Annotated in this window: 95 protein-coding genes and 1 pseudogene (2 of these 96 running past the window's edge); 45 read left to right on the plus strand and 51 right to left on the minus strand. The window is 44.9% G+C overall.

Going from position 1 to position 115,343, the window contains the following annotated elements:
* Positions 1-735: the 3' end of an AAA family ATPase gene (locus ACN0VI_RS04100; protein WP_331891940.1), read on the plus strand. 957 nt of this gene lie to the left of the window's left edge; 735 of the gene's 1,692 nt are visible here — the last part of the coding sequence; its start codon lies beyond the left edge, outside the window; the stop codon is at positions 733-735.
* A complete protein-coding gene (locus ACN0VI_RS04105; protein ID WP_331891938.1) occupies positions 736-1,479 on the plus strand; it encodes a general secretion pathway protein GspB in 744 nt (247 codons plus the stop codon).
* Here the strand turns inward: ACN0VI_RS04105 and ACN0VI_RS04110 are convergent.
* The 6 genes from ACN0VI_RS04110 to ACN0VI_RS04135 all read right to left on the minus strand — a co-directional run bounded on the left by ACN0VI_RS04110 (position 1,469) and on the right by ACN0VI_RS04135 (position 11,928).
* Positions 1,469-4,342: a M16 family metallopeptidase gene (locus tag ACN0VI_RS04110; RefSeq protein WP_417445865.1), complete on the minus strand. Its 2,874-nt coding sequence runs from the start codon at positions 4,340-4,342 to the stop codon at positions 1,469-1,471. The two genes, ACN0VI_RS04105 and ACN0VI_RS04110, sit on opposite strands and share 11 nt — an antisense overlap.
* A 36-nt stretch (positions 4,343-4,378) precedes the next feature.
* Positions 4,379-5,818 (minus strand): 16S rRNA (cytosine(1407)-C(5))-methyltransferase RsmF, encoded by a 1,440-nt coding sequence (rsmF, locus tag ACN0VI_RS04115; protein ID WP_417445866.1) that lies wholly within the window; start codon positions 5,816-5,818, stop codon positions 4,379-4,381.
* A gap of 80 nt (positions 5,819-5,898) precedes the next feature.
* On the minus strand, positions 5,899-9,057 hold the full coding sequence (gene putA, locus ACN0VI_RS04120; protein ID WP_417445867.1) for a bifunctional proline dehydrogenase/L-glutamate gamma-semialdehyde dehydrogenase PutA: 3,159 nt from the start codon (positions 9,055-9,057) through the stop codon (positions 5,899-5,901).
* 67 nt (positions 9,058-9,124) lie between these two features.
* Positions 9,125-9,715 carry a TIGR04211 family SH3 domain-containing protein gene (locus ACN0VI_RS04125; protein ID WP_417445868.1) on the minus strand — a complete coding sequence of 197 codons (591 nt, stop codon included), beginning with the start codon at positions 9,713-9,715 and terminating at the stop codon, positions 9,125-9,127.
* A gap of 243 nt (positions 9,716-9,958) precedes the next feature.
* Positions 9,959-11,176: an inorganic phosphate transporter gene (locus tag ACN0VI_RS04130; protein WP_417446568.1), complete on the minus strand. Its 1,218-nt coding sequence runs from the start codon at positions 11,174-11,176 to the stop codon at positions 9,959-9,961.
* 77 nt (positions 11,177-11,253) lie between these two features.
* Positions 11,254-11,928 (minus strand): TIGR00153 family protein, encoded by a 675-nt coding sequence (locus ACN0VI_RS04135; RefSeq protein ID WP_331891930.1) that lies wholly within the window; start codon positions 11,926-11,928, stop codon positions 11,254-11,256.
* 151 nt (positions 11,929-12,079) lie between these two features.
* Here ACN0VI_RS04135 and ACN0VI_RS04140 point away from each other — a divergent pair, with 151 nt between their 5' ends.
* Complete coding sequence (locus ACN0VI_RS04140; protein ID WP_417445869.1) at positions 12,080-13,576, plus strand: CYTH domain-containing protein; 1,497 nt, start codon at positions 12,080-12,082, stop codon at positions 13,574-13,576.
* Positions 13,577-13,853: 277 nt separating this feature from the next.
* Here ACN0VI_RS04140 and ACN0VI_RS04145 read toward each other — a convergent pair whose 3' ends face one another.
* From ACN0VI_RS04145 to ACN0VI_RS04155, 3 genes are all read right to left on the minus strand, one after another.
* Entirely contained in the window at positions 13,854-14,615 is a 762-nt protein-coding gene (locus ACN0VI_RS04145; RefSeq protein WP_417445870.1) for a DUF4440 domain-containing protein, read from the minus strand.
* Positions 14,616-14,826: 211 nt separating this feature from the next.
* Entirely contained in the window at positions 14,827-16,764 is a 1,938-nt protein-coding gene (locus ACN0VI_RS04150; protein WP_331891925.1) for a M48 family metallopeptidase, read from the minus strand.
* Between the two features lie 38 nt (positions 16,765-16,802).
* Positions 16,803-17,390, minus strand: a complete 588-nt coding sequence (locus ACN0VI_RS04155; RefSeq protein ID WP_331891923.1) for a LemA family protein — start codon at positions 17,388-17,390, stop codon at positions 16,803-16,805.
* A gap of 179 nt (positions 17,391-17,569) precedes the next feature.
* On the opposite strand from ACN0VI_RS04155, the gene glnE reads away from it, so the two are divergent.
* The 3 genes from glnE to ACN0VI_RS04170 are packed head-to-tail and all read left to right on the plus strand — an operon-like array spanning position 17,570 to position 22,165.
* Entirely contained in the window at positions 17,570-20,449 is a 2,880-nt protein-coding gene (gene glnE / locus ACN0VI_RS04160) for a bifunctional [glutamate--ammonia ligase]-adenylyl-L-tyrosine phosphorylase/[glutamate--ammonia-ligase] adenylyltransferase (protein WP_417445871.1), read from the plus strand.
* A gap of 46 nt (positions 20,450-20,495) precedes the next feature.
* A complete protein-coding gene (locus tag ACN0VI_RS04165; protein WP_331892888.1) occupies positions 20,496-20,729 on the plus strand; it encodes a zinc-finger domain-containing protein in 234 nt (77 codons plus the stop codon).
* A gap of 47 nt (positions 20,730-20,776) precedes the next feature.
* Entirely contained in the window at positions 20,777-22,165 is a 1,389-nt protein-coding gene (locus ACN0VI_RS04170; RefSeq protein WP_417445872.1) for an aspartate kinase, read from the plus strand.
* 72 nt (positions 22,166-22,237) lie between these two features.
* On the opposite strand, the gene nfuA is transcribed toward ACN0VI_RS04170, so the two are convergent.
* Positions 22,238-22,816 (minus strand): Fe-S biogenesis protein NfuA, encoded by a 579-nt coding sequence (nfuA, locus tag ACN0VI_RS04175; RefSeq protein WP_331892886.1) that lies wholly within the window; start codon positions 22,814-22,816, stop codon positions 22,238-22,240.
* 116 nt (positions 22,817-22,932) lie between these two features.
* Between nfuA and ACN0VI_RS04180 the strand changes: the two genes are divergently transcribed.
* Positions 22,933-25,467, plus strand: coding sequence for a M14 metallopeptidase family protein (locus ACN0VI_RS04180; protein ID WP_417445873.1), 2,535 nt, complete (start codon positions 22,933-22,935; stop codon positions 25,465-25,467).
* 34 nt (positions 25,468-25,501) lie between these two features.
* Positions 25,502-27,916, plus strand: a complete 2,415-nt coding sequence (locus ACN0VI_RS04185; RefSeq protein ID WP_417445874.1) for a zinc-dependent metalloprotease — start codon at positions 25,502-25,504, stop codon at positions 27,914-27,916.
* 147 nt (positions 27,917-28,063) lie between these two features.
* Here the strand turns inward: ACN0VI_RS04185 and ACN0VI_RS04190 are convergent, their stop codons facing one another.
* Positions 28,064-28,588 carry a hypothetical protein gene (locus tag ACN0VI_RS04190; protein ID WP_417445875.1) on the minus strand — a complete coding sequence of 175 codons (525 nt, stop codon included), beginning with the start codon at positions 28,586-28,588 and terminating at the stop codon, positions 28,064-28,066.
* Between the two features lie 144 nt (positions 28,589-28,732).
* Between ACN0VI_RS04190 and ACN0VI_RS04195 the strand changes: the two genes are divergently transcribed.
* Entirely contained in the window at positions 28,733-29,206 is a 474-nt protein-coding gene (locus ACN0VI_RS04195; protein ID WP_331892882.1) for a GNAT family N-acetyltransferase, read from the plus strand.
* 28 nt (positions 29,207-29,234) lie between these two features.
* Here the strand turns inward: ACN0VI_RS04195 and ACN0VI_RS04200 are convergent, their stop codons facing one another.
* From ACN0VI_RS04200 to ACN0VI_RS04215, 4 genes are all read right to left on the minus strand, one after another.
* Positions 29,235-30,563, minus strand: coding sequence for an MATE family efflux transporter (locus ACN0VI_RS04200; RefSeq protein ID WP_417445876.1), 1,329 nt, complete (start codon positions 30,561-30,563; stop codon positions 29,235-29,237).
* Positions 30,564-30,695: 132 nt separating this feature from the next.
* Positions 30,696-31,127 (minus strand): BLUF domain-containing protein, encoded by a 432-nt coding sequence (locus tag ACN0VI_RS04205; protein ID WP_417445877.1) that lies wholly within the window; start codon positions 31,125-31,127, stop codon positions 30,696-30,698.
* A gap of 66 nt (positions 31,128-31,193) precedes the next feature.
* The gene (locus ACN0VI_RS04210; RefSeq protein ID WP_331892879.1) at positions 31,194-31,748 is read right to left on the minus strand and encodes a cytochrome b/b6 domain-containing protein; all 555 of its coding nucleotides are present in this window, start codon (positions 31,746-31,748) and stop codon (positions 31,194-31,196) included.
* A gap of 140 nt (positions 31,749-31,888) precedes the next feature.
* Entirely contained in the window at positions 31,889-32,596 is a 708-nt protein-coding gene (locus ACN0VI_RS04215) for a ComF family protein (RefSeq protein ID WP_417445878.1), read from the minus strand.
* Between the two features lie 107 nt (positions 32,597-32,703).
* Between ACN0VI_RS04215 and bioB the strand changes: the two genes are divergently transcribed.
* From bioB to bioC, 4 genes are read left to right on the plus strand one after another with little or no spacing between them, the layout of a single operon-like run.
* Entirely contained in the window at positions 32,704-33,798 is a 1,095-nt protein-coding gene (gene bioB, locus ACN0VI_RS04220; protein ID WP_331892876.1) for a biotin synthase BioB, read from the plus strand.
* A 15-nt stretch (positions 33,799-33,813) separates the two neighbouring features.
* Positions 33,814-34,998: an 8-amino-7-oxononanoate synthase gene (gene bioF, locus ACN0VI_RS04225; RefSeq protein WP_417445879.1), complete on the plus strand. Its 1,185-nt coding sequence runs from the start codon at positions 33,814-33,816 to the stop codon at positions 34,996-34,998.
* On the plus strand, positions 34,995-35,771 hold the full coding sequence (bioH, locus tag ACN0VI_RS04230; protein ID WP_331892873.1) for a pimeloyl-ACP methyl ester esterase BioH: 777 nt from the start codon (positions 34,995-34,997) through the stop codon (positions 35,769-35,771). Before bioF ends, bioH begins: the two co-directional genes overlap by 4 nt.
* On the plus strand, positions 35,764-36,621 hold the full coding sequence (gene bioC, locus ACN0VI_RS04235; RefSeq protein ID WP_417445880.1) for a malonyl-ACP O-methyltransferase BioC: 858 nt from the start codon (positions 35,764-35,766) through the stop codon (positions 36,619-36,621). Before bioH ends, bioC begins: the two co-directional genes overlap by 8 nt.
* A gap of 33 nt (positions 36,622-36,654) precedes the next feature.
* Here bioC and ACN0VI_RS04240 read toward each other — a convergent pair whose 3' ends face one another.
* The gene (locus ACN0VI_RS04240; protein ID WP_331892890.1) at positions 36,655-37,368 is read right to left on the minus strand and encodes a hypothetical protein; all 714 of its coding nucleotides are present in this window, start codon (positions 37,366-37,368) and stop codon (positions 36,655-36,657) included.
* 111 nt (positions 37,369-37,479) lie between these two features.
* On the opposite strand from ACN0VI_RS04240, the gene bioD reads away from it, so the two are divergent.
* Entirely contained in the window at positions 37,480-38,181 is a 702-nt protein-coding gene (gene bioD, locus ACN0VI_RS04245) for a dethiobiotin synthase (RefSeq protein ID WP_417445881.1), read from the plus strand.
* Here bioD and ACN0VI_RS04250 read toward each other — a convergent pair.
* A complete protein-coding gene (locus tag ACN0VI_RS04250) occupies positions 38,155-38,565 on the minus strand; it encodes a hypothetical protein (RefSeq protein ID WP_417445882.1) in 411 nt (136 codons plus the stop codon). The two genes, bioD and ACN0VI_RS04250, sit on opposite strands and share 27 nt — an antisense overlap.
* An 85-nt stretch (positions 38,566-38,650) precedes the next feature.
* On the opposite strand from ACN0VI_RS04250, the gene ACN0VI_RS04255 reads away from it, so the two are divergent.
* Positions 38,651-39,031 (plus strand): diacylglycerol kinase, encoded by a 381-nt coding sequence (locus ACN0VI_RS04255; protein ID WP_417445883.1) that lies wholly within the window; start codon positions 38,651-38,653, stop codon positions 39,029-39,031.
* A 21-nt stretch (positions 39,032-39,052) separates the two neighbouring features.
* Here ACN0VI_RS04255 and ACN0VI_RS04260 read toward each other — a convergent pair whose 3' ends face one another.
* Positions 39,053-39,676: an alpha/beta family hydrolase gene (locus tag ACN0VI_RS04260; protein WP_331892869.1), complete on the minus strand. Its 624-nt coding sequence runs from the start codon at positions 39,674-39,676 to the stop codon at positions 39,053-39,055.
* A 96-nt stretch (positions 39,677-39,772) separates the two neighbouring features.
* Here ACN0VI_RS04260 and ACN0VI_RS04265 point away from each other — a divergent pair, with 96 nt between their 5' ends.
* Positions 39,773-40,606 carry a Dam family site-specific DNA-(adenine-N6)-methyltransferase gene (locus tag ACN0VI_RS04265; protein WP_331892868.1) on the plus strand — a complete coding sequence of 278 codons (834 nt, stop codon included), beginning with the start codon at positions 39,773-39,775 and terminating at the stop codon, positions 40,604-40,606.
* 79 nt (positions 40,607-40,685) lie between these two features.
* On the opposite strand, the gene ACN0VI_RS04270 is transcribed toward ACN0VI_RS04265, so the two are convergent.
* The 3 genes from ACN0VI_RS04270 to ACN0VI_RS04280 all read right to left on the minus strand — a co-directional run bounded on the left by ACN0VI_RS04270 (position 40,686) and on the right by ACN0VI_RS04280 (position 42,771).
* On the minus strand, positions 40,686-40,973 hold the full coding sequence (locus ACN0VI_RS04270; protein ID WP_417445884.1) for a DUF2970 domain-containing protein: 288 nt from the start codon (positions 40,971-40,973) through the stop codon (positions 40,686-40,688).
* Positions 40,970-41,284 carry a hypothetical protein gene (locus ACN0VI_RS04275; protein ID WP_417445885.1) on the minus strand — a complete coding sequence of 105 codons (315 nt, stop codon included), beginning with the start codon at positions 41,282-41,284 and terminating at the stop codon, positions 40,970-40,972. Before ACN0VI_RS04275 ends, ACN0VI_RS04270 begins: the two co-directional genes overlap by 4 nt.
* Before the next feature lie 107 nt (positions 41,285-41,391).
* Entirely contained in the window at positions 41,392-42,771 is a 1,380-nt protein-coding gene (locus ACN0VI_RS04280) for a 3-deoxy-7-phosphoheptulonate synthase (RefSeq protein WP_417445886.1), read from the minus strand.
* A gap of 412 nt (positions 42,772-43,183) precedes the next feature.
* Here ACN0VI_RS04280 and radA point away from each other — a divergent pair, with 412 nt between their 5' ends.
* Complete coding sequence (gene radA / locus ACN0VI_RS04285; protein WP_417445887.1) at positions 43,184-44,548, plus strand: DNA repair protein RadA; 1,365 nt, start codon at positions 43,184-43,186, stop codon at positions 44,546-44,548.
* 26 nt (positions 44,549-44,574) lie between these two features.
* Here radA and ACN0VI_RS04290 read toward each other — a convergent pair whose 3' ends face one another.
* Complete coding sequence (locus ACN0VI_RS04290; protein WP_417445888.1) at positions 44,575-45,162, minus strand: Tll0287-like domain-containing protein; 588 nt, start codon at positions 45,160-45,162, stop codon at positions 44,575-44,577.
* Between the two features lie 106 nt (positions 45,163-45,268).
* On the opposite strand from ACN0VI_RS04290, the gene ACN0VI_RS04295 reads away from it, so the two are divergent.
* Complete coding sequence (locus ACN0VI_RS04295; RefSeq protein ID WP_417446569.1) at positions 45,269-45,883, plus strand: SAM-dependent methyltransferase; 615 nt, start codon at positions 45,269-45,271, stop codon at positions 45,881-45,883.
* A gap of 15 nt (positions 45,884-45,898) precedes the next feature.
* Here the strand turns inward: ACN0VI_RS04295 and ACN0VI_RS04300 are convergent, their stop codons facing one another.
* A complete protein-coding gene (locus ACN0VI_RS04300; protein WP_417445889.1) occupies positions 45,899-46,279 on the minus strand; it encodes a PilZ domain-containing protein in 381 nt (126 codons plus the stop codon).
* Between the two features lie 261 nt (positions 46,280-46,540).
* Positions 46,541-48,208 carry an energy-dependent translational throttle protein EttA gene (gene ettA, locus ACN0VI_RS04305; protein WP_331891690.1) on the minus strand — a complete coding sequence of 556 codons (1,668 nt, stop codon included), beginning with the start codon at positions 48,206-48,208 and terminating at the stop codon, positions 46,541-46,543.
* Between the two features lie 128 nt (positions 48,209-48,336).
* On the opposite strand from ettA, the gene ACN0VI_RS04310 reads away from it, so the two are divergent.
* On the plus strand, positions 48,337-49,938 hold the full coding sequence (locus tag ACN0VI_RS04310) for a peptidylprolyl isomerase (protein WP_417445890.1): 1,602 nt from the start codon (positions 48,337-48,339) through the stop codon (positions 49,936-49,938).
* 13 nt (positions 49,939-49,951) lie between these two features.
* Positions 49,952-50,767 carry a TerC family protein gene (locus ACN0VI_RS04315; RefSeq protein WP_417445891.1) on the plus strand — a complete coding sequence of 272 codons (816 nt, stop codon included), beginning with the start codon at positions 49,952-49,954 and terminating at the stop codon, positions 50,765-50,767.
* Between the two features lie 152 nt (positions 50,768-50,919).
* Here the strand turns inward: ACN0VI_RS04315 and ACN0VI_RS04320 are convergent, their stop codons facing one another.
* From ACN0VI_RS04320 to uvrA, 3 genes are all read right to left on the minus strand, one after another.
* The gene (locus ACN0VI_RS04320) at positions 50,920-51,915 is read right to left on the minus strand and encodes a hypothetical protein (RefSeq protein ID WP_417445892.1); all 996 of its coding nucleotides are present in this window, start codon (positions 51,913-51,915) and stop codon (positions 50,920-50,922) included.
* Positions 51,888-54,011 (minus strand): VIT domain-containing protein, encoded by a 2,124-nt coding sequence (locus tag ACN0VI_RS04325; protein WP_417445893.1) that lies wholly within the window; start codon positions 54,009-54,011, stop codon positions 51,888-51,890. Before ACN0VI_RS04325 ends, ACN0VI_RS04320 begins: the two co-directional genes overlap by 28 nt.
* 76 nt (positions 54,012-54,087) lie before the next feature.
* The gene (gene uvrA / locus ACN0VI_RS04330) at positions 54,088-56,913 is read right to left on the minus strand and encodes an excinuclease ABC subunit UvrA (RefSeq protein ID WP_417445894.1); all 2,826 of its coding nucleotides are present in this window, start codon (positions 56,911-56,913) and stop codon (positions 54,088-54,090) included.
* A 289-nt stretch (positions 56,914-57,202) separates the two neighbouring features.
* Here uvrA and ACN0VI_RS04335 point away from each other — a divergent pair, with 289 nt between their 5' ends.
* From ACN0VI_RS04335 to ACN0VI_RS04345, 3 genes are read left to right on the plus strand one after another with little or no spacing between them, the layout of a single operon-like run.
* Positions 57,203-58,567 carry an MFS transporter gene (locus tag ACN0VI_RS04335; protein ID WP_417445895.1) on the plus strand — a complete coding sequence of 455 codons (1,365 nt, stop codon included), beginning with the start codon at positions 57,203-57,205 and terminating at the stop codon, positions 58,565-58,567.
* A gap of 54 nt (positions 58,568-58,621) precedes the next feature.
* Positions 58,622-59,086: a single-stranded DNA-binding protein gene (gene ssb / locus ACN0VI_RS04340; RefSeq protein WP_331890666.1), complete on the plus strand. Its 465-nt coding sequence runs from the start codon at positions 58,622-58,624 to the stop codon at positions 59,084-59,086.
* A 52-nt stretch (positions 59,087-59,138) separates the two neighbouring features.
* Complete coding sequence (locus ACN0VI_RS04345) at positions 59,139-59,840, plus strand: Bax inhibitor-1 family protein (RefSeq protein WP_331890665.1); 702 nt, start codon at positions 59,139-59,141, stop codon at positions 59,838-59,840.
* A gap of 83 nt (positions 59,841-59,923) precedes the next feature.
* On the opposite strand, the gene ACN0VI_RS04350 is transcribed toward ACN0VI_RS04345, so the two are convergent.
* A complete protein-coding gene (locus ACN0VI_RS04350) occupies positions 59,924-61,009 on the minus strand; it encodes a mechanosensitive ion channel domain-containing protein (RefSeq protein WP_417445896.1) in 1,086 nt (361 codons plus the stop codon).
* Between the two features lie 166 nt (positions 61,010-61,175).
* Positions 61,176-62,312, minus strand: coding sequence for an OprO/OprP family phosphate-selective porin (locus tag ACN0VI_RS04355; RefSeq protein WP_417445897.1), 1,137 nt, complete (start codon positions 62,310-62,312; stop codon positions 61,176-61,178).
* Between the two features lie 249 nt (positions 62,313-62,561).
* Between ACN0VI_RS04355 and ACN0VI_RS04360 the strand changes: the two genes are divergently transcribed.
* The 7 genes from ACN0VI_RS04360 to ACN0VI_RS04390 all read left to right on the plus strand — a co-directional run bounded on the left by ACN0VI_RS04360 (position 62,562) and on the right by ACN0VI_RS04390 (position 72,318).
* Positions 62,562-64,802 carry an ABC transporter permease subunit gene (locus tag ACN0VI_RS04360; protein WP_417445898.1) on the plus strand — a complete coding sequence of 747 codons (2,241 nt, stop codon included), beginning with the start codon at positions 62,562-62,564 and terminating at the stop codon, positions 64,800-64,802.
* A gap of 41 nt (positions 64,803-64,843) precedes the next feature.
* On the plus strand, positions 64,844-66,451 hold the full coding sequence (gene pstA, locus ACN0VI_RS04365; protein ID WP_417446570.1) for a phosphate ABC transporter permease PstA: 1,608 nt from the start codon (positions 64,844-64,846) through the stop codon (positions 66,449-66,451).
* Between the two features lie 92 nt (positions 66,452-66,543).
* Positions 66,544-67,359, plus strand: a complete 816-nt coding sequence (gene pstB, locus ACN0VI_RS04370; protein WP_417446571.1) for a phosphate ABC transporter ATP-binding protein PstB — start codon at positions 66,544-66,546, stop codon at positions 67,357-67,359.
* Positions 67,360-67,401: 42 nt separating this feature from the next.
* Positions 67,402-68,133 (plus strand): phosphate signaling complex protein PhoU, encoded by a 732-nt coding sequence (phoU, locus tag ACN0VI_RS04375; RefSeq protein ID WP_331890660.1) that lies wholly within the window; start codon positions 67,402-67,404, stop codon positions 68,131-68,133.
* Between the two features lie 51 nt (positions 68,134-68,184).
* Entirely contained in the window at positions 68,185-68,877 is a 693-nt protein-coding gene (phoB, locus tag ACN0VI_RS04380) for a phosphate regulon transcriptional regulator PhoB (RefSeq protein ID WP_417445899.1), read from the plus strand.
* A gap of 24 nt (positions 68,878-68,901) precedes the next feature.
* The gene (gene phoR / locus ACN0VI_RS04385) at positions 68,902-70,185 is read left to right on the plus strand and encodes a phosphate regulon sensor histidine kinase PhoR (RefSeq protein WP_417445900.1); all 1,284 of its coding nucleotides are present in this window, start codon (positions 68,902-68,904) and stop codon (positions 70,183-70,185) included.
* A 1,059-nt stretch (positions 70,186-71,244) separates the two neighbouring features.
* Entirely contained in the window at positions 71,245-72,318 is a 1,074-nt protein-coding gene (locus ACN0VI_RS04390; protein ID WP_417445901.1) for a diguanylate cyclase, read from the plus strand.
* 108 nt (positions 72,319-72,426) lie between these two features.
* Here the strand turns inward: ACN0VI_RS04390 and fabB are convergent, their stop codons facing one another.
* The 4 genes from fabB to ACN0VI_RS04410 all read right to left on the minus strand — a co-directional run bounded on the left by fabB (position 72,427) and on the right by ACN0VI_RS04410 (position 78,937).
* A complete protein-coding gene (gene fabB / locus ACN0VI_RS04395) occupies positions 72,427-73,644 on the minus strand; it encodes a beta-ketoacyl-ACP synthase I (protein WP_417445902.1) in 1,218 nt (405 codons plus the stop codon).
* Positions 73,645-73,692: 48 nt separating this feature from the next.
* Positions 73,693-74,217, minus strand: coding sequence for a bifunctional 3-hydroxydecanoyl-ACP dehydratase/trans-2-decenoyl-ACP isomerase (fabA, locus tag ACN0VI_RS04400; protein ID WP_331890656.1), 525 nt, complete (start codon positions 74,215-74,217; stop codon positions 73,693-73,695).
* A 308-nt stretch (positions 74,218-74,525) separates the two neighbouring features.
* Complete coding sequence (locus ACN0VI_RS04405; protein WP_417445903.1) at positions 74,526-76,763, minus strand: TonB-dependent receptor domain-containing protein; 2,238 nt, start codon at positions 76,761-76,763, stop codon at positions 74,526-74,528.
* A gap of 110 nt (positions 76,764-76,873) precedes the next feature.
* Positions 76,874-78,937: a cytochrome D1 domain-containing protein gene (locus ACN0VI_RS04410; protein ID WP_331890654.1), complete on the minus strand. Its 2,064-nt coding sequence runs from the start codon at positions 78,935-78,937 to the stop codon at positions 76,874-76,876.
* Positions 78,938-79,456: 519 nt separating this feature from the next.
* Between ACN0VI_RS04410 and ACN0VI_RS04415 the strand changes: the two genes are divergently transcribed.
* Both ACN0VI_RS04415 and ACN0VI_RS04420 read left to right on the plus strand, forming a co-directional pair.
* Positions 79,457-80,413, plus strand: coding sequence for a PstS family phosphate ABC transporter substrate-binding protein (locus ACN0VI_RS04415; RefSeq protein WP_417445904.1), 957 nt, complete (start codon positions 79,457-79,459; stop codon positions 80,411-80,413).
* 139 nt (positions 80,414-80,552) lie between these two features.
* On the plus strand, positions 80,553-81,416 hold the full coding sequence (locus ACN0VI_RS04420; RefSeq protein ID WP_417445905.1) for a 1-aminocyclopropane-1-carboxylate deaminase/D-cysteine desulfhydrase: 864 nt from the start codon (positions 80,553-80,555) through the stop codon (positions 81,414-81,416).
* Positions 81,417-81,477: 61 nt separating this feature from the next.
* Here ACN0VI_RS04420 and mscL read toward each other — a convergent pair whose 3' ends face one another.
* A complete protein-coding gene (gene mscL, locus ACN0VI_RS04425; RefSeq protein ID WP_417445906.1) occupies positions 81,478-81,885 on the minus strand; it encodes a large-conductance mechanosensitive channel protein MscL in 408 nt (135 codons plus the stop codon).
* Positions 81,886-82,057: 172 nt separating this feature from the next.
* Here mscL and ACN0VI_RS04430 point away from each other — a divergent pair, with 172 nt between their 5' ends.
* The gene (locus ACN0VI_RS04430; protein ID WP_417445907.1) at positions 82,058-82,525 is read left to right on the plus strand and encodes a DUF962 domain-containing protein; all 468 of its coding nucleotides are present in this window, start codon (positions 82,058-82,060) and stop codon (positions 82,523-82,525) included.
* Between the two features lie 47 nt (positions 82,526-82,572).
* Complete coding sequence (locus ACN0VI_RS04435) at positions 82,573-83,880, plus strand: DUF819 domain-containing protein (RefSeq protein ID WP_417445908.1); 1,308 nt, start codon at positions 82,573-82,575, stop codon at positions 83,878-83,880.
* 100 nt (positions 83,881-83,980) lie between these two features.
* Here ACN0VI_RS04435 and ctlX read toward each other — a convergent pair whose 3' ends face one another.
* Positions 83,981-84,931 (minus strand): citrulline utilization hydrolase CtlX, encoded by a 951-nt coding sequence (gene ctlX / locus ACN0VI_RS04440; RefSeq protein ID WP_417445909.1) that lies wholly within the window; start codon positions 84,929-84,931, stop codon positions 83,981-83,983.
* 470 nt (positions 84,932-85,401) lie between these two features.
* On the opposite strand from ctlX, the gene ACN0VI_RS04445 reads away from it, so the two are divergent.
* On the plus strand, positions 85,402-86,307 hold the full coding sequence (locus tag ACN0VI_RS04445) for a transcriptional regulator GcvA (RefSeq protein WP_331889858.1): 906 nt from the start codon (positions 85,402-85,404) through the stop codon (positions 86,305-86,307).
* Between the two features lie 73 nt (positions 86,308-86,380).
* On the opposite strand, the gene ACN0VI_RS04450 is transcribed toward ACN0VI_RS04445, so the two are convergent.
* Entirely contained in the window at positions 86,381-87,670 is a 1,290-nt protein-coding gene (locus ACN0VI_RS04450) for a Glu/Leu/Phe/Val dehydrogenase (RefSeq protein ID WP_331889860.1), read from the minus strand.
* 160 nt (positions 87,671-87,830) lie between these two features.
* On the opposite strand from ACN0VI_RS04450, the gene ACN0VI_RS04455 reads away from it, so the two are divergent.
* The gene (locus ACN0VI_RS04455; RefSeq protein WP_417445910.1) at positions 87,831-88,640 is read left to right on the plus strand and encodes an SDR family oxidoreductase; all 810 of its coding nucleotides are present in this window, start codon (positions 87,831-87,833) and stop codon (positions 88,638-88,640) included.
* 24 nt (positions 88,641-88,664) lie between these two features.
* Here the strand turns inward: ACN0VI_RS04455 and ACN0VI_RS04460 are convergent, their stop codons facing one another.
* The gene (locus ACN0VI_RS04460; protein WP_417445911.1) at positions 88,665-90,308 is read right to left on the minus strand and encodes a diguanylate cyclase; all 1,644 of its coding nucleotides are present in this window, start codon (positions 90,306-90,308) and stop codon (positions 88,665-88,667) included.
* A gap of 188 nt (positions 90,309-90,496) precedes the next feature.
* Positions 90,497-92,218 (minus strand): M28 family peptidase, encoded by a 1,722-nt coding sequence (locus ACN0VI_RS04465; protein WP_417445912.1) that lies wholly within the window; start codon positions 92,216-92,218, stop codon positions 90,497-90,499.
* Positions 92,219-92,431: 213 nt separating this feature from the next.
* Here ACN0VI_RS04465 and ACN0VI_RS04470 point away from each other — a divergent pair, with 213 nt between their 5' ends.
* A complete protein-coding gene (locus ACN0VI_RS04470; protein WP_417445913.1) occupies positions 92,432-94,840 on the plus strand; it encodes a prolyl oligopeptidase family serine peptidase in 2,409 nt (802 codons plus the stop codon).
* 89 nt (positions 94,841-94,929) lie between these two features.
* Here ACN0VI_RS04470 and ACN0VI_RS04475 read toward each other — a convergent pair whose 3' ends face one another.
* Positions 94,930-95,817, minus strand: coding sequence for a BPSS1780 family membrane protein (locus ACN0VI_RS04475; RefSeq protein WP_417445914.1), 888 nt, complete (start codon positions 95,815-95,817; stop codon positions 94,930-94,932).
* 35 nt (positions 95,818-95,852) lie between these two features.
* Positions 95,853-96,455 carry a malonic semialdehyde reductase gene (locus tag ACN0VI_RS04480; protein ID WP_417445915.1) on the minus strand — a complete coding sequence of 201 codons (603 nt, stop codon included), beginning with the start codon at positions 96,453-96,455 and terminating at the stop codon, positions 95,853-95,855.
* Positions 96,456-96,595: 140 nt separating this feature from the next.
* On the opposite strand from ACN0VI_RS04480, the gene ACN0VI_RS04485 reads away from it, so the two are divergent.
* Complete coding sequence (locus tag ACN0VI_RS04485) at positions 96,596-97,414, plus strand: sel1 repeat family protein (protein WP_417445916.1); 819 nt, start codon at positions 96,596-96,598, stop codon at positions 97,412-97,414.
* 83 nt (positions 97,415-97,497) lie between these two features.
* Positions 97,498-98,205: an SPOR domain-containing protein gene (locus ACN0VI_RS04490; RefSeq protein WP_417445917.1), complete on the plus strand. Its 708-nt coding sequence runs from the start codon at positions 97,498-97,500 to the stop codon at positions 98,203-98,205.
* 22 nt (positions 98,206-98,227) lie between these two features.
* On the opposite strand, the gene ACN0VI_RS04495 is transcribed toward ACN0VI_RS04490, so the two are convergent.
* The 3 genes and pseudogenes from ACN0VI_RS04495 to ACN0VI_RS04505 all read right to left on the minus strand — a co-directional run.
* Positions 98,228-98,719, minus strand: coding sequence for a thioredoxin family protein (locus tag ACN0VI_RS04495; RefSeq protein ID WP_417445918.1), 492 nt, complete (start codon positions 98,717-98,719; stop codon positions 98,228-98,230).
* Between the two features lie 29 nt (positions 98,720-98,748).
* The gene (gene msrB, locus ACN0VI_RS04500) at positions 98,749-99,153 is read right to left on the minus strand and encodes a peptide-methionine (R)-S-oxide reductase MsrB (protein WP_417446572.1); all 405 of its coding nucleotides are present in this window, start codon (positions 99,151-99,153) and stop codon (positions 98,749-98,751) included.
* 15 nt (positions 99,154-99,168) lie between these two features.
* A pseudogene (locus tag ACN0VI_RS04505) lies at positions 99,169-100,038 on the minus strand (ketopantoate reductase family protein); the annotation flags it as partial.
* A gap of 38 nt (positions 100,039-100,076) precedes the next feature.
* On the opposite strand from ACN0VI_RS04505, the gene ACN0VI_RS04510 reads away from it, so the two are divergent.
* The gene (locus tag ACN0VI_RS04510) at positions 100,077-101,489 is read left to right on the plus strand and encodes an AmpG family muropeptide MFS transporter (RefSeq protein WP_331889882.1); all 1,413 of its coding nucleotides are present in this window, start codon (positions 100,077-100,079) and stop codon (positions 101,487-101,489) included.
* 43 nt (positions 101,490-101,532) lie between these two features.
* Here the strand turns inward: ACN0VI_RS04510 and ACN0VI_RS04515 are convergent, their stop codons facing one another.
* On the minus strand, positions 101,533-102,291 hold the full coding sequence (locus ACN0VI_RS04515) for a TIGR04219 family outer membrane beta-barrel protein (protein WP_331889884.1): 759 nt from the start codon (positions 102,289-102,291) through the stop codon (positions 101,533-101,535).
* An 83-nt stretch (positions 102,292-102,374) separates the two neighbouring features.
* Here ACN0VI_RS04515 and tcdA point away from each other — a divergent pair, with 83 nt between their 5' ends.
* The 3 genes from tcdA (at position 102,375) to ACN0VI_RS04530 (ending at position 106,021) form a co-directional block, all read left to right on the plus strand.
* Positions 102,375-103,211 carry a tRNA cyclic N6-threonylcarbamoyladenosine(37) synthase TcdA gene (tcdA, locus tag ACN0VI_RS04520; RefSeq protein WP_417445919.1) on the plus strand — a complete coding sequence of 279 codons (837 nt, stop codon included), beginning with the start codon at positions 102,375-102,377 and terminating at the stop codon, positions 103,209-103,211.
* A gap of 156 nt (positions 103,212-103,367) precedes the next feature.
* The gene (locus ACN0VI_RS04525) at positions 103,368-105,356 is read left to right on the plus strand and encodes an alpha/beta hydrolase family protein (RefSeq protein ID WP_417445920.1); all 1,989 of its coding nucleotides are present in this window, start codon (positions 103,368-103,370) and stop codon (positions 105,354-105,356) included.
* Positions 105,357-105,541: 185 nt separating this feature from the next.
* Positions 105,542-106,021: an Hsp20 family protein gene (locus ACN0VI_RS04530; protein WP_417445921.1), complete on the plus strand. Its 480-nt coding sequence runs from the start codon at positions 105,542-105,544 to the stop codon at positions 106,019-106,021.
* 121 nt (positions 106,022-106,142) lie between these two features.
* On the opposite strand, the gene ACN0VI_RS04535 is transcribed toward ACN0VI_RS04530, so the two are convergent.
* From ACN0VI_RS04535 to ACN0VI_RS04565, 7 genes are all read right to left on the minus strand, one after another.
* On the minus strand, positions 106,143-107,336 hold the full coding sequence (locus tag ACN0VI_RS04535) for a HupE/UreJ family protein (protein ID WP_417445922.1): 1,194 nt from the start codon (positions 107,334-107,336) through the stop codon (positions 106,143-106,145).
* Complete coding sequence (locus ACN0VI_RS04540) at positions 107,323-108,474, minus strand: hypothetical protein (RefSeq protein ID WP_417445923.1); 1,152 nt, start codon at positions 108,472-108,474, stop codon at positions 107,323-107,325. Before ACN0VI_RS04540 ends, ACN0VI_RS04535 begins: the two co-directional genes overlap by 14 nt.
* Before the next feature lie 3 nt (positions 108,475-108,477).
* Entirely contained in the window at positions 108,478-109,011 is a 534-nt protein-coding gene (locus ACN0VI_RS04545; protein ID WP_417445924.1) for an Ig-like domain-containing protein, read from the minus strand.
* A gap of 10 nt (positions 109,012-109,021) precedes the next feature.
* Positions 109,022-110,563: a DUF4331 domain-containing protein gene (locus tag ACN0VI_RS04550; protein ID WP_417446573.1), complete on the minus strand. Its 1,542-nt coding sequence runs from the start codon at positions 110,561-110,563 to the stop codon at positions 109,022-109,024.
* A 154-nt stretch (positions 110,564-110,717) separates the two neighbouring features.
* A complete protein-coding gene (locus ACN0VI_RS04555; RefSeq protein WP_417445925.1) occupies positions 110,718-111,407 on the minus strand; it encodes an anti-sigma factor domain-containing protein in 690 nt (229 codons plus the stop codon).
* Positions 111,404-111,952 (minus strand): RNA polymerase sigma factor, encoded by a 549-nt coding sequence (locus tag ACN0VI_RS04560; RefSeq protein WP_331891635.1) that lies wholly within the window; start codon positions 111,950-111,952, stop codon positions 111,404-111,406. The genes ACN0VI_RS04555 and ACN0VI_RS04560 overlap by 4 nt, the downstream gene beginning before the upstream one ends.
* A gap of 258 nt (positions 111,953-112,210) precedes the next feature.
* Positions 112,211-113,461, minus strand: a complete 1,251-nt coding sequence (locus tag ACN0VI_RS04565) for a Zn-dependent hydrolase (protein WP_417446574.1) — start codon at positions 113,459-113,461, stop codon at positions 112,211-112,213.
* Between the two features lie 146 nt (positions 113,462-113,607).
* Between ACN0VI_RS04565 and ACN0VI_RS04570 the strand changes: the two genes are divergently transcribed.
* Both ACN0VI_RS04570 and ACN0VI_RS04575 read left to right on the plus strand, forming a co-directional pair.
* Entirely contained in the window at positions 113,608-114,123 is a 516-nt protein-coding gene (locus ACN0VI_RS04570; protein WP_417445926.1) for a hypothetical protein, read from the plus strand.
* A 3-nt stretch (positions 114,124-114,126) separates the two neighbouring features.
* Positions 114,127-115,343: the 5' portion of a sodium:solute symporter family protein gene (locus ACN0VI_RS04575; protein WP_417445927.1), read on the plus strand. It continues 205 nt past the right edge of the window; 1,217 of the gene's 1,422 nt are visible here — the first part of the coding sequence; it begins with the start codon at positions 114,127-114,129; its stop codon lies off the right edge, out of view.

Below are 115,343 nucleotides of genomic sequence, written 5' to 3' on the forward strand. Positions count from 1 at the left end.
AAGCAAAATCCGAAGTCTAATTCTATCGCTGGCATTAATGATTTCAGTCTTAATGCGATTGAGCAGACGCCGGCCAAAGTTGAAGTTAAGAAAAGCCCGAGTGAATTAGCAGAAAGTTTCTGGGGCGAGCAAAGCTGGGATCGTAGTGGCGTTATTGGCAGTCAGAATTTGCTGGCTTTATGGGGTGTTTCCTACTCGCCATTTCAATCGGTTGATGCCTGTAGTTTGGCTGTGACTTATGGTTTGGGTTGTGATGAAGGTATGACCGACTGGAAGTTTTTAAGTCAGCTCAATCGGCCCGCAAACTTGAAATTCTCCACGGTGCAGGGTGGTAGCTTTTGGGGAACATTAATTGCTATCCAGAATCAATCGGTGGTTATGCAGTTTGGTGATAATCAGGTGACCATTGAGCGTAAGAAACTTAACCCGCTATGGACTGGCGAATACCGACTGTTCTGGAAGAAGCCGCCAGGCTTTAATGACCCAATAGGAATTGGTGGGCGTGGTAATGCGGTTAGTTGGCTAACGGGTTTTATTGAAACCAATGAAGGTCTTGTGATTGAGCCTGGTCATGTTTTTTCTGAACAGGTGTCGGATTGGTTGGCGCTGTTCCAAATGGAACATGGCTTAGTCTCCGATGGTATTCTGGGCAAGCACTCGATTATGGTGATTAATAATTTAGCTGAACCAAGCATCCCTAAACTTTTGTCAAACAGTTTACAGGCGGGTAACTAGATGTCTTATATTCTTGATGCAATCAAAAAGACTGAATCAGGTCAGAAAGATGGTGAGGTGCCAAACCTCAACAGTGAACATCAACACACGGCCTTTGTCGAAGAAGATGAGAGTAAGCACTGGTTGCTACCTATACTCGCGGTCATCGCAGTCTTGTTTGCAGTGGTGATATGGTTACTATTAAAGCCCGCACCGAATGACATCAAAGCTGACATAACTTTGATGAACAATCAGCAAGAGAGTTCGACGCCGGGACTATCAGCAGCAACTGAAGCTACTGACGGTAAGGTAAAAAATAACACTGCTGATGACAATCGTGCTGAATCAATTAATGACTCCGAGACAGCTGGCTTGGTTATCAAAAAAGCTCCACTTGAAGTGCAGCAGCCGGTGGTTCAAAGAAACCCAAACCCAGTTGTTGAAGCGGTAAGCCGACGCCCAGTTACTGAAGTTTTGGAGCAGGCCGAAGCACAGCAACAGACGCAGGCTCGTCAGTCAAGCAGTAGCAAACCGGTATTTTTAGCAGCAATTGATCACGACCATTGGCCAACCTTGATTTATACCACTCATATTTTTGCCACTGACCCTGAAGATAGATTTGTGATGCTGAACGGTAAGGCGTATAGCATAGGCGATACAATTTCGAAAGGAATGGTTGTAGAGGATATTTTGGAGAATGATTTATTGGTCAATTATCAGGGACAACAAGTGATTGTCCCTGGATTGACCGATGTTAATCCGTAATAGCCTGCTCAGCTTCTTGTTCGGCCTTATTTACGATATCGGTATCGTCTTTCGGCCGCATAATGCTGGTAATTAGATAACTATCTTTGAACAGCATATTTGCCGTATTTTGAATTTGCTCTGTGGTCACAGTATCTAATCGTGACATGTAATTGGTGAAGTAAGAGTAATCAATATCTTCACGTTCATACAACAAAATTTGTCCCAGCCAGAAGTGATTGCTCTGTTGCCCTTCGGTAAATGACATGCGGCGTTGCTGTTTGATCGTGTCCAGCTTATCTTGTGGTAATGGTTCTGCCAAAGTCTGCTGAATGACTTCCTGAATGGTATCTATCAGTAATTGCTCGCGGCCTGGCTCTGCATTAAAACTGATAGACAGGTTAAACCATTCTGTTGGGTAACGGTCAACACCCGAGCCAACTCCTATTGAATAAACTTCACCAAGTTCTTCTCTTAATTTAGCCTGTAATTCCTGTTGCAGAATTTCTTCATAAAGCCCCAAGCGGAATCGCGTTTCAGAAACATACTGATCAATAGGCTTATGGTAGTTTAAAAAGACTTTCGTTTTTTCATCTAGCGCGGTGTCACGTGCAAAATGAATGTCGCGCTGGACCGTACGAATATTTTCATCTTGCCATGTTTCCTTTTTGGCATCTGCAGGAAGGCTGGCAATGTATTGTTCGATCAGCGGCTCCACTTCTTCTAGCTGGATATTTCCGACAATGACAAAGGTAAAATTGTTGGCCTTTGTAAAACGATCCTTGTAGAAATTCAAGGCGATCTCTCGGTCGATCTTTTGTGCTTCTTCAACCGACCAGGGCTGCGTTCTTGGGTGGTTGTCAGTCATTAACCGATGAAGCTCGTCAGCGTACTTCTGCTCAGGATCATTCAACCTATTCCTTTGATACTGGATAACGGAGTTACGGTAATTGTCTGCAACATCCTCATCAATCTTTGGTTCGGTAAAATACAAATGTACTAATTGCAACATGAGCTCCATATCTTTCGGGGCGCTGCTGGAGCTGATTTGGGAATAGTAACGTCCGATGTTTAATTGCAATTGAACCGTTTTGTCATGCAGCTTTTTGCCGAGGTCAGTTCTGGAGTAACTGCCGATTCCTGAAGCTGCCACTAACTTAGCGGACTCCATAGCGGAGCGCTGTTGCTCAAGTGTGGCTAGAGAATAGCCACCAGGTGCGTATGCCGACAGGAATACTTCGGTATTGGAAAGGTCACTCGGTCGAATGATAACCCGCGCGCCATTACTCAAGCGATAGTCAATGGCATCAACTGCTTCAATGTCACTTTTATCAATAATACGCCCTTTCTCGGGTAGTGTGGCCATGAGGGGATCGGCTAAGTCTGATTCTGAATAGGCGGCAAGCTTTGTGTCTTTATTGAGTGCTGCGAAAAGTTTCTCTTCTAAATCTGCGCCAGGTTTTTCTTGCTCTGGGGCATAGACAATAATTGAGTGACGGTTACTGGCCAGTAGTTGATTGAAATGTTCAGAGACTTCCTGCACGCTAATGGTAGGCAGAATGGTTTCCAATAAAACATGACGCTGGATGGTAGAAAAATAATGTTCGCCGTATAAAAAGTGAGACATATAACGATCTGTAAGACTGCGAGAGTGGATAGAATCCAAATCTTCAACAGCTAATAAGCTGCTGTTTAATACTTCCTTACGGTAGCGTTCAAGTTCGCTGCTAAGAAAGCCGTGCTGCTCGACTCGTTCGATCTCCTCAAAAAAACGCTGATAACTTTGTTCAAAAGCGCCATCTTTTGGGGTGACTGAAAAGTTAAACAATAACTTGTCATTGCCTAATTGCGAATAGCCTAAGCTAGCTCCTTCGAAAGGTTTCTCTGCACCATCTGACAGTTCATACATTCTGCTATTAAACAGGCTAATAATCATCTGGTTTAACAGTCGGTAACGCAGTGCATCGACACTATCGAGTGTCACGCTATGAGTTTGGTAACGAACATTGATAGAACGGGTCAGGATTTCTTGATCGGTTAAGACTTCATAAGCCGGATTGACTCTGCCCGGGATTAAATATTCCTGTGGTTTGAGGTCATTGGATGACTTGATCTGACCAATAGTGTTATTGAATAACTTGATGGCGTTATCGGGTTTAACATCACCGGTAATAATCAGTGCCATATTATGCGGTTGATACCACTTTTCATAAAAAGCTTTAAGGTCTTCTGCAGACATTGAACTCAATGTTTCATCAACACCAATCGGCATTCTGTCAGCATGACGAGCGTCGCCATAATTGATTGGGTTAAGTACTTCAGATAATCTTTCGCCCAATCCTTTGCGAGCGCGCTTCTCGGAGAGAATAACTTTGCGCTCCTGCTCAACATCTTCTGGGTCAAACTTGATACCAGTGATCCAGTCGTCAAGAATCAAACTAATCGTAGACCAGTTTTCAGTATCATCAGTTGGAATTTCCAGATGATAGCGGGTGCTATCGAAGCTGGTGAACGCATTGATGTCAGAACCAAAAGTCATACCAAGGCTTTCCAGTGTATTGACCAGGTCGTTTTTATTAAAGTGGGTCGAGCCATTAAAGGCCATATGTTCAACAAAATGAGCTGCACCGCGTTCTCGTTCCTCTTCCTGCAATGAGCCAACATTGAGCAATAGGGTGATATAGGCGCGTTCTTTAGGTTTACGGTTTGGGTGAATATAGTACTGAATACCATTATCCAGTTTACCGCTGGTAACTTCCGGGGACAGAGGAAGCTGGTTGGCTCTTTCAGTTGGGGTTAGTGTCTGGCAAGCAGCTAAAAAGCCAAAGACACATAAAAAAACAATGGTCTTACATTTCGCTAAGTAGGTCATCACTTGTTTCATCAAATGTTCCACAATCTATATCAATGCCGACAGTATTTAAAAAGAGGCAAACGGATTGTCCTGTACTAAGTTTCGAGGCAACGAGTTTTTTAACTTGTTGCCCAGATTTTTAGCCAGCCCAATCACGGAGCCCTGATAAACAACTGCCACTTCGCCTTTTTTCAGGCTGTCAGACTTCTCAATACTAATATCACGCCCTTGATAGTACTCGACCGCTTGTAGGCTATTGAGTTCATAAGTTTGCTGTTCGAATTCATGCCCAAACGTAGTGGCGGCCTGATGCTGCAGGCGATACCCGCTACGATGGCTTTCAGCCAGTTTAACACCAATTCGACTCATGCGTAGCTTGCCAATCAGCTTTTCAATACCTTGTGGGAAGAACCATATTTCGTTAGAACGTTTCCACAGTTGCTTTTTGTGCGGCTCTAATGACCAGCCCAAAGCTGCACAGTGCTGCTCCAGTTCTTGATACTCCTTGTTGGTTAAAGGAGAGAAGGGGAAGCGAGAGCCAAGCGCGCTATCATGGGCTGATGCATCGGTAACAGGTGCTTCTTTTTTCTTAAAACAGGCGACAAAGAAACCTTCGCTATCGAAAAGATGCGGGTATACGTGCAAATAGCCCTCAGGCGTCGCGACTTTATCGGCATCGTCAAATAATGAGTTTAGCGGGAAGATTTCAACGTCATTGGAATGATTTTCCAGCAAGTGCTGACACACTAACTGATTTTCTTCTTTGGACAGGGTGCAGGTGGAATAAACCAGAGTACCGCCGGGCTTGAGTGCTTTGAAAGCGTTAATAATCAACTCTTTCTGTAACTCTGAGATGCTCAAAACGCTATCTAATGACCAGTTGCTTAATGCCTCAGGATCTTTACGCACCGTACCTTCTCCACCACAGGGTGCATCCAGCAAGATAGCATCAAAGGTTTGCTCGGTGGATTCACCGAACTGCCGGCCGTCATGGTGACACAGGATGGTATTGCTGACTCCCGTACGCTCCAGGTTGGCATACAGGACTTTGAGTCTGGATGAGGATAATTCATTGGCTACAACCAGTCCGTCGTTATTCATGGTCGCTGAAATCTGAGTGGTCTTAGAGCCAGGAGCCGCTGCTACATCGAGCACCATCTCTGGGTCGGGATGAGCTGCAAACAATGCAGTGACGGGCAACATGGAGCTTGATTCCTGAATATAAAATTGTCCTGCCAAATGCGGCACAACTTTACCAAAACCATCTGCCAGCGGCTTATGCTCTTCATCAATCCAGAAGCCATCATCACACCAGGGGATCGGATCCAGCTTATAGCCAGCTTGCTGCCATTGGCTGATCACCGCCTCTTTATGTGCTCTTAAGGGATTGATGCGAATGCTCTTGCGTAAGGGCTTCTGGCTGTAGTTCAGCAAAGCCTGCAACGCATCGGGGTCGTTAAGCTGCTGGGCAATGTGAGCAATAAAGTCTGGCGAAATTGTGGTCATGGCAGGCTAATAATAGTTGGTCATAAAAAAAGGGCATTACTACCGAAGTAATAATGCCCTTTAGTTTACCTTGAATTGAATTAATCGCCTAACGATAGCAAGGTAGCATTACCGCCAATTGCAGCAGTGTTGTTGGTGCGTGTATGCTCGGTCGCAAAGCGGTGCAGATAGAATGGACCGCCTGCTTTCGGACCGGTACCTGATAGACCCTGACCCCCAAACGGCTGCACGCCAACGGTTGCGCCAATCATATTACGATTGATATAGACGTTACCGACGCGGGCACGCTTATCGATGTAAGTAGCGGTGCTTTCGTTACGTGAATGAATGCCCAGCGTCAAACCAAAGCCATAACCATTAATCTGGTCGATGACCTTATCCAGGTCTTTTGCTTTGTATTTAATCACGTGCAAAATCGGGCCAAACCACTCTTGTGTCAAGTCATTGATATGGTTGATAAAGAATGCTGTTGGAGCCAAATAGCAGCCTTTTTCCAGACCAGCAGGCATTGGTGTTTCAGCAATTAAGTTACCGGTTGCACGCAATTGCTCAACATGGCCAGACAACTCTTCACGCGATACAGCATCAATCACCGGACCAATGTCAGTAGACAAGTCGGTTGGGTCGCCCAGTTTTAATTCCTGCATCGCACCTGCAAGCACTTCCAGAATTCGGTCGGCTACATCTTCCTGCACATAAAGCACGCGTAGCGCTGAACAACGCTGACCGGCGCTGGTGAAGGCTGATTGAATGACATCCGCAACTACTTGCTCAGGTAATGCCGAGCTATCCACGATCATGGCGTTCTGACCACCGGTTTCAGCAATTAGCGGCGATAACATGCCATCGCGAGTTGCTAAAGTACGGTTGATGATTTGAGCAGTTGAAGTTGAGCCAGTGAAGCAAACACCCGCAATGCGGATATCAGACAAGATAACGTTGCCGAAAGTAGAACCGCGGCAAGGCACGAATTGCAACACGCTGGTTGGAACGCCAGCCTGATGCATCAATTGCACCGCGCGGTAAGCCACCAAAGTGGTTTGGTCAGCAGATTTTGCCAGAACCGTGTTACCGGCAACCAAAGCAGCTACAACCTGACCAGTGAAGATGGCCAATGGGAAGTTCCATGGGCTGATACAGGCAAACACACCGCGGCCTTGAAGATAGAGGTGGTTGCTCTCGCCCGTTGGGCCAGGCAGGGTGATTTCCTGGCCGAAATCTTTACGCGCGTTATTGGCATAGAAACGACAGAAATCTACTGCTTCGCGAACTTCATCAATGCCATCCTGCATGGTCTTACCGCCATCGCGACTACATAATGCAATCAATTCAGCTTCGTTTTCTTCGAAAACGTCCGCAATTTTCTCCAGGATCTGAGCGCGCTGTTCAACCGGTGTCATGTCCCAGGCAATAAAGTTTTTGTGCGCGATAGTTAAGGCATCAAGAGCCATCTCTTCGCTGACTTTGTGTACAGTGCCGATCTGATGCGAGTTGTCATACGGGCAGAAAACGGCTTCTTCGTTAGTGGTATGTTCTTTACCATCAATAATGGGCTTGGCGTGCCATTGATTGTCTAAATACTGTTCTACGTTGTGCATAAAAGGCTCGATCTGGCTGTTAATGTGGAGATTAGTACCTGATGAGTTGACGCGATCAGGACCATAAATATGGGGTGGCAATGGAATGCGATCATTGTGTAAGGTTGGGTAACGCTTAAGCACAAGACACGGATGCTCAACCAGGCTCATCACAGGGGTCGCTTTATCGACCAACTGATGAACGAAAGAAGTGTTGGCACCATTTTCCAATAAACGACGCACCAGATAAGGCAACAATTCTTTGTGATTGCCCACCGGCGCATAAATACGACATTTTAAACCGGGGTAGCGCTCCAGTACCTTGTCATACAGAATTTCACCCATGCCGTGTAAGCGCTGGAATTCAAAGTCTCGACGCTGGCCTGCCATTTCCATAATACTAAACACCGTTTGCGCGTTATGAGTCGCAAATTGCGGGTAGAAGCTGTCCTGGGTATTCATGATGAAGCGCGCGCAAGCCAGGTATGACACATCAGTGCCGGCTTTACGGGTAAACACTGGGTAGTTGCTCAGGCCTGCCTGTTGCGACCACTTGATCTCCGAATCCCAATAAGCGCCTTTGACCAGACGAATCGGAATGCGGCGGCCATGTTTGCGAGCCAGTGCATCAAGCCATCCTAATGCTGGCAGGGCACGCTTGGAATAGGCTTGAATCACCATCCCTAAACCGGCCCAATCCTGGCAAATCTCAGAAGTATAAAGTGCTTCGAAAATATCCAGAGATAGCTCAAGACGGTCAGCTTCTTCGGCATCAATAGTCACAGCAACGTCTAAGTCACGAGCTTGTTTAACAAGCTTCAACAGAGTATCCACCATTTCGGTCATGACGCGATCTTTTTGACCCACTTCATAACGCGGGTGAAGCGCTGATAATTTGATTGAAATACTTGGTGCTAATTGGCCTTCTTTAACTTTGACCTGACCAATTTCTTGAATCGCTTTACTGTAGGCTTCGTAATAACGGTGCGCATCATGAGCGGTATAAGCGGCTTCACCCAACATATCGAATGAGTGGGTATAACCTTTCTCAACGCTTTTAGCACCACGCTTCATGGCTTCTTTGATGCTGCGGCCGAGTACGAATTGGCGGCCCATTAAACGCATCGCTTGATTCATGGCCTGGCGAATCACCGGCTCACCAAACTTGGCGATTAGTCCTTTTAATAAGGTATCAGGTTTACCGTCACCATCTTGATCAACGTCGACGATTTTACCGGTTAGCATTAATCCCCAGGTCGAAGCATTGACCAGAATCGATTCACTCTGACCGGTATGCTTTTTCCACTCAGCAGCGCTAAGCTTGTCACGGATTAACGCATTGGCAACATTGGCATCAGGAATACGCAACAGCGCTTCCGCCAGACACATCAGAATCACACCTTCCTTGGTACTCAGACTGTATTGTTGCAAAAAGGCTTCGACACCTTCTCGCGACTTGCTACTTTGTCGGATTTCTTCAACCAGCTGGGAGGCCTGGTGGGTAATAATATTGACGGTTTTGTCGTCAGGGGTAGCGAGCTCTAACAATTCTTGTAAGTAGCCCGACTCGTCGACAGAGTAGTTTTGGGTGATGATTTCCTGCCACTCGCTCAGCGAGAGTTGCTGATAGGAATCTGACAGGATTTTACTGGCTTTAAACATTACGGCAATTACCTAATAACAATGTACTGACAAGGATTAATTGAACCTACAGTACAACCTAAAAACGTCAACGCCAACCGGAGCGCTGACGGCGTTTCATGCTAAAGCGGGATAGAACCCAGCTGATTAACATGCCCACTAGCAGGACAAATGCACCTGCATAAAAAACATCTTTGTGAAAACGACCTTTCAACAGTTCGTTTTGTTGGCGCAGGGTATCCGACTCATTTTGCAGTTCGGAAACCTGTTGTTGCAGCTGATCATTCAGCGTAATCACATTCTGTTTGTCCGCGACTTGCTGCTTGGTATCGGACAGCTCTTGTTTCAGCGCTTCGTGCTCAGTTTGTAGTTCAGCATATAAGGCGCGAACCGTTGGTTGATCAGTGATGTATTGGGATTGGATCCAGCCTTTTTCACCATCAGCGGTGCGAACCTGGCTACTCTCGTTCGCAGTGTCCGATGCCAAAACTTCAATAGGTGTTCCGGCAACTAATCGACCAGTAACGCGATAGCGATTGGTCGGGCCGCTGCGCATGATGACTCCAATTTCATCGGACACATAATACTGGCTTTGGGCATCAGTGTTTTGAGCTGGATCAGCTGCTTGAGCAAACAGATTCGTGGTCAGCAGTAAAAACACTAAAAGTAGACGAAACATAATCAATCCTAACGGTTAAATTTTGAGCTTGATCGTAAATAAAGGGGCAAGTATATAGCAGGTCAAAGAATGGGGGAAGACTTGTCGTTAAGACTAATTAGCATATTGCTTCAGGTGAGCTTGTCAGACATAAAAAAACGGCTTTAAGCTACTGATTTAGAAGGCTTAAAACCGTTAGTTATGAAGTGTTAATTAGCCCACAAAGGGGCTAATTAGTTGCACTTATTGAAGCTATTTTAGGGATTAAAAGCTGAATAGTGCCTTAAAGATAAAGAAGAATATCACTGACAGTATTGCGCCGGCAGGTAGCGTTACAACCCATGATACGAGAATGTTACGTACAACGCCGAGATTCAATGCCGCAATACCGCGTGCCATACCAACCCCTAAAACTGCACCAACCAAAGTCTGAGTGGTTGAAATAGGAAGGCCTGCACCACTGGCAATAATGACCGTTGAAGCAGCTGCTAACTCAGCAGCAAAACCACGGCTTGGTGTTAAGTGAGTAATCTTTTGTCCTATGGTGGCCATAACGCGGCTACCCAATACAATTAGACCGATAACAATACCGATTGCACCAACCAGCAAAATACGCGGGTCAACAACTGCTTTAGCACCGATATCGCCACCGTTTTGAATCACGCTCACAATCGCAGCCAATGGGCCAATCGCGTTAGCGACGTCATTGGAACCGTGGGCAAATGCCATGCCACAGGCTGTTACAATCATCAGTATGGTGAAGACTTTTTCAACGCTGTAGAAGTGGTAGTCTTTATCAGCTTCCTCTTCAACTTTAATTCGACTGATAATAACCGCGCCTATAATTGCAATCAAAGCTCCGAAGGCAATAGCTATAAGGTAGGTTTCGGTCATGCTCAAGTTAATATCATGGTCCTGAAAGATATGCTTTAGACCTTTCATAATGGTTACTAACGCCATCACAAAGCCAGTTAAGAACATGTAGAACGGAACGTAGCGTTTGGCCATTGCAAATGGATTAGAGCGGTTAAGTATCAGCTTTTGCACGCTCATGACAATCAGGAAGGCGATAGCACCAGCAATAAAAGGGGTAATAACCCAACTACCGACGATAGAACCAACTTTGCCCCAGCTAACTGCGTCAACGCTAACACCAACTGCCGCAAAACCAACGATAGCACCGATGATGGAGTGAGTAGTTGAAACTGGCCAACCGAATTTAGAAGCAAGAACCAGCCATACACCCGCAGCCAACAGGGCCGCCATCATGCCAAAAATTAATAGCTCCGGTGTACCTTCAAAATAAGCTGAATCAATAATTCCCTTGCGAATGGTCTGTGTGACCTGGCCACCGGCTAGATAAGCACCGGCAAATTCGAATATGGCAGCAACGAAAATTGCTTGTTTAAGGGTTAATGCCTTAGCACCAACCGATGTCCCCATGGCGTTGGCAACATCGTTGGCGCCAACACCAAAAGCCATTAAAAAACCAAATGCTACTGCTATCCAGATAAAGGTATCTGCGTTTTGTAATATGAAATCCACGACTCCCCCCCGGTTTATCGAGCTATCATCATTTCAAGGCGCGAACCGACGCTTTGAGCGCTGTCAGCTAAATCACCGATTTGTTGTACTACCTTATACATGAACATCACTTGTACAGGGGGCAGTTCGTTTTCCTGTTCAAAAATTTTGAACAATAATTCGCGTTGTAAATCGTCTGTATCGTTTTCAATCATATCCAGTTGATCGATCATTTCCTCAACCAGACTGGCTTCGCGGCCTCTAAAGCCAGTCGCCAATAACTCATCCAGCTCGTTGATGGCTTTAAAAGCCTGCGCTGATGCATCGATCGAACGCTGAATCAAGCCCATCAAGTCTTCATTAACGCCAGCTGGGAATTGCATTTTACGACCGTAGACCAAGCCAGAAATATCGCGTGCTATGTTGGCAATTTTGTCTTGTTTGCTCAGAAGAGCGAGAAGGTCGGTACGAGCTACCGGCAGGAAAAGGCCTTTAGGTAGATGCATTCGTAAATCATGCTTCAAGTCGTCAGCTTCATTTTCAAGCTCACGAATATGGGTTTTAAGCTCATCGGCTTTTTCCCAGTCGCCTTCGATAGTTGCTTTAAAGAAGTTTTTCAGTTCAGAGGCACACTCATGAACTTTCGCCATATGATCTTGCATAGGACGAATAGGTGATGACGCAAAAAGGTCAAGAATCGAATTAGCCATGTATCCCCCAATGGATTATTTGGGCCAACAAGTAAAGGTGCACATTATAAGCATGCGAGCACTCGCATACCAGACTTAACGATTGGCAATTTCCGATTCGCGCTGTAAACTGCGTTGAATGACTCAAACCAAACTGAGTAGAAATTAAGGCATGTCGATCGAAATAGAAATAAAACTATCAGCGACGCCCGACAAGATAAGCGATATAAAACAATGGGTTAGCGATCGGTTCTCGGACAGTGGTGGTTGGCAGGAAAAGCAATTGGCCAACACCTATTTTGATACTGAGAATCATAAACTCAGAGAGATGGAAATCGGGCTACGAATCCGCCGAGACGGTGAAAAATTCATCCAGTCGGTTAAATCCGCTGGTCGAGTGGTCGGTGGCCTGTTCCAACGTAATGAGTCTGAAATCGAACTCCCTTCCAAAGAATTAGACCTACAGGCCGTGGCCGAGCCCTATCTGATGATATTGCTCGAAGAAGCCGAAGAAGAAGATGGCCCATTCAAACCAGCTTTTAATACTGATTTTTTAAGACTCCAGATGGTTGTCACAGAGAGCGACAGTCAGATCGAAATTGCTTTGGATGTCGGTTCAATCCGGTGTAAAGAAGCGAAGAAGGATATATGTGAAGTCGAACTGGAGCTTAAAGAAGGCGAACCAGCTGTGCTGTTTGCCTTATGCCAGGAGCTCATTGAAAAATTTGATCTGGTATTAGACAGTGAAAGTAAGGCTGAGCGTGGCTACAGCCTGTCGCAAAAACCATCTCCCTATTTAAAACAACTTAGAGTAGTCGAATTAAGCGCTAAATCCTCAGCCGAAGCGGCTTTTGAAACCATCGCGCATACTGGGCTTGGTCATTGGCAGCACTACATCAAGCAAATGAAGCGTGAAGTAACGTTGGATAATGTTTTGCAACTGAATCGTGCTTTGATGTTCATGCAGCATATGTACTCAGTGTTTGCACCCATGATACCGCGCCATGCTTTAAGCAGTTTGCGCAGTGACTGGCGCGAAATCACCAAAAACTTTGCCAAATTGTTAAAAGTCGCACAAGAAATTAACTGGCTCAACAACGGCAAACTCTATGGATTTAAGTACGCCGAGTTAGAAGACTTCGAGCAGGGGTTGCGCAAAGCTTTCAAGCGCGAAGGTACTCAATTTGTCGAATACCTTAAATCGCCTTCCTATAACCTCAAGCTGTTGCATTTCTCTCGCTGGTTGTATCTTAAAGAATGGCGCCTCGCCTTCAAAGAAGGTGGTGGCCAACGCCTGAAAAAAGAAATCTTCCCCTTTGCCATCCGTCAACTGCAACACCAGTTGTTTGACATCAAACGTCATTTAACCGGCAAAGAGGAACTGACCGAAAACGACTACCTGGCTTACCTGCCCCGAATGTATCGAACCCTCGATATTGGCCTCTTCTTCGGCAGCCTGTTCGAAAACAAGAAACGTAAACCTTACCGTCAAAGATGGGTAGACCTGGTCGCCAGCATCGAACTTTTCAAGCAACTCGAATTCATCCGTCGCGCCCTGAAAACTGAAAACCAAACCGATGAACGTCTGGAACGCACCGAGAAAGATATCCTTGAAGCATTGGTCACCATGCGCACTAGAGCGCTGGAAGAAAATCCGTATTGGAATTAGTTGATTGCGGGTCGACAGAAGTCTCCCCCAGAGCATAAACAGACGTTCCGGCTGTTATCGTGTCGAATAATATTCTGAGCGAAGTCAGGTAAATATAATCTTGGCTTCCTTGCCATAATATTAGCGCTGCCATTAATATGGGCGCTTTTGCGCAAAGCAATGATCAACGATAATAAGTATTCATCCTTAAACTCTGTAAGTTATGAATTAAATTTACTCTGCTCGATTAATTATAGAGCTAAAAACATAGCACTTCGTTATTTGAGACTGTCAATTATTATAAGCGGTTAGCTTCTTCAACAATTGTTCCATTTTCGCGAACAATTATTTTTACGATGCTATCTTCTCCATCATCTATAAACTCAAAGGTCAATGGTGCTTCTGGGTGTCGAAACAGGGTTTCTGATACGGGATATAACACTGCATTCATTTTCCCAGCTTGTATGCTTAACTGGTTGTTACTTCTGGAGATGATAACCGTTCCTGTGTTGGGTGCATGATACTGCCCAATATAAGAATTTAAAGCTTTATCTGATAAGTGAGTTTCCGAAGTTGACATAGACTCTGATGGTGGCTGGTGGTCATAACTAATCATTCGTGACATTTTCCAACCATCATTACTATTATTCCAAATGTGTGTGAATTGGGCAACTTCATGCAAGATTTGATGTCCGTTTTCAACTCGATAAAACGCGTGTTTCCCGCTAATAATGGCTCCGTAATGATTTAAAGGAAATACTTTGATAGTTTCTTTGATTGCCTTTCGCTGAAGTTTTGAATTGCTTTCTCCGCATAAATTCTCACCTATAGATGCCATAAACTTTTCGCGTGAAGAGGTTAACCCTGATTTGTCATGATAAAATTCCATATCCTTCGTGAAATAGTTTCTCATTTCAGTCATGTTGCAGGTGTTGTAGGTTTGCCAGAACTCATTATCTTTTTCTAATACCGTTGCTGTAAGGGAATTCTCCCCTGAGGCTGTTAGAGATGTTAATACAGATATAAAAACTAACCCAATATAACTCATCGACTTAAACATGATTCACTCCATTTTTTTGATTGTATTGGATAGTTAGACGCTAATGTTTTTGAAAAGGTTTAAATTGATAAGGTAGAAAATTATTTATTCCGAGAATTTCTGGAGAGTAATGAGGGGAAATAGGAAAGAAGAATAATGGATGAAAATAATGGGACCAGAGTACATTTCAGCTAATAGCTCACCGGTTAATGTACTCTTACCCCATTAGTTGTCATTTCTTTTCTTCTGCCAGCTCTTGTTGCGCCTGTTCCAAGGTCGGTGGAATAGGGCAGTTTAAGCACTCGGCGATGGCACGTAGCAGTTCGATTTCCTGGGGGTGTACTTTGCCATCATAAGATACGGCGTCTTCAAGCGCTTGAATCAATGGCTTTTTCAACATGGGTGTTAGTTGATTGAGGCGTTTTAAGGCTTGATGGAATGATTCGGCATCGAATGTTTTTTCAATCAGCGGTGCTGTTTCTTTGACAAAGGGTTTTATCAGTTTGGTGTAAAGTTCCTGCTTTTCTTCATCGCTTTGGCCGGTGCTGTGTACCGTTGCAGAAAGGATTACCTGGATTTCGTTTGCCACTCCGTTGAAGCTCTTGATGCTGTTGCTTGGCGGCTGTTTGATATCGCTGAGGTTCTTTTGCAGTATGGCGTAAAGCACATATTCAAATTCCGAAATATGGCTATCCAGATGAATGGCTTCTCTTAATAAGCTTAAAAACTCTTTTCGTTCTTTAGCGCCTAATCGTTTCAAGCTTGGTATTGAAATATCCAGCATGGTTAAACGTAAGTGGCGTTTATCTTTGGTGATGTGTTGCGCCAATTCTAGAACCTGGTCGGCTTCTTGCTGACTGGTTTTATTGGCAATTAGTTCTAGAACAGGTTCAGAAACTTGATGGTCGTCGCTGAGCAATAAAGCCAGCACTAAGTGCGTTGCATTGTAACTGGAGTTTTGGCTGCGGGCGGCCTGGCGAATAATTTCCGGTAATCCTAGCAACAAAGCGCCAGCAGCGTGTTGGTGCAGGGTAGTCGGTTGACCGATGGTGTCAATTATGGCGCCAAATCCGAAGTCAGCAGCTTGTTTGTTTTCAGGTTCCAGCTCAATATCTTCATGCTGCTGTTCTTGGCTCATTTTGCGCAAACGCTCTTCTTCGATTCGTTTGGCAAGATTACGCCAGCCGGGCATGATGGCTGTCAGTCGTTTTTCAATCGGCGGGTGTGAAGCAAGGCTGTCTAAGTTGAGTTTGATTGGCTCTGAAATACACATGTGACTGGTTTCTTCGGCATGGGAGTTTTGTAGCAATGAGCCTTGCTGTTTAATTTTAATAAACGCACCAGCCAAACCTTCGTTGTCGCGGGCATACTGAACGGCAGAAGCATCAGCGAGATATTCTCGTTGGCGCGAGATAGCGGACTTAATTAAGCGGCCAAAGAATAAGCCGATATAGCCAATAATGAACAGCGACATGCCGATAACGAATACCGCAACCACTGCACCGCCGCTTTCTTTATTGCTGCGAATATTGCCATAGCGGATAAAGCGCATGACAAAATAACCGGCCTGACCCAGTAGCAAAATGCCAGCCAGTATCGCGATTAAGCGCACATTGATACGCATATCGGAATTGAAGATATGACTGTATTCATGTGCAACCACGCCTTGCAGTTCCTGACGAGTCAGGTTTTGTAGAGCGCCTTTGGTGACCACCAATACCGTATCGCTGGTTTCAAGTCCTGCCACGAATGCGTTAATTGATTCTTCTTCATCCATCACATACACCGTAGGTACGGATGTTCCTGAGGCGATAGACATTTCTTCTACTACATTGAGCAAGCGTCTTTCTAATAAGTCATTAGTGTCCGGCAAGACCTCGCGAGCCTTAACCATAGAGGCAACTGCTTTGCCGCCAGCGCTGAGCTGGAACCAGCGAAACAAAGAACCCAGCAGGATCAACAGTAGCGTTCCAAAGGTAACAGCGTAAAACCATGAATGCTGGAACCAGTCGGTAATGCTAAAAGGCATTTCGGGAGATGTTTGCGTTCTTATTAGCATGAAGCCAATAAAATTGAGTGCTGCAACAATTAAGACCACAGCCATTAGGAAGTAGAAAACGAGTAGCCGGGTTTTCTTCCTGGCTACTTCTTGGTGTTCAAAAAAATCCATTGTTGTTATTGCTTATTGTTTGATGAAAAAACTGAGGCTTAGTCAAAAGATACTTTAACAGCTTCTCTAACCTGCTCATCTTCAACTTCAAATAACTCGGCTTCCTGGAAACCAAATGGATTGGCGATAAAGTTGTTAGGAACTTGCTCGCGATAGGTGTTGTATTGCATGACGGCATCATTATAGGCCTGACGTGCAAAGGCAATTTTGTTCTCGGTGGTGCTTAACTCTTCCATCAATTGAGCCATGTTTTGATTGGCTTTTAAGTCTGGGTAGTTTTCCGATAAGGCAAATAAACGGCCTAATGCACCAGTTAATTGACCTTCAGCCTGATTAAGGTTCTTGATGGCATTCGGATCTTCTGGATGGTCGGCTGCTGCCTGGTTGGCTGAAACCGCAGTGTTTCGAGCATTAATAACGCCTTCTAACGTTTCGCGCTCGTGTTTCATATAACCTTTGGCGGTTTCAACTAGATTCGGAATTAAGTCGTAGCGGCGGTTAAGTTGCACATCGATTTGTGCATAAGCATTTTTGAAGCGATTGCGCAGGTTAACCAGCTTGTTGTAAATCCCGACGATAAACAGGATTAACGCAACGATGATGACTAAAGTGATGATGATGCCCATTCTTAAGATACTCCTTATTCATTGTTATCGGCCTATCCTATCAATGTTTGTCGGACGGATAAATTATTAGTTTGCATTAAATTGTAATAAATCTTACAACATCAATAGCTTAAAACACCCCAAATACGATAGCATAATCCTCTTCCAGGCCAGTAAATACGACAAAAGTTGATTCATTGATGACGCAGATAGCACCTATTCCAGAAACTTTGCAAGCTGAAGCAGAACAGCGGACCTCACAATGGCTCGAGGCTTTGGGCACGGCTTATGCAGGAGACATGGGACAGGTGGCAAGAATTTTGTGTGGTAGCGATTACCTCTATCACTGGGCAAAACGCCAGCCTAAATGGCTAGTGGAAGCTTTAGCGGCCGATTTGAGTTGCTTGTCTGCCAATATTTTAAGCATTCAACAAAATCTGGATCTGTCCTGGCCAGAATACGATGTGAAACAATTCTTACGCCATCAACGTCATTATTGGTCGATGCAAATTGCGGTGGCCGATATTCTACAACAACTGCCGATTCGCCAAATCTGTTACCTGCAATCTATGCTGGCTGAGCAGTTGATCAATTGTGCGCAAGATTGGAGCTATCAACAAACTTGCCAGCAGTACGGGGTGCCAGTATCCAGTGAGGGGGAAGAGCAACATTTGCTGGTTCTGGCGATGGGCAAACTGGGCGGCGAAGAATTAAACTTTTCATCAGATGTGGATCTGATATTTGGTTATCCGGAAGATGGCGAAACACGAATTGGGGAAGGTCAACGCAAGTCGATTGAGAATCAGATGTTCTTTATGCGACATGGGCAGAAACTGATTAGCCTGTTATCGGATAATACGGCGGATGGTTTTGTGTATCGAGTGGATATGCGGTTACGACCTTATGGGCAAAGTGGCGCACTGGTGGCCAATTTTAATGCTCTGCAGGATTATTATTTAGAGCAGGGAAGAGAGTGGGAACGTTTTGCCATGATCAAGGCACGGGTGTTACAGGCACATCACCATTTTCGTGAGCAGTTAGCGAATATCATCCGCCCTTTTAGTTTTAGACGTTATATTGATTTCAGTGTGCTGGAATCTATCCGTCAGTTAAAACAAAAAATCACCATCGAACTGCAACGAAAAGATGCACAAAACAATATTAAGTTAGGCGATGGCGGTATTCGTGAGTTGGAATTTATTGTGCAAAGTTTGCAGTTGATTAGCGGCGGTCGTCACCCTCAGTTGCAAGCTAAAAACTGGTGGCAGGCTCTCGAAGCGTTAGTGCAACAGGGATTACTCAAAGAAGAAGATGCTAGCGGCTTGAAAAGTGCTTACGAGTTTTTACGCAAGCTGGAAAATAGTCTACAAATTCATGCGGATAAACAAACGCAGGACTTGCCGGATAGCGACGATGAACAACAAAGGATTGCTCTGTTGCTGGGCGCTACGGATTGGGCAGCGGTTGAAACCGAATTAGCCGAACATCAGCAAGTGGTGGCGCGTTTCTTTAAGGGATTATTCCATGACCCCAAAGAAGAGCATGATCACAATGACGAAGTGCCCGTTCTGAAAAAGTTAGTACAAGGTCAGTTAGACAGCGAGCGCCAGGCGGACGTGTTGCAACAGTATTCTTTGTCAGAACAGGCCTTGAAAGAGTTGCAAAATTTTCGGCAGGAATTTTCTGAGCGAAAAATTGGCTTGCGCGGTTTTGCGCGAATAGAGCAGCTATTGCCGCATCTGGTGATTCAGGCCAGCAGGCAGAAAAATGCTGATAAAACTATATCGCGTTGCCTTGAAGTATTGCAGGGTATTGGTCGCCGAACGGCTTATTTTGAAATGCTCGCTGAAAATATTCCGGTGCTTGAGTTTCTGGTTCGATTGGTTTCGCGTTCAAGCTGGCTGGCGCAACAGTTGGCTATTTATCCGTCGCTGCTGGATGAATTGTTGTTCCCTACTAATTTTGGCAAACAGCTCACCAAAGATAATTTAACCAATCAATTGCAGCAAGCCATGATGCGCATAGAAATGAATCAAACCGAAGAGCAGTTGCTGGCTTTGAGTCGTTTCAAGCAATCCAGTCAGTTTAAAATTGCAGCCGGGGATTTAACTAGGCGCTTTGACATCAGCGAGGTGTCACAACAGCTGACCGATCTTGCCGAAGTCATCATGGAATATTTGTTGCAGCTGGCCTGGAATGAAGTGACTAGCAAGCACGGAAAGCCAAGGCAGGATGCGGGCGAATTAGTTACCGACTTTTTAGTATTGGGTTACGGTAAACTGGGTGGTGATGAACTGGGTTACGGATCTGACTTGGATCTGGTTTTTTTATATCAGGGCGAACCTGATGCCATGACACAGATATCCGGCGAGCAGGGCAAGCCGTTGGAGTTACATCAATTTTATACTCGACTGGCGCAACGCTTGGTGCATTATCTCGGTACTCGTACTCAACAAGGCATTATGTATGAAGTGGATACACGTTTGCGCCCATCGGGGCGCTCCGGAATGCTGGTCAGTCATATTGATGCCTTTGACAAGTATCAGATGAACGAGGCCTGGACCTGGGAGCATCAGGCACTGGTTCGAGCGCGCCCGGTTGCAGGCGATACGAGTCTGAGAGATCAGTATTTGCAGTTGCGTAATAAGGTACTGAGTTGTGATAAGCGCGAACAACTCGGCCAGGATGTTGTTACCATGCGTAAAAAAATGCGCGACAATCTTGATAAAACCGACACCCGACTTTGGGATATTAAACAAGGCAATGGTGGTCTGGTTGATATAGAATTTTTAGTACAGTATTGGGCTTTGAAATATTCGAAGTCATTGCTGGAACAATGCTCGGTGGACGAGTTACCGTTTAACAATGTCGACTGGTTGCAGCTGTTGGCCGGGGAAAATCTACTGGAAAAGAGCACGCGCGATTGTATGATGGAAAACTATCGACTACTCAGAGATATCGCTAACTCAAGAGCATTGCAAAACCAACCAGCATTGCTGGCTAAAGAAGAACTGACCGAGCAAAGGCAGGCAATTGTTGAGGTCTGGCAATCGACTTTTCAACACAGCGATGTAGAATGAACATATAAATTAAGCATTGAGAATAGTGGCATTTAAGGAGCCAGTTATGAGCAAGCAGATGGCCAAGCAAGTAACAGAAAAGCAAACGGACAATAACGATAGTGCTAAGCCTGAACAAGTGGCGGTGATTACAGTCAGTGATAGTGATATGCCAGTAGCTTGTCCTATGCCCGATCAAACTCTATGGAATCAGCATCCGCGAGTCTTTATGGCATTTGATGAAGACGGTCGCGCCAGCTGTCCCTATTGTGGCAACCGTTTCCAGTTAGCGAAGTCATAGAATCATCCCTTCACTTCATTCATTTAATACGAATCATTGGTTTAAATATGACAGATCAAACACATCCATGGGTGGTATTAAAATTTGGTGGCTCCAGTGTGTCCAGTCAAGCGGATTGGGATAACATAGCCGCGATTGTAAAAAGTAATCTTCAGAGTGGAAAAAAAGTAGCCGTTATTCATTCGGCTTTTAAAAACGTCACCAATGAACTCGAGGCAATCGCTCAGTTAGCCGTAACCGATGATTGCGAAGATGCGTTGCATCAACTTTTGAACAAACACAAAGCCATGGCGCATGAGTTAGAGGTGGATGCTACTTTGCTTGATCCCTGGTTTGAGTCATTGCAAATTGCGCTGGCTGGCATTCGTCATAATGAAGCATTAACTGCGATGGATAGAGCGCAAGTTGTGTCGCATGGTGAGTTGTTGTCTTCAGTGTTAGGTGCAGAGTTTTTACGTAAAGTGTTAGGGCAGCAACATAGTGTAGACTGGTTGGATGCGCGCGAAATACTCTCCTCAGAATCGAGTCACCATCAGAATGAAAACGATTGTTATATGAATGCGGTGTGTCATCCACGACCAAATCAAGAGTTAGCGGAGCAGTGGGCTAATCAAGCTGACGTAGTTTTAAGCCAGGGTTTTATTGCCGCCAATGATGAAGGACAAACTGTATTACTTGGTCGCGAAGGGTCCGATACTTCAGCTGCTTATTTCGCATCATTGTTGCAGGCTGATAAGCTTGAAATCTGGACCGATGTAGCAGGCATGTTCAGCACTGACCCCAACAAAATTAGTAGTGCCCAAAAACTGGCAGCTATCAGTTATAATGAAGCATTTGATATGGCGGAAGCAGGCGCTAAAGTATTGCATCCAAGATGCTTAAGCGCAGTTATGGCTTATAACATCCCCATCGAAATCCGTAATACTCATCAGCCTGATGAAACGGGCACAGTTATTACCAACGACTATCAACCCTCAAAATGGGTTAAAGCCATTGCACTAAAACAACAAATTCCGATTGTTACTTTGTTGCTCGGACGTCGTGGCCAACAACCTGATACATTGCAGAAAGTTTTTAGTGTGATTAATGAGTTTGGTTTGAGCAGTGAATTGATGGCCTCTACCAAAAACTCATTGGTCATGGCAATCGAAACCAACAACAGTATTTACTCCGATTCAATCCTGCAAAAGCTGTCTGAAAAACTGGCCGAAGTCTGTCGCAGTGTTTTCACTTCCCACAGCGCCATGTTGACTCTTATCGGTTGCGAAGCCAGCCAGGCCCTGTGGCACTTATTACAAATCGATGCGCAATTGCCAGAGCAATGGTTACTGTTAAGTCACGCCACAGGCGATCATCATTTATCGTTTTTAGTGAACGATGATGATGCTTTAAAAGTATTGCAATTGCTGCATGATAATTTGATTAAATTAAACTAAATTCCGGTCTTTATTCTAATAATAAAAAAGGCGCTTAAAGCGCCTTTTCTTTTATGGTGATTGATTACCAGTTTAGTAATAAGGATTTTCACCTTCATCGTGTTCGGTGACGTCTTTAACGCCTTTCACTTCTGGAACACGTTCAATTAAGGTTTTTTCGATGCCTTCTTTCAAGGTGACGTCGACCATGCCGCAACCTTGGCAACCACCACCGAATTGTAGTACTGCGATGCCGCTTTGGGTGAATTCAACCAGTGATACCTGGCCGCCGTGGTTGGCGAGCTCTGGGTTGATTTCGGATTCCAGGTAATAACGAATGCGATCCGTAGCCGGTGCGTCGTCATCAACTTTACGCGCTTTTGCGTTGGGTGCTTTTAGCGTTAACTGACCACCAGTTTGTTCTTTCGAGTAGTCAATTTCGGCTTCTTCTAAATAAGGAGCACTATCTTCGTCGATAAAGGCTGAAAAACCCTCGAATTTCAATTCAGTGTCGGTATCTTCAATGGCGTCTGGTGGGCAGTATGAAACGCCACACTCGGCATGACTAGTGCCAGGGTTAACCACAAATACACGAATGCCGGTATCAGGCTCTTCCTGACCGGCTAATAAACGGCGAAAATGCTCTTGAGCAGCTTCTGAAATAGTAATCATAATAACGTTCAATGCCTTAGCATGTTGCTTTGATGGGTTCTATTATAACCTATGATTGGGCTTGCAGCTAAATTTACAACCTATAGAATGGAGAAAACCACGAAAAACTCAGTCTCATGAAACAATTATTGCTTGCCACATTTATTGTCGCTTCTGCTAGCCTTTCGCAGACTACTTTATCACAAGAAAGTAATACTTCTTTTGACTACTATTTTAACCAAGCTATTGATTTTAGGCAGGATGTTGTAACGCCTAATCAGGTTTTTGGTAATCCAGTTGGTGAATGGCATGTTCGTCCTGATCAGTCTGCATATTTCTTTAAGGCATTAGCGGAAAGCTCTGAGCGTGTGAGCCTCAGTGAAATAGGGCGCAGCCATGAAAATAGGCCATTAATCACCGCTTACATTTCTTCGCCGGAGAATCTGGCGCGTCTTGATGAGATTAAAGAGCAGCGTAAAAACTTAACTGAATATCAAGGGCCTGCCATTATCTGGCTCGGTTATTCGGTGCACGGCAATGAGCCTAGTGGCACTAACGCGGCCTTGTTGGTGGCTTATCGCTTGGCAGCTTCTGAAGAAGCGTGGATTAAGCAGTTATTAGAAAACACCATTGTCATGATTGATCCTATGCTTAACCCGGACGGTATGGATCGTTTTGCGGGCTGGGCTAATCGTTACAAAGGCAAGCAGTTGGTTGCAGACTCTGAGTCAATTGAGCATAACGAGGCTTGGCCGATGGGGCGTACCAACCATTACTGGTTTGATTTGAATCGTGACTGGTTACTGCTACAGCATCCTGAAAGTCAGGCGCGTGTGAAACATTTCTATGAATGGCGCCCGCATATTGTCGGTGATTTTCATGAGATGGGAACCAACGCTACTTATTTCTTCCAGCCCGGTGTCCCTACTCGGCAGAATCCGCTGACTTCGGACGAGAATTTTGAGCTGACTGAAAAAATCGGTCGCTTCCATGCCAAGGCGTTGGATGCGATAGGTTCACGCTATTACAGTCAGGAAAGCTTTGATGATTTCTATTATGGCAAAGGCTCAACGTTCCCGGATATTAATGGCGGTATTGGTATTTTGTTTGAACAGGCGAGCTCGCGCGGGCACTTGCAGGAATCAGTCAATGGCGATGTCAGCTTTCCGTTTTCCATTCGTAATCAGGTTGCGATCTCGTTTTCCACCCTGCAGGCCGGGCTTGAGTTAGGCGATGAGCTGCTTGAGTATCAAAAAGATTTTTTCAATCAATGGCCAGTTAAAGCCAGTCGCGACTCAGAAAAGGGTGTGATTTTCAGTTCAAATGATCAAGGTCGAATCACAGAGTTTTTGCGCATTCTAAACAGCCATCAAATTGAAGTGCAGCAACTTGAAGGCCCTAGAAAAATTGCCGGCAAAGAATGGCCAGCTAAAACGTCCTATGTTGTGAATTTCAAACAGCAACAATATGGCTTGATTAAAGCCATGTTCGAAACGCGCACCGAGTTTACCGATAATACTTTTTATGATGTATCTGCCTGGACCTTCCCGTTAGCCTTTAACTTTGATTATCATCATTTAAATAAAGATGAGTTGCAGCGTCTGCCGCTTGAACAGTTTGAGCTCAGTGCTTCCAGTGAATACATCGGTAGCGGCAACCCTGTGGCTTTGTTGATTGAGTGGCAAGATTTTCAGGCGGCAACTGCCTTGACGCGACTATTGGGTGATGAGATCGATGTTAAGTTATTAGAGAAAGGCTCGCGCCTACCAGTCAATGGCGAGGCTCACGAGTTTATGGCTGGAACCGTTACGGTGCCATTGCCTGCCGCTGAAAGTGAGCGCGATGCATTGATCGAGCAAGTGAATTCTCATGTCTCAGATTTAGGACTAACGACTTATGGCGTTGACTCAGGTTATAGTGGACAGGGCGCTGACTTAGGTAGTCCCAATGTAAGTGACCTGGAAATGCCGAAGCCATTATTGTTGATTGGTGATGGGGTTTCTTCTTATGAGGCAGGAGAGGTCTGGCATTTGCTGGACACGCGCCTTGAGTTGCCGGTTTCCATGCGATACGGCAAAGATCTCGGCAAGATGGATTTATCAGATTACACCCATGTTCTGATGGTCAGCGGTCGTTATCCGGCTCTGGAAGATGATGAGTTGGACTATATCAAAGCCTGGTTGCGCAAGGGCGGTACTATTGTGGCTTCACGTAGCGCTAATCAGTGGCTGGTGGAGCAGGGCCTGGTGGACTTTGAGTTGCTAGAGTCTGAGCCTTCGGAAAATCAGAGTCGTCCATTCTCCGAGCGAGATGATGCCCGTGCCGAACATATTATCGGCGGCGCTATCTATGAAGCTGATCTGGATCTGAGCCATCCGCTTGCTTTTGGTTTGGAGCTGGAGCAGTTGGCCTTCACCAAAGCCGGCACTATGGCGTTCAAACCAGCCAGTAAAGACTTTGTGACCGTTGCAACTTATACCGGAAGTCCGCTGATTGCGGGGTATTCGTCACAAACCAATGTTGATCGTATCAAAAATACGCCAGCAATCTTGGCTCAGAGGTTCGGGCGTGGCAGTATCATAATGTTTAGCGATAATCCTAATTTCCGAGGATACTGGCTAGGCTCAATGCGCCCGTACATCAATAGTTTGTATTTTAATAAGGCGCTATAAGAATTTAATTTAAATTACGGTAGGGAATAAGCCTATGTTAAAAGCTGTTCAAGGTCTGATTGGGGGAGTTTGCTTATTGGCGGTTATGATCACTGCTAATGCGGCAAGCTGGTCTGAAATTGAAAACAAAAGCCGTCGCGTTAATGGCTTTATGCCGTATTACCTGAGTTCGAATGAGGGTAAAGTTTGGCTCGAAGTCAGTAAGTTTGAGCAGCCTTTTATAATGTATACGGGATTGCCCTACGGTATTGGCTCTAATGATATTGGGTTGGACCGAGGGCAGTTAGGTCAAACGCGCCTGGTACAGTTTGAGAGCTATGGTAATAAGATTTTGCTCAAGCACTTAAACACTCGTTATCGAGCTGATACCGAGAATCAGGCCGAAAAAAACTCAGTTAATGAAGCCTTCGCCAGCTCGGTGTTGCATGGCTTTGACATTGATGCCCGTTCAGGTAACCGTTATCTGATTGATTTAACGGCTTTCTTGCAACAGGATTTGCATGGTGTCAGCGATCGATTGAAAGCTACTCAGCAAGGTAACTTTGGTATTGATGCCAGTCGCTCCGCTCTAGTAGCCGGTAAAGTTAAAAACTTTCCCAAGAATACTCTGTTTGAAAGTGTCTTAACTTTTAAAGGTTCTGATGCGGGCAATCATGTAAAGCAGGTTGTGCCGACGCCTGATGCTATTACGGTTCATCAGCACGTGTCTTTTGTGGCATTACCGGACGATAAGTATCAACCTCGTGTGTTCCATCCGAAAAGTGGTTTCTTTGAATTAACTTATGCCGATTATGCTTCACCAATTGATGAGCCGATCGAAAAGAAACTGATTTATCGCCATCGCTTAGAGCGTGATAAAGACGGCAAAATTAAACCGATTGTTTATTACCTTGATCCTGGCGCACCTGAGCCGGTTCGTACAGCGTTGTTAGAAGGTGCTCGCTGGTGGGAACAGGCTTTTGCTGCGATTGGTTTGGAAGGTGCTTATGAGGTTCGAGATTTGCCAGAAGATGCTGATCCAATGGATGTGCGCTACAACGTGATTCAATGGGTGCATCGTGCGACTCGAGGCTGGTCTTATGGCATGGCGATGTCTGATCCACGTACTGGTGAAATTATAAAGGGCCATGTGACTCTAGGTTCACTACGTGTCAGACAGGACTTATTGATTGCCAATGCGTTGACCGGTGTCTATGGCAAAGAGGGTGACAAACAGGCGGCCATGGATATGGCGTTGGCGCGTATTCGTCAGCTCTCTGCTCATGAAGTGGGCCATACTTTAGGGATTGCACATAACTTTGCCGCAAGTCCGAGCAATCGTGCTTCAGTGATGGATTATCCACATCCTTTGGTAACGCTTGAGGGTGAGGCTGTTGACGGTAAGAAAGTCAGCTTAAAAAATGCTTATGCCGAAGGTATTGGCAAGTGGGATATTGAGGCTGTGCGTTATGGTTACACTGAATTCGCTCCGGAATTAGAACCAGAACAGGAAGTTGAAGCGCTGCGTAAAATTGTTCGAGACTATAGCGCGAAAGGACTGATGTTTATTTCGGATCCTGATGCGCGACCAGCCAGTGGCGCTCATCCATCAGCGCATCTTTGGGATAATGGGCAAAACTCTGCTGCAGAATTGGCGAGAGTATTAGAAGTGCGTAAAGTTGCGCTAGCTAAGTTTGGTCACAATAATTTAGCGGATGGTATTCCTTATTCCGAGCTTGCTGAAACTTTAGTACCGCTTTATTTATTCCACCGCTATCAAGTGGAAGCCGCAGTCAAGCTGGTTGGTGGCGTGAATTATGAATACAGTGTTAAAGGCGATACTTACCGTCCCATTCGCCCTGTTGAGGAAGGTCTTCAAAAGCAGGCGATTGGTGTTTTGCTTTCAACCTTGGCTGTTGAACAGTTGATGATTCCAGATTCGGTACTGCAAGGAATTCCTCCTAAAGCATACGGTTATTACAGAAATCGTGAAAGCTTTAATGGTTATACGGGTTTAACCCTTGATCCAGTGTCTATGGCCGAAGCGTCAGCTAAACATACCTTACAGTTATTGTTAAACCCAGAGCGGTTAGCGCGTTTGTTGCAACAAAAAGCACAGATGCCAGAGTTGCCGGGTCTTGAAGAAGTGGTGTCTCAATTGTTAACCACGACCTTGCGTAGTCCGGAGCAGGCAGGATTAAACGGCTTAATTCAACAGCGAGTGGACTATCTGACCGTTATGCAATTACTCACAGTGGCCTCAGGCAAAAACGCATCACCGGAAGTTCGCGCGCACCTGCATCATGAAATTGGCAAGCTGGATGGTTGGCTGACAACTCAATCAAAGCGCAACTCAGTTCGTTATGCATGGCTAAAAGATTTAGTGGTTCAATATCTAAATGGTGACTTTGTACCCAATGAAGAAGCGCAAAGCTTACCGATTCCACCGGGTTCACCGATTGGTTCTTAATTGAGAGCAGGGTTAGTCGTTAGGAAACAAAAAAGCGAGCATAGAACTCGCTTTTTTGTGGATAAAAACTGACCCTGGGCTCAGGAGAGGAAGAGTAAACACTAAGGGGTAATTGTGTTTAGTATGCCCAGGGTCAGGGGGAAAGTGTTACCAACCTATAACGCTACCGAGGATGATGCCTACTGCCAGTGGCTCCCAATAACGGTGGCTGCAATAATGTGTATGCATGTGACCACGTGGATAAGGGTGGTAGTAGCCGCCATAGTAGTACCAGTCCTGACCTAAGTAGAAAACTGTGGTTGGGTAGGTTCTGTATCGTGGGTAATGTCGATCATGGTACACACGATAGTTTGTATGTTTTGATCTTGGGCGATAATGATCGCGGTAGCGGTCGTGTGAGCCATAGTGGCGATCATGTCCACGAGAGTCGCTGTGTCGATGGTTGTCTCTACGATTGTCTCTGTGGTTATCACGCCAACGGTCATCACGACGATGATCGGCTCTGCTATCGTGACGTTGCTCGAAGCGATTTGAATTTGAGTCATGACGTTTTTCAACCGCGTTGCTACGTGCTTGATTGGATTGCGGACCTTTGTGCTCTTTGGCAAAACCAACTTGAGACAAACCAAGGCTTAATGTCATGATCAGTGCTGTGGTTATCATTTTATTCATGGATAACTCCTTAGGATTCTCTATAATACCAACTGAAGTTATATTGGGCGTTTGAGGCTCAATAACGTTCATTAGTCACAACTTTACCGCCTGTAAACTGAATTGTTACTGAATACCTGAGAAAAATCGCATAAGGATACTGCTTTGAACATCAAGACATGTGAAATCAAAGACTTAGACCAGCTCGTACCTGCTTTCGATAGTTATCGTCAACGCTATAAACAACCCTCTGAACCACAAAAGATAGAGCAGTTCTTGAGACAAATGCTGGACCAAGAAACTTCGGTGATTTTACTTTCTTATGAGGGTGATGAGCTGACAGGTTTTGCTCAACTGTACCCGTCTTATTCCAGTATTGGACTTGCCCCGATTTGGACCTTGAATGATTTCTATGTGTTTGGTGGAACTGGCCGCAAGCAAACTGCTGAGGCTTTGTTAAACGCGGCAAAAGATTTGTGCGAAGAAACGAATGCTATCCGAATAGAAGTGACCACCCGTAAAGAGAATCATCGGTTACACAAAATATATCGTGAATTTGGCTTTGAGAAAGACTTCAAATACGATTATTACTTCTTACGCATTGATGAGCAGGATATTGCTTCGAAAATGCTGAAATAGCATTTGTGATTGTTAATCAAATTAGTGTTTAATCGACAATAGTATTGGCCCAGCTTCTACGTTGCCAAAGCCAGATAAAAGCTCCGGTTTGTAGAATTCGATAGGCGGCATAGGCAAACCAGATGGTCAATAAGCCGAAGCCAAAATAGGGGCCGAGCAACCAGGCTACCGGCAAGAAAAGCAACCACTGAGATAACAGTGAAACGTACATCGGTGGCTTGGTGTAGCCTGCTCCATTCAGGGCGTTCATGAACACTAAACCCATCGCATCAATGATAATGATGCCGGCTGAGAGCTTGAAGGGCCAGTGCGCAATTTCAAGTGCTGTCTGTTCCGTCAAGAATATTCCCATAATCGGATCGGTAAATATAAAGAACAGCGTTGCCAGACTGATGGCGAAGATTAAAGCCATCTTGGCCACATCCCATCCCCACAAATACGCATCCTTCGGATCTTCTCTTCCTAACGCCTGACCGACCAGAGTCGCCGCACCTATACCCAATGCAATGCACGGTAAAATAGCCACCAGCATGACGTTGGTAATAGCGTTAGCGGCAGCAAGCTGGTGCGTGCCGACCATGCCAATAATCCAGAACAGCGCAGTGAAGCCGCCGGCAAAGAATAACTGGTGAATGGATGATGGAAATGAAATTTTAAAAATTGATTTAATAGTGGCCCAGGCCGCTAAGCGTTCCATATAACCAAATTGCTTAGTGTGTTTAGTCGCTAACAGGTGATAGTAAACGGAGCCAAGCGCCAAGGAAATACTGGTGCCGATACCTGCTCCCAATGTGCCAAGCTCAGGCATACCAAAGTTACCAAAGATCAACGCATAATTAAGCACGATATTGAGCGAGTGCATAACCAATAAGGTGCGCAGATAATAGCCTGTTTGTTTAATAGCGCTCCAGTAACTGCGGTAACTGAAATTCAGACCAATGGCCAGAATCCCGGCAAAGCGTGCCTGAAGATAAGGAGTGCCTTCTTCTAATAATTCGGGGTCGCTATTGAGCAAGCTGAGGATATCAGGTGCAACAAAGAATAAAATAATACTGGTCGGCAGAGCCATCAAGCTAATGATTAATAAAGCGGCATTTAGTGGGTAGGCGGCTTCGCTTTGTCGGCCTTCACCCATGCGGCGCGAAACCATAGCCTGAACACCCGCGGCAAAGCCAATAAAAAAGGCCACCGCCATAAAGTTGATGAAGCCCGCAAGACCAACCGCTGCAATCGCCGCGCTGCCCTGAGTGCCCACCATGGCGGCATCGACCAGGTTCAGAATATTCTGCGAGATCATGCCACCGACAATCGGCAATGAAATCTGCAGAACTTGTTGTGAACGGTCTTTATTGAGCAAAATCGAGTGTCCGAGCGCAGCGTAATCTAATGATGCGCATTGTATCAGGTATTGCTTAAAGGGCTAGGGCTTGTTTTAAATAGAGGCAGGTGGTGGTGTGGATTTAAGCTGCATCCCTGCAGGCTATAAATTTTAGTCTGGGCTTTTACGTAACCAGCGAACATTATCGACGACTTCATCAAAAAAGCCTCTTAGTGTTTCACTACTCATGCTGTAGGGATCGAAGTTGGCATCGGACGAATATTTTAGAAAGAGCTGCTTATTATCGTCAGTTCGACTAATCAGTCCCATCGACCATTCGCTGAATTGGCGTGCTGTGATTTCTTGGTAATCGAGAATAGCAGGGTCTTTATGGCGCGAGTCCTGCAGGATTTTATGATAGACACGATTAACGGTATTGCGGTTGCCTTCGAGAATTTGCAGGAAAATTCCGTTCGACAGACATAATGCGCCAGTAACTCCGTCGGCCTGATTGTTGGTTTGAGAACGCTGAAGGATATTTTTGATATCCTCCGAGCCTAGCGTCTTACTAATTCGGCTGGCGTAGGTTAGTTGCACAAGCATGGTTATCTCCTCGTTGTTTTGACTAAGCAAACTGTAGCCGCTAGGAGATGAAGAGATTGTGAAGACTTAAGAAGCGTCCTTTTTGACCATACTTTTCCAGACATGCTCGCCGGCAAGGCTGTGTATTAAGACGGCACCAACATGCAGTATCAGGAATAACGGGATCAGTGCTTCGCCAACTTCATGCCCCTCTTCAAAGGCCTCAAAAACTGCGGACCCCGTGCTGTTTTGCAGCAAAAAGATTAAAGTACCGGAAACTGCCATCCATAAAAATAATAGCAAGCCTGCAAATTGGACAAGCCCTGCGATACCTTCATGTATCTTTCTGTGTGGCAGTTTGAAGCGGACTAGTTGTCCAACATCCTGTACAGCAAGTCGCCATTGATGCTTGTTAAAGATCGTCCAACCCTGAAAGCTGAGTTTTCCACGAGTAAATATGCCAGCGCCAAAGCGAGTCAAGACAAATACTAGAACTGCAAGGCCTAAATAAAGGTGTAACAGGAAGCCATTGGTATTAAAGCCATCATCGGCATTTTCACCTGTTAGCCATGCAGCTATACCAAATAAAGCTAATCCCCAGTGTATCAATTGAGAGCTGCGAGAGTAGGTTTCTGTATTCATGGGATTGTTCCATTAAATGGATTCAACTTCAATCTAGGAACTATAGGTCAATACTACAATGGACAGATGTTCGGGGGCTTGAGCGAGATCAGGAGGATTTGCAGACAAATGTACTTAACGCGCATTTGTCTGCTGCAAAGTCAGGTCTTGGCTAAACACCAGACATCAATCCGCTCTACACCATGTTTTAGGCATTGCTTTGAGGCTTCCTGAATGGTGGAGCCGGTGGTGACTACGTCATCGACCAATGCAATATGTTTCGGCATGGTTTGTTTGATCTCAAAAGCGCGTTTGAGGTTTTTGCGGCGTTCAATTGCCTTGAGGCCAATCTGGTGTGGAGTGTCTTTTACGCGGAGTAGTGCATGGTCGAGTAGAGGCACTTGCAGTTTGCGGGTCAGGTGTTTAGCAATTAGCTGTGACTGGTTAAAGCCACGCTCACGCAGACGGTTGGAGTGCAATGGAATCGGCACTATGGCTTCTGGGAGCTCTTTATTCTGATAGTGGTTATTGATTTCTTCAATAAGCAAATTGCTGAAACTGCGAATATGATGCAGTTGTTTCTCGAATTTCATTTCGCTGATAGCGTGACTAACCGGGAACTCATAATGAGTTGCAGCGACTAGCTTCTGGTAGCGTGGTGGTTTTCTCAGGCATTGACCACAGGTAGCGCCAAAAGGTTGTTTTCCCAGGCTATTACCGCATTGTTGGCAGTATTGGCCCTGGCGTTGTACCGCTGATAAACAGGGCTCGCAAAAGCCTAAATGTTCAGCGTTTAAGCCACATAGGGAGCAGTTGCCAGTGAACTGCTGGGTGCTCTCGCGAACGATTGAAAATAGATTGTAAACCATAATTCCCTTTATTTGGTTGACAGTGAGTGATGAAACCGTAAACTTCACGCTATTCTTCCTGAATATTGCAGCGCGCGAAGCCATAGACTATAAGGGTTTTTAAAACAATGAGCAATCACAAAAGCGGTCACACATTAACCAGTTTGGAAAAGTTGAATAGCGGTCAGGTTCGTCATGACTGGACTGTGGCGGAAATTGAGGCGATATATAATCAGCCTTTCAATGACTTACTGTTCGCTGCACAGAATGTTCATCGCCAACATTTCAATCCGAATCAGGTGCAAACCAGCACATTATTGAGCATCAAAACCGGTGCTTGCCCGGAAGATTGTGCCTATTGCCCACAGTCAGGCCACTACAACACTGGCTTGTCAAAAGAGCAGTTAATGGCGGTTGAAGAAGTGATCAGCAAAGCGCAACAGGCCAAGAAGAATGGTGCGACCCGTTTTTGCATGGGCGCGGCCTGGCGTTCGCCACGCGAAAAAGATTTAGATGTAGTGCTGGAAATGGTTCGCCAAGTGAAAGACATGGGCCTTGAAACCTGCGTTACCTTAGGCATGTTGACCGATGAGCAGGCGTTAAAATTGGCCGATGCCGGTCTGGATTATTATAACCATAACCTTGATACTTCGCCTGAATACTATCAACAGATTATTACCACTCGTACCTACAAGAACCGTCTCGATACTTTGCAGAATGTTCGTGATGCCGGAATCAATGTGTGTAGTGGCGGTATTATTGGCATGGGTGAAGAAACCAATGATCGTTATGGCTTATTACAACAGTTAGCCAATATGCCAGAGCATCCGCAAAGTGTACCTATCAATATGTTGGTTGCGGTTGAAGGCACGCCATTGGGTGATGTCGATAAGCTTGATTCCCTTGAGTTTGTACGCATGATTGCTACCGCACGTATTATGATGCCACAGTCTTACGTGCGTCTTTCTGCCGGTCGCGAAGACATGAACGAAGAAACTCAGACTTTATGCTATCTGGCGGGTGCTAACTCGATCTTTTATGGCGAAAAATTATTAACCACCGCCAACCCAGAAGCGGAAGCAGATATGTTGCTATTCAAGCGCCTAGGTATTGAGCCTGAGCGTCGCGACTTGGATAAAGAAGAGCTGGCGGAAGAAACACCTAAAGTTGAAGAGCAGCAACCGGCTAAGCCATTATTTTACGACGCGACCAAAACGCATTAGCAGGAAATAGTTGCCATGTGGCAAAAACTGCAAGCCAGACTTGAGCAACGCAAAGCTCAGGATTTGTTGCGTCAGCGCCTAACCCTTGAGGGAGCGCAAAGCGTACGCATTCGGGCTGAAGGTCGCGAGTATCTGAATTTCAGTAGTAACGACTATCTTGGTCTGGCCAATCATCCAAAATTAATAGAAGCGATGCAAAAAACTGCCAAGCAATATGGCGTTGGCAGTGGTGCGTCGCATTTAATTATTGGCCATAGTGAACAGCATCATGCGTTGGAAGAAGAGCTGGCTGAATTCTTAGGAGTGGAGCGAGCGTTATTGTTTTCAACCGGCTATATGGCGAACTATGCTGTTCTGACCTGCCTGCCTGATAAAAATGATCTGATTATTCAAGACAAGTTGAATCATGCGTCATTAATTGATGGTGGCATGGCGAGCCCTGCCAAAATGTTGCGCTATGCTCACGCTGATCTGGAATCCTTTGAGCGCCAGATGAAACAGCCTGCGGAAAGCCGTCTAGTAGTGACTGATGGTGTTTTCAGCATGGATGGTGATATTGCACCGCTCCCTAAACTGGTGACGAGTTGCAAAAAACATAAAGCATCATTGATGGTTGATGATGCGCATGGTTTTGGCGTGCTGGGTGAGCAGGGTAAAGGCAGTCTAGAGCACGTTGATTTAGCACAGCAGACAGCCGATATTTACATGGCCACTTTTGGCAAGGCGCTGGGTGGCTTTGGTGCTTTTGTGGCTGGAAGTGAGTTGCTGATCGAAAGCCTGATTCAGTTTGGTCGCAGTTATATCTACACCACAGCTATGCCTGCAGCAGTGGCTGCAGCCAATCGAGCAGGTCTGAAACTGATTCAGCAAGAGGCATGGCGACGTGAGCAGTTGCATAAAAACATCGTCTATTTCCGCAGACTGGCCAGTGAATACCATATTCCATTGATGCCTTCTGAAACGGCCATTCAGCCAGTGCTGATAGGGCGCAATGACAAAACGCTGGCCATCAGTCGTACCTTAAAAGAAGCGGGTATTTTGCTAGTGGCTATCAGGCCACCAACGGTACCGGAAAATAGCGCACGTCTGCGCGTGACCTTAACCGCTGAGCACACCACTGACGATATTGATTATTTATTAGAACAGCTAGCGCTTCACATCAAGCAAGCTAAACACAATGCAGAAAGAGGCAACGGGTGAGTAAGTTACAACCTTATATTGAATCAAGGGGCCAGGGGCCCGATCTGGTTTTGTTACATGGCTGGGGATTGCACTCAGGCATCTGGGAAATGTTGGCTGATGATTTGGCTGAGCATTTCACCTTACACATGATTGATTTGCCGGGCTTTGGTCGTTCGCCGATTCCTGGCGATCCTTACACGCTTGATTTGTTGACTGAACAGGTACTCAAAGTTGCTCCAGCAAATGCACACTATCTGGGTTGGTCATTAGGCGGCCTGATTGCTACCAATATTGCCATTGAGTCACCGGAGCGAGTGAGTAAGCTGATCACGGTGGCCAGCAATCCGCGTTTCGTGCAGCAGGATGACTGGCAGCACGCCATGAAGGCCAACATTATGGATAGTTTCTGCCGTTATCTGGAAGAGGATTACCAAGGCACAATTATTCGCTTCCTGGCGATTCAGGCGATTGGTAGTGAAACACAGAAAGATGATATACGCCGATTAAGAGATACCGTATTTATCCATGGTGTACCTGCTGGTAAGGCATTGCGTGGAGGTTTGGCATTACTCAATGAGGTGGATCTGCGTCAGCAGTTGAGCAGAATTAATGTGCCGATGTTAAGACTCTATGGTCGACTCGATTCTTTGGTACCAGCAAAAACAGCCGAGCAAGTGGCGCAGTTGATTCCACACAGTCAACATAAAGTGTATCCAAAAGCGAGCCACGCACCATTTCTGTCCCATAAGCCTGTATTCGTTAATGATGTAAAAGAGTTTTTGCATGAGTAATTCTATGCGTCAAAAGATTAACCAGATTGCTAAGGCCGATATTGCCCGTTCCTTTGGTCGTGCTGCAAAAACCTATGACGAGGCTGCCTTTTTTCAGAAGGTTGCTGGAGAGCGATTATTAGAACGCCTACAGTATTTTAAATTGCAACCAAAGCATATTTTAGACCTCGGTTGTGGTACCGGCTTTTTTACCCGCGAACTCAGCAAGCGTTATCCGGATGCAAAAGTTACGGGCGTCGATCTGGCGCAGGGCATGATTGAGTATTGTGCTGCTCAGTCGCAACAGGAAGAGTATGTATGCGCCGATGCGCTGAGCCTGCCTTTTGAAAGTGAAAGTTTTGACTTTGTGTTTTCGAATCTTACTTTTCAATGGATTGATGAGTTACCGGAGTTATTTCAGGAATTAAACCGTGCTTTAAAACCTGAAGGGTTACTGCTGTTTACTACCTTGGGTCCTGATACTTTGTATGAACTAAAGCAAAGTTGGGCGGCGGTGAATGCTTACCAGCACGTGAATAATTTTATTGATATGCACCATGTGGGCGATGCCATGCTAAGTGCACGACTTTCTGATCCGGTAGTGGATAGTGAGCCAGTTGTGATTGGTTATAACAAGGCGCTTGAATTGATGCGCGATTTAAAAAATATTGGTGCGCACAACATTGACTCGAGCCGCAACCATGGTTTAACCAGTCCGCGCCAATTGCGCCAACTGGAACAGGAGTATCAGCAATTTAAGTTAGATGATGGGCAACTGCCAGCGACCTACGAGTTAGTGTATGGCCATGCATTCGGGACAGAAGTTAGCCCAGCGATGGGCTATCATGATTACGCAGTTGAGATAGGTTAAGATTAACCAGTTGATTGTTGTTGAAAAAATCAGCTAACTCTTTTTGTTTTCGAAGTTAACGATTTTTTCTTTCAGCTCCTCTTGTTTATCTTCGAGCGTTTGCTTGCCGTTTTTCTTTTGTGCTTCATGCAGGAAGTCACGCAACGTTTCAAATTCGGTGCGATAGAAATCACGCTCATCGCGTAGATTATCGATATTGCGACTTAGGGTAGCATTCGCCTGAACCAGGCGCTTATGGCTTTTCTTAAGGTGCTCGAACTCTGAACCAAGGCTTTCTTTGAAGCGTTCTTTTTCTTCCAGAGCATCCTGACGAATGGTGCGCACACGACTGTCACATTCTTCGCGTAGTTGATCCATTTCATCGTCAAGTTCGCGCTTAGTATCAGAGATGGATTGTAGTGCGTTGAGATAGTTTTGTTGGGCTTCCTCATACGAGCTTTGCGTTTGTTTGTATTTGCCCTTCAGCTCGCGATGCTCTTGAGTTAGCGCAGTATTGCGCTCAGATAAGCTTTGTAGAGAATTTTTTAGATCTTCACGGGTGGACTCAAGCTCTTTAATACGTTGAGCTTTGCCAGCGATATTGCGAGTGTTTTCTTCAAGAACTCTCTTGAGTTCTTGGTTTTTAGACTCAAGCTGTCTAACCAAAGCATGCTTTAAAGCAGCAGTTACTACTGCTACTAATAGAACAGCCAAGGCTACAATAGCCAATGTCAGTATGATAGTGTTATCGCCAGCCAAGTAAGTCACCAATGAATGTGGACTATGATTATATGCTACGCCAATATGTAGCACTTTTGTATCGAATTATAGCGCAACCTGTGTCGTATGTTGTGTGCGAGGGGTAACAAATTAGACAATATGAAAGAAAAATTATTCATTGCCGGCACTGATACCGAAGTCGGAAAAACCTTTATAACTCAATCGCTTATTAATGCACTGCTGCATTATAACAAGCAGGTTTTTGGCCTGAAACCGATTGCTTCCGGTGCCGAGTTAATTGAAGGGCAGTGGGTTAATGAAGATGGGCAAAAAATTCTCGACTTATCCCAAAAAAGCCCAGGTTTTGCACTAATTAGCTATTCGGAAGTCAATCCTCTTTGTTTCGAACCTGCTATTGCACCGCATATTGCGGCAGCAGAAGCCGGCGTTGATTTATCGGTTTCTGAGCTCAATCGCCTGATTCAGTTTCCACAAAGTGAGTACCTACTAATCGAGGGTGCTGGCGGTTGGTTAACCCCACTGAATGATACCGAAACCTATGCCGACTGGGTTGAGCAGAAGGGGTTGGATGTGATTTTAGTGGTGGGTATGAAGTTAGGCTGCTTAAACCATGCCATGCTGACAGTCAGAGACATTGAGCGGCGTGGGTTGAAACTACGAGGCTGGGTAGCTAATTTTGTGTTTGGTGAAATGAGTCGTAGCGAACAGAATCTGGATTGGCTTACCAAGAATATTTCAGCGCCTTGCCTAGGAATTATCCCGCATCAAGAAAGCTCGGAACAACAAGACGCTGATATCAATACTGCCAGTGGTTTATTGGACCTGAAGACTTTGCTCTGAGGCTACACACTGGTTGTTTACACAGCCGACACTGGGCTTTGGAGTGACCACACAAATTCCCATGATCTGATTCTCTTTGAAATAATCCTGGCGTTCCTTTTTGTAGGCTGCTGCTAATTCTTTCAGCTTCGCTTCGTCAACGTTGGGCTTTGCATAAGGCTCATAAGTTTCAGGGCCTCCGCAAGGTTTTGCGCCAACTTCCACTAAAGCACAGTCGTCATTAGTATTACAGCTTTTGTCAGCAATGGCGGCTTGAATTTGTTGCTGGTAGTTTGCACTTGGCTTATCGGTAGTCTCGGAATGATTGTCGCTGTTGACTTCGGAGCAAGCCACCAATGGTGCCAAAAATAGAATTGATAGGTATTTTAAGTGTCTGATTTTCATAGAGTTGCCAAATTTTGTCAGTTTGCCGAAAAGATTAGCATACAGTACTATCAATGGATAAGCCCAATTTATTAAGTCAGTCACAATGTCGCTAATGAAACCCGGAAAGACAGGTATTCCCCGTATTGTTGATGCTACCAAGTATTCGTGGAAGGGCTTAAAAGGAGCATGGCTTAGTGAGGCGGCCTTCCGCCAGGAACTTGCTCTAGCCGTACTTTTAATACCGTTGGCTTTTGTATTAGGTGGAACTACCGGCGAGATAGCCATTATGTTGTTAACATTAGGCGTTGTTCTAATGGCAGAATTGGCAAACTCAGCAATTGAAGCAGTAGTTGATCGCATTGGCCCAGAGCAGCACCCGCTATCTGGCCGTGCTAAAGACATAGGCTCCGCCATGGTCTTTATAGCGTTACTCTTTACCGGAATTGTCTGGGGTACTATCTGCTACTTTAACTTTTTCTCTTAAAAGCTATTCCTTAGTTTTTTGTTAGAGCTGGGCCAATATAAAGTTCTGGGCCAGCTTTGCAGTCGTTTGCCAGCTTTGCTCAGTACTTACCTCTGAGCGCTTCAGGGTTTCTAAACTGTGATTGCCATCCACCAGCCAGTTAACATCAATCTTCGAGGATAACTCATAAGTCGCCACCTCTTCAGGTTTGCCAAAAGGATCGCGGGTTCCCTGTAGAATCAAAGTTGGCGTTTTAAGATCTCTCAAATGATCTGTTCTGAGGTTTTCAGGCTTACCCGGTGGGTGAAAGGGATATCCCATACAGATCAAACCGGCAACCTGTTCTTCATCCGCAATCATACTGGCCACACGTCCCCCCATCGATTTACCGCCAATAAAGACTTTGCGACCTTTTGCCTGCTTTGCAATTTGTTGCTTATAGGCTTCGATAAGCTTTGGCATTCTATCCGGCGGCGACTTCTTACCCGTCTGTTGGCGCTTGAGCATGTAAGGGAAATCAAACAGAGTGACTTCAATGTTTGGATGACCGATGAGCTTGGCCATGCTTTGCATAAACTCCGAGCTGGAATCGGCTCCGGCACCATGAGCAAAGATAAAGACCGCTTGGCTAGAGTCTGTAGTGTTGGAAGTTATAGTGTGAGTCATGCTTATCCTATCAGGGCTGTTGTTGAATCAATTTTACCTTTCATTCGTGATCGGTTTTGATACACTAGGCAGCAATTGTAAGAATAAAAACCGATTATGTCTGCACTAAAGCCCGCTTCCTATCAAAGACCTTTCCTTAAATGGGCGGGTGGCAAGTTTCGATTATTGCCGCGAATTCTTAAAGTTTTGCCGGAAGGCAATAAACTGATCGAGCCTTTTGCTGGTTCTGGCGCACTATTTCTTAATGCGGATTATGACCGCTATTTATTGGCTGATATAAATCCAGATTTGATTGATGTTTTTAATCAACTTAAAAAGGGGAAAGCCTCCTTTATCGATTACTGCTCTCAATACTTCACCGACCAATACAATAATCAGAAAACTTTTTACGAATTACGCGAGCACTTTAATCGACTTAAAGCGGGAAAAGAGCGAGCTGCTTTATTCGTCTACTTCAATCGCCACGGATACAACGGCTTGTGCCGCTATAATCGTTCGGGAGGCTTTAACGTGCCTTTTGGAAGGTATAAAAAACCCTATTTTCCTGCACGTGAAATGGAGTTTTTTGCCGAGAAAGCCAAGCGAGCGGACTTCCGCTGCCAGAGCTTCAGCAAAACCATGACGCATACTCGACGTGGTAATGTAATTTATTGCGATCCGCCTTATTTGCCATGGTCATTAACCGCCAACTTCACCAGCTACAGCCAGAAAGAGTTTTCACTCGATAACCAGCAAGAACTCGCTTTAGAGGCACAAAAGCTATCCAATCGAGGTGTGCCTGTAGTGATCTCCAACCATGACACCGACTTCGCCCGCCTGATCTACGCTAAAGCCAAAGACCTGCAATCCTTTCCTGTACGACGCTTTATCTCCTGCGATGGCGCAGGACGTAATAATGCTCAGGAATTGATAGTGGTTTATCGGAAATAGGCGCGACTTGGCTTGGTAGGGGGCGCTACCTATGTGTGCGCCCTTGGTAATATTTAACCTCGTATTCTAAGGGGCTAATCTACTGTCCCGCGCTTTCCAGTGCTGAGTTTACAAAATAGAGGATGGTAAAGATAAATACGATGGTGAAAACCACGCCGCCGATGATGAAATGCAGGGCGCTACCTTGTTGAAAATCTTTCTGTCGTTGTGCTTCAGACTGGACGCCGAACATGGCGCCAACAATACTTTTTACAGTTGACCAAAAGCCGGTGCCTTGTTGGGTTGGCTCCTGCTGGCTGTCACTAGTTGGATTTTGTGTGTTGCTGTTGGAATGGTTTTGTTGGGTATTGGAGTGTTGCTCGCTCATTCGTCACCGCCAAACAATTCTAGAATATCGATAAAATGCAGACTTGGCATTGTATGAGATTCTGTTAGCCAAGAAAACCAGCTAACTGACTGTTCGGATTTTTTTTCGTCTTTTTTGGTGTCTTGCTGAGGAGCTGGCTGAACCAGTTCAGGATCAAGTTGAGTGAGAATGTGAAGCTGGGTGTCGTCAATTGGAGAGTATTGAACATCAGAGCACATCTGGGCATTAGCAAATGCCTGACCTGACAGGAAAGAACCCGCCACAAAAACTGATACGGCTACGTATTTTTTAACAGCATTAGTCATTTTCATCATTGCTCCTCATACTATCCATCTGGGTTGAACACGCTTTCCATAGGGCTAGTTTACCTATTAAGGCAAACGAATCTCCCTAATATACGTGAACATTTGGTTACAACTCAAGAAGATGATACGTGTTTTGTGTCAATTTTATGTAAATGTTGCTGCTTTTCTTCAATTGAATCAATTAATTCAAAGACCTGGGCGGCATTTAAGCGCGGATCGACCAGGCTGGTATAGGCTTTATCCAGTTCCTGTTCGGTAACGCCATAGCTACCGCCCACACATTCCATTACCGCTTCAGCAGTCATTTCCAGGTGTACCCCACCAAGATGACTACCATGGGCTGCGTGAATTTCAAAAGCCTGCTGCAATTCACTTTGGATATGCTGGAAATCTCGGGTTTTAATGCCATGGGCGCTTATGCGAGTATTGCCATGCATAGGATCGCAGCTCCACAGTACTTTCAGTTCGGCTTTTTGAATAGCCTCAATCATTGGCGGTAATACTTGAGCAATGGACTGATGACCAAAGCGTTGAATCAAGGTCAAACGGCCCGCTTCATTGCTGGGATTGAGCACTTTACAGAGCTGCACCAGGGTTTCTGGCGATAAATCTTTGCCTACTTTGATGGCAATAGGGTTGGCTATACCGCGTAGGTATTCGATATGGGCACTGTCCTGAATGGTGGTGCGCATGCCAACCCACGGATAATGAGTCGATAGGTTGTACCATTTGCCATTATTCGCTTTGCGGGTTAGCGCTTCTTCGTAATGCAGGTGTAAGGCTTCATGGCTGGTAAAGAACTCAAGCCAGTGGCGGCTGTTGTGTTGTGGGCCATTGGCCTGATGAAACAGACGCATCGCTTCACGGAATTGATCCAGGCTCTTATGCAGTTTGGCATTGGTTTTCAACGACAAAAGGTTCTGCGATTCCTGCTCAAGCTGGAACAGGTCGCTGATATCGCCTTCAAGCAAAGAGCGGATATAGTTCAGAGTTAATGAAGCATAGCTGTAGCCCTGCAACATGCGCGCCGGATCTGGCATACGGGATGACTCACTAAAATGCACATGGTTCACCAGATCGCCGCGATAACTGGGCAAAGTGGTTTCATCTTGAGTTTCAGTCAGTTCAGAACGAGGTTTGGCATATTGACCAGCGATGCGGCCAATTCGAACAACAGGTTTTTGCGTCTGTTGGCTGACCAGCAAGCTTAAGCTCATTAGTAAGCGAACTTTTTGTGAAATGGCTTCAGCATTGCAGTCCGAAAAGGACTCAGCGCAATCGCCACCTTGCAGAATAAAGGCTTTGCCAGCCTGTGCATCCGCAATATGGTTTTTTAAGCTGTCCACTTCGCTGGCTGATACCAAAGGCGGTAACTGTCGCAGTTTTTCAATAACCTGCGCCAAGGCTTCAGTACTACCATATTTTATTTGCTGGCTGACTGGTTTACGCTTCCAGCTATCGGGCGTCCAGTCATCAGCGGATCTGTTGCTCATGATTAATATCAGAAATCTACTTCAATAAAGCTATTCTATCTCATAAGATAGGCGCTGGCGAATAGAAGCGCATTTCGAACATAAACTAAAAAATGCAATGATATACGACATTTTCTAACGCAAAGATAAGCGATCATGTTCAATCAGTTAAATGATTAAAGTTAAGCATTAGAAAAGTTGAGATAACGCTAATCAAGGCAAAACCCGACGAAATCGCGGAGCTGATGTAACATCATGTGAGCATATTGAGGACGGGTGCAACCGGCACACCAATAAGAAAACGGACTGAGCAATCGTCTGACGAGGCAGAATGGGCGTGTTTGAGGAAGTTTATAAACAATAAATGACCGAAAGCTAAGCACATTCTAACAAAGTCAGACAGACGATCAGGCCGTTTGGAAGTAAGGTAATTATGGGAAAAGTAAAAACGATTTATGTTTGCCAAGAGTGCGGCAGCGAAACCCCACAATGGGCAGGTCAGTGTGGTGCCTGTAAGTCATGGAATTCATTGGTCGAACAGGTAGACGCCAAGAAAGCTAACAGCTCTAAAAGCTCACGCTTTACGGGATACGTCGGGCAGGCGACTAAAGTGGTCAAGATGGACAAGGTGGACTTGTCTGAATTGCCACGCATGTCATCCGGCCTGTCTGAACTTGATCGTGTTTTAGGTGGTGGTCTGGTTCCTGGCTCAGTGGTCTTGATGGGTGGCGATCCGGGTATTGGTAAATCCACCATTTTGTTGCAAAGCTTATGCAAAATCAGCGAAACCGATTCGGTATTGTATGTGACCGGTGAGGAGTCGTTGCAGCAGGTGACCATGCGCGCGCAACGTTTAGGATTAGCCACAGGTGACTTTTCGTTACTGACCGAAACCCAGGTTGAGCAAATTACTTCTCAGGCTTTAATACAGCAACCGAAAGTGATGGTGGTGGATTCGATTCAAACCATTTACACCGAAATGTTGCAGTCTGCACCAGGTGGTGTGGCACAGGTGCGCGAAAGTGCCGCTCAATTGGTACGTTTTGCCAAACAGACCGGCATTACGTTGCTGGTTGTTGGCCATGTCACCAAAGATGGTGCGTTGGCGGGGCCGCGTGTGTTGGAACACATGGTCGATGCTGTTCTTTATTTTGAAGGTGAGCGTGATGGACGCTTGCGTCTATTGCGTGCCGTCAAAAACCGTTTCGGTGCAGTCAATGAACTGGGCGTTTTCGCGATGACGGATGAAGGCTTGAAACAGGTCAAAAACCCATCGGCAATTTTCTTATCAAAGTATCAGGATCCGGTAGCGGGTAGTGCAGTGATGGCCACCTGGGAAGGCACACGTCCGATGCTGGTCGAGATCCAAGCCTTGGTGGATACCTCGCATGCGCCACAACCTCGTCGTATTGCGGTCGGTCTTGATCATCAGCGCATAGCCATGTTGCTAGCGGTACTCAATCGTCACGCAGGTATCGCGACTTATGATCAGGATGTCTTTGCCAATGTGGTCGGCGGTGTCAGGGTGATGGAAACCAGTTCCGACCTGGCGTTAGTAGCCTCGATCATTTCCAGTTTACGCAATCGCCCTTTAGAAGCGCATACCGTGATTTTCGGTGAGATTGGTTTGGCTGGAGAAATTCGTCCGGTGCCGAATGGGCAGGAACGGTTAAAAGAAGCAGCCAAGCATGGCTTTAAACGTGCCATAGTGCCGGAGGGTAATAAGCCACCCAAACCAATGGATGGCTTAGAGGTGATTGGGGTAAGCCGGATGGATCAGTTCATCCAGCTCATTTAAGGATATTTTTGCTAGGGGACGGGATGTTAATTTTGTGCGCCGAAATCTTCTGCTAACTTAAGCCAGAACATGCCCCGCAGCTCGCCCTCTTTAAAGCCGGTGGCTTGATCATTCGGGTACTTTTCATTGATAGCAGTTTGTACTTCAGGTGCAATATTTTGACCATGACAGGCAAGACAAACTTGCTGGGTATAAATCGGCTCAACATATAGCCATTCACCGCTAGGCAGTTGCGTAATCTGTCCGCTTGTTTTCTCACCCAGGCGTTCCATCTCAAGATAATAATCAAGCGGAGCTTGCAATAAATCGGTCGGTTCATTATCTGGATTGCGCACACGATGGCTGGTACGACCAACTTCAACACCTTCAGAAACCTTTGCAGTAATTTCGGGTGCTTCCAAATTACAGTAATCAATAGCCTCAACAACTCCTTGCTGCATCCCGCCCATAAGAGTTTCTTTAAACTGCATTTTTATTGGCTTCAGGGTCTCTTCTGCAAGCTGGGCTTTTTCTTCCCACAGTTTAGTTTGTGCTGCTTGGTATTGTTGCCAGCCATAGTAGCCAACGCCGGCAATGGCGAGCAAAATGAGAAGAATGATCAATACTTTTTTCATGGCGTTTCCTTTACCGTTAACAATAACGCTTTATACTACCCCTTCTTAATGTCATGTAAAGGTCAACAGACCCTATGTCAGCGAAATCTAATATATTATGATCGATATCAACTTGCGCCAGTTTAAGCCTGAAAAATTGTTTGCTCCAAGAGGCTTTACAAAACCTGAAATTAATACGCCTCAATATTTAGAAATTGGCGCCGGGCGGGGGAAACATGCATTGATGTTTGCTCAGAACAACCCCGATAAATATTTAATTGCCATCGAACGCACACGAAATAAATTCAATGACTTTGCTGATAAATCTCAGCAGTTATCACTTAACAATTTATTGCCTATACATGCCGATGCCATTCCCTGGGTGGTGCATGCCTTAGAGCCGAGCAGTCTGGCTGGAGTTTTTATTCTATATCCTAACCCAGAGCCGAAAAACCCAAGCCAACGTTGGCTGAACATGCCATTTTTTGAATTTCTATTATCGAGAATGCAAGACAATGCCAAGTTGATTTTGGCTACTAATATTCAATCTTATATTGAAGAAGCGGAGCAGCAGGCTAAAGACTTATGGCAATTAACACCAGAAGTCTCTGAAGTAGATAAACAATCTGAAAGAACACACTTTGAAGTGAAGTATTTAGCGAGAGGGGAAACCTGTTGGCAACTGGAGTTAGTGAAACCAAATGGCTATAAGACTCGCTTTGATGAGTGGGCTGTGGGCTAAAGATAGGTTTCTTTGCTAGTTTTCTTTTTCTTCTAGCTTGGTTTTCCAGAGCGCGTCCGACTCTCGATGTATTTCATCAGGATCATCATTATGCATACCGATGATGGTTCTCAATTGCAGCATACTATCAATATCAATCTCTGAAGTTCTTAAGCCGTATTGCTGGTCTTGATGATGAACAATTTCAGCCGTTAAGTGAATGGCCGGTGAGAACTCATCAATAATGATTTGAACATCGACAGGTTTTGACTTATCCAGTTTTGATTTTGCGTCAATAAGAACACCATTAAGCGATAACTCAATAACAGAGCCCACTGATTTGTGATCTCCCTGCTCAATGAGTACTTTGGCATTGTATTCAATGCGCGAAAAGTTTCGTCGTTCCTGTCCTGACACTCAGTGTCCCTGATTCAGTAATGTATTGATAAATCTAAAGTAGCAGATGGCTTTTGGCTTGTCTAAAGGAATTTTAGAAGGGCTGGATTATCAAGTTCAGGAATAGTTTGGTTTGCTTGTGTTGGGCGAAGGCCTGCCCTACACAAAGTTAGGCATTCATTTCAGGTAGGGTGGGCCTTGGCCCACCGAAATAAAGACTATAGGCTAGTGTTGGGTTGCGAGGCCGAAGCCTCTAACCCAACCTATAGAGATAGCTAAGATTTACTTTGATATCTTGCGATATTTAATACGATGCGGCTGATCGGCTTCGGCACCAAGGCGGCGTTTACGATCGGCTTCGTACTCTTGATAATTACCTTCGAACCAGACGGTTTCACTGTCGCCTTCAAAAGCCAGGATATGGGTGGCAACACGGTCAAGGAACCAACGGTCGTGCGAGATGACTACCGCGCAACCTGGGAAGGCTAGCAATGCATCTTCTAGCGCACGTAAGGTTTCTACGTCGAGGTCGTTGGTCGGCTCATCCAGTAACAGGACGTTGCCGCCACTTTTCAGTAGCTTGGCCAAGTGGACACGGTTACGCTCACCACCTGATAGCTGACCGATGCGTTTCTGCTGGTCGGTGCCTTTGAAGTTAAAGCGACCGACATATGCTCGCGATGGCGTGGTGTAGTTGCCGACGGTAATCAAATCTAATCCGTCTGAAATTTCTTCCCATACAGTCTTGCTGTCGTCTAATGAGTCACGACTTTGGTCAACATAGGACAGTTCAACGGTTTCACCCACCTTTAGTTCGCCTGAATCCGGCGTCTCTTCACCAGTAATCAATTTAAACATAGTGGATTTACCCGCACCGTTAGGACCAATCACACCAACAATGCCACCTTGCGGCAGGTTGAAGTTGAGATCGTTATAAAGCAACTTGTCGCCATAAGCTTTAGTCAGGCCTTTGGCGGTAATGACTTGCGTACCAAGGCGTGGGCCAGGCGGAATATACAGTTCTTTGGTTTCATTACGCTGCTGGAATTCTTTACTCGACAGTTCTTCAAAGCGTGCCATACGGGCTTTGGATTTCGCCTGACGACCTTTAGTATTCGAGCGAACCCATTCCAACTCTTCTTTCATGGTTTTCTGGCGAGATTGTTCCTGTTTCTCTTCAATCTCTAATCGCGCAGACTTTTGCTCCAGCCATGACGAATAGTTGCCTTCCCATGGAATACCGTGGCCACGATCCAGCTCAAGGATCCAGCCGGCGGCGTTATCAAGGAAATAACGATCGTGGGTAATCGCTACCACGGTGCCTTTATAATCAACCAGGAAACGTTCAAGCCAGGCTACCGATTCGGCATCCAAGTGGTTGGTAGGTTCATCCAGCAATAACATATCAGGATGCTCAAGAAGCAAACGACACATGGCCACACGTCGACGCTCACCGCCCGACAGGTTTTTCACTCCAGCTTCCCAAGGTGGTAAGCGAAGTGCTTCAGCGGCTCGCTCTAAGGTGTTGTCTAGGTTATGGCCATCTGCGGCCTGAATGATAGCTTCCAGCTCACCTTGGCGCTTTGCTAAGGCATCAAAGTCAGCATCGGCGTCGGCATAGGCCGCATAGACCTGATCCAGTTCTGCCAAGGCTTCTTTAACATGAGTGACCGATTCTTCAACGATTTCAAGAACCGTCTTGCTGTCGTCAAGTTGCGGTTCCTGTGGCAAATAACCGATTTTAATGCCGGATTGTGGACGCGCTTCACCTTCAATATCGGTGTCGACACCAGCCATGATTCGTAATAAAGTCGATTTACCTGAGCCATTAAGACCTAAAACACCAATTTTGGCGCCAGGGAAGAATGATAGGGAAATATCTTTTAGAATAGTTTTATTCGGTGGAACAATTTTGCCCACGCGATTCATTGTATAAATATATTGAGCCATTAATTAGAACAGGGTTGATCAAAGTTATGCGCATTTTACATTGCCTCACTGCACTAAGCCACCATAGCAAGCTCGCAAAACCACTCTCGCTCGCCTTTTTCACTCTATTTTTCGCAGGCTGTAGCGTTTTGGCTCCTAAGGCAGCGCCTTGCGTAGAGTCGCAGGTGTTGTATCGACTGGCTGATATGCGACAAATCAATGAGCCTGCTTTCAATAAGGCATTGGCCTGTGACAATCTTGAGACTGTGGAATTAGCGCTAATTAATTTAGGACGGATTGGTGATGAGCAGGCCAGCAACTTGATTCTCCCTTTTCTCAAGCATTCTAATGCCAGGGTGCGCGAAACTGCGGCCTTTGCTTTGGGCATCAGTTTGCATAAGCCTGCAACTGCCAGTTTAATCGAGCAACTGGAGCAGGAGAAAAATAGCAAAGTGCGTGCCGCCATGGTATTGGCGATTGGTAATTTAGGTGGTGAAAATTCAGTGCCAACCTTGGCGCGTCTCATTGAGCAGACCGAGGATGCTCAAGTGGCCAATGCCGCCATGCAAGGTTTAGGCATCATGTCGGTATTTCATCGTCACTTGCTAACCGGTGATACCGAAATTGAAGTAGCGCGTGTCATTGATCGATTGCGTGATAAGGATACGGCGCTAAAGGCCAGCTTCCTGTTGGCGAGAGTGCCTTTGCTAAGAGATCCCCATGTTCCGGAAGTTATTAGCATAGTGCGCGACAATAATGGTTCTTTGGATAGCGCAACACAGGCTTTTATCATTCGTGCATTATCAAAACTTGGGCATAAAGACATCACGCCACTATTGGTGGAAAAAATTACCAGTAGTGATAACGCCATTCAGATTGCCGCTGCGCAAGCTTTGTCCATTAGAACACTAACCAGGACAGAACATATCCAACTGCTAAATGATTTAGCTTTGGTAGAAAATCCTGCGCTACAAGTGACACTATTACAGTCAGGTCGGCGCTGGATGACGCCGCAGACTCTGAAAGTTCTTCGAGACAGTGATAATACCTGGGTCCAGTCGGAAGCTTTCTTGGCAACCAATGACAAGGCGCAACCCGAAGTACAGAAGTTAGTAAAAGCCTGGTTGGAATCAGATGACCCGAATCATCAACGAGCAGTGATTCAATACTTTGTTGAACTGGATATGCCGCCGGTGCTAAAACAATTAGCAAAGAGTGATAAAGAGATTATTCGTATCGGTGCTCAGCGGGCTCTAAAAACTTATCAAGAACCTAAAACCGAACCCATGGCAACGCCTACAGAATTACCATTTTCATTAAAAGAGGGACCGGCTCTAGTAAAGCTCACCACCACTCAGGGTGATATTATCATTAGACTGTTTGCAGACACGCCTTACACATCGGCAAACTTTCTGCGATTAGTAGAAAGTGGTTTTTATGAAAACACTTATTTTCATCGGGTGATCCCAAACTTCGTTGCGCAAGGTGGCAGCCAACTGGGCGATGGCTCTGGAAGTGTCGGCTACAGTATTCGCGAAGAACTCAATCAGCATTCGCACCGCAAAGGAACTATTGGCATGGCAACCGCAGGTAAAGACACCGGTGGCGCACAATTCTTCTTTAACCTGGCTCCGAATCTACACCTTGATAGCAATTACACAGTCTTTGGTGAAGTCGTCGAAGGAATGGACATTGTGATGTCACTTGAGCAGAATGACCAAATCACTCAGGCAGAAATTATTAAAAATTAAAAGGCATTAATTTATGGAACTACTAACAATTGAAAGTTTATTAACTCTAGGAATGCTGATTGTATTACAGGCCGTTCTTGGTTTTGACAATTTGCTGTATATCTCGCTGGAGTCAAAACGAGCCCCGCTTGAGAAACAAAAACAAGTTCGACGCCTCGGTATAGGACTCGCAGTTGTATTGAGGATCGTGCTGCTGTTCACTTTGGTTGAATTGATTAAATATGTGCAAGGTGAATTGTTCACCATTCCATGGTCCGGTGTGATTGAAGCAACCTTTACTTTTGAAAGTATTATTGTCTTATTCGGTGGTGTTTTCATTATGTACACCGCAGTCAAAGAAATCTGGCACATGATGGCGATTGAAGCTGGCGATGCTAACGAGCGCAAGCCGCAATCAGCTGCTAAAGTGATCACCTTAATTGTCTTGATGAACCTGGTCTTCTCATTCGACTCTATTCTTAGTGCAATGGCTCTGACCGATAATTTCTGGATAATGGCCATAGCAATCATAATTAGTGGTGTACTGATGATTTGGTTAGCCGATACTGTTTCTACCTTTTTGCAAAAGAACCGCATGTTTGAAGTGTTAGGATTATTTATCTTGTTGGTCGTCGGTATCATGTTACTGGCTGATGGAGGGCACAAGTCACACCTTCTGCTGTTCGGCTATCCAATCGAGCCAATGAACAAAGCCACCTTCTACTTTGTTATTGCGATTATGGTATTAAGCGACATCGTACAGTCACGTTATCAAAAACGTATTATCAAGAAACAACAAGCATCGGCTAATGCACAAAAAGAATTAGAAGCTCAGGAAAACATACTTTAAATAATCAAGGTAACAAAACAAAAGCCCGCATCTAGCGGGCTTTTAAATGATGATAAAATCACTTCAATAATGGTTTTAAATATTTACCCGTATAAGACTGTTTGACCTTAGCGACATCTTCAGGTGTTTCAGTCGTGATAAGCTAACCATATTTAACGGGCTTTTTGAACTTTAGAGCTGTCGAATACAGTAATGGCAAGTGATTTCCCTGTAATCTTTATAATGTTTTTCTGCTCTGTTTTTTCGAAGGTCCATTTAAATTTGTCGGCACTAATATTGTATTCCTGAAGTTGTTGTCTAATGTTCTTGTGCTTTTTAATATACTCAATTGGGGAGTCAAATTTTTCTATATCTGATTGGTGACCGTAAGAACCTAGTGTCAGGGTTCGTTTTTTATGAGTGTAAGCATTGGTCATAAGGCTAGAATAAGGTAGTTCTAGTGCCAATTCCCAGGGAAGAGTGTCACCGTACTCTTTACTAAATGCTTCCAGAAAATCATTAGTAGTATATTCGGTTGCAAAGGGTAGCGTGATTTCTAATACAGGAACTTCTGTTTTGAAAAACTGAATATCAAGTGCTGGTTCATTGTTGGTATAGTAAAAGAGCATGTAGCCGATAGGCGCTTTAACATCAGGCTTGGTTCCATCTTTTGCTGAGTAGTAATTTTCTAATACATCAAGAAGAATAGTGTTTGAACCAATTGCACATCCCTCAACGGTAATAACTGGATTTGTACTATAAGCATTGGTATTAACTTGGGGTTGTTTATCGCTTAGGAAGTTTAGTAACTGAGTACTGCTTGTTTTACCTTGGGTGTTACTAGTTAATGGGATGCTCAAGCCAGACCAATGTGATGCGTGAGATACTAGAAATACTTGAGAGACAGGCTTGCTTTGGCTATTGATAACTGCAATGGTTTCTTCAAGTGACTCTATATTGCGGATAATGGTTATATTAGGATTACTTTCTTGTTGTTGGCGGTAATAGTTAAAGGCTGCTAGATAATACGGTTGATTTAAGGAACTATCACTTTTAAAGATAAAGACAAGAGTCAGCCCTCCTGCAGTTTTGCTGTAGGCAGAAGGGCTGTTATTTATTAGTAAAGTAAAAACAAATAGAATTAAAAAAGCTCGTAGAGTTCTTCGCATGTATTTATTGGCTTTTCCTTTAGTTTAAATTGTATTGCTTTACCATTTATATTCAGAATAACATCTTCAAGTTCCATCAAAATATCAACTAAATGAGGATGAGTATCTTTCAAGCAAACTAGGCTTTTAGAGTTAAATTCTAATACATTTTGTATATTTGACTTCTTAATACCTAGCTCAACCCAGGTTTCTCCATTTAGAATCATCTCTCTGGAGTGTATGATCTTGGTTTCTGGCTCAACTCTACTTATCGGAAGCTCAACCTCCGACTCATCGAAACCAAGTCCTATAGATGGCTCTTGAGGTGGCAGATTTTCAGCAGCCTTCTCAAGTTCACCACTTGGATTTCTTATTACTTCATCAACAGCTACGAAAGAAGTATAAGCTGTAAGTAAATTATACTTTAGACCTAAAGCAATAATGGCCTCTCTAAGCTCATCTGTTGTGCCTGTTACTTCGTCATAGTCGGATAAGGTTTTTAATCGCTCCCTTGCCCATAGGTATTTGATGGCTTTATTGTTTTCGTTGGGCGTACCATCAACAGTAATCGTTTTAGAATATCCACCGTTATAAGTGTTACCACTAATCTCTACTGGTTTTGATAGATCGCCTTTCCACTTCCCAAGGACAACCAGCGGCCTTTGAGTAAATATATCAGGGTAAGTATCATTGATGAGGTCGTATACTTCCATATTTCCAAAGTCGACTTGAATATTGGAAAGTAGCGGTTGACTAATATAATCCACAAAAAGCGAAATCATACTCTCGATGTCTTTGTCTGAACTAATCAGAATCGGGTCTGTTTGACCAATTCTAGCCAATCCTTCGATTAAGTATTCATTTGAGCCATAACCTTTTTGATCGAAAACACCAAAAGAAAAAAGGTTTGCTTGCCCCAGGTTGCTTCTAACAAGATCAAAAGCTTCCTTTTCAACATTAACTAAACCATCTGTCATTACTACAACTGAACGGTTAAAACCATCTGGCTTTGGAGAACTCAGTGCTTTATCTAAAGCAGGTAAAATCTCTGTCCCCCCATAACCTTCAGCCTGCTCAATAAAAGCAAATGCCTGATCTAAAGTGTTCTCATTGACTGGTAGCGACTGATCGGCTAGAGATGCAGTTCCTCCTGCAAATTGGTATATATTAAACCTATCTTGAGGCTTAAGTTCATATAACAGCTCTGCCATCATCTTCTTGCAGGTTTCAGTTGGCATTCCATCCATTGAACCAGAAACATCAACGATAAAAATATATTCTCTTGGGAAGGTATTTTCTACCCTAGGTTGTTTGGGTGGCTGTGTCATCAGCATGAAGTATTTTTCTTCACCATCATCATATACCTGCAAGCCACTATTGAAGGACTCGCTTCTCAAACTATAGTCTAAAATAAAAGGTTGTTTAGAGTCGGTAAATGATGAAGAAACAGTTGTGCTATAAAAGCTGTTTTTTATTGTAGAGTCATGATGTTTCGTCGATACATCACTTACTGGGAGAGCTGAGTAGATATCTACAATTATAGAGTTTTCGAAGTCTTTAGGGATTGCTGTAGTACTAGCGTCACCATATTGGGGGCCTATTGAGACTGGTAATTGAAACCTATAATTACCACTTTGGGTCACCAATTGTTCAACATAGTTCAGCTCAACCTGTATCGAATCCCCTGGAAGGATATTGGCGACATTCATAGTAAAAACATTTGGCCCCTCTTGGACCAGCAACGATGCACTTTTACCTTCGCTCTTAGCAGCTTCATAAGTCTGCCTAGCTTGAGCTTTTTCCTGTATTACGGCTTTAGTTATTCTGCCATTAACGTTGAGGGTAAGACCGTATACAGCAGCAGATGGAGAAGCTGGAAAAACGTAAACTGCTTCGATGGCAGTATCACCCTCATTTTTATAGTATTGAGTAATGGATACGTCAGCAATTATGCCGACAATTTCAGCATTAACTTCTGTCTTATAGAGATAGAGCTGTTGCTGTTCTGCTTGAACTCTCATGTAGGGAGATTCTACATATTGATGTTCAAAAATACTGGCTAATGCAGATTGTGAAGATAGTAAAAGTATGAAAAAAGCTAGAACTATTCTTATCATTCTTATTCCCCTAATATTTATATTGTTGTCAGCCTTAGTTATAACTGATAACTAAGGCTCAATCTAGGGGGAGTTACTATTTCAATAATGGTTTTAAATATTTACCCGTATAAGACTGTTTGACCTTAGCGACATCTTCTGGTGTGCCGGTTGCGATAATTTGTCCACCCTTGCTGCCACCTTCAGGGCCAAGATCAACAATCCAGTCAGCGGTTTTAATTACATCAAGATTGTGCTCAATGACCACAACGGTGTTGCCATGGTCGCGCAGGCGATGCAGAACTTTGAGCAGTTGATTGACGTCGTGGAAATGCAAACCGGTAGTTGGTTCATCTAGGATGTACAAGGTTTGCCCGGTATCGCGTTTGGATAGTTCGCGCGATAACTTCACACGCTGTGCCTCACCGCCCGAAAGAGTCGTTGCCGCTTGTCCGAGTGTGATATAAGAAAGACCAACGTCCATCAGAGTTTGCAGCTTACGAGCAACAGCTGGAATCGGATCAAAGAATTCACGCGCATCTTCTACGGTTAAATCCAATACCTGGTGAATATTTTTTCCTTTGTATAAAATTTCCAGCGTTTCGCGGTTGTAGCGTTTGCCTTTACACACATCACAGGCCACATAGACATCAGGCAAGAAGTGCATTTCTACTTTAATGACGCCATCGCCCTGACAAGCTTCGCAACGTCCGCCTTTGACATTAAAACTGAACCGTCCAGGTTTATAGCCGCGAGTTCTTGACTCTTGGGTTCCTGCAAACAGTTCTCGAATCGGCGTGAAAATTCCGGTATAGGTTGCAGGATTTGAGCGTGGTGTACGGCCAATCGGGCTTTGGTCAATATCGACCACTTTATCGATATGGTCTAGACCTTCTATCGATTGGTAAGGTTTGGGTTGCAAGCTGGAACGATTGATATCGCGGGCAACGATGGGATACAGGGTGTCATTGATCAGGGTTGATTTTCCTGAACCCGAAACACCAGTAACACAAGTCAAAAGCCCAATCGGAATTTCTAGATTAACTTCATCAAGGTTGTTGCCCGTTGCGCCGAGTACTTGAATGGTCTTCTTTGCATCATAGGGCGTGCGTTTTTCTGGTACTTCAATTTTAAGCTCACCCGTCAAGTATTTAGCCGTTAATGAGCCTTTGGCTTTTTTAATATCTTCGAAGGTACCTTTGGCGACAATTTCACCACCATGCACGCCTGCACCTGGTCCAATATCCACAATATAGTCAGCAGCACGAATGGCATCTTCATCGTGCTCAACAACAATCACAGTGTTACCTAAATCGCGTAGATGTGTCAGAGTCTGTAACAAGCGATCATTGTCGCGTTGGTGTAAACCAATCGAAGGTTCATCGAGAATGTACATCACGCCCACTAAGCCAGCGCCAATCTGGCTGGCCAGACGAATACGTTGTGCTTCGCCGCCTGATAAAGTATCGGCGCTTCTTTCCAGCGTTAAATAATCGAGTCCGACATTGACCAGGAAGCTCAGACGCTGGCCAATTTCTTTTAGAACTTTTGAGGCAATCTCACCACGTTGGCCAGGCAAATCTAGAGTGCTGAAATAGTCATGCGCCTGTTCGATTGACCAATGGGTCGCTTGCGGCAACGAAGTGCCATCAATGAACACATTGCGTGAATCTTCATTCAGACGGGTGCCACCGCAAGAACTACAAGACTGGGTGGTCATGTATTTTTGCAGTTCTTCGCGCACCGCGCCGGATTCGGTTTCATGGTAACGGCGCTGCATATTCGGAATGATGCCTTCGAAGCGATGCTTGCGTTGGTATCTGTCACCACGGTCATTGCTGTATTCAAAATCAATTTGTGTTTTGCCACTGCCGTGTAACACCACATCCTGAATCTTTTTAGTCAAGCTGCTCCATGGCGCCTCAACATCAAATTTGTAATGTTTAGCGAGTGATTGAAGCATGTGGAAATAATACACATTACGACGATCCCAGCCGCGCACCGCGCCACCAGCTAACGAGACATCTTCATTAGTAATGATTTTCTCAGGGTCGAAGAATTGATCGATGCCGAGGCCATCACAAGTTGGGCAGGCACCGGCTGGATTATTGAAAGAGAAAATGCGTGGTTCCAGCTCAGGGATTGAATGACCACAAGTTGGGCAGGCGTACTTGGCTGAAAAAACCATATCTTCCAGACCGGCACCTTCATCCATTGATGCCACACGGGCAATACCATCGGACAGCTCAAGCGCGGTCTCAAAGGACTCGGCCAGACGCTGCTGCATATCCGTTTTCACTTTAAAGCGGTCGACGATAACTTCGATGGTGTGCTTTTTATGCAGCTCCATGGCAGGTGCCGCGGATAAGTCGTGTACTTCGCCATTGATACGGGCACGAACAAAACCTTTCGCCTGTAGCTCCTGCAACAGCTGAATGTGCTCGCCTTTACGATTTTTAATCACCGGCGCTAACAGCATTAACTTGCTGCCTTCCGGCTGATCCAACACATGATCCACCATTTGACTGACCGTTTGTGCTTCGAGGGGCAAATGGTGAGTGGGGCAATGTGGTGTGCCAACGCGAGCGAACAGCAAGCGCAGGTAGTCATAAATCTCGGTAATGGTACCCACCGTGGAGCGTGGGTTATGCGATGTGGATTTTTGCTCAATGGAAATTGCAGGCGACAGGCCTTCGATGTGTTCTACATCCGGCTTTTCCATGAGCGACAGAAACTGACGTGCGTAAGCAGATAATGATTCCACATAACGACGCTGACCCTCAGCGTATAAGGTGTCGAACGCAAGAGAAGATTTGCCCGAGCCGGAAAGGCCGGTAATCACGATTAGCTTGTCGCGAGGTAGGACGAGGTCAATGTTTTTAAGGTTGTGGGTCTTGGCACCGCGGATGTCAATGTTGTCCATCAGTTTCCTATATTTCGTTTGTGTGAGCTAACAGAAGTAACGCTGTATTATGCATGTGTTTTGTGAATTTAATGCCAATATCTTGGTCGCTATAAGCTATTTGAGAGATTAGCTAGAAGCTATCAGGCGCTACTTTAAAATAAATTTGGGTTTTGCGGTTTAAAGTGAGAAAATCGCAGCCGTTAACTATAACGTGAATTGCCTTAAACAGAAAAGGTTTGTTAGGGCTTAAAGTCAAATACTAGCTGACTAAAAATTAAACGAAAAGCCCTAAGCTATTGGATTGTGTATGAAATCGTCTTCACTGACCACGCTAGAAAAAAAATCCGCTATTTCGCTAGCCAGCATTTTCGCATTGCGTATGTTTGGCCTTTTCATGCTGTTGCCGGTTATTCGAGTACTTGGCGAGGGTCTGGAAGGTGCAACATTACCTCTATTGGGCTTGGCGATTGGTATTTATGGTCTGTCGCAAGCTATTTTGCAGCTTCCGCTTGGACTGCTTTCCGATAAGATTGGCCGCAAGCCTGTGATTTACGCTGGCTTGCTGGTTTTTATTATCGGTAGTCTAGTAGCCGCTAATTCTGAAACGGTGTGGGGATTAATTTTTGGTCGTGCCTTACAAGGTGCGGGTGCAATTGCCAGTGCAGTGATGGCACTGGCCGCGGATCTAAGCCGCCCCCATCAGCGCTCTAAAGTTATGGCCATGATTGGCGCCAGTATTGGTTTAGCCTTTGCCTTGTCGCTGGTTCTTGGCCCCTTGCTATCAAAGTGGCTTAGCTTACAAGACTTGTTCTATGTGATTGCTGTATTGGCGTTTATCGCGCTACTGGTTGCCATTTTTGTGGTCCCCAGCGTGCGCTCACTGGATATGCCGAAAATCGATTTGAGCTTCGGCGAGCGCTGGCGTTACGTCACGGCGAAGGGGCGTATCTTCGTATTGGCGCTATCGGTGTTTGTAATTCATTGGGCGCTGGTGGCGGTATTCCTGGTTGTGCCCGACAAGATGATTGCCAGTGGTTTTGAACTGTCGCAGCATTCATGGATCTATCTGGTGGTATTGGTGATATCAATCGCCATTATGCTGCCGATGATGATCAATGCAGAAAAGAAAGGCTGGCATCGTCAGGTAATGCAGGCGGCTTTCGTGTTACTGGCCTTGTCATTATTAACCTTGCTAAGCAATTGGCAGAGCTTATGGTTCTGGCTGGTGGTGCTAACCTTATTTTTCGCTGGTTTTAATTTATTGGAAGCCAAGCTGCCTTCCACTGTATCCAACCTTTATGGTGCACAATATCGTGGTACGGCATTGGGTATCTTCTCAACCAGTCAATTTTTAGGTGCTTTCCTGGGCGGTAGCGTGACAGGTTATCTGTTGCCAAGTCTGGGCTTCACTGGCGTCATCTGGTTGAATATTGGCTTGATGGTTGTCGCAGGATTGGCGCTTAGTTGGCTGGGTAAACTCCCCGAAGTGAAACGCTGGGTGTTGGAACTGAATGAGGGTGATACGGCCAAAGCTGTGCAAGAATCCGTATTAAAGCTGGCTGGAGTCATCGAAGCCATTGCGGACGACCATAAAGGCAAGGTATATTTGCGAGTGGACGACTCGACCATCGAGCGTGAAGAATTAGAAAAGTTAGGCCGAATTGAAGCCTAATGTATTGATAATTAAAGATTTTAGTAGATTAAAAGACAAAGACAGGAGTAATCAATGGCCAGTCGCGGCATTAATAAAGTCATTTTAGTAGGAAATTTAGGGAAGGATCCGGAAATTCGTTACACACCAGACGGTAGAGCGATTGCCAACCTTACGTTAGCTACTTCTGAGACCTGGAAAGATAAGAACACCGGTCAGCAACAAGAAAAAACCGAATGGCACCGCATTGTCATTTTCGGCAAATTAGCTGAGATTGCTGGTGAATATCTGAAAAAAGGCTCACAAGTTTACTTTGAAGGTAAGCTACAAACCCGTAAATGGACTGATCAATCAGGCCAGGATAAATACACCACTGAAGTTGTGATCGATATCAATGGGCAAATGCAAATGCTTGGTGGCCGTAGCGGTGGCGAAGCCTCTTTCGGCGGCAACAATAATCAAAACAATCAAAAACAGAATCAAAACCCACAGCCAGCTCCGGCCATGGATGATGATTTTGATGACGATATTCCGTTCTAGCCAGAAAGCGGATTTCGTTAAATAATCTAAAGCTTAAACAAAGGAGACATTGATGAGCTATCAACAAACAGAAGAACAAGTTGTTGTTCGAGGTGGACTAGGTGATCGCGCAAAATTTATCACCAAAACTTATAACCATTTATTGGGTTCGATTTTTGCATTTGTCCTGATTAGTGTTTATTTCTATCAATCAGGTATTTCATTAGCCATCGCACAATGGGTATTCTCATTCGGCGCAGGCTGGATGGTTTTATTGGGTGGTTTTATGGTTGCTTCCTGGGCGGCAACTCGTATCGCTCATACTGCGCAGTCGAAAGTCACTCAATATTCAAGCTTGGGTGGGTTTATCATTGCTGAAGCGATTATTTTCGCTCCTATGCTTTTGATTGCTGCAACGTATCACCAAGGTGTCATTAAAAGTGCTGCAATTGTAACCTTAGCAGGTTTTGGTTTACTGACAGCGATTGTCTTTTATACTCGTAAAGACTTCTCGTTCTTGCGCAGTGTCGTATTGTGGGCTGGTGGTATCGCTCTTTTAGCGATTGCAAGTTCGTTTATTTTTGGCTTCCATCTAGGCACATGGTTCAGCGTTGGCATGATTGCATTAGCCGGTGCTGCTATCCTGTACGATACCTCTAATGTACTTCATCATTACCCAGAAGATCGTTATGTGGGTGCAGCACTTCAGTTATTCGCCAGCGTCGCCATGATGTTCTGGTATGTATTACGCCTGTTTATGGCTAGTAACGACTAGACTTAAAATTACAGGTAAAAAAGCGGCCTTGGCCGCTTTTTTTCATATTAATTTAGTAACTATTTGAGGAGTGATAGGTAATACTAATCCTCACCTTTTCCTTCCTTATTTAACTCTGTTTCCGCAATAACCAGCTGCTCTTTAAGCGATTCAATCTTTTCTTTAGTTTTCTGTTGCTTGGCTTTTATTTTTTCTTTTTGATCATTATCTTCAGATTCTTTGAGCGCCTTAGACATTTCTTCAACGGTTTCTTCGAGCTTATTTATCTGTTGGCGTGTCTGGTCCAGTTGTTCGGCTTTATTGGCTTTGTCAAAAATAACCGCTTCAGGCTCTCCACTTTTGGACCTTTTGGCGCGGGTGGCTTTAGTCTTGACTGCTTCTGGAATAAAGGTCTGGCTATCCACCATCCGCTGATTTCTAAAGGATGGTGACACGATCTCAACACCGGCCTGATGTAGGCTATCAAGGACACCGGCGTTTAATTTAGAGCGACTTGAGAGCAATGTATTAATGTCGGTTGCTAAGCCATGGACTTTATATACTATGGCGTGGTCGAGGAGTTTTTCGATATAAACGAATGGCTTTTCCAGTTCCGCTTTTTCCGCGGCATCGATCAGTAGTGGCTCAATTACTTTATGGTCAACATTGTAACCAAGCGAAATTTCCGTTGAAATAATGGTGCCATCGCTGTGCATAACGGTGACTGGATTGGTCGCCAGAAACAGGTTCGGCAGTGTGATCAAATCACGCTCACGATCCTGTAATTCAGTATGTAATAGTCCACGGCCGGATACTCGCCCAAACATGTTTTGCACTTCAATAAAATCACCGAGTCTAAAATTGCGAACTGAGCGAAGCCAGATACCTGCCATGATATTGCCGAGAAAAGTTGCTGAGCCTAAGGCAATTGACGCTGAGAGAACGATACCTATCAAACCGATAATTTGATTTTTGAGAGTATCTTTGATGGGCAACACCAATACAAAAATAATGATTAATAGCAGCATAAAGACAATGTTGGTGAGTTGTCTTTGTAAAACTACATTGGTATTTTTATTTTTACTTAGAGCAAAAAACTTTTGTAAAAGCTGGTAAGCAAAGAAACCGATAATGAGGGTTGCAATTGGCCAGAAGAGGCTGGTCCAATCAAAGCCGAGAAAATCTGACATAGTATTCGCTCCTTGGTATTTGCTCTTATCATAATTGTTTACAGGTGTGATGCAAGGAGGACTAAGATATTAAGATAGGTTAAAGATATATACGCAAATCCAGCAGACAATAAAAAAGGGCGCATTGCGCGCCCTTTATCACGGAAACTAACTTAAGAGATTAGTCTTAGAATACGTATTGGAAACGTACTGCTAAGGCGTCACCATCTTTATCGATGCCGCCTTCAGTCATGTCAGCTGAAACATAGTTCAGGCCGATACGAACTGCATCATTAGCGTAATAGTTTAAACCTAGAGTGAAAACTTCTGCTTCGTCAGCACCTGGCTCATAGTTGCTGTAACGACCGAACACTTCCCAGGCACCTGCTTCACCATTTGGTTTAACACGTTTGAATACGCCTTTGCTGTATGGGCGTGATTCACCAGTCAAGATATAACCTGCTTGCGCATAGTAGCCTTCGATGTTTGTATCAGCAGTCCAGTTACCACCGTCAACTTTACCATCGAAGTATTCAGCCTGGGCGTGGAATGGGCCAGCTGCGTAGGCAACTTCTAAGTTGTAAGCCATGATGCTTTCGCCAGCAATTGAGCCTGAGCCAATTTTCTCGTCAGCGGTGTGAATTTCCAAACGCTGATCAGCTTCACCGTAAGTGTTACCTGCAAGGCGACCTTGGGTATAACCAAAACCTAAGTGGAATACTTCATCTTTAGTGGCGATTGGAGCTGTTGTTACACGACCAGAGAAACCTGTTGCGATGTTGTTACCTTCTTCGCCGCGATCGTAAATACCGAATTTCCAGGTAAAGTCATTGCTACCGCCACCTAATGACACACCATAGTTTTTGCCGGGAGATAAAGCATTTGTGATAGTTGTACGTTCGATAGCTGTAATATCTTTAGAAGATGTGTTTTCTTCTAGGCCGAAAGGCTCTTTGTGCTTACCAATTAGTAAGTCTGCGCCCTCCATGCCAGTATATTTTACATAAGCATCTTCAAGATTGGTTTCGCCACTGGCGTCATTAAAGTTTGCTTCAATTTTACCTGACCAGTCTTTAGCGATCTTGCCAGAAATACCGATACGGCCACGACGAATCTCAGAGTCAGAACCTGATTCGTCAGCATTAGAGAAAGCATTGCCATCCCAAATATCGACGTCATATTGAACACGACCGAATACTGAGAAGCTGACATCATCAGTTTTAACAGTAAAACCACTACCAGCTTTGCCAGAAGTTTCGGTTTCGGCAAATGCCGGAGCAGAGATTACAGTAGCTATGGCTACAGCGATTAGTTTTAATTTCATTGTCTTCTCCATTAAAGGGGTTTAATTAATTGACGCTGGCAATTTTACGGAGATTTTATGACATTTCCATGACAGAAAAGCGAAGGGTTTGTGAAACTCTTCATTGTCATGAAACTTTTTATAAACAACTTGTTTATTATAGTAGTGAAATTTGACTGTCACATTACCGTCCCTGCCTCTATGGAACCTTAATATAACTGTAATATTTCATCTCTATACTAACCTACATCAATTAATGGTTAATTAGTCATGAATACATCAGTTAAAGAGACCACGCGCAAACTTTTGGATCAGCAGACCCAGAGTGGCAAACATAAACGCCGAAAAATCAATGACTTAATTGCTCGCTACAGTATTGCACTGGGTGGGCTTTCGGTGATCGGAGCGGTTGGACTTATCTGTTTTTACCTGTTCTGGGTAGTGTTTCCGATATTTAAGCCTGCCAGCGTCGAGTTACAGCATGATTATAGCTGGCAACAGACCGAACCGCAGTATATGGCGGTAGAAGAGTATGGTGAAATCGCTTTTTCTATCAGTAAAAGTGGTGATCTTGGCTTCTTCAATGTGAGCGATGGTGAATTGATCGAGAAGGCTCGCTTTTCACATGACGCCCAGCCTACGGCCTTTGCTGAACTGGATTTGAAAGGCTTAATGGCTACCGGTTTTGCCGATGGTAGCTTTCAGTTGTTCTCACACAAATACAAAATCAGCTATCCCGATAATGAGCGTCACATTGAACCACAACTCTCATATCCCTTTGGTGAGGTTAGCTTTGAGTTAGCCGATACCGAGATCACGCGATTATTCGGTAGCCGTTGGGAAGATGGCATTGTCATTGCCTCAGTGGGTGCCGACCAAAAGGTGACTACAGTTACCTATTCGATAGAACAAAACTTTCTGACTGAAGAGTTAACCCTTGAGGAAGAATCACGCGATAGTTTTGATATTCCTTTTGCGCCTAAATATGTTCTGACCACCCCTGGTCCGGACTGGCTTTATATAATCAGCGAGCAGGGCGACCTGATCTCATACCGACATATTGATGATGAGTGGGAGTTTCATGAAAGTCAGTCATTGCTAAAAGATGGCAAGACGGTCAGTGAGGCAGTGTTTCTGCTAGGTCAAACATCGCTGTTGATTGGTGATAGTGATGGTGTGGTCAGCCAATGGTTCCAGGTGCGCGGTGACGATGGTTTTAATTTACAAAAAATTCGTGACTTTAAATTATCAGAGGACGCCATTTCACAAATCGTTATCGAAAGTCGTCGTAAAGGATTCATTGCCTCGGATACAAAAGGCAAGATGGGCATTTTTTATACCACATCAGAGCGACAGCTAGAGGAGTTTGATTTCGGACAGGAGCTACAAGCCTTGGCCATCAATTCTCGTAGCAACACTTTAGTTGGTATTGGCAGCGATGGTAAAGCGACGGTGTTTGCGGTAGAAAATGAGCACCCTGAAATTTCATGGTCAGCGCTGTGGAATGAGGTCTGGTATGAAAGCTATGAAGAGCCAACATTTACCTGGCAATCATCAGCTTCGACCAATGACTTTGAATCCAAGTTTTCCTTAGTGCCTTTAAGTTTTGGTACCTTTAAGGCTGCCATGTACGCCATGCTATTCGCTGTTCCGCTGGCGATATTTGGAGCAATTTTCACGGCCTACTTTATGGCACCAAGAATGCGCTCTATGGTCAAGCCAACGGTAGAAATTATGGAAGCCTTACCAACCGTTATTCTGGGTTTTCTGGCAGGCCTGTGGTTAGCACCATTAATTGAAGAGCACTTGGCCGGTGTGATTCTGCTCATTATTCTACTGCCTATTGTGACTGTGCTGTTTGGTTTGCTTTGGGTTAACTTGCCCGGCGCCATTAAGCATAAGGTACCAGACGGTTGGCAGGCCGCTTTGTTGTTTCCGATCGTTATCTTCGGAACCTTTTTTGCTTTCTGGTTAGGTGAGCCAGTTGAGTCTGCAATGTTCAATGGCAATATGCCAGCCTGGCTAAACGAGCAGGGTATTACTTACGACCAACGCAATTCTTTGGTGGTTGGTATCGCGATGGGTTTTGCAGTTATTCCAACCATATTTTCTATCACTGAAGATGCAATTTTCAGTGTGCCCAAACATTTATCAAATGGTTCATTGGCATTAGGCGCCAGTCAATGGCAAACATTGACCCGTGTGGTCATTCCGACGGCCAGCCCAGGTATTTTCTCAGCGCTGATGATCGGTCTCGGCCGTGCCGTCGGTGAAACCATGATTGTGTTAATGGCAACGGGTAACACGCCGATCATGGATATGAATATCTTCGAAGGTTTCCGTACTTTGTCCGCCAATATTGCGGTGGAAATGCCAGAGTCAGAAGTGGGAAGTTCGCATTATCGGGTACTCTTCCTGGCAGCATTTGTGCTCTTCCTGTTTACCTTCGTGTTTAACACTGTTGCGGAAATTGTGCGCCAGCGTTTACGTAATAAGTACGGTTCACTCTAAACCCAATAAGAATTGATGAAGAATATTAAGCGAGTTGAATGATGAGTAAAAAATTCTTTCAAGGCGGACAACATTGGGTTTGGCTCAATGCAGGCGCGATCAGTATTTCGATATTGATGGTGGTCGGGCTTTTACTATTAATCGCCTATCGAGGTTTGATTCACTTCTGGCCAGCGGATGTGCAAACATTTACGCTCAATGTTAATGGCCAGCAGGAGCAGGTGTTGGGTGAAATCCATAGCCACGAAATAGACATGCTGGATGGTAAAGAACGCGAGCAATACCTAATCAAAATGGGTAATCGCGATATGTATGGCATTGACTTTCGTTGGTTAAATTTAGATAGCATTAAAGGTACTGAAGTCCATGAAGATGTGGTGGTGGTTGAGCGTCGTGAGTGGGGTAATGTATATGGTTTCGTCAAAACGGTAAATTATGACGGTAAAGTGCTCAAGGGTGATTTTGATGCGCTGGAGCAAGTTGTAGAACGTGCCACTGATTTGCATGAGCAGATTCGTGATATCGAAAGAGATGATATTGGTGGTATCAACTACGACATTGAGCAACTACGACTCGAAGAACGCCGTCTTGAAATTGATGGCAACCTGACAGAAGAGGCCAAAGCTGATATCGCGCGACGTAAGCAAGAGCGCCAACAGGCATTTTTGGATTATCAAGCGCAGCTTAATGATCTTTATGGTCAGATTCAGCGAGACAGCGCGGTTTTTGAATTAGTGGATGGGCGAACAATTAGCGTAACCGCCAATAATATGGTGCGAGCATTCCAGCCGAATAACATGGATGCGCTGGAGAAAACCGGTCATTACTTTGCCAAATTAGGCGAGTTCATTTTTGATGAGCCGCGCGAAGCTAACACTGAGGGTGGGGTGTTCCCAGCAATTTTCGGTACCGTCATGATGGTATTACTGATGTCAGTTATCGTTACGCCGTTGGGTGTCATCGCTGCCGTTTATATGCGCGAGTATGCCAAGCAAGGGCCTTTGACTCGCACCATTCGTATTGCCGTCAATAATCTGGCCGGTGTGCCATCGATTGTATACGGTGTGTTCGGTTTAGGCTTTTTTGTTTACTTCCTCGGTGGCTCGATTGATGACCTGTTTTACCCCGAAGTTAAACCTGCGCCCATGTTTGGGACACCCGGTTTGATCTGGGCCTCATTAACCTTAGCCTTGCTGACCTTGCCGGTAGTGATCGTTTCCACCGAAGAAGGCTTGTCACGAATCCCTAAATCAATTCGTGAAGGTAGCTTGGCGTTAGGAGCTACCAAATTCGAAACTCTTTGGAAAACCGTATTGCCGATGGCCAGTCCAGCCATGATGACAGGCTTGATCCTTGCGGTGGCGCGAGCAGCGGGTGAGGTGGCGCCTTTGATGTTGGTTGGCGTAGTGAAACTTGCTCCGACCTTGCCGCTGGATGGTAACGCACCGTTCCTGCATTTAGAACGTAAGTTTATGCACCTCGGCTTCCATATTTATGACGTTGGTTTCCAGAGTCCAAACGTCGAAGCAGCGCGTCCATTGGTTTATGCGACCGCTTTGTTGCTGGTACTGATTATTATTATTCTCAATATTGCAGCTATTAAAATCCGTAACAATTTGCGCGAAAAGTATAAAGCGCTAGAGCAGTAATGCTAGAGCAGTAATGCTAGAGCAGATACTCATACTTTTCGCAAATATAGGTGACAGACATGACTGAGCAGACACAAGACAGTACACAAAAGATGAATCAAGATGTTAAAACAGTTGCTGATAAAACGGTAAAACATTCTCCTTTGGCCAATGAAAAGATCGCCATTGAGGTGGAGAAACTCAACTTGTTTTATGGCGACAAGCAAGCGCTTTACGATATCGACCTGCACATCCCTGAAAAGAAAGTGACAGCATTTATTGGCCCATCCGGTTGCGGCAAATCGACTTTATTGCGCTGCTTTAATCGTATGAATGATTTAGTGGATATTGCACGCACTGAAGGGCAGATACGTCTTGATAACCAGAACGTCTATGGCCCTGGAGTTGATGTTGCTGAGCTACGTCGCAAAGTTGGTATGGTATTCCAGAAGCCCAATCCATTTCCTAAGTCGATTTATGAAAATGTCGCATACGGTTTGCGTTTGCAGGGTATTAATAAACGTCGTGTGCTGGATGAAGTGGTCGAGTGGGCATTGAAAGGTGCAGCATTGTGGGATGAAGTTAAAGACCGCTTGCAAGAAAATGCACTTGGTATGTCAGGCGGTCAGCAGCAGCGCTTGTGTATTGCACGCGCGATTGCTGTGCAGCCGGAAGTCTTGTTGCTGGATGAGCCTGCTTCGGCATTGGACCCCATTTCAACCTTGAAAATTGAAGAGCTGATTGCTGAGCTTAAAAATGATTACACTATTGTTATTGTAACGCACAATATGCAACAGGCCGCACGTGTTTCGGACTATACTGCCTTTATGTATATGGGTGACATGGTAGAGTTCGATAATACGGATAAGATTTTCACTAACCCATCGCAGAAGAAAACCGAAGACTATATTACTGGTCGTTATGGTTAATGTGCGGTGCTGATAATTGACGATAGATAAACGAGGTTAGTTATGATGGATACAGAACAGTTAGGAACGCATATCTCCAAACAGTTTAATACTGACTTGGAAAACTTGCGTGAAGAAGTGTTAGCAATGGGTGGTATTGTTGAAGAACAAATTACCTTAGCTCTGGACGCTTTCACTAATAATGATAGCGATATTGCTGATAAAGTTATTGCTAATGAGAAAATGGTTAATGCCAAAGAAATGAAAATTGATGAAGCATGCACCAAAGTATTAGCCAAGCGTCAACCAGCGGCGGGCGACTTGCGCTTGATTGTCACCATTTTGAAGACAATTACTGATCTGGAACGGATGGGTGATGAAGCAGAAAAAGTTGCTCGCATGGCCAAAGCGCTAGCGAACAAAGAGCTCGCTACGGCGCATGTTAAATTACATTATGGCGCTTTGTTGCATTTAGGCAATCACGTCAAAAAAATGTTGCATGATTCGCTGGATGCTTTTGCACGAATGGATGTCGAGTCGGCTATCAATGTGGCCAAGTTGGATAATCAGGCAGATGAAGAATACAATGCCATTTCGCGTCAGTTGATTACTTACATGATGGAAGAACCGCGTCGCATCTCTGAAGTATTAGACTTTATGTGGTCCGCGCGTGCGCTAGAGCGCATTGGTGATCACGCCAACAATATTTGCGAGTATGTTGTGTACTTGGTTCAGGGTGAAGATGTTCGTCATAAAAGCTGGGATGAGATGCAGCGTTTGGCAAAAGACGAATAGACGGATTATGCGTTGAGTAAAAAGAATAGCTGAAGACACAAAGGAAACGATATGAATGCAAAAGTTTTAATCCTCGAAGACGAACGCGATATCCGTGAAATGCTCGCCTTTTGCATGCAACAAGCTGGTTACGAGGTTGAGCAGGCAGCTACTGCTGAACGGGTCTTCGGCTTGTTAAAAGAAGGATTTATGCCCGACATTATGTTGGTGGATTGGATGCTCCCCGGTGCTTCTGGCGTAGAGCTAACCAAGAAGATGAAAAAAGATCAGGCCTATCAGGACGTACCTGTGATCATGTTAACCGCGCGTGGCGAAGAAGATGACCGAGTGCAGGGTTTGGAAGCTGGCGCTGATGACTATGTAGTGAAACCCTTTTCGCCTAGAGAGCTGTTAGCGCGGGTGCAAGCAGTGCTTCGTCGCAGTGGTCGTGGTGGCAATACTAGCGAACAAATCAGTCATGGCAATATCCAGCTAGACACCGCAGGCCATCGCGTGCAAATAAACGGTGAAGAAGTTCATCTGGGGCCAACTGAGTATAAAATTCTACACTTCTTTATGAGTCATCCTGAGCGAGTTTATTCTCGCGGACAGTTGCTTGATTCGGTGTGGGGGCAACAGGTAGTGGTTGAAGAGCGCACGGTGGATGTGCATATCCGTCGCTTAAGAAAAGCATTGCAAGAGTATAATGTAGAAAACTATGTGCAAACTGTGCGAGGATCAGGTTACCGTTTCTCGGCAAAATAATTAGACAATAGGCGCACTATCATCATGTGGACGAATCGTTACTGGCAAACTGAAGTATGGACTCTAGCCTTTATTATTCTGGTCGTTGGTCTGATTGGCTCATTGTTTGATCGTGCTGCCGCCTCTATTGCCGTTGTTATCTTCGCTTACTTATTTTGGAATTTGATTCAGCTGTCCCGCCTGTATAAATGGCTGGTCAAATCGCGCGCGCTTTACCCGCCTTCCGCCCCGGGAATCTGGGGCGAAATTTTTAATCACCTGTATGTGTTGCAACGTAAACACCGTAAAGAGCTTAAAAAACTGAAGGGTATTATTTCAGAGTTCAGAGCCTCTACCTCAGCCTTAAAAGACGGTGCCTTGATCATCAGTAATCAGGGAGAAATTCGCTGGTTTAATCGCGCTGCTGAACGATTGTTGGGACTCAAATCCAGCACCGATATTGGGCAGCGACTGTTTAACCTTTTGCGCCATCCTAGCTTTATCGAATACGAACAAACGCGCGATTACAATAAACCTTTAATCATCAATTCACCTGCTGACGAACGCTTGATTCTTAATATTCGGATTACACCTTATAACGATGATCAACGCTTGGTTATCATTCGCGATATCACTGAGAAGCAACATCTGGAAACCGTGCGCCAAGATTTTGTCGCCAACGTGTCGCATGAACTAAGAACACCGCTAACGGTGATTACCGGCTATCTGGAAATGCTTGATCCGGAAAATAATCCACAATTGGAATCAGTGGCAAAACCATTGCAAATGATGCACCAACAGGCCTTGAACATGGGGCATCTGGTGGATGACTTATTGTTGCTATCGAAACTTGATGCTAAAGCTGATGAGAATGGCAAGCAGCAGGTGGACATCAACTTAATGCTTGATAGTATTTGCGCGGAAGCGCGATCACTCAGCGGTGACAAAGAGCAAACCATTCTCTACCACTCGCATACTAACGCCAATCTTTTGGGCAGCGAAAAGCAATTGCGCAGTGCCTTCTCAAACCTGATATTTAACGCGGTCCGTTATACCCAGCCTAAAGGCCGAATCGACATCTTCTGGAAAGAAACCGATGCAACCCTGATGCTTGAAGTACAGGACAACGGCCCTGGCATCGCCGAAGAACACATCCCAAGACTAACCGAACGCTTCTACCGAGTCGACAGCGGACGTAATCGTTCACAAGGTGGAACAGGTCTAGGTCTTGCCATAGTCAAGCACGTCCTCGAAGGCCACAAGGGTAAACTCAAAATCGAAAGTCAAATAGGTAAAGGCAGCACCTTTAGTTGCGTATTCCAGAAATAAAAACTTAGTATCACTGTAGGTTGGATCAGGCCCAGCCTCCATCGGGGCAATCTACCTTATGTTAACTGAGCAACATGATGTATTTATAGGTTGGAGGTATCCAAAGGGGAGGCGAGCGAAGCCAGCTCCGTGATTGTAATCAATCAAGAAGTGTAAAAAATCTTGACACTTGCTCCGTTGGTTGGTACGTTTTTTATACGATAGTACGCTAAAAATTGCAAAAGCGTGGTATTAATGACTCTGTCTATGGCAACGATTCCATGTACCGAATCATTCAGACCAAAATCACTAAAATAAACTCTCAGACTAAAAGGAAATCTTGTAAACTTTATGCGCAACTTTTCCCTGAGAACACTTCTGACAGTGCCTTTCCTCCTGCTTTTCATTGGCGCAGTGGGCACAATTAGCTGGATTTCCTATCACAACGCGCAACAAGGTACCGAGCGCGCGGCACGATTGTTTGGTGCTGAACTTGGGGCGCGCATTGAGTCGTACTTGAAACAGTTTTTTGCCACCCCAGCCACTTTAGTCCAACTCAACCGGCAGCATGTGTTGCGCGAGCGTCCAGACCAGGGCAGTGTCCGCGATCTAGCACCGATGCTCTACGATCAAATACAGCAATTACCTTATCTAACTTTCATGACTGTGTCGTTTGTTGACGGGCGTTACATCGGTTCGACCCGCAACCCCGGTGGTGAGACGGCGGCACATCTGATCTGCAACATTGCCGATACTCCTCTGATGATTGCTCACTTTACAGCTAACCAACAAGGCCAATGCGGGCAGCGTACAACCGAACCAGAAAGCTACGATCCGCGTGAACGCCCCTTCATGATCATGGCTAGAGGTCGCCAACAAGCTTATTGGTATCCGGTTTATCGACATAGTACTTACAACAGTCTGGGTACAGGGATCGCGGCTCCGATCAGAGACGGTCAAGGAAAACTAATTGCCCTCGCTGCTGTGGATCTCTCGTTGGACCACATCGGCAAGTTTCTTCAATCACTGCCTGTTGGGGAGGGCGGCCTGGCCTTCGTCATCGAGCCTAGTGGCGCCATGGTGGCCAGCTCGACCCTGGAGCCGATCTACAATGGGGACCGTAACCGACTGCAGCGCATCACTATCGAGGATCACCCTGACGCACTTCTACGCGCCGCCGGTGGCAAGTTGAGTGAAGTGGAGGATAACCTTCAGGCTACTGTCGAGCATGAAGGCCACCGTTACCTGTTTGATCTGCGTCGCTTAAACGACCAGTACGGGTTGGAGCTTTTGGTCGGCGTGGTACTACCCGAACGCGCCTTCACTGCACCATTAGCTGATGGCGCCCGTCAGAGCTTGATCTTCACTTTGCTTGCAGTGGTGATTGGCACCGTTATCGGAATGATGCTGGCTCGGCGAATAGCTGCTCCTGTGGAGCGGATTAGTAGGCGTGCTGATCGAATAGCATTGGGTGAATTGGAGCAGCAACTCGAAAATGACAGCCCGATCCGTGAGGTCAATCAGCTCGGTCAGAGCTTTTCCAGAATGGCGGGTGAGTTACGGCGTTTAATCAATAATCTTGAAGCTCGCGTGGCCGAACGCACAGAAGCCCTGCAAAAGGCCAACGCCGAGCTGGAAGGGCTATCTATGCTTGATGGCCTAACTGGTATTGCTAATCGCCGGCGATTCGATGAGGTATTGGAGTCAGAATGGCAGCGTTGTCGGCGCGAGCAGACGCCACTGTCACTGGTGATCTGCGATATAGACCATTTTAAAGAATTCAACGACCACTTCGGTCACCAGTGTGGTGATGAGGCGCTGAAAGCTGTCGCTCGCTCCCTAGAAGCTAATCTGCATCGCCCAGCCGATCTAGCTGCGCGTTACGGTGGTGAGGAGTTCGCCTTGATCCTGCCTAATACCGAGCTAGACGGAGCATTCAAGGTGGCTGAGGCGGCTCGTGAAGCGATCCGTCAGCTTAACATTCAGCGCAAAGACCTGGACGGTCACGATCGCGTGACAATAAGTCTGGGAGTAGCGGTCGCCATTCCAGGTGCCGAGAATGAGCCAGATCAGCTGATCAACAAAGCCGATCAGCAGCTCTACCGTGCCAAAGCAGCTGGCCGCGATTGCACTATGGCCCAGCCAGCCGACTAGACGATACATTCAGATTACCAGATTAACCACATTGGCTCGCCCCTACCAAAATTATAGGGCATAAAAAAAGGGCGACCAATGGTCGCCCTTTTAAAGTAGATGTGAAGCTTATTGGTCGTACTTTTCGAAGACTAGGCAGGCGTTGGTGCCGCCGAAGCCGAAGCTGTTGCTGAGGACGCGTTTGATTTCGACGCTGTCTTCGCGTTTTTGAACGATTGGCATACCTGTGGCATCTTCGTCCAGTTGGGTGATGTTGGCAGAAGCAGCGATGAATTTGTCGCGCATCATGATTAAGCTATAGATGGCTTCGTGTACACCGGTTGCGCCTAGTGAGTGGCCGGCCAGTGATTTTGTTGAGCTGATTTTCGGTAGCTTGTCGCCAAATACTTCTTTGATCGCTTTCAATTCTGCTGTGTCGCCGACTGGAGTACTGGTGCCGTGGGTGTTGACGTAGTCGATGTCACCTTTAACGGTTGCTAATGCTTGTTGCATACAGCGCACGGCACCTTCGCCGGATGGAGCGACCATGTCGTAACCATCGGAGGTTGCGCCATAGCCAACTAACTCAGCGTAGATTTTTGCGCCACGTGCTTTGGCGTGTTCGTATTCTTCCATGACCAGAATGCCACCGCCGGATGAGATAACAAAGCCATCACGGGTTGCGTCATAAGGACGGGATGCGGTTTCTGGCGTATCGTTATATTTACTGGATAGCGCGCCCATTGCGTCAAACAATAGTGTTAAACGCCAATCTTCTTCTTCACCACCGCCAGCAAATACGATGTCCTGTTTGCCCATGGCGATTTGCTCAAACGCATTACCAATACAGTGTGCACTGGTCGCGCAAGCAGAAGTAATGCTGTAGTTGATGCCTTTGATTTTGAATGGGGTCGCTAGACAGGCTGAGGTAGTACTGCCCATGGTTTTAGGGACGGCATAAGGACCGACACGTTTTACACCGCGCTCCAGTGCAATATCCACCGATTCGACCTGGGTACCTTGTGAACCACCGCCAGAGCCGGTGATTAAGCCGGTGCGGACGTTGGAAACTTGCTCGTCGCTGAGATCTGCATCTTCGATGGCTTGTTGCATCGAGATATAGGCATAGCCCGCAGCGTCACCCATAAAGCGGACGATTTTACGATCAATGTGATCTTTAATGTCCATATCCGGCTTACCGGCAACATGGCTGCGCAAACCTTTTTCTTTATAGATTTCTTTGAATTTAATTCCGGACTTGCCTTGTTTTAATGACTCGGCAACTTCCTCAACATTGTTTCCTAAGCATGAAACGATGCCCATGCCTGTAATAACGACTCTTTTCATAATGTTCTACGATTATCTTTTAAGATCTGTTCGATACTGAGTTTTGGGTTAGAAGGATTCGACGCTGTCGAAAATCCCGACTTTTAAGTCTTCCGCAGTGTATATCTTCTTTCCATCTACAGAAACCGAACCGTCGGCAATAATCATTTTTAATTTGCGCTGAATCACACGTTTAACGTCAATACGATACATGACTTTCTTGGCCGCGGGTAGCACTTGACCAAAGAATTTAATTTCGCCGGAACCTAGCGCACGGCCTTTGCCGAGACAGCCAAGCCAAGATAAGAAGAAGCCAGTTAATTGCCACATGGCATCTACGCCCAGGCAACCGGGCATAACGGGATCGCCCTTAAAGTGGCAATCGAAAAACCAGGATTTGGGCGAGATATCGAGCTCTGCTTCGATAAAGCCTTTGCCAAATTCGCCACCTTCATTGGTGATCGTTGTGATACGGTCCATCATCAGCATATTGGGTAAAGGTAAAGGCGATAGTTTGTTGCCTTGAGGTCCTACCAATTCACCGTTGCCGCAGGCAATCAGGTCGTCGTAGGAGTATTGATTAGTTTGTAGCATGAAACACCTTATGTGATGGAATTTACTTGTTGACAGAATATGTCATTCGGTTGGCATTATGCCTGTTTATGAAGAGGATACTGGTATGACCTTACATGATAAGGGATAACCGATCATTGAATCGTTGATTGAAGTCATATAATGAGGGATGGGGTAGGGTAACTCATGAGCTGTCTATACACAGGGTTCAGAAATATTAGTGCAATCGCAGGTTGTTCCTACGGGATTGGTAGGGGCGGACCGGTGTGTCCGCCCGAAATAACCTCAACAAAAAGTGGGCCGAGGCATACCTTACTCAAACAATGATACTAAAAGCTCCAAACCACGCTGGCAGCAACGCTGCGACCGGGTTCTGCCAGTAATGGTAGTGTTGGATCATTAGCCGGATAGTTGGCGACATTGCTGTTGCGCCAGTAGGTCTTGTCGGTCAGATTGAATACTCCTAAGCTTAATTGCAGGTTATCAGCTAGAAACCAGCGAGTGATCCAGTCGTAGCTGGTATAGCCGGGTGCTGAGAAGAGCGGATTGTCACGGGCATCGAGCAAAGCTTTTTGTGACTTGCTAGCCGTTGCAACAAGGCGCGTTTCCCAGCTCATCGAGGTTGGCATATAGCTAAGCTCAACAATAGCCATCGGTGGGCGCACATCCGCAATCGGCTCGCCGGTGTTTTTGTCTTCACCACGAATATATTCCAATTTTACATCGGTCGAAATCGTATCGGTGAAATAGTGCTTCAGTCTAAACTCGCTACCTTCAATGATGACTTTATCGCGGTTAATGGATTGGAAGATCATGGTGCCTGCATCAAATCCGACAAAGGTGCGGCTTTGGATAAAGTCACTATAACGATTGTGGAACAGAGCGAACTCAGCTTGTGTGTCCGCGCCACGATAACGTAGCCCGGTTTCAAAGGTATAGCCTCGCTCGGATTTCAGGTCAGGGTTGGAAATGGCACGAATGTTAAACATCGGTATATCAAGACCAATATTAACGTCAGCAAAGGGTGGCGCGCGATGCCCACGAGCATATTGGCTGAACCATTCCATATCATTGCCAATCGGCATAAGTAAGCCAAGCTTGGGTAACCATGCGTCACTGGTCAAACTGGTTTTATTGGCATCCGGAAACTGGCTGTCGAATAGTAAATCATTTTTGGCTTTCAGTTCGTAGTGTTCATAACGTAAGCCAGGACTGATGACCAAGCCGTTGCTCCACAGTTCAATTTCATCATGCAGATAAACACCTAGCTCGCGCACGGTACTTTTTGGAAAATCGCGCAGTGGGAAAACTTCGCCGAGCACAATATTGGTCGTATCGTTGGTGTTGAGATTGGTTTGCGAAGCATTGCGCAGTTCAGTTAACTCAGTTTCGCTGAACTCGAAGCCGTAACCCAGGCGTTGCGTTAAATCACCATTAGTGATGCGTGTTTCGAGATCAGTGCCAAGACCTAAGGTTTTATGATCATAATTAAAGTGACGTACCAGACTGATGGGGGTTGGCGCGAGCAGACGTTCTTCGAAAGTAACCTGCTCTGTTTCGCTTTGCTGATGCCATAAGCGCCAGGTGCCCTGATCAACAAACCCAAGCTCGGTGAAATGATGATCGAGTAAGACGCGGGTTTGATCGCGACTATCATCACCTATCATCGAGGTGGTGTTGGCAAGACGGCCTGTGCCTAGCACAGCATTGATATCCGTAAGGCGTTCGTCTTCGAGGCCGTCAATGGTCAGGCGGAAACGTCCATAATCGGTATCCAAACCTGCGCGTATCATGCCTGCGTGCTGAGTTCTATTTTGTTCATCAGCGGTCGTTCCTGCTGGCAGGTTAGCGACATCCGCTTCATGACCGTATTGTTTTGCACCAGCGATGAGTAATGAAAAATCATCTTGCTCAAAGGCTGTTGCCAGCGCCAGGTTGTAGCGGTCACTGTCAGTGTTATAACCTGCCTTAAGCCAATTGGCCTGGCTTTCTCCGCGTAAAACATCCGAAGCATCCAGCAGGTTCATGGCGACTACGCCGCCGAGAGCTTTACTGCCATAGAGAGTTGATGCTGGGCCGCGTAATACTTCCACGCGACTGACTAAACCTAACTCAAATAAACCGCGCCCCGAGTTAGCGAAATTACCAACACTGTAATTATCGGCAATCGGTACATTATCCACTACAGTTACAGTACGGTTGCCGCCAATACCACGAATCCTGAAGCCACCATAACCAAAGCGGGTACTGCTGTCGTCCACTTCAATCCCAGGCTCGTAGCGCACCACATCGTCTATACTAAGCGCAATGTTACGCTCAATATAATCCTGATCCATGATGGTAACAGTGCCGGCCACTTGTGAAATATTGCGTGGCTGGCGGTGGGCGACAATGGTGATGACTTCAGCGTCATCACTTGCTTGAGCTGTCTCAGCCGGAGTCTCATTGTCATTAGCAGGATCATTTTGTGCTGCATATAGAGTGATTGGGGTGGTGGCTAATATTGAGCTTATGAAAGTGGTTAGATAAAGCTTACTGGTAGCTTTTTTCAATACTTCTCTGTTCATGAATTCTCGCTTACCCTGATGCGCGGGAGTTTTAGCTAATTCGAAAAAAAAGCCAGCTGATGAAACCCTTTTTATTACGAGATTTCAAGCAGCTAGCTTTGTCGACACTCTTAGTAAATTTCGTTACGAGTGTTGTAGTTGTTGAACTTGCCTGTTGGAGTCACGATTTTTGGTCCTTTGATGACATGTTTCAGTTTACGGGTTTTGTCATCGACAATGACAATCGCAGACTCTTCTTTCATACCGCTCCAGACCGAGAACCAGACTTCGTCACCAGCCTTGTTGTACTCAGGTTGCACGATACGTTTTGGACCGGGACCTAAGTCTGCCCATTCGGCAATTGGGAGTGTTTCAAAGCCAGCATCAAGGTTATTGATATTAAACACGGCCACTGACTGACTGACATTGGTATCAGGGTTCAATGGAGTATCCACCCACAAGTTATTTGATTTAGGGTGAGTTTTGATGAATAACGAACCACCGCCTTGACCTTCAAGAATACGCACCACTTTAAAGGCGTTATCTTTATGGTTTTCAGGGTCAGTTCCAATCAAGGTAATGTTAGCGTTACCGAGTGCGCTGGTTGCCCATACTGGACCATTTTCAGGGTCAATGAAGTTAGCACCACGGCCTGGGTGAGGAATACGCTCAACAGGAACTAGAGCTTCCAGTTCGCGGTCTTGCGCATCAACTACTGCAATGGTGTCATTTTCGTTGGCTGCAGTCAGGAAGTAACGCTGTGTGCTATCCCAGCCACCATCATGCAGGAATGGTGCCGCATCAATGGTAGTCACCTGCAAGTTATCAATGTCAGAGTAGTTGACCAGTTTGATTTGACCAGTTTCTTTGACGTTAACGATAAACTCAGGGTGTTTGTGCGAACCCACAATTGCCGCTACGCGTGGCTCAGGGTGATATTCCTGAGTGTCCACTGTCATGCCGCGAGTGGAAACAATTTTCTTAGGCTCCAGAGTTTCACCATCCATCAAAACATAGTGCGGAGGCCAGTAGGCACCGGCAATGGCAATCTTATCTTCGTAGCCTTTGTAGCGTGAGTTTTCAACGGAGCGAGCTTCCAGACCAATTTTGATGGTCGCAACCACGTCAGGTTTCTTCATATAGAGGTCAATCAGGTCAATTTTGCCATCACGACCAATCGTAGTGAAATAGCGACCTGAGCTTGAAGCGCGCGAAATATGTACCGCATAACCGGTTTTTACATAGTTCAGCACTTTCTTGCTTTTACCGTCGATAATCGCAACTTCGCCAGCGTCACGTAAAGTCACCGCGAACATATCATCAACATCATAGTTATGCTGTGGTTTCTTAGGACGATCTTCTGGTTTGACAACAACTTTCCAGCTGCCTTTCATTTCAGGCATGCCCCATTCTGGTGGCACTGGAGGTTCGTGTTGAATGAAACGGGCCATAAGGTCAATTTCTTTTTCGCTTAGTTCACCCGATGTTCCCCAGTTAGGCATACCGCGTGGCGAACCGAAATTGATTAAAGCCTTAAGATAATCAGTACCTTTTTGCTGGGTAATATCTGTCGTTAGCGGCAAACCTGTGGCACCTTTACGTAATACACCATGACAACCTGCACAGCGTTGGAAGTAAATCTTTTGTGCAGTTTCGAACTCTGCCTGGCTAATTGGAGGAGCACCAGGAGTGACGACCATTTTGCTGCCATCAACAGTCGATGGTGCGCCTTTATAGGCAACTTCAGCGGCTGTTGCTTCGGCATGCGGTTTGCCGGCTGAGCGATCACCAAGACCTGCACCAGAGCGCACTTCTTTGACGTCATCTTCGCTGACTTTGCCGAGTTTATTGCCCCATGAATTCAAAACATAGTTTGAAATGTTGGCAATATCTTCGTCTGACAAATGCTGCATAGGGGGCATGACAGCGTTGTATTTCTGCCCCTTAACCTCTAATGGGCCTGACTTACCTTTGAGAATAGTTTCGACCACATAATTTGGTGATAGATTGGGGTTATCGGCAAGAGGAGGAAAAGCGCCAGCTAGACCCTGTCCCGTAGGTTGATGACAGGCCTGACAATTTGCCTCATAAGCTTTTTTACCATCATCAGATGCCTGAGCTGTGTTGCTTGTAAAAAGCATAAGTGCTAACGCTGAACTGACAAGTGATAGCTTGACTGAGAGTGATTGGTTCATTGTGCCCTCCTTAGGACAATAATCTTCCTGATCCCACTGTTATTCTAGAGAATGTGCATCTGGTAACTCTGATCTAAATCAAACAACCCCCAACAATTCTATCCTATTGTTTTATATGGGGGCTTGACTTTTTATTGTGCAAAACTCGACGTTATGAACATGATCCATGTTATTAGGGTGCCATAAGATATAATGTTGTTCAAAATGTATACAGCTTTATTGTGAAATCAATCACTTATAGACCAAAAAGTGTCAGTCAAAAAGCTGTCATCAAAATGACATATCTCCTGTTTAATATAGCCAATAATCGCTGAAGGGTGAGTTTTAAGGAATGCAGAGGGTAGTGCTGTCGGTATTCATATTAAGACGATAAGCTGCCGGTAAATGTCATTAAAGCGTCATATTTAAGTCATATCCCTTTAATAAAACCTCAGCATAATGACCAGCGTTAGTTAATGAATGGTATCAAAAGCCCCCTTAGTGACTGATACCCAATAATAGTTAAGTTGGAGAAATGATATGAATTTATTTAAGAAAGTTGCTTTAGTAGCTGCAGTTTCAGCATTCTCTGCTGGCGTGGCGCAAGCTAAAGTTGATGAAAAGCTTCCTGTGTATGAAAAAACCAGCGGTGTTTCGGGCAACCTTTCCAGTGTGGGTTCCGATACCTTGGCTAATCTTATGACCCTCTGGGCGGAAGAGTTCAAACGTCAATATCCTAACGTCAACATTCAGATTCAAGCGGCGGGCTCTTCTACAGCGCCACCAGCATTGACTGAAGGTACCTCAAACATTGGTCCTATGAGCCGTTTGATGAAAGACAAGGAATTGGAGTCTTTCGAAAAGAAGCATGGCTATAAGCCAACAGCTATCGCGGTAGCGATTGATGCTTTAGCGGTTTATGTACACAAAGATAACCCAATTGAAGGAATGACCATTGCTGAAGTTGATGGCATCTTCTCTTCAACTCGTAAATGTGGTGGTGACGATATTTCTAACTGGTCAGGTTTAGGTTTGGCTGAGCTTGGTGATATGCAAATCTATGGTCGTAACTCAGTATCGGGAACTTACGGCTACTTCAAAAAACACGCATTGTGTAAAGGTGACTTCAAGAACAGCGTCAACGAGCAACCCGGTTCTGCATCCGTTGTTCAGTCGGTAGGTCTTTCTAAAAACGCTATCGGTTATTCCGGTTACGGCTACCGCACATCAAGTGTTAAAGCAGTGCCATTAGCGAAGAAAGCGGGCGATGAGTATTACGAAGCTAACGCTGAAAACGCGATTTCTGGCAAATACCCGCTAGGTCGTCAGTTAGTTGTTTACGTAAACAAGCACCCTAACAAGCCACTTTCGCCAATTGAATTAGAGTTCATGAAAATGGTACTTTCTAAAGTGGGGCAGGAAGTCGTAGTAAAAGACGGCTACATACCATTGCCAGCCAGTGTTGCTGAAAGAGAATTGCAAAAATTGATTAAGTAATAAAGTTACAACCCTGTAGTAAGTAACAATTTTAGCCGGCTCAATTGAGCCGGTTTTTTTGTTCTGTAACATTCCAACTGAGTTTAGTCATATTGTTTGGTGATGTTATAGTGATAATAAACCCAACATGGATTTTGATGTGTTAAACACTAACCCTTCAGTTTGTCATAAAGTACAAATGCCTTTTTTAGCCCAAAATAATATTGATCTAGAGATTAAACGCGATGATTTGATCCATCCGGTTGTGTCAGGTAATAAATGGCGAAAATTAAAATACCTTTTGATGGATGCGCAGGCTAAAGATTGCAAAACATTAGTCTCAATGGGAGGCAATTGGTCGAATCATTTGCATGCGCTGGCTTATGCTGGAAAAGAACTGGGTTTTAATACAGCAGCTTTTGTGCGAGCTCACGAAGGGCAACGATTAACGCCAACCCTGGAAGATTGTCGCCAATGGGGTATGGATTTGATCTTTACCAGCCGAGTGGATTATGCGCAGCTGCGACATAGTTTTCAGTGGAATCATTTTGCTGAACAATTTCCGCAAAGTTATTGGATCAGTGAAGGCGGTTTTAGTGAGTTAGCGATTAAAGGGGCTGAAGAAATTGGCCGGGAACTTGAGCAAGAGTATGACCATATTTTTGTCGGAACAGGTTCTGGGGCAACTTTAGTGGGGCTGGCTAAAGCTTGCCCTGAAAGTTTGGTAACAGGGGTTGCTTCTTTTTCTGGGGCTGAGTATCTGCATGCTCAGCTGGAGCCTTTTTTGAAGCCGCAGAGCAATTGGCGTATTGACTGTGAGCACCATTGCGGTGGCTTCGCCAAATCGAACTCAGAACTAGACTCATTGGTGGAAGAGTTCCATCATCATAATGATGTGCGGCTGGATAAGGTTTATAACGGTAAGTGCTTACTTGCGGTTAAAAGTGCTGTGGCTCAGGGGAGGATTAATCAGGGTAGTAAGGTTTTAATGATCCATACCGGCGGCTTGCAGGGAATGCGGTAGTTTCGGTTTTGGTAGGGGCAGCCCCTACCATTCGGTATTTTTCTAACGTGATAAGAAAATCCTAAACCTGATCCTTTTTCAATAAATCACGAATCTCAGTAAGTAATTCCTGCTCCACTGTCGGTTTAGGCGGCGCTGCTGGCTTTGCTTCTTCTTTTCTTGATAAGCGATTCATGGCTTTGATCATCATGAAAATGGCGAAAGCGACGATAATGAAGTCTATTGTGGACTGGATAAAGTTACCATAGTTGATGGTTACTGCGGCTTTTTCACCGACCGCTTCTTTTAAGGTGTAAGCCAAAGATGTAAAGTCCATTCCGCCTAACAGAACTCCAAGTGGTGGCATTAACACGTCGTTGACGAAGGAGCTGACGATTTTGCCGAATGCTACACCGATGATAATACCGACAGCCATATCGACCACATTGCCTTTCATGGCAAATTTTTTGAATTCATTGATCATTTTCATAAGTATGTTTCCCCTTTCATTCGTAGGATTATTCTTTAATTCCCGGTAACTCAATGAGTTACAGTAATGGTAATAGCACAACTTCTGGAATCTGGGAATTAATCTTTGCTCGAATCGCCTACTTTGTATGCTATTATCGGGCAAATTCGTCAGTCAATGAACGGGGTGGGCTATGCGTAGTGGACAAGAATGGATTGCGGAATATAGCGAAAGCCATCGTAATCCAACCAACAAATTATTGCACTGGATCTGCGTGCCAACCATTATGTGGACAGTTCTGGCGTTCCTGTGGGTAATTCCTGTGCCTGACGTGATGCAGGTCCATCCGCTGCTCAATTGGTCGGTGATTTTTGTCGCTGTGGCGCAATTGTTCTATATCAGTTTCGGTTGGAAAATTTTTAGCGGCATGTTGCTGGTTTCGATCTTGATGCTGTGGTTTACCCATTGGCTGGAAAGCGTGGTATCGATACCCTTGTGGCAAATCGCTTTAGTTGTCTTTATCATAGCCTGGATTGGTCAGTTCATCGGTCATCATATCGAAGGTAAAAAACCTTCATTTTTTAAAGACTTACTCTTTTTGTTAGTCGGCCCTGCTTGGGAAATGAATTATTTCTTGCGTCAAACTGGCTGGCTACGTTAATTAATATTGTTTGATTTTTAACCAATTTAAAGTTTGGGGATATTATAATGGCAGTAACAGAAACTACTGAGAAAGTAGCTCTTATTCAATCAGACGCTGTGACGTTTGGTTTAATAATGGCGGTTTTGGGGTTAATTTTTTATACCTCCAGCCGTGGACAAGGCTTCTGGCACAAATTTTATAAACACATTCCGGCATTATTGTTATGTTATTTCATACCGGGTGCCTTGAATACTTTGGGCTTTTTTGAGAAGTCCAGCGCAGACAATATTTACTATATCGCTTCTCGCTATCTACTACCTGCCAGTTTATTCCTCCTTACCTTAAGCATTGATTTTAAAAAGATTATAGGCCTTGGCTGGCGAGCTGTGGCGATGTTCTTCGCCGGTACTGTCGGTGTCATTATTGGTGGTCCTTTGGCGGTGTTATTATTTGCCTTTATCGCTCCTGAATGGGTAGGTATTACTGATCAGGTGGTGCCAAAAGGTGAGGAGATCTGGGCGGGATTAGCCACAGTTGCCGGCAGTTGGATTGGCGGTGGCGCAAATCAGGCCTCAATGCAGGTGTTGTATGAAGTGAGCGATACTTTATTTGGTACTATGGCTGTAATGGACGTATTGGTCGCTGAAATCTGGATGGTTGCCTTGTTGTTCATGATCAAAAAATCAGACTCAATTGATAAGTGGATGAAGGCTGATAACTCCAGCATTGAAGAGCTTAAAGTTACGGTTGAGAAATACACACGAGAAAATGAGCGTATCGCCAGCTTTGAAGATTATAAAATGATTCTTGGTCTTGCTTTTGCGGTTGTCGGCGTCGCTCACTTGGCCAGTATTTACTTTCCTACCTGGATTTTAGGTTCCGTGGAAAAGGGTAGCACAGCCTACACTGTATTCGACAATATTGGTTTTGGCAGCGCTTTCTTCTGGATCATTATTGTTAGTACAGCAATGGCGCTGATTCTGTCGCAAACCAGAATGCGTAAAATTGAACACGTTGGTTCAACCAAGATTGGTACTGTCTTTATCTATATTCTGGTAGCCAGTATTGGTATGAAGATGGATTTGACCAAGATCTTCGAACATTATCAGGTGTTCTTCATTGGTCTGGTCTGGATGATGATCCACATCATTATTCTGTTTGTGGTGGCTAAGCTGATTAAAGCGCCATATTTCTTTATCGCCGTCGGCAGTAAAGCGAATATTGGTGGTGCAGCATCTGCACCAGTGGTGGCAGCAGCCTTCCACCCATCATTAGCACCTGTTGGTGTATTGCTAGCGATTCTCGGCTATGCAGTCGGTTCTGTAGGTGCGATTGCAACCGCGATTATGATGAAAGCGGTGGTTGGAGGCTAATATACTTTAGCTTGAAACTACTTTTGATCGAGAGAGCCCCTCCAAGTGAGGGGCTTTTTTGTAGGGCGGAAAAAAAAGTTATTGAGGTAATCGAAATGACTTACGATTTCGGCAAAAAATTCTCTGCCAGCATGCAGCGGGTGCCGCCGCCGCCAACTCGTTCGATGGTTGGGATCGGGCAGGGCAATAGTTTGCCATGCTTTTCAAGTTTGGCTTTCTGTTCTTTAGTGAAACCTCGATAAGCATTGTCTGACATGACAATAATCTTGTCGCCTTTGCTGTTGTGGAGTTGCAATATGTTGCCGCAAAAACTCTTTTCAGTTTGCTCAAAGCTGATGTCGATGACTTCTTTTTTAGTCTTTGCAAAGGTGTCCAGTAGCAGTTGTTTCTGCTCTTCATCAGCTATTGAGTCCAGGCAAATCACCACAAAATGCTCTCCAACACTCATCATCACATTGGTGTGATAAAAAGGTTTGCCACTACTGCTTTGGCTGTTAAAGCTGATTGGGGTATAGCCTCGTAGTTGGCAGAAGTCTTCGAACAGCGCTTTATTGCAACGCTCTGAGATGGCAGCGTAGGCGATCTGATGACTGTGGTCGAAGATAATGCAGCCTGTGCCTTCCAGTATTTGTTGATGATTTTTGTCGACATGTTCCGTTTTGTTAACTTGATAACCGTTACGATTAAGCAAAAGGGTCAGCTCGTCAGGGCGGACTTCAGCGCGACGATTGGGCGTCTTCATGGGGTAGAGTGTTAATGTGCCGCTATTTGAGGTTGAGAACCAGTTATTGGGGAACACCGCATCAGGCAGGTCAGGCAACTCTTGGTGACTTTGAGCATGTTTATTTAGTAATAAAACCTCAATATGCTCGTCACGTAACAGGTTTACCATTTCATTGAATTCGCACAGAGCATCTTCACGAAGGTGTTCGTTTGGTTGTTGTGGCTTATTTTGAAATTCGTTATCGGCGCCGGTTTGCTCGTTAAAGGCAAAATCAGTCGGCGGTACCATGATGACAGAGCTGGTAGTGTGGGTTCGTTTGGTGGTCATGAGCAACGGGTTCTTTTGGGTGGTGTGTTAGCAAAGCAGCAAGATAAAAAAAAGGCTTGCAAGGTGCAAGCCATTTATTAGCAATCTGCGAAACATAAGGACCAAATGGGGGTAGGTATATATATTAATGCTCGCTCGCTAAACAAAGGAGTCAGTCAATGAAACTAAAACCAAGTTACCAACTTACAGGAGTTCCTCCCCTGTGGACTTAAACAATGCTAAGTCAAAAACTGTCTTCACAAAATTTTACAAAATGCATTAAAAAAATTTTACAAAGTGTTTGCCTTGAGCTACTAAGGTTTGTCAAAATAGTCGCATTCGATGCATATTTGACTTTGCAGAATCCTTTAAAAATAAAGGTTTTCTGAAGTAGCTCCTTGAGACAGGTCAAATATTAACCACTTGTTAGACCAGGTTCAAACGATATATTTTTATGCTTTATATAAAAAAAACTAATGCAAGGAGAGGCGATGTCTAGACGTTTACCACCGCTCAACAGTTTGCGAGCTTTTGAAGCGGCTGCGCGACACTTGAGTTTTACAAAAGCCGCAGAAGAATTATTTGTGACTCAGGCAGCAATTAGCCACCAAATCAAGGCCTTAGAGGACTTTTTGGGTGTGCAATTGTTTATCCGCAGAAATCGTAAGTTGCTTCTGACTGATGAAGGCCAGCTCTATTGGCCGAAGATTCGAGATATTTTCGAGAAGCTGGTTAATGCTACTGAACAGGTTAAAGCTCAAGGTGCGACCGGATCCTTGACGGTTTGTGTCATTCCAACCTTTGCCACTTTGTGGTTAATCCCTCGATTAGCAGAGTTTGGCGAGCTTCATCCTGAGATAGAAGTTCGTATTAAGGCATCTGATGTGGAAGTTGATTTTGTGCGAGAAGACATTGATATTGCCATTTATTACGGTAAAGGTGAGTATGACGGCCTATGCTGTGATGTCCTATTTGAAGAACACTTAACGCCAGTGTGTTCGCCAGACTTCCCGCATAAGAAGAATTTAAAGACTCCAGAAGATTTAAAGAACGTTACTTTATTGCATGATGCGACCACTGAAGAATGGCGCACCTGGCTAAAAAGTGCCGAAGTGACTGGAGTGAATCTGGATCATGGTCCAGTGTTCAGCCACTCTGGTATGGTACTTCAGGCCGCACGTCACGGTCAGGGTATCGCCATGGGCCATAGCGTCTTATCGCAAATGGATATCGAAACAGGCCGCCTTATCGCACCTTTTGATATCGTTGTGGATAGTGGTCATTCTTATGATCTGGTATGTCCTGAGAATTCCTATGATCGTCCTAAAGTCGTTGCTTTCCGGGAGTGGTTACTCTCGAAAGTAAATGAAGATATGGATGACGATGTGATTTTTTAATCTCAATATATGTTGCCCAAATGAAAAAGCCCCGGCATTTTGCCGGGGCTTTTTTTATCCTACCAGGTTACTCTTAGTCTCTTACCGTAAAGTAATCCTGAGTGCCGTGGGCTTCGATGGCTTCCCCGATTTTGCGCATGGCGTGGGTGTAAGCAGCGTTTCTCATGCTACGGCCTTCGTCTTGCGCTAGATCCCAGATGCGGTTGAAGCTTTCTGACATGATCTTTTCGAGTCGTTCATGGACTGTTGCCAGATCCCAGGCATAGCCTGAACGGTTTTGTACCCACTCAAAGTAGGATACGGTGACACCCCCGGCATTGGCTAGTACGTCCGGAATGACATGGATGCCTTTGTCATGCAATTTGTCGTCCACATCACTTATGACAGGCCCATTGGCAACTTCCACAATATATTTTGCTTTGATGTTGTCGATATTATGTCCGCCGATAACACCATCCAGTGCTGCTGGGATTAAAATATTCACATCAAGCTCTAGCAATTCTTCATTAGTGATGGCTGTATGCTCGACCTGCTCACAAACGGAGTGGGTACAGTAAACCGCTTTAACTTGTCTGGTTGCTTGCTTTTCTTTGTAGATACTAGGTACGTCAAAACCATTGCTGGAATAGATTCCACCTTTTGAGTCGCTGATGGCGACAATTTTGTAGCCGCGTTCGTGCAACAGGCGTGCAGCGTGATAACCGCCGTTGCCAAAACCTTGCACCGCAACCGTAATCTCTTCAGGCTTCCAGTTATGTTTTTTCTCAAGCTCTAAAATGCACAGATAAGCGCCGCGACCAGTCGCATCATCGCGACCGACACTTCCGCCCAGGCTTAAGGGTTTGCCGGTAATCACGCCTGGTGCTTTTTTGCGGGTGATGTATTCGTACTCATCCATCATCCAACCCATAATACGCTCATTGGTATAGACGTCTGGAGCAGGAATATCGCGGTCTGGACTAATCACATCTGCCATTTGGCGAACATAAGAACGCGACAGGCGCTCAAGTTCCATACGTGATAGCTGTTTCGGGTCAACAGTAATACCGCCTTTGCCGCCACCATAAGGCAAGCCAACCACTGCACACTTGATGGTCATCCACAAAGCCAACGCTTGAACTTCTTCCAGATTGACATCGGGGTGATAGCGGATGCCGCCCTTGGTAGGGCCGAGCGCATTATTATAACGGCAACGGTAAGCGGTGAAATATTGCGTGGAGCCGTTGTCCATACGGACAGGTAGAGAAGCAACCATGGTGCGCATAGGGTGCATTAAGGCTTCGATAACCTCATGATTGACACCGGCACTTTCACCGATACGACGGACACGAGTAATCGCATCTTGATAGACTTGATCAGACATTGAAAATCCTATGTTGGTAGTAATCTAGAGTTGAATTCCGTAAGTCTGGAGGTTATAGCACGTCAGAAAAGTGATGTGAAATTCGATTCGTAAAAATCAGGAGTGGTCGGAGCTATCATTTTTGGTTATAAAGAAGCATAAACTCTCAATAGGGGCACTTATGAGCAACCACAATCATTCCGCATTCCAGCATAAGACGGTATGGGTAACCGGGGCCTCTTCAGGGATAGGAGAAGGACTTGCTTATACGCTCGCTAAAAAGGGGGCGCGTGTTATTTTATCGGCACGCCGACTGGATGAACTGGAGCGGGTCAAAGTCAATTGCGAGCATTCTGAGCGGCATCACTGCGTTGAGCTTGATTTGGCACATAGTGATCGATTTAAATCTTTAGTCGAGCAGGTGATCAATGAATACGGCCCGATCGATATCTTGATTAATAATGCTGGCTTGAGTCAGCGTTCAAAGGTGCTGGAAACTAAGCTGGCGGTTCACCGTCAATTAATGGAGATTAATTATTTTGGTACGGTACAGCTTACACAGTGCTTGTTACCTCATCTGTTAGAGAGACAGCAGGGTGGGGTGATCACGGTAAGCTCGCTGGTGGGTAAGTTCACCACGCCACAACGTTCGGCTTACGCTGCATCCAAACATGCAATTACGGCTTACATGGACAGTCTACGTGCTGAGCCACATGGGCAAGGGGTACAGTTCACGACGATATATCCCGGTTTCATCAAGACCAACTTAACCTACAAAGCGCTATTGGCAGACGGTTCTGAGCAGAACAAAATGGACGATGCGCAGGCTCATGGTATGAGCCCTGAAGTATGCGCCGAGAAAATTTTAAAAGCCTGGCAGAAAGGGAGGGCAGAAGCTTACGTCGGCGGCAAAGAAACCTATGGTATTTACCTCAAGCGTTTCTTCCCGAGGTTGTTTGCACGAATTGTGAGAACAGCGAAAGTCACTTAAACGAGTTCGGTCGTTCGGCCATAGTCAGATGTGGATATGGCCTTTTTGATTAACTTTGCCGTTGACCAGGATCTGATCCGCTTGTTCAATCATTTGCAAAGCAGTCACCATGTCCGATACCTCAGCAACAAAAGCTCCAATCGTGATGCTAATTTCAATTGCTTGTCCGTCTTTGGTAATAACAGGATTTTCGACAATTGATTTATGAATTCTTTTGAGTAACTGCGTTGCATTCTTTTTATCAGAAACCTCAGCTGCCACAATAAACTCATCACCGCCATAACGCCCTAATAAATCAAAGTCACGTAAAGAAGCGCGAGTTCGATTAACGACTTCCTGCAGGACCAGATCACCGACTAGATGGTTAAACTCATCATTGATTTGTTTAAAGTTATCAATATCAACCAAAGCCACTACAAGCGATTGGCCTGTGCGATGGATGCGATGAATTTCTTCTGCTAATCGTTGTTCGAAAGAAGACCGTCTCAGGCAATTGGTTAAATAGTCATAGGTTGCGTGCCGGTAATAGAGCCAATGCTTATGGATTAAAATAAAGGTGATGGCGATAAAAACGATGATTAAAAATATCGGTGATAGTAGTCCGGCAATACCGCTAACAAATAGTGGCAATAATTGTTGATCGATAGCAAAGTCGATAACCGCGGTAATGATATAAAGCGCTAACACCTGGCTCATCAAGCTGGCGTAGGGCATTTTTTGGCGATTAGCTTGATAGAAAATATAAAAATAAAAAGGCACAAGGATCAGCACACTCATCAACTGGATTGCCAGCAGGATATGATAAATCCAGTCAATCGGTAAAACTGTCACGCTGACAATCCCCATCAGAAGTGTTAAAGCCAGCACGCCTTTTATGAGCCAAGGAATTGATTGTTTAAAAAAGTAAGAAACGAATAAAAAGAAATTCACGGTCAGTATCGAAAATAGCAGAATATTGATACGGAAAATGCTAGTTAAATTTATGCCAGAGTCGAGTACTGATTGTGAGTAAGTTAATAAGTAAAGGGACTCAAAAATACAGAGTACCGCAAACAGCAAATTCTCGCGATGCTCAGGCTGTGCCAGGTAATAAAAAATTTGTACCGCGGCGATCAAAAGAATCATACCGATGAAAATCATCAGTAAAGCTTCTTGGGTTGCCGTAATCTGATAGATATTGTGTACGCTATCGATTATGGGTGCGCTGACACTGATACCACCCGGACGGGCATGGTTATAGACTTTAATGATCAGCTCATTGCTCTGTTCATAGTTGAGAATATTCGAGGGGATGGGGTACAGTCGCTGGTAAAGAGTTGCCTTTTCAAACTTAGGTGCGAACTGTCCCGTTTGACCGATCAGGTGGCCATTAATAAAGAGTTTGTCAGCATCACGAATCTGTCGAATGTAAATGGCTAAAGGTAGATGCTGAAATTTATCAGAAATGGTAAAAGTGGCTCGATAAAATGCTAAACCATCAAACTCTGGGAATGTTTGTTCAATAGGACCGGGGACACTGACAGAGCTACAGTCGTAGCGATTATTTTCTGGCGTGGTATAGCGACATACCTGCCAATCGCCGTCAAGGTCGGCAGGCAGTTGTTCAACCGAAAACTCCTTGGCAGCACTCAGTGAACATGAAAACAACAATAGAAAAATAAACCGCAACAAAAGCCCCTCCTCATTGAGCTAATACCATCAATTCCTTCGACTAAAACTGGGTTGCTTATTGCTATATGTTTTTTATTCTATAGGTCTACTATACCAGCTTATTTGTTGGGTGGTAGTGGTTAGTTATGAATCGAACAAAAAAGCCCAGAGCATGTCTGGGCTTTTTTGATGTTTGAACGGCTTGATTATTTAGCCATGCTTTCATCGCGAATGGCTTTAAATTCAGTGCCTTCATACCAGTTTGGATAATCGCCACTGTTGCTTAGAAGATAGCCTGCTTCAAAGAAAACTTTGACGTCATCTAAAGCTGCCTCCCAAGCCCAGTTTTCCTGGTACTCATCGCACACCTGGTGGTAGCATTCGCCACGCTTTTTGTTGTGTTGTTCGATCAGTTCCATGTCCTGCCCTTCACGGTATTCTGTACCACCGCCGGCATAGATTGCTGGAACACCTAATTTAGCCAGACTGAAGTGATCAGAGCGGTAATAACCACCACGCTCTGGGCTGGCTTCTGGCACTAGCTCACGTCCTTGGCGCTCGGCTGCTTGAGAAACATAAGTTTCCATTTCTGATTTACCGAAGCCAACAACGGTCAGGTCGGTAACGCGGCCACTGATGTTCATGCTATCAATGTTGAAAGCGCCAACAATTTTGTTCATCGGCACAGTTGGATTAGCTGCGTAATATTTTGAACCGAGTAAGCCTTGCTCTTCAGCGGTAACGGCAATAAAGGTGACGCTACGCTCCGGTTGCTCTGGAAGTGCTTTGAAAGCTTGAGCAATGCTGATGATGCCGGCGGTACCGGTGGCGTTATCCACTGCACCATTGAAGATTTGGTCGCCTTCAAGGTGCGGATTCATACCCAGGTGATCCCAGTGCGCCATATAAACCACATGCTCATCCGGCTTGGTTTTGCCCGGAATGGTAGCGATCACGTTAGGCGATTGTGACTTTTCAATGGTATTTCTAACGGTTACCGATGCGGTTGCATCGATCGGCACTGCTTTGAAATCAGGTTTCAGGGCAGCTTCTTGCAGTTCATTTAAATCCAAGCCTGCCTGGCTGAATAGATTTTGCGCCTGGTCATAGGTAATCCACATTTCCACATCAAGCTTAGGGTCATCGCCTGCTTCAGCAAGATGATACTGTGGGCCAGACCAGCTGTTTGAAACCACGTTCCAGCCATAGGATGCAGGAGCTGTGTCGTGAATGACGATTGCAGCGGCGGCACCCTGACGAGCGGCTTCTTCGTATTTATAAGTCCAGCGACCATAATAGGTCATGGCTTTACCTTGGAATAGTTCAGGATCCTGAGTGTGGTAGCCTGGGTCATTGACCAGAATGACAGCCGTTTTACCTTCCATATCAAGGCCTTCATAGTCATTCCAGTTATATTCCGGAGCGACCGTACCAAAGCCAACAAATACCAACTCAGACTTATCCAGGCTGATGGTGTCGACCAGTTTGCTGCTGTTAGCAACGAAGTCTTCCGGGAATTTCAAGGTGTTGTCACCCAGTTGAAGTTCCATATTGGCATCGGCTTCGATGCTGGTTAATGGCACTTGCTGTAGATAGCTGTCACCGTTGCCTGGCTCTAATCCCAGCTTTTTAAACTCACTGGTCAGAAACTCGACTGTTTTACGGCCACCGTCAGTCGCTGGACTACGACCTTGGAAATCGTCAGTGGACATGGTTTTGACGCGTTCTTTAAATTGCGCCAGATCGATATTGTCATAGGCGGTTAAGAAGCTATTTTGTGGCTTGCCACTTGCTTGCGGTTGAGCCGGCTTTGTTGCTACTTCTGTTTCTGCTTTGTCAGAAGCGGGTTGCGCTGATTCCTGTTGCTTGTCATCGCAAGCGGTCAGAAACAAAGCAGCTAAAGATAGAGTTATTAGGGATTTTTTCATCATCTGGTCCTACTCTTTGAGCTGTTATTAAGGTTACGAGTGGACATCATATTACCCATGCCGAGGGATTAACTCAACTTCGAGCCTTTTGTAGCCATTGAAGGTGAGTTAAAGAGAGGCCTGGGTAACTTTCCTTTACATCGCAGGACTTGACTGGCGGGCTCGTCTCGGTAAGCTAGTTGCACTTGTTTTGTAGAGTAGAGAGTCTCATCCATGAAAAAACAACAGATAACCCATAGGCTTCTGAAGTCAGTGCTGGGTTGTGCACTATTACTATCTGCCAGTCTTCAGGCAGAACCCCTAACGTTAAATAAAGTCATGTCCGATCCGGACTGGATAGGCAATGCGCCCGAAAATGTCTATTGGCACGCTGATGGCCAGAGCATCTATTACCAACAGAAAATTGCCGGTAATAAGGAAAAAGCATGGTACCAATTAGATCTTGCCACTAAGCAAGCACAAAAGCTAAGCGACAAAGAGTTGCTTGAGCGAGATGGCAATAATGGCGTTTTAAGCCCGAATAAAACCTTAAAAGCCTATAATCTGAACGGCGATTTATACGTTCGCTATCTTGAGTCGGGTGAGGTTCGCCAGCTGACTAAAACTTTGGCCAATGAAGGCCAGCCAATGTTTATTGGTAATCAGCAAGTGGCTTTTCGTGAGGACAACAGTTTCTATAGCATTAATCTGAATGATGGCTTGATCAGTCATATAGTGGATGTTCGATTAGAAGATGACCCAGACAAAGATGAAGATAAAGGTTATCTGGAAGAGCAGCAAACTCGGTACTTTGATTATATCCGTCAGCAACAGGAACAACGCGAGCACGATAAAAAACGTAAGCAACAGATTGCTGAAAGCTCTGAGCGAGGAGCTCCCGAGCCTTGGTTTTTGGGTAAGAAAAAAGAGATTCATACTTTAAGCCTGTCGCCTAATGGTCGCTATGTGATTGTCGGTACTTACGACAAGTCTGAAGACAATGGCAAAGCAGATAACATGCCGCGTTTTGTGACTGAAGATGGTTACGTCAAGAATGATGAAGTTAGAGCGCTAGTCGGTACTTCTGAACCGCGCCATGAAACGCTTTATTTGCTGGATCTCAACACTCGCCAAAAATCTGAATTAAGTTATGAAGATCTGCCTTATATTGAAGATGATCCATTAGCAGATATTAAACGCGATACGGCACGAAAGTTGGATAAAGAATATGAAGCACATAAAGGTATTCGTAGTGTTTCTTTGTTTGACTGGACTCCAAATCGTGGTATTCAATGGTCGCCAGATGGTAGTAATGCTTTGTTGATGTTGTATTCAGCGGATAACAAAGACCGCTGGATTGCCAGCATAGATTTTGACGATAAAGAGTTAGCGAATCAGCATCACATACGTGATGAGGCATGGGTTAATGACTGGAATTTTAATGATTTTGGTTGGGTTGATAATAAAACCATTTACTACACTTCAGAAGAAACTGGCTTTAGCCATCTTTACACCAAGTTACTAACCCGTGGTGACGATGCACTGACCAAAGGTCGTTATGTGGTGGACTCGATTACTTTGTCGCCCGATAAAAAGTTCTTCTACTTTCGCGCCAATAAAAAGCATCCAGGAATTTTTGAAGTGTATCGTGTTGCTGTGGGTGGCGGTGATTCACAGGCGGTAACAGATATGGGTGGTTTAAATGACTATGTATTGTCTCCAGACGGTACCAAGGTCATCATCGAGCATTCCGAAGCTTTAAAGCCGAAAGATTTATATTTAACCGCTGCGACTGGTGGTGATGTGGCGCAATTAACCGATACCGTATCGGAAGAGTTTAAGACTGTCGCCTGGAGCGAACCTGAATACATCGAAATTCCATCGCGTGAAGCGGATATGCCTATCCACGCACGCTTATACAAACCGGCCGATTTTGATGCGGAACGTGCAGAACAATATCCTGCCGTGATTTTTATCCATGGTGCGGGTTATTTACAGAACGCCCATCAGGGTTGGTCAAACTACTTCCGTGAGTTCATGTTCCACAGCTTTTTGAACCAGCAGGGTTATGTGGTACTCGATCTCGATTATCGTGGCTCGGCCAATTATGGTCGCGACTGGCGTACTGCGATTTATCGCGAGATGGGCACACCTGAAGTAATTGATTTACAGGATGGTGCAAACTGGATGGCCAGCAATGCCAATGTTGATCGTAGTAAGGTTGGAATTTATGGAGGCTCTTATGGTGGTTTCCTGACCTTCATGGCTCTGTTTACAGCGCCTGATGAGTTTGCTGCTGGTGCTTCCTTACGTCCGGTTACCGACTGGGCTCATTACAATCATCCTTACACTTCAAATATTTTAAATACGCCAGAAGTGGATCCGGTTGCTTATGAGCGCAGCTCACCGATTGAGTTTGCGGAAGGTTTGAATAAGCCATTATTGATTGCGCACGGCATGGTTGATGACAACGTATTCTTTAAAGATACGGTTCGTCTGGTGCAGCGTTTGATTGAATTGGAAAAGACCGAATATTTCGAAACCGCGATTTACCCGATTGAGCCGCATGGCTTTACCGAGCCATCAAGCTGGTTGGATGAATACAAACGGATTTACTTCCTGTTCGAGCGTCATCTGAAGTGAGTGTCCCTGCATAAAACAAAAAAAGGCTTCCGATTGGAAGCCTTTTTTGTGGTTGAGGAGCGAGCACTACTCGTCCCTACAGTGTAGAACTACAACGTATTTTTGGATTTCTTAACATCACCCAAATAGATTTCGCGGTATGAAATATAACCGATCCCCACCATTACTGGCATAAGCACCGCGGCTAGCAATGTGCTTAATAATAGATCCGCTGCAACCGGTGGCAACACTGCTGAAACAAGTGCTCCAATGATCATTGATATTAATCCAACGGCGATTCCAAGACCTATTAATACCAATATCAAAACAATCATTGGAAGTAGGTTTTTGATACCAGCAATAAAGCTATTCAGGAGTGCTGATAATGGACTCTGTTGCTGGAACAAGATCAGGTTTGGGGCAAACCAGTTGGCCAATGATAAGGCAATGAAACTGAGGAATATCCACAGAACATAAGGTCCGATCAAATCAGCAAAGCCTTCCAACTCAGCTTGCACGGCCTGTGGATCCGTTCCTGCTTGTAGGGTTGCCCAATCAATTGCGGCTAGCTCTTCTATACCGATGGCGTTGAAAATTGCGTAGGCAACGCCTCCACCTAGAACGGCAAAAATGACGCAGTAAATAAGTAAGCCTAATTTTCGCGCGTGACCAAACCCCTCAAAAAATTGTTGTGGGGTTATATCACCATTTTTTTCCTGGATTTTATTGGCACCGATAAAGCCACCGGCAAAAAATAGCGGATTTAATATCAATACCAACATGGCCAGAACCACGCCCATCATTGGGACAATAGTGGTCACTATGCTATAAATTAATCCAGCTAAAAACCATTTACCAAAGTGCGGTACGAAGATTTCTGAAAGCGAGCGCTCAACCCAGTGATAGCCACGGCCAGGTGAGACAACCTGGGCCTGACCATTAGACGGCGGGGGCGACTGCTCCTCATCAACATGAATAAATTCGTTGTTATTATCCATCATTTTTCCTTGTTTCTATCAGACGATATTAGTCTTTAGATGATTTTATTGGCTTCATCAAAGTCCAGGCGCGGGCTGCGCGGGAACAGATCTTTTTCTGAACCATAGCCAATATTACAGATAAAGTTCACTTTGATGCTGGTGCCTGCAAAGAAGGTTTCATTTACCATTTTCTGGTTAAAGCCAGACATTGGGCCGCAGTCTAATCCAAGCGCACGTGCTGCCATAATAAAGTAGCCACCTTGCAAAGAGCTATTGCGGAAAGCGGTGGATTCGATGAACTTCTCTTTGCCAACGAACCAACTTTTAGCGTCAGTGTGTGGAAATAGTTTAGGTAACTTTTCGTAGAACTCCATATCCATACCGATAATCGCGCAGACTGGAGCTGACATGGTTTTTTCCTGATTACCTTCCATCAGGCAAGGTTTTAACTTTTCCTTCGCTTCTTTGCTTTTGACGTATATTACGCGCATCGGACAGCAGTTGGCTGAGGTTGGTCCCATCTTAACCAGATCATCAAGTTTATGTATTAACTCGTCTGAAACATCCTTATCTTGCCAAGCGTTATAAGTGCGAGCGTCGAAGAAAAGGGTATTCAAGGCTTCTTGAGAAAGCGGTTCATTAATATTTCGTGACATAAAATCCTCGTGATTTACTGTGTATGGGGTGCATTTTACGCATTGTTTGTCGATAATACAGTCCGATTTGCTATTTTGTGCCATAGGTTTTGTGGCTAATCCCTGATGGAGTCATTCTTGTACATGGTAATTTCACCTCGATGAAAATGCTGTCAAACCTTAAGTTATCGCTGGTTTTCCTGTCAGCGGGGATTCTTATTGCCTGTAGTGCGTCCGAAGAGGATATTTTGCGTTGCGAGCAGCATTTTCATGCTAAAAGCTATAAGGTTGCCGAGCAATATTGTAAGAAAGCAGCTAAATCAGGTGATGAACAGGCTCAGTATTTATACGCCATGATGCTGTTTCGTGGGTTAGGTGTTGAACTTGATAGTGAGCAAGCGACAAAGTGGATGTCTCGCTCAGCAGAGCAGGGTTATGAAAAGGCGGTATTCCATCAAGCCATTTCTCACTTAACCAGCAAGCACCAAAGCGTCAGTATCAAGCAAAAAGAACAAGCTCTGAAAACCATGCAAACCTTCGCAGAAAACGGTGACAAGGTTGCTCAGTATTGGATGGGTAATACTTTTTACTTTGGCTATATCGATGATCGCAGGAGTTACAATGAGGCGGTTTACTGGTATCAGCTGGCGGTTGAACAGGGTAGCTATCAAGCGATGAACAATCTGGCCTGGATAAAAGTGGTTAGCCAGGGGTCAGAGTTATTTGATCCTGAGCAGGGGCTTATATTGGCGGAGCGAGCCGTGGCAAAATATCCAGAGAACCATGGGTATCTCGATACTTTAGCTGCAGCCTATGCTGCTAATCAGCAATTCGATAAAGCTGCTGCTACTCAATTAAAAGTCATAGAGTTGGCTTCCCACGATGACTGTCAGAAATGCGACAGGCTGGTTGATTACTATCAAATCCATTTGCAGACCTATTTAAACAAGCAGGCAGTTATAAAATCTTTCGAACATTAGAGCTTTGAAGATCAAGCGGGGTTAGGTTAGGCTTAAGGAACATTATAAAGTCATCAGTAAAGCAAGGATTTGAGCGATACGCTATGTCATTGAACTCACCGCTAAAACGAACTCTACCAGCTTTAAGCCTAACCTTGCTGATTACATCCTGTGCAAGCACCTCCAACCTAGACCCTGACAACTCCGAAAATAATGATTACTGGTATTGCGCACCCGGTGACCAGAGAACCTGGCGTTGTGCAGAAGAGAAAGAATCGCTGGGACTAAGCTATTATCGTTTCTGGAAAACAACTCTGGACCCCGAAGCTGAGCAGTTTGAGTCAGAAGAGTCTAAGCAAACTGCTGATGACCCGATTATGGTTCAGGGAGCAAAGGTTTCAGTTGTTGAAGAAGTATCACCAGAAGTTGCTGATGAAGCAGAAGATGAGGCTGCGGATATGCCTGAAGAACCGCTTAGCCAACAGCGTATTGAACAACCAGCCGCAAAGACTAAGCCAACTTATGCTCAGTATGAAAAGCATGGAAAGTACGGGAAGGTTCTTCAACTAGCAGCCTACCATTCACAAAGTCAGGCGCGGTCATTTACTGATTCTCTCGATGAAAAGTTGTCTCAAAAACCAAACCTTATTAGAACACGGGTTAGCGGTCAGATTTATTACACCGTTGTTTTTGATCTGCTAAGCTCGCAACAGGAGGCGGAACAACTCACCGCTGAGCTGGCAGAATTGTTTCCTACCATGCAACCCTGGTTAAGAAGTCGTGCTGGATTTGAAGCGTTACGCGCGGACTAATGTTGACTGCCCACAAACCATCTTAATGTAAGATATTGACCAAATCGGTCGCTAAATCCTGTTCAGGCTTTTCAATAATGCGTCCCAGTTCTTTACCTGCTTGAGATACTATAATCGTCGGAGTGTAAAGGATATCATTGGCTTTGGCACGACCTTGAGGCTCTTGTTTTTTCATGTCTAGTGCAATCAGTTGATAACTGATATTGGGGTTGCTGACTTCATCCAGCAAGCGCATCAACTCAGGAACTTCACGAATACTGTCATGACACCAGACACCAAAAAAGACGGTTAAATGAGTTGCTTCGGAGACAGCTTTCAGCTTCTCGATAGACTCTGACGGCTCTTGTGCTGGGGAATTAGACCTTTGGAAATAAGGATAAGTCTTCACTACTTCTGAGTAGCTAATATCGCCTAGCAGAATAGTTGGTTTTTGCTGATTATCGGTGGTCTGGCAAGCGCTTAACAAAAGTAAGAAAATGACGCACAAGAGAGTTGCTTGAATAATAGATTTCATAGTTACTGTCACTTAATAATGAAGTTTGCTTAACGGTCTACTGGTTCAAAGTCCAGACTGACTGAGTTCACGCAATAACGCTGACCGGTGTCTGTCGGACCGTCATCAAATACATGCCCCAAATGCGAGCCACACTGTGCGCAACGAATTTCAACGCGTTGCATATTATGGCTGGTATCAGTCAGGTAGGCTATGGTTTTATTATTTTGTGCTCGGTCGAAGCTTGGCCAGCCGCAACCTGAGTCAAATTTTCCACTGGCGTCAAATAAGACGGAGTGACAACACACACAGCGATAAATGCCGTTTGCTTGATGCATATTATATTGGCCGGTAAAAGGGCGTTCGGTGCCTTGTTGTTGAGTGACATGATAAGTCAGCTCATCAAAATTCTTGGCTTTGGTTTCTGCCTGTTTTTTTAATGGCGGGTACTGAATATGAAACTGGCTCCACAGTGCCCAGTGATGAGGCGCGTGAAAAGTCTTGGCCTGGATCTGATCCAGCAAATAGCCATTGATGGCGTCAATTTCGGTAATTTGCCCAGCCATCACATCCTGATACATGGATGAGTAGTTATCGGCAGTTTGTTCAATCACATCGAGAATGATGGTTTTTAGATCGTCTGCAAAATCAAACCCCATGCTTTGTGCAAACTGGCGACTCTCATTAATTAAAGCCAAAAGCTGAGTCTTGTGCTCTTTTTTGAGCAGGTCACCATTTTTACAGCGGTGTATAGCTGTTAATGGGTTAATGACTGCATTGATTAACAGTTTGCGCCACAGCACGGGTTGGATGTTATCGATCCATTCAAATGCCAACGCGGTATCCGCCTGAGTTAACTGATTAAACCAATCGGGAGTTGCTTGCTGCTCTAAAGCACCAAGCACGATCTTGCCCGTTCCCGCATAAACCAGGCTCTGATTCGACTCGCGATAGGCGCCATGGGTGTTACTGGCAAAGAATATATTCTGCTCAGCTACATACCGGCTGGCGATTTGGTCATGCCCCATACCATTTTGAAACAGCACTAACTGGCTTTTCTCATGCAAACGATGCCTGATAGAGTCTAGCGCTGATTGCAGTTGCGGTGCCTTAACGCAGACAAAGACCAAATCCAGCGGTGATGAGTCTTGTTGATTAGAGCCGTGGCCAGAGCTTTGCAGCTGCTTAGTGCTGACTTTCTGGTTGAGATCGCGAAACTGCCAGTCGGGCGAGTCGTATTTGTCAGAATCGCTCACAATAAGCTGGCATTCAACCGAGGCATCAGTTAGTTTATGGGCTAGCAGTTGGCCTATAGCGCCAGCGCCCAGAATTGAAATCATGCTGAAAATTCATTAACCAAATAAAAAACTATCTTATAGTGAAAAATAGCACAATAAAACTTCAATCTTATGCAAAGGGCTTCGTTTACTTTCATCCGGAAGTGATCCGCATGCTGTTGCTGGGCTTTTCAGCTGGCTTGCCCTATTTGTTAGTAATGGGGACTTTTTCTTGGCTGTTAAAAGACGCGGGAATTTCAAGAACCGATATTGGCTTTGCATCCTGGATTGGCCTGGCTTATTCGATCAAGGTGTTGTGGTCACCGCTGGTCGATAACTTAAAAATTCCATTACTTCATAAATGGTTTGGTAAGCGCCGCAGCTGGTTATTTGTGGCACAGGTTGGCATTACATTGTGTTTGCTGGCGATTGCTACCACCGATGCCGGAACTCATACTGCACGAATCATTAGTTTCGCATTGGCGACTGCTTTTTTAGCAGCGACACAGGATATCGTAGTTGATGCCTTTCGGGTAGAAAGTGTTGATGAAAAGAAGCAAGGTGCTGCTTCTGCAATGTATATTATGGGCTATCGCTTAGCCATGATTGCTGCCGGTGCCGGTGCTTTGATGCTTGCCAATGAAGAGGTTGGTGGTAGCTGGCAATTCAGTTATATGGTCATGGCGCTCTTGATGAGTGTCGGTCTGATTGGTTGGCTACTGTCGCCAGAGCCACCTCATGTGGAAAAGGAAATTGGTACTTCAGAACTGGATCATAAAGTGACCAACCGCTTACTGACAGCAGTGCCCACTACTCAGGAGAAGTTGCGAAGGTTTATTCAGTCTAGCTCGATTTCTCAACATATCATCCGCTCAATCATTTCTCCTTTTGTAGATTTCATTATTCGTTATCGCTGGTGGGGACTGGTTATTATTGCCTTTATTATGGCGTTTCGGGTTAGCGATTTGGTGATGGGGGTCATGACCAACGTCTTTTACGATGACATGGGCTTCAGTAAAGATGAAGTGGCTAAGATCTCTAAGATTTATGGTCTTATCATGACCATTCTAGGGGCTTTTATTGGTGGCATCGCAGTCAATCGAACCAGCATTCTTAAGTGTTTGCTCACAGGCTCCTTGTTAGTCATGCTGACCAACTTGCTGTTTGCCTTTATGGCTACCCAGGATAAAAGTAACACTCTTTTGATTGGAGTCATTAGTGCGGATAACTTGGCAGGAGGTTTTGCTCAAGGGGTCTTAATGGCTTATTTCGCTACTTTGGTGAATAGAGAATTTACTGCAACTCAATACGCGCTATATACCTCGTTGATGACTTTGGTGGGTAAAATTCTTGGAGGTTTCAGTGGCGCAGACATTGATCGTTGGGGGTATGAATTTTTCTTTATTTACACCACTTTCTTAGGGATTCCAGCGGTGTTATTGGTACTGGCTTTGATGTATCGAGAGAAACAACTTCAAGCAAAGGTACTATTAAAAGGTAAGGGCGATTCATGAAGCGCCCTTACGTCTGATGGTTCAAGATATTTGATTAAAACAACTAAAAATGGAAATTTAAGCTAGCGTAATAACCGTCAAAGGTAAAATCACTGGATAAATCATCAAAGTTATCGAATTCGACCGTGAAGTTACGGTAACCGACTTCAAAGCCAAAGCCCGTTTCACCTTCATAGCCAAAATACATGGTGTAGTCATTAATTTTGTCATCGGTGGTTTGGCCGATATTCACGGTTGTACCAACATTGAAACCGGTTAACGGTAAATCAAACTGTGCTTTACCATAAAGCATAGGAACTGTGCCCGTGAAATCCACTCGTGATGTGATTGGGCCGCCCGTCGTCACTTCAACACCCACATCCATATAACCATCAAATTGCTTACCCGTAATACCCAAATCTAAATTAACCCAATTATCCAGGATTTCGTAATAAAGCGTGTAATCAATGTTGCTAAAATCGTAGCTTGAAACCGTTGGAGTGCCCGTTAAGAAAGGAACAGAACCGAAAGTGTAGTCCTGACTGGCAGTGCCTCTGGCACTTCCTTCAAGATTGTTTTGCTGGATTTTAATATTAGGTAATACAGGGATGGGGTGTTCTAAGGCAACAAAATAGCTGTTGTCATCGCTGTCTTTGTAGCCTAAGTCATCATTGAAGTCGATATTTTCTGAGCCGGTTCTAACATAACCGTCAATATCGTAATTCCAATTTTGCGCACCGGCATATACACCAACCACATCGGCAGACGCGATGCTTGAGGTAGCTAAAATGGTGGTTGCCACCAATAATTTATTTAATTTCATAGTTTACCCTCTAAACCTATGGTTGTAAGTTAGCGCTATTCTAAGCATTTTATTGTCGAAAGCCTACAGATAAGGCTATCAGTGTGTTAACTAATCGACGCATCACTTGCTATAATCGTGACATCATTCTTATACCAACAACTTTTGTGGACAATCGATTTGGCGGAATCGCCCGACTTTATGGGCAAAAAGCATTGGAACAATTTCAGCAATCTCATGTCTGCGTCATAGGTGTCGGTGGTGTTGGCTCCTGGGTGGTAGAGTCATTGGCACGATCTGGCATTGGCAAGATCACCATGATCGATCCCGATGAGGTCAGTGAATCCAATCTCAACCGTCAATTGGTGGCGCTTGAAAATACCGTGGGTCAGGGTAAAGCCGAGGTTTTAAAAGAGCGCATAGCTCAAATTAATCCTCATTGTCAGGTCACCATTATTGAAGATCTATTGAAACCGGAGAATGTTCGGGATTATATTTCAAAGGATTTTGACTATGTCATCGATGCAATTGACAGTGCTCGCAGTAAAGCGGCTCTGATTCGTTTTTGTAAGCGTAATAAAATTCGCATTGTTTGCGTGGGTGGCGCTGGTGGACAGATTGATGCAACGCAAATTACTATCGCCGATCTGACTCGCACCCATAACGACCCCTTGCTGGCTAAAACTCGCTCCATTCTGCGTTATGACTATGCATTTTCCAGTAATCCTAAACGCAAATACCAGGTTCCTTGCGTTTATTCAACAGAACAACTGTCCTATCCATTGCCGGATGGCGGCATCACTCAAGCTAAGCCAGACTCGGAAAGAGCACTGCGCATGGCCTGTGATGTAGGTATGGGATCTGCAACGCATATCACAGCCACCTTTGGTAATTTTGCGGTAGGTTTAGTTCTGCAAAAGCTTGCTGAAAAGAAAACGTAAAACAACATTAATGAGAATAATCTCAGATAGATTGTGTGTTGAGACAATCCCAGCAATAAGCGGACTTGAATTGATACAAAAGCAAACTATACAAATACATTGAATCACTTTATTGTGGGCAAGTTTTATAATTCAAACAATGACCAGAGGAATGTCATGAAACAGCTTTTTAAATTAGTATTTACTTTGGCTATTGCGCTTTTAATATCTGGCGCTGTTCAATCAAAAGTTATTCCAATAGAAGACTTCGCCAAAAAATCGCAATTCAAGAGTGCCAAAGTGTCGCCTGATGGTGAGCATGTCGCTTTTACTTATGAAGATGGTTCAGAAGTTAAGTTAGCAGTTATGAGCGTTGCTGATAACAAGATTCTGACTTCTTTTGAGGTCGGTGATGAGCGTGAAGTTGTTTATTTTCACTGGGTGAACAACGAGCGAGTACTTATGTTGGCTGCGAATATTACCGGCCATTGGGATGGTGCTTCCAAAGAACCAAAGCTTGTCGCCGGTAATATTGATGGTACTAAGCGCGTTCAATTATGGGATTTTCAACGCTCTAACCTCTCATTTATTAGTCGTTTACAAAATGACGAGAAAAGAATTCTAGTTGGTAAGTCACATTGGTCCGAAAAAGGAGGAATGAAACTCCACAGAATGGATGTTTATACAGGAGAGCTTCTTTATAACTCAGACTCCCCGAAACCTGTGGGTGGCCCCGATTCAGTTATTACTTCCATTGATGTTGATTTAAATGAAGAGCCGAGAGTTGCAGTTGAGTGGGACCGTGTAAATAAAGATGATTTGTATGATGATAAATATATCATTCATGTTAAAGATCCCAGAGGTGACTGGACAACTTTAGATCTTCCAGTAAAGCATGATGGTTTCCCAAAGCTGAAAAAAGTTGGCTTTAATATTACGAATGATAAATTTTACTTTGTATCCAACCACGACCTAGACCACCAAGGTGTTACTGGACTCTTTGAGCTTGATCTGAAAACACGCAAAATAAAGTTTTTATACCGTCATCCCGATGTTGATATAAAGGAAGATCGATATGGTGATATAGAGACTATATATGGTGCTAATGGAGAGGTTATCGGTGTGATTTCCGAGCCTGGTTATCCAGAGTATTTCTATTTAAATGACGACTCTGTGTCTAACGAAGTTGCTTTCCACAAAGCACTAAGAGCTAGTTTTAAAGGCCAAGATATTATCATGACTAATTATAGCAGTGACAATAATTTGGCTATGGTTAAAACCTATAGTGACAAAAACCTGGGTGATTTTTTTCTGTTTAATCGTGAAACCAACAAAGCAAAATACATTGCCAGTTCCATGCCACATCTAAAACCAGAGCTGATGGCATCGGTTGAGCCATTTGTTATGACTGCTCGCGATGGACTGAAGATGTATGGGCAATTAACTATTCCTAATGGTGTTAAACCTAAAGACCTTCCTCTTATCATTTTCCCTCATGGCGGTCCTTATGGAGCAACTGACCGCTGGGGATTTGATTGGCGGGCACAGCTATTAGCCAATCGTGGGTACCTCGTACTACAACTTAATTATCGTGGCTCAGGTGGTTATGGTAAAGATTTTGAAAAGGCTGGCTCTGGTGAATGGGGAGCTAAGATGCAAGACGATCTTACCGATGCTACCCTGTGGGCAATAGAGAAGGGCCTCGCAGATAAAGACAGAATCTGTATTCATGGCATCAGCTATGGTGGTTATGCTGCGATGCAAGGTGTTGTTAAAGAGCCTGATTTGTATCAATGTTCGATTCCGGAGGCAGGACCTTACGAAATTGACTTGCAGTGGGCAAAAGCTGACAGTTTCAGAAATAACCATAAGATGGGTGAAAACTATAAGCGTTATTCATTCGGGTCGGAAGAAGGCGTCATTCGTGAGCGTTCTCCTGTTTATCATGTTGATAAGTTGAAAGCGGCTTTATTGATTGTGCATGGTGAGAATGATGTCCGTGTACCAATCGACAACGCTTATCTGCTTGAAGAAAAACTCAAAGAAGCGGGTAAAGAGTATGACACCTTCTATAGGAAAGACGGACATGGTTTCCAGAAGGTTGAGTATCGAGTTGAGTCGTTTGAGAAGATTTTAGACTTCCTGGATGAACATATCGGTAAGTAAGCCTTTATTGAGTCATATTAAAATAGCCACCTTTCGGTGGCTATTTTTTTTTGCCCATAATAATATTAAAAGAATACTTGAAATATTTTCAGGTTATCCCCAAATAGAATTTTGAGCACTAAGTCTCTGAGAGATTAGAGCTCATTAACGTTAACAATATATTGCTTCTATTGGAGGATATGATTATGAATAGAATAGATTTAAGTCCACTATACCGTAGTAGTGTTGGTTTCGACCGTTTAGCATCTTTACTGGATAGCTCATTGCGTGGCGAACAATCTACTGGTGGATACCCGCCTTACGACATCGAAGTTCTAGATGAAAATAAATATGCAGTAACCATTGCGGTTGCTGGATTTGATCGCCATGAGCTGGACATACAGGTTGAAAAGGGTGTGCTAACCATTCGCGGTCGCAAAGAGAATACGGAACAGGAACGTAAGTTCTTGCACCAAGGCATTGCTTATCGTGCCTTTGAACGTAAATTTAACTTGGCTGATCATATTGAAGTGGTTTCAGCCGATATTAACAACGGTTTATTGACTATTAACTTGAAGCAGGAAATACCTGAAGCAATGAAGCCTCGTACTATCGAAATTGGCACTTCAGAGAATCCAGCTGAAAAAGTCTTAGAGCACAAGAATAAAGCAGAAGAAGCTGCTTGATTTTTGCTGCAAATCTTAGGCGCTGTATTGGTAAGCGGAGCTTGAGATTTGGCTAAGACTAAACCGTTAGTCATAAAAAAGCAGTAGTCAATGGCTACTGCTTTTTTCTTGTCCCGATAACTTATAAACGCTCCAGAATCCAATAGCCTCCCATGAGTGCAATTAAAACCGCAAGGGTCGGTACTAATCGATATTGCAGCACTTGAGTTTTTCTCAATCGAGTCAATAGCGGGTAAAGTAGAAAGATGATGGCTACCTGTCCTATTTCTACTCCCAGATTGAAGGCTACTATGCTTGAGATTCTGTAGGTTTCACTAAGCCCCAGTTCGGATAAAGCACCAGCAAAACCCATTCCATGCAGTAACCCGAACAGGAAAGTAATGACCCCAAGTCGCTTGACCCAGTGAGTAATAATATTAATGGCGGTAAAGGCAACCGAGATAGCAATACCAATTTCTGCCCACTGAGAAGGAATTGACAGTATCTTCAATGCAGTCAGTGTCAGTGTGATTGAATGAGCCAATGTGAAGCTGGTAATGAGTACTAACAGGTCTTTAATAGCTAGCTTCTTTGTGCCAGAAAAACGTCCTTGCCGAAAGCGCAACCAGGCAAAAGGTAAAATCAGCGCTAATACGAAGAGAACATGATCTAGGCCAAACCAAATATGGATGACACCTTGGTATAAATAAAAGTTGATGGTATCCAGTAAACTGGTTTTGACAAAAGCTAGTGTTGCTGTCTGATTTGAATCATCAATAATAAAGTAGCTTTCTCCACTCTCCTTATTTTCCCCATCATTGAAATTCCAACTCAATAACAATTTATGGTCATTTAAGTGCTCGAAAAAAGCGTTGTACTGTACGACTAATTCCTCAGCAGAGATAGACGATAGTGGACAGCTTACCGTTAATGGAATATGCAGTAATGTTTCGCCATACAGTTCTGAAAGCCTTGGTGAGTTGGACCAGTTAAGCTGACAGCTTATTACCGAATCGGATGTTTTTTGCGAAATAGTAAAGCGCTCATTTAGATAGAGTTGAATGACAGGTAGGCTTTGTTTCACTTCCTGCCATAATAGTTTGCCATCATTATTTGGATCGATAGACTGTGCTTGCTGAATATCCTGTAACGATAATGCTAAATATCCCTTATATTGTTTTTGTCCGCTTGGCTCAAGTTTAGCGTGGGCAGTGCTGAATTGGTGAGCCGAGCTGGCCGGTGCATTCAATAGCATAATTGCACTTAAGAGAAACACTGCAACAAATGAGCAAAGTTTAAATAAGTTTTGTAAACTTAAGATTTTAATGTTGCTCATGAGTAACTCCTTGCTGATTTATTTGTCGAGCAAGCATCAATAGTTCGCTATCTGCTGGTTCCTTCACTGATTGCCAGTTTTTTTCTGCCCAATACAAGGCTTGTTCAGCTTGAGGGTCAATGTGTAGGTAATAATAAGCAATGTCGGCGGCATGCAGTCGATCATTTCGTTTAACTCTTAATTCAATTCGTTGCTTAGCCAAACTTTGTAATTCGTTATTGTTGCCAAGAATTTTCTCGGCTCTGGCCATTCTAATGATCAGCCCATCTTCCAGTTCAATATCAGGATTGTTCAGTTGTTTCATTTTCGTTAGCACCAAATTGGCATTGCCATTACTCAGTGCCATATCGGCCCATTGAAACCACTGGCTATTAGGAGCTTGATCTAAGTTAAAAGAAAAGTGCTGCTGAGCGTCGAATGTTTTACTTAATATTCTGGCAATTGATCCTGCAACCTGGTGATACCAGTTAAGCACTTCTTGTGAGCTATGGGCGTATTGTGGTTTAAAGTCACCAAGTAACTTATAAGTTTTTTCCGGTTGTCCTGCTAATGCTTCGGTTTCGATTAAGCAAAGCTGAGCAAATAAGGGTAACCTTTGATTGAGCAGTTGATTGCATGATTGTCGAGCCTTGTCATACTGCCCTTGAATATGATGGATGCGTGACTCAATCAATATCTTCTGAGCATACAAGTGAGTGTTTTGCTTGATGCCTTTTAGCTCCAGTAATGCTTCTTTAAAACGATGCTGTTTTTGTAACAGTTGTGCCTTGAATAGTTTTAACCGTGAAGCTTCACGGGAGGATAATAGTGTGGGATCGTTTTCAACAACATTTGCCCACTGAAATACAAGCTGTCGAGCTTGCTGTTCGAGATGACTTTTTCCAGGAAGACTCGATTCAATCAATAAATTCTGTATTACAGGTTCTAGTTTTTTCCAGTTATTGCTTGAGTAAACTTCAGTTTTTTCGTTTGCAGCAATCTTAGGATTGGGTTGGTAACTGAGGACCAGCACATGGTCATTCTCAGGGAGCCAGGTATTATTTTCAGCATAGCCTGTGTTTGAAATAAAAAGCACTGGCAGGGCAATAAGCCCTGACAGTACTGTGTTAAGAGAAGTTTTAAGGATAGAGTTCTTCATCGATCATTGTTCTCCTTCAATGACCAAGTCCTGGTAGTAGTCGGTACTATCGACATCGAATATGAACTCACGGCCATTAACACCTGATGGTTCATCATTTTCAGCTTTGGAATAAGAATCTCGGCTGTAAGAACTGAACATCTCCTGTTTCACATTGATAGTGATATCGACGATAGCTGGATCGGATGTAGCACTGCCATCGCTTACAACAAAGCTAAACTCATCACTACCTGTGTAACCATTATCAGGCGTATAACTGAAGCTTCCATCAGAGTTAATGCTTAAGACGCCATACATCACATCTTGCGACACGCTGAAGGTTAAGCTATCTCCATCAGCATCTGAGCCTTGGAGCTGCCCATCAACTGTGGCGTCAGTTTCAGTTATGATGCTTTGGCCTACGGCCTCAGGCTTAGTATTAACGGGAGGATCATCTCTGTATGATGGCCCATCGCTATCACAGCCACCCAATATGAGTGCGCTTAGTAACAGCACACTTAGCAAGGGGATGGGCTGCATATATTTTGCAATATTCATCAGTTCCTCCTTAGTTTGGTGAGCCAGCTAATGGCGTGCGTAAGTAAGGGAATTGCTCATCAATATCCGAGGCTGATAAAGGCGCGCCGTCGGTGAATGGAGCTGTACCCACATTGGCATCTTCAGGTTGGCATAAACCCAGGTTGGTTGGCGTGCCACTAACCGGAATATCATGACACAAGCGACCCATAACAACGCGTAAAGCAATATCCACTACGTCATCACCAGGGCGACGTCCATTTGGGAAGCCTGCCAGATCATCACCGATAACACCAAGAGGCGATTGATTCGCAGCCGGTGTGGCTGGAATAGCTGTATTCAAACGCAGCATTTCTGAAGGGGTCACAGTTGCCTGTTGGTTGACGCCTGCAAAACCGGTCAGGAAGGCAGCGATCAGATCATTTCGCGGGAAGTTAGTTGGTGCGATGGTTTCAAAGTTCGTCCCTAAAGTCGCATTGACCGCATCACGGAATAACAGGTCAAGCAGTGCCGGGAAGCTCGGGTGGGTCACATAGTCTGCGAACTGGATATCTGAGTTAGGATGAGCGGTAGAGAATGTGTCCTTGTCAGGTAAACCAATGACCACTTCGTTGACTAATGGAGCACTCAAACGCGAGATTTGCACCATAGCACCGCCATTAACTTCTGGCTTTTCGAATGTCGCATTAGGGTTCTGAATACGAGCTTGTGGCAAGCTGGCTGTTGTCCATGCACCAATTACGCCATTGCCATCACCGACTAAACAGCTGGCTGGCACCTCTAATGCCAGAGTAGTGACATTCTTGTCTCTCAGATCATCATTAGCGACATCCTGAGTGATACCACCGGGGAAACCACCACCATCTCCAGCACCTGGTTCGCTATCACCTTCGACAGGAACATAGTTCACTAAGTCAAAGCTTTCGCCAAGATTTACCGCAAAGGGGTCTTTACGCTGACCAACAAAAACACGCCCCGGCTGCGAGCAGTTTGGAAGAGTGACATTGTATACGTACTGATCCGCATAAGCCTGATAATCGGCTGCCGAGGAAAATGTTTTATCACCAATATAGTCCCAAGGCTTGGTGAAGGTTGAATCTCCCATATCACTGTTTAAGGTTGTTCGTGTTCCAGATTTAACAGGGCCTTCAATTTGTGTCAGGTTATAGGATTCAACAAAGTTTAAAGCTGAGTTATCACCTGCGGCAATCCCACCAGCATTTTTTAGAGGGATGGCTACCTGTCTCTGGTTACCATCAGGTCCGATAGTCAACTTGATGCCTTCTCCATTAGCTGCCAGCGTATTGGTAAATTTAAATTGATAAGTGAGATCTTCAATCGCATCACCATCACTATCGATATGGATGTTATAGGCAGCAGCCGGATCCATTGCGAAATAATTGGGACCGCCATAAGCGTCTTGCAGCGGGATGTAGTTTGCTAAAATAGTGACATATCCAGCTCGCTCAGTTTCATAGCTGTTGAAAAGATAAAAATCTGTTGAATCAACCGTTGGATAACGGGTGATATTCGGAGCTTCGCGGTGACTGGATGCCTCCGCAGCTTGATACATGAAAGTGCTGGCTATAGTGAAGCAAACAGCACTGGTTATTAGTTGTTTTTTCATAACGAGTTACCTACCTTCTTTGTGTGTGTAACTCGTATACGGTTGGAAGATGCAACTGGATGCAAAAAAAATGATATTTTTTTACATCCAGCTGAAATAGCTAGCTTTTAATCTCAATCCACTGGGCCGTAAGAATCACTGGGCCGGTCGGTGCGCCAGTTGGCGAACCATTTTCAGGTTCAATACTCACCGCCAATCCTGATTGAATGAGATTTGAAAGCTGTGCTGGAATGACCAGTTCTTTATTACCTGTTTTAGGCAATAAACCTAAAGAAATAGGGGCCTGACCATTGGCTGGTAGCATCCACAGCTCAAAATCCTGCTCGGCTTGTATCTCTGGCAGGCTTTTTACTGTAACCGATAGCTTATCGTCAGTTTGTTGCACAACCCATGCAGGCTGGTTTGCTTCTACCTGAAGAATGGCCAATGCCTGTGGAGAGGATGGCTGCTGCGGCGTAATTAACGGCTGTGCTGTCCACAGGTAGGCGACTATTAACAGACTTGCAGCTGTCGCTAGCCAGCCCGAGATTGTCCACCATGAGGAAGCCTTGGATTTGCTATCCCAACCAAGTCTTGCAGTGATGCTCTGCCATACCTGCGGATCAGGATCTATTGGCGCAAGTTCTTCAGCCATGGGATTTAAAATTTGCTCCCAATGCCATACTGCTTGCTGTAAGTGGCTATGCTTAATGATTAATTTTTTGAAACGACGGCGAGCCAGAGGCGTCATAGTGCCAATCACATAGTGTTTAGCCAGTTCGTTGGAGAGCTCTTCGTTATGATATCTCATGACTTGAGGCACCTTTTCAGCGCGTCAAGGCCGCGTCTGATCCAGCTTTTAATAGAGCCAAGAGGTGCACTTAAATAGCGGGTGATTTCATGATGGGTATAACCATAAAGGAAAGCCAGCTGAATGGTATGTCTTTGTTCGCCCTTCAGTAAACGCATACATTCATCAAGCTTAACATTGGAAGCATTCATGTCCAGGTCAAGTTGCGGACTAATATCCGTAGGTTCAGGCATCTTGTGCTGATACTTTTGCTTCATCTGCGAGTGGCGCAGCTGATCAATGCATCGGTTGCGTAGAATACTGATCAACCAAGTCATTACACTACCACGTTCAGAGTGATACCCTTCTGGATTGTGCCAAACCTTAATATAGACTTCTTGCAAAACTTCTTCCGCCAAATCTTTTCGCCCAAGCAATTTAGTTGCTATGGCCAGTAACTTTCCCGAGGAGTTTTCGTACAAGCTTTGAAATGCTTGTCGGCTTCCCATCGACATATCGTTTAACCAGGCAAGGTGTTGCTGGTCAATACTCTGTTGCTCAGACATGTTTACCCCATTTGTTTGAGTAACATTACTGTTACGGTTATTTAAAGCTTTTGGATGCAGTTTTTGCACTTATTAGTTTCAAGCTACTCTCGGTAACGTGAATATTATGTGTATATGATGGCCTGACCAGAAGGAAAAGTATGGCAGTGGTCACAAAAGTGCTTAAGGAAGATGAAAAAAATCAAATAAGGTGAGTTCAGGAAAGTTTAAATGCTTTCAGGCAGCCCTTGAAGACTGCCTGTGGTTAGAATGCAAGGATTATTCTTTTAGTGATACTTTGTCATTGGCTATCTTTAAAAGAGTAGCAAGCAGCAAATTTGAGCCTTGTTCGACATCCTGCCAGTGAGACCACTCATCAGGAGCGTGGCTTACGCCGCCTACACTGGGTATGAAGATCAAACCGGTCGGAGTTAGATCGGTGAAGAATTGAATATCATGCCCTGCACCGCTCGGCATCCGCAAGTAGTCATAACCAAGCTCTTCTGCTTGTTGTTCAATTATTTCAACCAGTTTTGGGCTAAAGTATTTCGGACCCATCCAGCTCATTTGTTCGTACTCGAAGCGAAGTTTATGCTTGCGTGCAATAGAGGAGAGAACTTTGCCGCAGCTATTGGCAATTTGATGCATCACTTCCTCACTCATATCACGACCAACTAAGGTAAAGTGAGCTTCGCCGGGAATGGTGTGAGCATAGCCTGGTTTTAAATCAACGCGGCCTATGGTTAGGCGACTTTTATCAGTTCCTTCTTCATCAATAATACGGCTAATTTCATGTGCAAAATCGGCGACACCCATAAAGGCGTCACTGCGCATATCCATTGGCGCTGTACCGGCGTGATCGGCCTTACCTTTTAATTTGACCAGCCATTTAAAGACGCCAGAAATACCATCAACGACTCCGATAGATTTTTGTTGTTTTTCAAGCACTGGGCCTTGTTCAATGTGCAGTTCTAAAAAAGCTTTCATACTGCCTGGTTCGCGACGACAATGCAGTGCATTGTGAATATCCAGCCCACATTTCTGCATGGCATCTTTTAAGAATTCGCCCTTGGGATCTTTGGCACTTTCTAACCATTGAAAATTTAAATTTCCACTTAAGGCTTGCGCACCCAGCATGCCGCCAAAACGACCTTCTTCTTCACTGGTGCCAATAATTTCGATAGGGTGGTTCGGTTCGATATTGTTTTCTCGAAGTACTCGAATGCATTCCAATCCGGCAATAACACCAAGCGTTCCGTCGAACATACCGCCCGCAGGAACTGAGTCTAAGTGCGAGGCGATGATGATTGCGGGTTTATCCGGATCACCTAAACGACCGCACACGTTTCCCACTCCATCCATGTGAGTTTGCAATCCATTCGCTTCAAACTGTTGCATAACCCAGCGACGAGCTTGCATATCGATGTCGGTTAAACCTTGTCTATAAATACCTTTGTCTTTTTCATTAAAGCCAAAGTTTGCTAATTCATATAAATCTTTTTCGATTCTATCGATGTTAACGGAATAGATAAGCTATACCTCTTCTTTGCGTTATTGTTTTACCTTATCAAATTCCAATAGGTTAATGTAAGTGTTTAATCTTTAAACAGCTAATTTGATCTAAGTCCTGAGCTTTGCTAAGGTTACTTGTCTTTGCAAAGACAATGTAAATTTTTATGGCCTTACAACTGATTGCGGTCATTTTTTTCGTTTTTTCACTAAATAGCGCGGCATTTAGCGCAGAAAACTCTTCAGTTTGTGAAGGAGTTGGCTGCGAGCTGCAATTAGAGCCATCCGAGCAAGACTCTAATGCTGGTTACTTTAGTGTCGAATGGAATCGTTCTAATACAAATCAAATTGTTCCTGAGCAAGTCTTAATTGACTCTGCTGGCAAAACTCCCCTTTATCTCCAATTATCAACCAGTGAGAGTTTCTCTCCAGAGTTGCAACGGTTAGATGTGACTCATCAGGATAAAGTTCACCTGACGGGTTACGATGACGGGACCTATTTCCTTCGTCTGCTGGATGAACAGCAGAACGTCTTAAGCAATGTAGCCAGTGTTACCGTTACTCACCATTCATTTGCCCGTGTGTGGTTGGTGTTTGGAATTGGCGCGGTAATGTTTACTATTCTAATTGGTTACATGATTTCTAGAGCCTTTCGATCGAAAGAAACTTCAACAGAAGACTAAATCATGGACTTTAATCCTATTTCTATAACGATGGCGGCAAGCCTTTTGGTGGCTTTTGGCGTGATCTGGATCTTCTTCGGCTGGTGGTTGGGCCGCAAAAACAAAGATCTCGATGATTTCATGCTGGCCGGACGTAATGTGGGTTTTGCTTTTGCTTCGGCAACTGCAATGGCCACCTGGATCACCAGTAACACGACCTTAGTTGCTCCACAGTTAACGTACCAGTTTGGTATCTGGGGTATGGTCGGTTATTCAATGGCAGCGCTGGGCTTGATTCTGTTCGCGCCAATGGCAAAACGCATTAAAGAACTCATGCCGCAAGGTTATACCTGCGGTGACTTTATTCGTGTGCGCTATGGAAAACCTGCCTGGGTCATTTTCTTAGTGGTGTCATTCTGCTATGCGCTCGGCTGGTTAGTAAGTCTTGGCATGGCTGGTGGTGTATTGCTGTCCACCTTGAGTGGATTAAGTTATCACCTTGGTATGACTGCTATTTTAATTATCTGTGTTGGCTATACCTTGCTGGGTGGACTGAGGGCGGTTATCGCAACGGACTATGTGCAGACTTTGATTATTATTGTCGGTGTGTTAGTGATTGGTTTTGTCTGTTATCAAACCGTTGGACTGGAAGAAGTGTATGAGTCGGCTAAACAAGAACACCCACAGTTGCTTAATTTATTATTCCCAGCAGCGATTATGTTTTTGTTTAACAATATCTTTTTCGGTATTGGTGAAATTTTCCATTCCAATGTCTGGTGGTCACGCGCATTAGCTTTCCGACAAGGTATTGGTAAGCGTGCCTATTTGATGGCAGGTTTGTTGTGGTTACCAATTCCGATTGTGACTGGATTTATCGCATTGGCAGCGCCCGCCTTAGGTATCTACCCGGCCGAAGCAGATATGGTTGGTCCAATGGTGGCGGCCAAATTGCTTGGCTCCATGGGTGCTATTTTTGTATTTGTTGTAGTCTTTTCCGCTCTTGCATCGAGTCTCGACTCATTGCTGGCAGCGACCAGTGATTTAATCACTAAAGATATTTATAAAGGTTTTATTAATAAAGAAGCTGACAATAAAAGGCTGGAAAAAGTAGGCCGCAATGTCATTTTATTATTAGGCTTTGCAACCTGGATTATTTGCTTGCCAAGAGTCGGTACTTTAGGCGAGGTCTTGAACTTGGCCGGTGCCTTTGTGGCGAGTGCTATTTGGCCTATTATTTTAGG

This window comes from Kangiella sp. (assembly GCF_048265365.1).
Lineage (GTDB): Bacteria > Pseudomonadota > Gammaproteobacteria > Enterobacterales > Kangiellaceae > Kangiella.

What these genes read in the sequence shown, in the direction of transcription:
- ACN0VI_RS04335 (WP_417445895.1), top strand. Translation starts at nt 57,203, where the DNA reads ATGAAATCGTCTTCACTGACCACGCTAGAAAAAAAATCCGCTATTTCG.
- ACN0VI_RS04435 (WP_417445908.1), top strand. Translation starts at nt 82,573, where the DNA reads ATGGCAGTAACAGAAACTACTGAGAAAGTAGCTCTTATTCAATCAGAC.
- ssb (WP_331890666.1), top strand. Translation starts at nt 58,622, where the DNA reads ATGGCCAGTCGCGGCATTAATAAAGTCATTTTAGTAGGAAATTTAGGG.
- pstB (WP_417446571.1), top strand. Translation starts at nt 66,544, where the DNA reads ATGAATCAAGATGTTAAAACAGTTGCTGATAAAACGGTAAAACATTCT.
- ACN0VI_RS04125 (WP_417445868.1), bottom strand. Translation starts at nt 9,715, where the DNA reads ATGTTTCGTCTACTTTTAGTGTTTTTACTGCTGACCACGAATCTGTTT.
- ACN0VI_RS04515 (WP_331889884.1), bottom strand. Translation starts at nt 102,291, where the DNA reads ATGAAATTAAATAAATTATTGGTGGCAACCACCATTTTAGCTACCTCA.
- ACN0VI_RS04265 (WP_331892868.1), top strand. Translation starts at nt 39,773, where the DNA reads ATGTCTGCACTAAAGCCCGCTTCCTATCAAAGACCTTTCCTTAAATGG.
- rsmF (WP_417445866.1), bottom strand. Translation starts at nt 5,818, where the DNA reads ATGACCACAATTTCGCCAGACTTTATTGCTCACATTGCCCAGCAGCTT.
- phoU (WP_331890660.1), top strand. Translation starts at nt 67,402, where the DNA reads ATGATGGATACAGAACAGTTAGGAACGCATATCTCCAAACAGTTTAAT.
- ACN0VI_RS04180 (WP_417445873.1), top strand. Translation starts at nt 22,933, where the DNA reads ATGAAACAATTATTGCTTGCCACATTTATTGTCGCTTCTGCTAGCCTT.
- ettA (WP_331891690.1), bottom strand. Translation starts at nt 48,208, where the DNA reads ATGGCTCAATATATTTATACAATGAATCGCGTGGGCAAAATTGTTCCA.
- mscL (WP_417445906.1), bottom strand. Translation starts at nt 81,885, where the DNA reads ATGAAAATGATCAATGAATTCAAAAAATTTGCCATGAAAGGCAATGTG.
- ACN0VI_RS04465 (WP_417445912.1), bottom strand. Translation starts at nt 92,218, where the DNA reads ATGAAAAAATCCCTAATAACTCTATCTTTAGCTGCTTTGTTTCTGACC.
- bioF (WP_417445879.1), top strand. Translation starts at nt 33,814, where the DNA reads ATGTGGCAAAAACTGCAAGCCAGACTTGAGCAACGCAAAGCTCAGGAT.
- ACN0VI_RS04280 (WP_417445886.1), bottom strand. Translation starts at nt 42,771, where the DNA reads ATGAGCAACAGATCCGCTGATGACTGGACGCCCGATAGCTGGAAGCGT.
- ACN0VI_RS04555 (WP_417445925.1), bottom strand. Translation starts at nt 111,407, where the DNA reads ATGAGATATCATAACGAAGAGCTCTCCAACGAACTGGCTAAACACTAT.
- ACN0VI_RS04350 (WP_417445896.1), bottom strand. Translation starts at nt 61,009, where the DNA reads ATGTCAGATTTTCTCGGCTTTGATTGGACCAGCCTCTTCTGGCCAATT.
- ACN0VI_RS04185 (WP_417445874.1), top strand. Translation starts at nt 25,502, where the DNA reads ATGTTAAAAGCTGTTCAAGGTCTGATTGGGGGAGTTTGCTTATTGGCG.
- ACN0VI_RS04535 (WP_417445922.1), bottom strand. Translation starts at nt 107,336, where the DNA reads ATGAGCAACATTAAAATCTTAAGTTTACAAAACTTATTTAAACTTTGC.
- ACN0VI_RS04205 (WP_417445877.1), bottom strand. Translation starts at nt 31,127, where the DNA reads ATGCTTGTGCAACTAACCTACGCCAGCCGAATTAGTAAGACGCTAGGC.
- glnE (WP_417445871.1), top strand. Translation starts at nt 17,570, where the DNA reads ATGACGCAGATAGCACCTATTCCAGAAACTTTGCAAGCTGAAGCAGAA.
- phoB (WP_417445899.1), top strand. Translation starts at nt 68,185, where the DNA reads ATGAATGCAAAAGTTTTAATCCTCGAAGACGAACGCGATATCCGTGAA.
- ACN0VI_RS04415 (WP_417445904.1), top strand. Translation starts at nt 79,457, where the DNA reads ATGAATTTATTTAAGAAAGTTGCTTTAGTAGCTGCAGTTTCAGCATTC.
- ACN0VI_RS04290 (WP_417445888.1), bottom strand. Translation starts at nt 45,162, where the DNA reads ATGAAAAAAGTATTGATCATTCTTCTCATTTTGCTCGCCATTGCCGGC.
- ACN0VI_RS04320 (WP_417445892.1), bottom strand. Translation starts at nt 51,915, where the DNA reads ATGCGAAGAACTCTACGAGCTTTTTTAATTCTATTTGTTTTTACTTTA.
- ACN0VI_RS04525 (WP_417445920.1), top strand. Translation starts at nt 103,368, where the DNA reads ATGAAACAGCTTTTTAAATTAGTATTTACTTTGGCTATTGCGCTTTTA.
- phoR (WP_417445900.1), top strand. Translation starts at nt 68,902, where the DNA reads ATGTGGACGAATCGTTACTGGCAAACTGAAGTATGGACTCTAGCCTTT.
- ACN0VI_RS04530 (WP_417445921.1), top strand. Translation starts at nt 105,542, where the DNA reads ATGAATAGAATAGATTTAAGTCCACTATACCGTAGTAGTGTTGGTTTC.
- ACN0VI_RS04355 (WP_417445897.1), bottom strand. Translation starts at nt 62,312, where the DNA reads ATGAAATTAAAACTAATCGCTGTAGCCATAGCTACTGTAATCTCTGCT.
- ACN0VI_RS04155 (WP_331891923.1), bottom strand. Translation starts at nt 17,390, where the DNA reads ATGGGCATCATCATCACTTTAGTCATCATCGTTGCGTTAATCCTGTTT.
- ACN0VI_RS04190 (WP_417445875.1), bottom strand. Translation starts at nt 28,588, where the DNA reads ATGAATAAAATGATAACCACAGCACTGATCATGACATTAAGCCTTGGT.
- bioC (WP_417445880.1), top strand. Translation starts at nt 35,764, where the DNA reads ATGAGTAATTCTATGCGTCAAAAGATTAACCAGATTGCTAAGGCCGAT.
- ACN0VI_RS04545 (WP_417445924.1), bottom strand. Translation starts at nt 109,011, where the DNA reads ATGAATATTGCAAAATATATGCAGCCCATCCCCTTGCTAAGTGTGCTG.
- ACN0VI_RS04345 (WP_331890665.1), top strand. Translation starts at nt 59,139, where the DNA reads ATGAGCTATCAACAAACAGAAGAACAAGTTGTTGTTCGAGGTGGACTA.
- ACN0VI_RS04405 (WP_417445903.1), bottom strand. Translation starts at nt 76,763, where the DNA reads ATGAACAGAGAAGTATTGAAAAAAGCTACCAGTAAGCTTTATCTAACC.
- ACN0VI_RS04135 (WP_331891930.1), bottom strand. Translation starts at nt 11,928, where the DNA reads ATGGCTAATTCGATTCTTGACCTTTTTGCGTCATCACCTATTCGTCCT.
- ACN0VI_RS04210 (WP_331892879.1), bottom strand. Translation starts at nt 31,748, where the DNA reads ATGAATACAGAAACCTACTCTCGCAGCTCTCAATTGATACACTGGGGA.
- putA (WP_417445867.1), bottom strand. Translation starts at nt 9,057, where the DNA reads ATGTTTAAAGCCAGTAAAATCCTGTCAGATTCCTATCAGCAACTCTCG.
- pstA (WP_417446570.1), top strand. Translation starts at nt 64,844, where the DNA reads ATGAGTAAAAAATTCTTTCAAGGCGGACAACATTGGGTTTGGCTCAAT.
- ACN0VI_RS04150 (WP_331891925.1), bottom strand. Translation starts at nt 16,764, where the DNA reads ATGGATTTTTTTGAACACCAAGAAGTAGCCAGGAAGAAAACCCGGCTA.
- bioB (WP_331892876.1), top strand. Translation starts at nt 32,704, where the DNA reads ATGAGCAATCACAAAAGCGGTCACACATTAACCAGTTTGGAAAAGTTG.
- ACN0VI_RS04485 (WP_417445916.1), top strand. Translation starts at nt 96,596, where the DNA reads ATGAAAATGCTGTCAAACCTTAAGTTATCGCTGGTTTTCCTGTCAGCG.
- ACN0VI_RS04315 (WP_417445891.1), top strand. Translation starts at nt 49,952, where the DNA reads ATGGAACTACTAACAATTGAAAGTTTATTAACTCTAGGAATGCTGATT.
- nfuA (WP_331892886.1), bottom strand. Translation starts at nt 22,816, where the DNA reads ATGATTACTATTTCAGAAGCTGCTCAAGAGCATTTTCGCCGTTTATTA.
- ACN0VI_RS04445 (WP_331889858.1), top strand. Translation starts at nt 85,402, where the DNA reads ATGTCTAGACGTTTACCACCGCTCAACAGTTTGCGAGCTTTTGAAGCG.
- ACN0VI_RS04455 (WP_417445910.1), top strand. Translation starts at nt 87,831, where the DNA reads ATGAGCAACCACAATCATTCCGCATTCCAGCATAAGACGGTATGGGTA.
- ACN0VI_RS04360 (WP_417445898.1), top strand. Translation starts at nt 62,562, where the DNA reads ATGAATACATCAGTTAAAGAGACCACGCGCAAACTTTTGGATCAGCAG.
- ACN0VI_RS04410 (WP_331890654.1), bottom strand. Translation starts at nt 78,937, where the DNA reads ATGAACCAATCACTCTCAGTCAAGCTATCACTTGTCAGTTCAGCGTTA.
- ACN0VI_RS04145 (WP_417445870.1), bottom strand. Translation starts at nt 14,615, where the DNA reads ATGTTTAAGTCGATGAGTTATATTGGGTTAGTTTTTATATCTGTATTA.
- ACN0VI_RS04550 (WP_417446573.1), bottom strand. Translation starts at nt 110,563, where the DNA reads ATGTATCAAGCTGCGGAGGCATCCAGTCACCGCGAAGCTCCGAATATC.
- uvrA (WP_417445894.1), bottom strand. Translation starts at nt 56,913, where the DNA reads ATGGACAACATTGACATCCGCGGTGCCAAGACCCACAACCTTAAAAAC.
- ACN0VI_RS04165 (WP_331892888.1), top strand. Translation starts at nt 20,496, where the DNA reads ATGAGCAAGCAGATGGCCAAGCAAGTAACAGAAAAGCAAACGGACAAT.
- ACN0VI_RS04140 (WP_417445869.1), top strand. Translation starts at nt 12,080, where the DNA reads ATGTCGATCGAAATAGAAATAAAACTATCAGCGACGCCCGACAAGATA.
- ACN0VI_RS04110 (WP_417445865.1), bottom strand. Translation starts at nt 4,342, where the DNA reads ATGAAACAAGTGATGACCTACTTAGCGAAATGTAAGACCATTGTTTTT.
- ACN0VI_RS04130 (WP_417446568.1), bottom strand. Translation starts at nt 11,176, where the DNA reads ATGGCTTTTGGTGTTGGCGCCAACGATGTTGCCAACGCCATGGGGACA.
- ACN0VI_RS04490 (WP_417445917.1), top strand. Translation starts at nt 97,498, where the DNA reads ATGTCATTGAACTCACCGCTAAAACGAACTCTACCAGCTTTAAGCCTA.
- radA (WP_417445887.1), top strand. Translation starts at nt 43,184, where the DNA reads ATGGGAAAAGTAAAAACGATTTATGTTTGCCAAGAGTGCGGCAGCGAA.
- ACN0VI_RS04170 (WP_417445872.1), top strand. Translation starts at nt 20,777, where the DNA reads ATGACAGATCAAACACATCCATGGGTGGTATTAAAATTTGGTGGCTCC.
- ACN0VI_RS04480 (WP_417445915.1), bottom strand. Translation starts at nt 96,455, where the DNA reads ATGTCACGAAATATTAATGAACCGCTTTCTCAAGAAGCCTTGAATACC.
- fabA (WP_331890656.1), bottom strand. Translation starts at nt 74,217, where the DNA reads ATGCTACAAACTAATCAATACTCCTACGACGACCTGATTGCCTGCGGC.
- ACN0VI_RS04475 (WP_417445914.1), bottom strand. Translation starts at nt 95,817, where the DNA reads ATGGATAATAACAACGAATTTATTCATGTTGATGAGGAGCAGTCGCCC.
- ACN0VI_RS04450 (WP_331889860.1), bottom strand. Translation starts at nt 87,670, where the DNA reads ATGTCTGATCAAGTCTATCAAGATGCGATTACTCGTGTCCGTCGTATC.
- ACN0VI_RS04260 (WP_331892869.1), bottom strand. Translation starts at nt 39,676, where the DNA reads ATGACTCACACTATAACTTCCAACACTACAGACTCTAGCCAAGCGGTC.
- ACN0VI_RS04570 (WP_417445926.1), top strand. Translation starts at nt 113,608, where the DNA reads ATGGCCTTACAACTGATTGCGGTCATTTTTTTCGTTTTTTCACTAAAT.
- ACN0VI_RS04470 (WP_417445913.1), top strand. Translation starts at nt 92,432, where the DNA reads ATGAAAAAACAACAGATAACCCATAGGCTTCTGAAGTCAGTGCTGGGT.
- ACN0VI_RS04270 (WP_417445884.1), bottom strand. Translation starts at nt 40,973, where the DNA reads ATGAGCGAGCAACACTCCAATACCCAACAAAACCATTCCAACAGCAAC.
- bioD (WP_417445881.1), top strand. Translation starts at nt 37,480, where the DNA reads ATGAAAGAAAAATTATTCATTGCCGGCACTGATACCGAAGTCGGAAAA.
- ACN0VI_RS04495 (WP_417445918.1), bottom strand. Translation starts at nt 98,719, where the DNA reads ATGAAATCTATTATTCAAGCAACTCTCTTGTGCGTCATTTTCTTACTT.
- ACN0VI_RS04325 (WP_417445893.1), bottom strand. Translation starts at nt 54,011, where the DNA reads ATGATAAGAATAGTTCTAGCTTTTTTCATACTTTTACTATCTTCACAA.
- ACN0VI_RS04250 (WP_417445882.1), bottom strand. Translation starts at nt 38,565, where the DNA reads ATGAAAATCAGACACTTAAAATACCTATCAATTCTATTTTTGGCACCA.
- ctlX (WP_417445909.1), bottom strand. Translation starts at nt 84,931, where the DNA reads ATGACCACCAAACGAACCCACACTACCAGCTCTGTCATCATGGTACCG.
- ACN0VI_RS04275 (WP_417445885.1), bottom strand. Translation starts at nt 41,284, where the DNA reads ATGAAAATGACTAATGCTGTTAAAAAATACGTAGCCGTATCAGTTTTT.
- ACN0VI_RS04430 (WP_417445907.1), top strand. Translation starts at nt 82,058, where the DNA reads ATGCGTAGTGGACAAGAATGGATTGCGGAATATAGCGAAAGCCATCGT.
- fabB (WP_417445902.1), bottom strand. Translation starts at nt 73,644, where the DNA reads ATGAAAAGAGTCGTTATTACAGGCATGGGCATCGTTTCATGCTTAGGA.
- ACN0VI_RS04215 (WP_417445878.1), bottom strand. Translation starts at nt 32,596, where the DNA reads ATGGTTTACAATCTATTTTCAATCGTTCGCGAGAGCACCCAGCAGTTC.
- ACN0VI_RS04255 (WP_417445883.1), top strand. Translation starts at nt 38,651, where the DNA reads ATGTCGCTAATGAAACCCGGAAAGACAGGTATTCCCCGTATTGTTGAT.
- ACN0VI_RS04105 (WP_331891938.1), top strand. Translation starts at nt 736, where the DNA reads ATGTCTTATATTCTTGATGCAATCAAAAAGACTGAATCAGGTCAGAAA.
- ACN0VI_RS04540 (WP_417445923.1), bottom strand. Translation starts at nt 108,474, where the DNA reads ATGAAGAACTCTATCCTTAAAACTTCTCTTAACACAGTACTGTCAGGG.
- ACN0VI_RS04560 (WP_331891635.1), bottom strand. Translation starts at nt 111,952, where the DNA reads ATGTCTGAGCAACAGAGTATTGACCAGCAACACCTTGCCTGGTTAAAC.